Annotated in this window: 100 protein-coding genes, 1 tRNA gene and 1 riboswitch (2 of these 102 cut by a window edge); of the genes, 46 read left to right on the forward strand and 55 right to left on the reverse strand. The window is 63.1% G+C overall.

Annotated elements, in window-relative coordinates; genetic code table 11:
* Nucleotides 1–681, forward strand: the 3' portion of a protein-coding gene (locus AC1RJY_RS01820; protein WP_210064453.1) for a ribokinase. Its footprint begins 228 nt before the window's first position; the window shows 681 of its 909 coding nt (coding positions 229–909); its start codon lies off the left edge, out of view; its stop codon occupies nucleotides 679–681.
* Here AC1RJY_RS01820 and AC1RJY_RS01825 read toward each other — a convergent pair.
* The 6 genes from AC1RJY_RS01825 to AC1RJY_RS01850 all read right to left on the reverse strand — a co-directional run bounded on the left by AC1RJY_RS01825 (nucleotide 627) and on the right by AC1RJY_RS01850 (nucleotide 4,803).
* The gene (locus tag AC1RJY_RS01825; protein ID WP_498601099.1) at nucleotides 627–1,208 is read right to left on the reverse strand and encodes a Rossmann-fold NAD(P)-binding domain-containing protein; all 582 of its coding nucleotides are present in this window, start codon (nucleotides 1,206–1,208) and stop codon (nucleotides 627–629) included. The genes AC1RJY_RS01820 and AC1RJY_RS01825 overlap by 55 nt on opposite strands.
* Nucleotides 1,190–1,687: an SDR family oxidoreductase gene (locus AC1RJY_RS01830; protein WP_498601101.1), complete on the reverse strand. Its 498-nt coding sequence runs from the start codon at nucleotides 1,685–1,687 to the stop codon at nucleotides 1,190–1,192. Before AC1RJY_RS01830 ends, AC1RJY_RS01825 begins: the two co-directional genes overlap by 19 nt.
* Nucleotides 1,684–2,286: a TetR/AcrR family transcriptional regulator gene (locus tag AC1RJY_RS01835; protein WP_011773855.1), complete on the reverse strand. Its 603-nt coding sequence runs from the start codon at nucleotides 2,284–2,286 to the stop codon at nucleotides 1,684–1,686. The genes AC1RJY_RS01830 and AC1RJY_RS01835 overlap by 4 nt, the downstream gene beginning before the upstream one ends.
* Before the next feature lie 51 nt (nucleotides 2,287–2,337).
* Nucleotides 2,338–2,622 (reverse strand): acylphosphatase, encoded by a 285-nt coding sequence (locus AC1RJY_RS01840; protein ID WP_011773854.1) that lies wholly within the window; start codon nucleotides 2,620–2,622, stop codon nucleotides 2,338–2,340.
* 92 nt (nucleotides 2,623–2,714) lie between these two features.
* Nucleotides 2,715–3,626, reverse strand: coding sequence for a pullulanase X25 domain-containing protein (locus tag AC1RJY_RS01845; protein WP_498601103.1), 912 nt, complete (start codon nucleotides 3,624–3,626; stop codon nucleotides 2,715–2,717).
* Between the two features lie 145 nt (nucleotides 3,627–3,771).
* A complete protein-coding gene (locus AC1RJY_RS01850; RefSeq protein WP_011773852.1) occupies nucleotides 3,772–4,803 on the reverse strand; it encodes an adenosine deaminase in 1,032 nt (343 codons plus the stop codon).
* An 83-nt stretch (nucleotides 4,804–4,886) separates the two neighbouring features.
* Between AC1RJY_RS01850 and AC1RJY_RS01855 the strand changes: the two genes are divergently transcribed.
* The 3 genes from AC1RJY_RS01855 to AC1RJY_RS01865 all read left to right on the forward strand — a co-directional run bounded on the left by AC1RJY_RS01855 (nucleotide 4,887) and on the right by AC1RJY_RS01865 (nucleotide 7,326).
* Entirely contained in the window at nucleotides 4,887–5,801 is a 915-nt protein-coding gene (locus tag AC1RJY_RS01855; protein WP_498601105.1) for an MSMEG_6728 family protein, read from the forward strand.
* Nucleotides 5,802–5,935: 134 nt separating this feature from the next.
* Nucleotides 5,936–6,298 carry a DUF1622 domain-containing protein gene (locus AC1RJY_RS01860; RefSeq protein ID WP_014920991.1) on the forward strand — a complete coding sequence of 121 codons (363 nt, stop codon included), beginning with the start codon at nucleotides 5,936–5,938 and terminating at the stop codon, nucleotides 6,296–6,298.
* Nucleotides 6,295–7,326 (forward strand): alpha/beta hydrolase, encoded by a 1,032-nt coding sequence (locus AC1RJY_RS01865; protein WP_014920990.1) that lies wholly within the window; start codon nucleotides 6,295–6,297, stop codon nucleotides 7,324–7,326. The genes AC1RJY_RS01860 and AC1RJY_RS01865 overlap by 4 nt, the downstream gene beginning before the upstream one ends.
* 8 nt (nucleotides 7,327–7,334) lie before the next feature.
* On the opposite strand, the gene AC1RJY_RS01870 is transcribed toward AC1RJY_RS01865, so the two are convergent.
* Nucleotides 7,335–9,791, reverse strand: a complete 2,457-nt coding sequence (locus tag AC1RJY_RS01870) for a Tex family protein (RefSeq protein ID WP_498601108.1) — start codon at nucleotides 9,789–9,791, stop codon at nucleotides 7,335–7,337.
* Between the two features lie 86 nt (nucleotides 9,792–9,877).
* Here AC1RJY_RS01870 and AC1RJY_RS01875 point away from each other — a divergent pair, with 86 nt between their 5' ends.
* Nucleotides 9,878–10,174 (forward strand): hypothetical protein, encoded by a 297-nt coding sequence (locus AC1RJY_RS01875; RefSeq protein ID WP_011773847.1) that lies wholly within the window; start codon nucleotides 9,878–9,880, stop codon nucleotides 10,172–10,174.
* A gap of 30 nt (nucleotides 10,175–10,204) precedes the next feature.
* Here AC1RJY_RS01875 and AC1RJY_RS01880 read toward each other — a convergent pair whose 3' ends face one another.
* The gene (locus AC1RJY_RS01880; protein ID WP_011773846.1) at nucleotides 10,205–10,639 is read right to left on the reverse strand and encodes a CBS domain-containing protein; all 435 of its coding nucleotides are present in this window, start codon (nucleotides 10,637–10,639) and stop codon (nucleotides 10,205–10,207) included.
* Between the two features lie 130 nt (nucleotides 10,640–10,769).
* Nucleotides 10,770–11,222 (reverse strand): nucleoside deaminase, encoded by a 453-nt coding sequence (locus AC1RJY_RS01885; RefSeq protein WP_498601110.1) that lies wholly within the window; start codon nucleotides 11,220–11,222, stop codon nucleotides 10,770–10,772.
* 114 nt (nucleotides 11,223–11,336) lie between these two features.
* On the opposite strand from AC1RJY_RS01885, the gene AC1RJY_RS01890 reads away from it, so the two are divergent.
* Nucleotides 11,337–14,954: a TM0106 family RecB-like putative nuclease gene (locus tag AC1RJY_RS01890; RefSeq protein WP_498601111.1), complete on the forward strand. Its 3,618-nt coding sequence runs from the start codon at nucleotides 11,337–11,339 to the stop codon at nucleotides 14,952–14,954.
* On the opposite strand, the gene AC1RJY_RS01895 is transcribed toward AC1RJY_RS01890, so the two are convergent.
* The 12 genes from AC1RJY_RS01895 to AC1RJY_RS01950 form a co-directional block, all read right to left on the reverse strand.
* Nucleotides 14,941–15,738, reverse strand: coding sequence for a triose-phosphate isomerase family protein (locus tag AC1RJY_RS01895; protein WP_498601249.1), 798 nt, complete (start codon nucleotides 15,736–15,738; stop codon nucleotides 14,941–14,943). The two genes, AC1RJY_RS01890 and AC1RJY_RS01895, sit on opposite strands and share 14 nt — an antisense overlap.
* A 6-nt stretch (nucleotides 15,739–15,744) precedes the next feature.
* Nucleotides 15,745–17,094 carry an MFS transporter gene (locus AC1RJY_RS01900; protein WP_011773842.1) on the reverse strand — a complete coding sequence of 450 codons (1,350 nt, stop codon included), beginning with the start codon at nucleotides 17,092–17,094 and terminating at the stop codon, nucleotides 15,745–15,747.
* A 147-nt stretch (nucleotides 17,095–17,241) separates the two neighbouring features.
* On the reverse strand, nucleotides 17,242–18,006 hold the full coding sequence (locus AC1RJY_RS01905; protein ID WP_498601113.1) for an SDR family NAD(P)-dependent oxidoreductase: 765 nt from the start codon (nucleotides 18,004–18,006) through the stop codon (nucleotides 17,242–17,244).
* Nucleotides 18,007–18,025: 19 nt separating this feature from the next.
* Nucleotides 18,026–19,015, reverse strand: coding sequence for a 3-hydroxyacyl-CoA dehydrogenase family protein (locus AC1RJY_RS01910; protein ID WP_014920984.1), 990 nt, complete (start codon nucleotides 19,013–19,015; stop codon nucleotides 18,026–18,028).
* Nucleotides 19,016–19,017: 2 nt separating this feature from the next.
* Nucleotides 19,018–19,500: a ribose-5-phosphate isomerase gene (locus tag AC1RJY_RS01915; protein WP_014920983.1), complete on the reverse strand. Its 483-nt coding sequence runs from the start codon at nucleotides 19,498–19,500 to the stop codon at nucleotides 19,018–19,020.
* The gene (dhaL, locus tag AC1RJY_RS01920; protein WP_014920982.1) at nucleotides 19,497–21,251 is read right to left on the reverse strand and encodes a dihydroxyacetone kinase subunit DhaL; all 1,755 of its coding nucleotides are present in this window, start codon (nucleotides 21,249–21,251) and stop codon (nucleotides 19,497–19,499) included. Before dhaL ends, AC1RJY_RS01915 begins: the two co-directional genes overlap by 4 nt.
* Before the next feature lie 3 nt (nucleotides 21,252–21,254).
* Nucleotides 21,255–22,256 (reverse strand): sugar phosphate isomerase/epimerase family protein, encoded by a 1,002-nt coding sequence (locus AC1RJY_RS01925; RefSeq protein WP_210064461.1) that lies wholly within the window; start codon nucleotides 22,254–22,256, stop codon nucleotides 21,255–21,257.
* Between the two features lie 228 nt (nucleotides 22,257–22,484).
* Nucleotides 22,485–23,183: a GntR family transcriptional regulator gene (locus tag AC1RJY_RS01930; protein WP_011773835.1), complete on the reverse strand. Its 699-nt coding sequence runs from the start codon at nucleotides 23,181–23,183 to the stop codon at nucleotides 22,485–22,487.
* Nucleotides 23,184–23,379: 196 nt separating this feature from the next.
* Complete coding sequence (locus tag AC1RJY_RS01935) at nucleotides 23,380–24,450, reverse strand: alkene reductase (RefSeq protein WP_011773834.1); 1,071 nt, start codon at nucleotides 24,448–24,450, stop codon at nucleotides 23,380–23,382.
* 157 nt (nucleotides 24,451–24,607) lie between these two features.
* Nucleotides 24,608–25,231 (reverse strand): SIS domain-containing protein, encoded by a 624-nt coding sequence (locus AC1RJY_RS01940; protein ID WP_238324528.1) that lies wholly within the window; start codon nucleotides 25,229–25,231, stop codon nucleotides 24,608–24,610.
* Between the two features lie 26 nt (nucleotides 25,232–25,257).
* Entirely contained in the window at nucleotides 25,258–25,809 is a 552-nt protein-coding gene (locus tag AC1RJY_RS01945) for a hypothetical protein (protein WP_498601116.1), read from the reverse strand.
* Nucleotides 25,810–26,045: 236 nt separating this feature from the next.
* Nucleotides 26,046–26,249: a hypothetical protein gene (locus tag AC1RJY_RS01950; RefSeq protein ID WP_011773831.1), complete on the reverse strand. Its 204-nt coding sequence runs from the start codon at nucleotides 26,247–26,249 to the stop codon at nucleotides 26,046–26,048.
* A gap of 134 nt (nucleotides 26,250–26,383) precedes the next feature.
* Here AC1RJY_RS01950 and AC1RJY_RS01955 point away from each other — a divergent pair, with 134 nt between their 5' ends.
* The gene (locus AC1RJY_RS01955) at nucleotides 26,384–27,559 is read left to right on the forward strand and encodes a zinc-dependent alcohol dehydrogenase (RefSeq protein WP_498601118.1); all 1,176 of its coding nucleotides are present in this window, start codon (nucleotides 26,384–26,386) and stop codon (nucleotides 27,557–27,559) included.
* 24 nt (nucleotides 27,560–27,583) lie between these two features.
* Here AC1RJY_RS01955 and AC1RJY_RS01960 read toward each other — a convergent pair whose 3' ends face one another.
* A complete protein-coding gene (locus AC1RJY_RS01960) occupies nucleotides 27,584–28,567 on the reverse strand; it encodes an SDR family oxidoreductase (protein ID WP_043805856.1) in 984 nt (327 codons plus the stop codon).
* 108 nt (nucleotides 28,568–28,675) lie between these two features.
* Between AC1RJY_RS01960 and AC1RJY_RS01965 the strand changes: the two genes are divergently transcribed.
* Nucleotides 28,676–28,861, forward strand: coding sequence for a CsbD family protein (locus AC1RJY_RS01965; protein WP_011773828.1), 186 nt, complete (start codon nucleotides 28,676–28,678; stop codon nucleotides 28,859–28,861).
* Nucleotides 28,862–28,966: 105 nt separating this feature from the next.
* Here the strand turns inward: AC1RJY_RS01965 and AC1RJY_RS01970 are convergent, their stop codons facing one another.
* The gene (locus tag AC1RJY_RS01970) at nucleotides 28,967–30,694 is read right to left on the reverse strand and encodes a purine-cytosine permease family protein (protein ID WP_498601119.1); all 1,728 of its coding nucleotides are present in this window, start codon (nucleotides 30,692–30,694) and stop codon (nucleotides 28,967–28,969) included.
* Nucleotides 30,695–30,888: 194 nt separating this feature from the next.
* Here AC1RJY_RS01970 and bioB point away from each other — a divergent pair, with 194 nt between their 5' ends.
* The 7 genes from bioB (at nucleotide 30,889) to AC1RJY_RS02005 (ending at nucleotide 36,919) form a co-directional block, all read left to right on the forward strand.
* Nucleotides 30,889–31,923 (forward strand): biotin synthase BioB, encoded by a 1,035-nt coding sequence (bioB, locus tag AC1RJY_RS01975; protein WP_498601121.1) that lies wholly within the window; start codon nucleotides 30,889–30,891, stop codon nucleotides 31,921–31,923.
* A 116-nt stretch (nucleotides 31,924–32,039) separates the two neighbouring features.
* The gene (gene bsaP / locus AC1RJY_RS01980; RefSeq protein WP_498601250.1) at nucleotides 32,040–32,147 is read left to right on the forward strand and encodes a biotin synthase auxiliary protein BsaP; all 108 of its coding nucleotides are present in this window, start codon (nucleotides 32,040–32,042) and stop codon (nucleotides 32,145–32,147) included.
* Nucleotides 32,144–33,469 carry an adenosylmethionine--8-amino-7-oxononanoate transaminase gene (gene bioA / locus AC1RJY_RS01985; protein ID WP_498601123.1) on the forward strand — a complete coding sequence of 442 codons (1,326 nt, stop codon included), beginning with the start codon at nucleotides 32,144–32,146 and terminating at the stop codon, nucleotides 33,467–33,469. Before bsaP ends, bioA begins: the two co-directional genes overlap by 4 nt.
* 8 nt (nucleotides 33,470–33,477) lie before the next feature.
* Nucleotides 33,478–34,635, forward strand: coding sequence for an 8-amino-7-oxononanoate synthase (locus tag AC1RJY_RS01990; RefSeq protein ID WP_498601251.1), 1,158 nt, complete (start codon nucleotides 33,478–33,480; stop codon nucleotides 34,633–34,635).
* Entirely contained in the window at nucleotides 34,632–35,315 is a 684-nt protein-coding gene (gene bioD, locus AC1RJY_RS01995; RefSeq protein WP_498601124.1) for a dethiobiotin synthase, read from the forward strand. Before AC1RJY_RS01990 ends, bioD begins: the two co-directional genes overlap by 4 nt.
* On the forward strand, nucleotides 35,312–36,469 hold the full coding sequence (locus AC1RJY_RS02000) for a cytochrome P450 family protein (protein WP_498601126.1): 1,158 nt from the start codon (nucleotides 35,312–35,314) through the stop codon (nucleotides 36,467–36,469). The genes bioD and AC1RJY_RS02000 overlap by 4 nt, the downstream gene beginning before the upstream one ends.
* Before the next feature lie 9 nt (nucleotides 36,470–36,478).
* Nucleotides 36,479–36,919, forward strand: coding sequence for a very short patch repair endonuclease (locus tag AC1RJY_RS02005; RefSeq protein WP_014920970.1), 441 nt, complete (start codon nucleotides 36,479–36,481; stop codon nucleotides 36,917–36,919).
* On the opposite strand, the gene AC1RJY_RS02010 is transcribed toward AC1RJY_RS02005, so the two are convergent.
* The gene (locus AC1RJY_RS02010) at nucleotides 36,916–37,089 is read right to left on the reverse strand and encodes a hypothetical protein (RefSeq protein WP_187329926.1); all 174 of its coding nucleotides are present in this window, start codon (nucleotides 37,087–37,089) and stop codon (nucleotides 36,916–36,918) included. The genes AC1RJY_RS02005 and AC1RJY_RS02010 overlap by 4 nt on opposite strands.
* Before the next feature lie 190 nt (nucleotides 37,090–37,279).
* Between AC1RJY_RS02010 and AC1RJY_RS02015 the strand changes: the two genes are divergently transcribed.
* The 10 genes from AC1RJY_RS02015 to fdxA all read left to right on the forward strand — a co-directional run bounded on the left by AC1RJY_RS02015 (nucleotide 37,280) and on the right by fdxA (nucleotide 46,930).
* Entirely contained in the window at nucleotides 37,280–37,660 is a 381-nt protein-coding gene (locus AC1RJY_RS02015; protein WP_014920969.1) for a hypothetical protein, read from the forward strand.
* A 90-nt stretch (nucleotides 37,661–37,750) separates the two neighbouring features.
* The gene (locus AC1RJY_RS02020; RefSeq protein ID WP_014920968.1) at nucleotides 37,751–38,350 is read left to right on the forward strand and encodes a helix-turn-helix domain-containing protein; all 600 of its coding nucleotides are present in this window, start codon (nucleotides 37,751–37,753) and stop codon (nucleotides 38,348–38,350) included.
* Nucleotides 38,351–38,514: 164 nt separating this feature from the next.
* Nucleotides 38,515–39,846: an MFS transporter gene (locus AC1RJY_RS02025; protein WP_210064466.1), complete on the forward strand. Its 1,332-nt coding sequence runs from the start codon at nucleotides 38,515–38,517 to the stop codon at nucleotides 39,844–39,846.
* Nucleotides 39,847–39,855: 9 nt separating this feature from the next.
* Nucleotides 39,856–41,238 (forward strand): FAD-dependent oxidoreductase, encoded by a 1,383-nt coding sequence (locus AC1RJY_RS02030; RefSeq protein ID WP_498601130.1) that lies wholly within the window; start codon nucleotides 39,856–39,858, stop codon nucleotides 41,236–41,238.
* Complete coding sequence (locus tag AC1RJY_RS02035; protein ID WP_014920965.1) at nucleotides 41,235–42,494, forward strand: CaiB/BaiF CoA transferase family protein; 1,260 nt, start codon at nucleotides 41,235–41,237, stop codon at nucleotides 42,492–42,494. Before AC1RJY_RS02030 ends, AC1RJY_RS02035 begins: the two co-directional genes overlap by 4 nt.
* A complete protein-coding gene (locus tag AC1RJY_RS02040; protein ID WP_011773813.1) occupies nucleotides 42,491–43,297 on the forward strand; it encodes an enoyl-CoA hydratase-related protein in 807 nt (268 codons plus the stop codon). Before AC1RJY_RS02035 ends, AC1RJY_RS02040 begins: the two co-directional genes overlap by 4 nt.
* Nucleotides 43,298–43,344: 47 nt before the next feature.
* Nucleotides 43,345–44,289, forward strand: coding sequence for a dihydrodipicolinate synthase family protein (locus AC1RJY_RS02045; protein WP_014920964.1), 945 nt, complete (start codon nucleotides 43,345–43,347; stop codon nucleotides 44,287–44,289).
* The gene (locus AC1RJY_RS02050; protein ID WP_498601133.1) at nucleotides 44,289–45,101 is read left to right on the forward strand and encodes an SDR family oxidoreductase; all 813 of its coding nucleotides are present in this window, start codon (nucleotides 44,289–44,291) and stop codon (nucleotides 45,099–45,101) included. Before AC1RJY_RS02045 ends, AC1RJY_RS02050 begins: the two co-directional genes overlap by 1 nt.
* Nucleotides 45,102–45,127: 26 nt before the next feature.
* Nucleotides 45,128–46,603, forward strand: a complete 1,476-nt coding sequence (locus AC1RJY_RS02055; RefSeq protein ID WP_498601135.1) for an aldehyde dehydrogenase family protein — start codon at nucleotides 45,128–45,130, stop codon at nucleotides 46,601–46,603.
* Nucleotides 46,604–46,609: 6 nt separating this feature from the next.
* Nucleotides 46,610–46,930: a ferredoxin gene (gene fdxA / locus AC1RJY_RS02060; RefSeq protein ID WP_011773809.1), complete on the forward strand. Its 321-nt coding sequence runs from the start codon at nucleotides 46,610–46,612 to the stop codon at nucleotides 46,928–46,930.
* Here fdxA and AC1RJY_RS02065 read toward each other — a convergent pair.
* Nucleotides 46,927–47,670, reverse strand: coding sequence for a response regulator transcription factor (locus AC1RJY_RS02065; protein WP_210064470.1), 744 nt, complete (start codon nucleotides 47,668–47,670; stop codon nucleotides 46,927–46,929). The genes fdxA and AC1RJY_RS02065 overlap by 4 nt on opposite strands.
* 99 nt (nucleotides 47,671–47,769) lie before the next feature.
* Here AC1RJY_RS02065 and AC1RJY_RS02070 point away from each other — a divergent pair, with 99 nt between their 5' ends.
* Nucleotides 47,770–49,440, forward strand: coding sequence for a sensor histidine kinase (locus tag AC1RJY_RS02070; protein WP_498601137.1), 1,671 nt, complete (start codon nucleotides 47,770–47,772; stop codon nucleotides 49,438–49,440).
* 3 nt (nucleotides 49,441–49,443) lie between these two features.
* Here AC1RJY_RS02070 and AC1RJY_RS02075 read toward each other — a convergent pair whose 3' ends face one another.
* The 14 genes from AC1RJY_RS02075 to speB form a co-directional block, all read right to left on the reverse strand.
* Nucleotides 49,444–49,695, reverse strand: a complete 252-nt coding sequence (locus AC1RJY_RS02075) for a PLD nuclease N-terminal domain-containing protein (RefSeq protein ID WP_011773806.1) — start codon at nucleotides 49,693–49,695, stop codon at nucleotides 49,444–49,446.
* A 33-nt stretch (nucleotides 49,696–49,728) separates the two neighbouring features.
* Nucleotides 49,729–50,937, reverse strand: coding sequence for a 5-methylcytosine restriction system specificity protein McrC (locus AC1RJY_RS02080; RefSeq protein ID WP_210064471.1), 1,209 nt, complete (start codon nucleotides 50,935–50,937; stop codon nucleotides 49,729–49,731).
* 136 nt (nucleotides 50,938–51,073) lie between these two features.
* Complete coding sequence (locus AC1RJY_RS02085) at nucleotides 51,074–53,308, reverse strand: McrB family protein (RefSeq protein WP_498601139.1); 2,235 nt, start codon at nucleotides 53,306–53,308, stop codon at nucleotides 51,074–51,076.
* Nucleotides 53,309–53,382: 74 nt separating this feature from the next.
* Nucleotides 53,383–53,985, reverse strand: a complete 603-nt coding sequence (locus tag AC1RJY_RS02090; protein ID WP_498601252.1) for a DUF1349 domain-containing protein — start codon at nucleotides 53,983–53,985, stop codon at nucleotides 53,383–53,385.
* Between the two features lie 90 nt (nucleotides 53,986–54,075).
* Nucleotides 54,076–56,013, reverse strand: a complete 1,938-nt coding sequence (locus tag AC1RJY_RS02095) for a DUF5107 domain-containing protein (protein WP_498601141.1) — start codon at nucleotides 56,011–56,013, stop codon at nucleotides 54,076–54,078.
* Between the two features lies 1 nt (nucleotide 56,014).
* Nucleotides 56,015–59,110: a glycoside hydrolase domain-containing protein gene (locus tag AC1RJY_RS02100; RefSeq protein WP_498601142.1), complete on the reverse strand. Its 3,096-nt coding sequence runs from the start codon at nucleotides 59,108–59,110 to the stop codon at nucleotides 56,015–56,017.
* A gap of 216 nt (nucleotides 59,111–59,326) precedes the next feature.
* Nucleotides 59,327–60,091, reverse strand: a complete 765-nt coding sequence (locus tag AC1RJY_RS02105) for a copper homeostasis protein CutC (RefSeq protein ID WP_498601143.1) — start codon at nucleotides 60,089–60,091, stop codon at nucleotides 59,327–59,329.
* A gap of 25 nt (nucleotides 60,092–60,116) precedes the next feature.
* Nucleotides 60,117–60,533, reverse strand: a complete 417-nt coding sequence (locus AC1RJY_RS02110) for an acyl-CoA thioesterase (RefSeq protein WP_011773799.1) — start codon at nucleotides 60,531–60,533, stop codon at nucleotides 60,117–60,119.
* A 56-nt stretch (nucleotides 60,534–60,589) separates the two neighbouring features.
* The gene (locus AC1RJY_RS02115; RefSeq protein WP_014920953.1) at nucleotides 60,590–62,668 is read right to left on the reverse strand and encodes an ABC transporter ATP-binding protein; all 2,079 of its coding nucleotides are present in this window, start codon (nucleotides 62,666–62,668) and stop codon (nucleotides 60,590–60,592) included.
* Nucleotides 62,665–64,398: an ABC transporter ATP-binding protein gene (locus tag AC1RJY_RS02120; protein ID WP_011773797.1), complete on the reverse strand. Its 1,734-nt coding sequence runs from the start codon at nucleotides 64,396–64,398 to the stop codon at nucleotides 62,665–62,667. Before AC1RJY_RS02120 ends, AC1RJY_RS02115 begins: the two co-directional genes overlap by 4 nt.
* A 302-nt stretch (nucleotides 64,399–64,700) precedes the next feature.
* Nucleotides 64,701–66,749 (reverse strand): MFS transporter, encoded by a 2,049-nt coding sequence (locus AC1RJY_RS02125; RefSeq protein ID WP_498601144.1) that lies wholly within the window; start codon nucleotides 66,747–66,749, stop codon nucleotides 64,701–64,703.
* Between the two features lie 10 nt (nucleotides 66,750–66,759).
* A complete protein-coding gene (locus AC1RJY_RS02130) occupies nucleotides 66,760–67,242 on the reverse strand; it encodes a MarR family winged helix-turn-helix transcriptional regulator (RefSeq protein WP_210064476.1) in 483 nt (160 codons plus the stop codon).
* A 223-nt stretch (nucleotides 67,243–67,465) separates the two neighbouring features.
* Nucleotides 67,466–69,169, reverse strand: coding sequence for a thiamine pyrophosphate-binding protein (locus AC1RJY_RS02135; RefSeq protein WP_011773794.1), 1,704 nt, complete (start codon nucleotides 69,167–69,169; stop codon nucleotides 67,466–67,468).
* Entirely contained in the window at nucleotides 69,166–70,236 is a 1,071-nt protein-coding gene (speB, locus tag AC1RJY_RS02140) for an agmatinase (RefSeq protein ID WP_011773793.1), read from the reverse strand. The genes AC1RJY_RS02135 and speB overlap by 4 nt, the downstream gene beginning before the upstream one ends.
* Nucleotides 70,237–70,457: 221 nt before the next feature.
* On the opposite strand from speB, the gene AC1RJY_RS02145 reads away from it, so the two are divergent.
* On the forward strand, nucleotides 70,458–72,431 hold the full coding sequence (locus AC1RJY_RS02145) for an APC family permease (protein WP_498601146.1): 1,974 nt from the start codon (nucleotides 70,458–70,460) through the stop codon (nucleotides 72,429–72,431).
* Between the two features lie 251 nt (nucleotides 72,432–72,682).
* Nucleotides 72,683–73,588 (forward strand): type IV toxin-antitoxin system AbiEi family antitoxin domain-containing protein, encoded by a 906-nt coding sequence (locus tag AC1RJY_RS02150; protein WP_014920947.1) that lies wholly within the window; start codon nucleotides 72,683–72,685, stop codon nucleotides 73,586–73,588.
* A 28-nt stretch (nucleotides 73,589–73,616) separates the two neighbouring features.
* Here the strand turns inward: AC1RJY_RS02150 and AC1RJY_RS02155 are convergent, their stop codons facing one another.
* Nucleotides 73,617–74,192, reverse strand: coding sequence for a helix-turn-helix domain-containing protein (locus AC1RJY_RS02155; protein ID WP_014920946.1), 576 nt, complete (start codon nucleotides 74,190–74,192; stop codon nucleotides 73,617–73,619).
* Between the two features lie 266 nt (nucleotides 74,193–74,458).
* Between AC1RJY_RS02155 and AC1RJY_RS02160 the strand changes: the two genes are divergently transcribed.
* Together AC1RJY_RS02160 and AC1RJY_RS02165 are read left to right on the forward strand one after the other, a co-directional pair.
* Nucleotides 74,459–75,976, forward strand: a complete 1,518-nt coding sequence (locus AC1RJY_RS02160) for a sodium:solute symporter family protein (protein ID WP_187329925.1) — start codon at nucleotides 74,459–74,461, stop codon at nucleotides 75,974–75,976.
* A 504-nt stretch (nucleotides 75,977–76,480) separates the two neighbouring features.
* A riboswitch (SAM riboswitch) is annotated at nucleotides 76,481–76,600 on the forward strand.
* A gap of 16 nt (nucleotides 76,601–76,616) precedes the next feature.
* Nucleotides 76,617–76,946 (forward strand): hypothetical protein, encoded by a 330-nt coding sequence (locus AC1RJY_RS02165; protein WP_011773788.1) that lies wholly within the window; start codon nucleotides 76,617–76,619, stop codon nucleotides 76,944–76,946.
* Here AC1RJY_RS02165 and AC1RJY_RS02170 read toward each other — a convergent pair.
* Entirely contained in the window at nucleotides 76,943–77,134 is a 192-nt protein-coding gene (locus tag AC1RJY_RS02170; RefSeq protein ID WP_014920943.1) for a hypothetical protein, read from the reverse strand. The genes AC1RJY_RS02165 and AC1RJY_RS02170 overlap by 4 nt on opposite strands.
* 255 nt (nucleotides 77,135–77,389) lie before the next feature.
* Between AC1RJY_RS02170 and AC1RJY_RS02175 the strand changes: the two genes are divergently transcribed.
* The 3 genes from AC1RJY_RS02175 to AC1RJY_RS02185 all read left to right on the forward strand — a co-directional run bounded on the left by AC1RJY_RS02175 (nucleotide 77,390) and on the right by AC1RJY_RS02185 (nucleotide 80,581).
* Nucleotides 77,390–78,547 carry a VIT1/CCC1 transporter family protein gene (locus AC1RJY_RS02175; RefSeq protein ID WP_498601254.1) on the forward strand — a complete coding sequence of 386 codons (1,158 nt, stop codon included), beginning with the start codon at nucleotides 77,390–77,392 and terminating at the stop codon, nucleotides 78,545–78,547.
* A 142-nt stretch (nucleotides 78,548–78,689) separates the two neighbouring features.
* A complete protein-coding gene (locus tag AC1RJY_RS02180; protein WP_014920940.1) occupies nucleotides 78,690–79,526 on the forward strand; it encodes a matrixin family metalloprotease in 837 nt (278 codons plus the stop codon).
* 53 nt (nucleotides 79,527–79,579) lie between these two features.
* A complete protein-coding gene (locus AC1RJY_RS02185; protein WP_498601149.1) occupies nucleotides 79,580–80,581 on the forward strand; it encodes a matrixin family metalloprotease in 1,002 nt (333 codons plus the stop codon).
* 19 nt (nucleotides 80,582–80,600) lie between these two features.
* Here the strand turns inward: AC1RJY_RS02185 and AC1RJY_RS02190 are convergent, their stop codons facing one another.
* Entirely contained in the window at nucleotides 80,601–81,734 is a 1,134-nt protein-coding gene (locus AC1RJY_RS02190) for an LOG family protein (RefSeq protein WP_043806511.1), read from the reverse strand.
* Between the two features lie 61 nt (nucleotides 81,735–81,795).
* Here AC1RJY_RS02190 and AC1RJY_RS02195 point away from each other — a divergent pair, with 61 nt between their 5' ends.
* Nucleotides 81,796–82,587 (forward strand): gamma-glutamyl-gamma-aminobutyrate hydrolase family protein, encoded by a 792-nt coding sequence (locus AC1RJY_RS02195; RefSeq protein ID WP_011773782.1) that lies wholly within the window; start codon nucleotides 81,796–81,798, stop codon nucleotides 82,585–82,587.
* Between the two features lie 121 nt (nucleotides 82,588–82,708).
* On the forward strand, nucleotides 82,709–85,627 hold the full coding sequence (locus AC1RJY_RS02200) for a chitobiase/beta-hexosaminidase C-terminal domain-containing protein (protein ID WP_498601152.1): 2,919 nt from the start codon (nucleotides 82,709–82,711) through the stop codon (nucleotides 85,625–85,627).
* A gap of 137 nt (nucleotides 85,628–85,764) precedes the next feature.
* Here the strand turns inward: AC1RJY_RS02200 and sucD are convergent, their stop codons facing one another.
* From sucD to AC1RJY_RS02225, 5 genes are all read right to left on the reverse strand, one after another.
* Complete coding sequence (sucD, locus tag AC1RJY_RS02205; RefSeq protein ID WP_011773780.1) at nucleotides 85,765–86,667, reverse strand: succinate--CoA ligase subunit alpha; 903 nt, start codon at nucleotides 86,665–86,667, stop codon at nucleotides 85,765–85,767.
* A gap of 12 nt (nucleotides 86,668–86,679) precedes the next feature.
* Nucleotides 86,680–87,849: an ADP-forming succinate--CoA ligase subunit beta gene (sucC, locus tag AC1RJY_RS02210; RefSeq protein WP_011773779.1), complete on the reverse strand. Its 1,170-nt coding sequence runs from the start codon at nucleotides 87,847–87,849 to the stop codon at nucleotides 86,680–86,682.
* 264 nt (nucleotides 87,850–88,113) lie between these two features.
* Nucleotides 88,114–88,812 carry a hypothetical protein gene (locus AC1RJY_RS02215; RefSeq protein WP_498601154.1) on the reverse strand — a complete coding sequence of 233 codons (699 nt, stop codon included), beginning with the start codon at nucleotides 88,810–88,812 and terminating at the stop codon, nucleotides 88,114–88,116.
* Nucleotides 88,813–88,826: 14 nt separating this feature from the next.
* Nucleotides 88,827–91,373: a DNA helicase PcrA gene (gene pcrA / locus AC1RJY_RS02220; protein WP_498601155.1), complete on the reverse strand. Its 2,547-nt coding sequence runs from the start codon at nucleotides 91,371–91,373 to the stop codon at nucleotides 88,827–88,829.
* A 79-nt stretch (nucleotides 91,374–91,452) separates the two neighbouring features.
* Nucleotides 91,453–92,298 (reverse strand): inositol monophosphatase family protein, encoded by an 846-nt coding sequence (locus tag AC1RJY_RS02225; protein ID WP_014920932.1) that lies wholly within the window; start codon nucleotides 92,296–92,298, stop codon nucleotides 91,453–91,455.
* Between the two features lie 33 nt (nucleotides 92,299–92,331).
* Here AC1RJY_RS02225 and AC1RJY_RS02230 point away from each other — a divergent pair, with 33 nt between their 5' ends.
* Nucleotides 92,332–92,958: a hypothetical protein gene (locus AC1RJY_RS02230; RefSeq protein WP_043805847.1), complete on the forward strand. Its 627-nt coding sequence runs from the start codon at nucleotides 92,332–92,334 to the stop codon at nucleotides 92,956–92,958.
* A gap of 190 nt (nucleotides 92,959–93,148) precedes the next feature.
* Here the strand turns inward: AC1RJY_RS02230 and AC1RJY_RS02235 are convergent, their stop codons facing one another.
* Nucleotides 93,149–93,946 carry a DUF998 domain-containing protein gene (locus tag AC1RJY_RS02235; protein WP_498601157.1) on the reverse strand — a complete coding sequence of 266 codons (798 nt, stop codon included), beginning with the start codon at nucleotides 93,944–93,946 and terminating at the stop codon, nucleotides 93,149–93,151.
* 108 nt (nucleotides 93,947–94,054) lie between these two features.
* Between AC1RJY_RS02235 and AC1RJY_RS02240 the strand changes: the two genes are divergently transcribed.
* From AC1RJY_RS02240 to AC1RJY_RS02250, 3 genes are all read left to right on the forward strand, one after another.
* Nucleotides 94,055–94,127 (forward strand) — tRNA-Arg (locus tag AC1RJY_RS02240).
* Nucleotide 94,128: 1 nt separating this feature from the next.
* Nucleotides 94,129–94,587 (forward strand): DUF6314 family protein, encoded by a 459-nt coding sequence (locus tag AC1RJY_RS02245; RefSeq protein WP_011773772.1) that lies wholly within the window; start codon nucleotides 94,129–94,131, stop codon nucleotides 94,585–94,587.
* Nucleotides 94,584–95,000: an NUDIX hydrolase gene (locus AC1RJY_RS02250; RefSeq protein WP_498601159.1), complete on the forward strand. Its 417-nt coding sequence runs from the start codon at nucleotides 94,584–94,586 to the stop codon at nucleotides 94,998–95,000. Before AC1RJY_RS02245 ends, AC1RJY_RS02250 begins: the two co-directional genes overlap by 4 nt.
* Here the strand turns inward: AC1RJY_RS02250 and AC1RJY_RS02255 are convergent.
* Complete coding sequence (locus AC1RJY_RS02255) at nucleotides 94,995–96,908, reverse strand: ABC transporter ATP-binding protein (protein ID WP_498601161.1); 1,914 nt, start codon at nucleotides 96,906–96,908, stop codon at nucleotides 94,995–94,997. The two genes, AC1RJY_RS02250 and AC1RJY_RS02255, sit on opposite strands and share 6 nt — an antisense overlap.
* 2 nt (nucleotides 96,909–96,910) lie before the next feature.
* On the reverse strand, nucleotides 96,911–98,572 hold the full coding sequence (locus tag AC1RJY_RS02260; RefSeq protein ID WP_498601162.1) for an ABC-F family ATP-binding cassette domain-containing protein: 1,662 nt from the start codon (nucleotides 98,570–98,572) through the stop codon (nucleotides 96,911–96,913).
* A gap of 211 nt (nucleotides 98,573–98,783) precedes the next feature.
* Here AC1RJY_RS02260 and AC1RJY_RS02265 point away from each other — a divergent pair, with 211 nt between their 5' ends.
* From AC1RJY_RS02265 to AC1RJY_RS02295, 7 genes are all read left to right on the forward strand, one after another.
* Complete coding sequence (locus AC1RJY_RS02265; RefSeq protein ID WP_498601163.1) at nucleotides 98,784–99,506, forward strand: hypothetical protein; 723 nt, start codon at nucleotides 98,784–98,786, stop codon at nucleotides 99,504–99,506.
* Nucleotides 99,503–100,210, forward strand: a complete 708-nt coding sequence (locus AC1RJY_RS02270) for a hypothetical protein (protein ID WP_014920928.1) — start codon at nucleotides 99,503–99,505, stop codon at nucleotides 100,208–100,210. The genes AC1RJY_RS02265 and AC1RJY_RS02270 overlap by 4 nt, the downstream gene beginning before the upstream one ends.
* A gap of 230 nt (nucleotides 100,211–100,440) precedes the next feature.
* Nucleotides 100,441–101,256, forward strand: a complete 816-nt coding sequence (locus AC1RJY_RS02275) for an amino acid ABC transporter substrate-binding protein (protein ID WP_011773766.1) — start codon at nucleotides 100,441–100,443, stop codon at nucleotides 101,254–101,256.
* Nucleotides 101,257–101,916 (forward strand): amino acid ABC transporter permease, encoded by a 660-nt coding sequence (locus AC1RJY_RS02280; RefSeq protein ID WP_011773765.1) that lies wholly within the window; start codon nucleotides 101,257–101,259, stop codon nucleotides 101,914–101,916.
* On the forward strand, nucleotides 101,903–102,709 hold the full coding sequence (locus AC1RJY_RS02285; protein ID WP_011773764.1) for an amino acid ABC transporter ATP-binding protein: 807 nt from the start codon (nucleotides 101,903–101,905) through the stop codon (nucleotides 102,707–102,709). Before AC1RJY_RS02280 ends, AC1RJY_RS02285 begins: the two co-directional genes overlap by 14 nt.
* Nucleotides 102,710–102,755: 46 nt before the next feature.
* A complete protein-coding gene (locus tag AC1RJY_RS02290; protein WP_286140261.1) occupies nucleotides 102,756–103,652 on the forward strand; it encodes a hypothetical protein in 897 nt (298 codons plus the stop codon).
* A gap of 2 nt (nucleotides 103,653–103,654) precedes the next feature.
* Nucleotides 103,655–104,662 (forward strand): hypothetical protein, encoded by a 1,008-nt coding sequence (locus AC1RJY_RS02295; protein WP_014920926.1) that lies wholly within the window; start codon nucleotides 103,655–103,657, stop codon nucleotides 104,660–104,662.
* Between the two features lie 32 nt (nucleotides 104,663–104,694).
* On the opposite strand, the gene AC1RJY_RS02300 is transcribed toward AC1RJY_RS02295, so the two are convergent.
* The 5 genes from AC1RJY_RS02300 to AC1RJY_RS02320 all read right to left on the reverse strand — a co-directional run.
* A complete protein-coding gene (locus AC1RJY_RS02300; RefSeq protein WP_498601165.1) occupies nucleotides 104,695–107,724 on the reverse strand; it encodes an alpha-mannosidase in 3,030 nt (1,009 codons plus the stop codon).
* A gap of 147 nt (nucleotides 107,725–107,871) precedes the next feature.
* Entirely contained in the window at nucleotides 107,872–108,762 is an 891-nt protein-coding gene (gene fdhD / locus AC1RJY_RS02305) for a formate dehydrogenase accessory sulfurtransferase FdhD (protein ID WP_011773760.1), read from the reverse strand.
* 1 nt (nucleotide 108,763) lies between these two features.
* Nucleotides 108,764–111,070: an FdhF/YdeP family oxidoreductase gene (locus AC1RJY_RS02310; protein ID WP_286140260.1), complete on the reverse strand. Its 2,307-nt coding sequence runs from the start codon at nucleotides 111,068–111,070 to the stop codon at nucleotides 108,764–108,766.
* A 51-nt stretch (nucleotides 111,071–111,121) separates the two neighbouring features.
* Complete coding sequence (locus tag AC1RJY_RS02315) at nucleotides 111,122–112,480, reverse strand: molybdopterin molybdotransferase MoeA (protein WP_014920923.1); 1,359 nt, start codon at nucleotides 112,478–112,480, stop codon at nucleotides 111,122–111,124.
* On the reverse strand, nucleotides 112,477–113,294 hold the 3' portion of the coding sequence (locus AC1RJY_RS02320) for an NTP transferase domain-containing protein (RefSeq protein WP_014920922.1). 97 nt of this gene lie beyond the right edge of the window; only the last 818 of its 915 coding nucleotides appear in the window; its start codon lies beyond the right edge, outside the window — the gene reads right to left on this strand; the stop codon is at nucleotides 112,477–112,479. Before AC1RJY_RS02320 ends, AC1RJY_RS02315 begins: the two co-directional genes overlap by 4 nt.

Here is a 113,294-nt window from a genome sequence, read left to right on the forward strand (position 1 = left end):
GAAGCGGGACAGAACCTGCTCAGCGCGATGGCGGCCGCCGGCGTCGACGTCCAAGACGTTTCCCGGGCAGATGCTGCCACAGGAACGGCGCTGGTGCTGGTAGACGGTGAGGGCGAGAACCAGATTGTGGTGTGCCCGGGCGCCAACGGTGCAGTGAACGTGGACGGTGTCACTTTCGACGATGACGAGGCCGTCCTGTGCCAACTCGAAGTGGACCAGCACGTGGTGCTTGAAGCCGCCCGCCGGGCCAAGGGATTCTTCGCACTGAATGCGGCCCCCGCGATGCCCCTCATCCCGGAGTTGCTGGATCGCTGCGACCTGGTAATCGTGAATGAGACCGAGTATGAACTCATCCCGGCACTCCGCCACGCACCATTGGTGGCCGTCACCTACGGCGGCGAGGGTTCGGCGATCTTCGTCGACGGCGAACGGGTGGCCGAGGCTCCGGCGGTGCGGGTCACCGAGATTGCCAACACGATCGGAGCCGGGGATGCTTTCTGTGCAGCATTGGTCTTGGCGCTCCGGTCCGGGTTGGAATACTCGCATGCTTTGGCAGCGGCCAATGCCGTGGGCGCGGATGCTGTCCGTGATGCTTCGTCCCAGCCTGCACTGAAGCCGTTGGAACATTACATTGAGGCGACGCGGTCTTCTCTTGCGGCAGGTTCGGCCGCCACCAAGTAGTCGGCCCAGCGCTTCAAGGCGGTCTCGACAGGAGGGTGGTGCAATCCGCCAGCCTCCGCCAAGGCGACCGCGGCCGCCGTCGGATATCGATTTTCAGACAGGAACGACAATGTTTCCGGGTCTGCCCCAGTCAGTTTTGCGGGCAGTTTCTTCAGCAGGGCGCTAGGGATTTTGAACCATGGGACCCGGACATTGAGGTGCTTCCCGAGCATCCCCAGTAGCTCCGGCAACGGCGGCGTGGCGTCGTCGAGTACCCAGTAGGAGGCATTTTCCGCTTCGGGCTTGTTTGGGACCAGCGCCATAAAGGAGGCCAGATAATCGGCTGTGACCACTGGGACGAACGTGCGCTGATTGCCAGGCAGCACGGGCAGCTTTCCACGGAAGAGATCCAGCACGGTGGTGGCGAGGCCCAACACTTGCCCGGACTCACCATTGATGGAATCCCCGATCACGGTGGCCGGGTTGACCATGGTGAATGGAACGCCCAGCGAACGCGCGGTTGCTTGCACTACGGCGTCAGACTCCACCTTGGACCCCTCGTAGGCGCCCAGGCGTTTGTAGTCTTTGGCGCGGCGGGAGTCATCCCATGGCCCCTCGGCAGGGTCCTGGCCCCCACCCGGTAACCGGACAGATGCACCACCCTGGTCACCGCCGGCAGCTTCGCGGCAAAGCGAACCACGCGCTCGGCGCTGGTCACGTTCGCGGCATAGGCAGCCTCGGCAGTCATTCCGAACGCAAATGCGCCAGCGACGTTATGGACTTCGGTCACGGACTTGAAAGCGTTCGACGCCGGATCCTGGCCGAGGTCGTCCAGGCTGAAGTCCACCAGGACGAAAGTTGGGCGCCCGCCCGCGTCGTGCTTCGCCAGCCACTCCGCCAGTCGTTGAGAGGAATGTTCCGTGCGCACGGCAGCTGTGACAGTCACGCCCCGCTGCAATAGTTCGCGGACCAGCCATTTTCCGATGTGGCCCGTGGCGCCGAATACCAGAGCGTGACGGGAGCTCATGCGTTCGCCTCGCTGTGAACTGCCTTCATCAACATTTTGAGCGTCCCGGCAGCTGCGTCCAGAGGCTGGGTGGACTTGTAGGCGCGGGACAGAATGAGGGAGCCCTCCACCAGGCAGATCATCGACGTCGCCAAAGGTTGCGCCTGCTCTTTCTTGAGCCCGAACGTAGAAAGGTAGCTGGACACTGCACTGACCCAGGCGTCATACACCTGGCCGCATGCCTCCCGGAGCGGCTCGTTCTCAGACCCTGCGTCCAAGGCAACGGATGAGACAGGACAACCGGCTTGGTAATCGCTGGCTTCCAGAATGCCTTTGAGTTCGGCGACCAGTGCGTCTACCGCGGCGCTGGGCGAGGAGGCCGTTGTGGTCGCCGTGCCGATCAGCTCAGCGAACTGATCGCCGGCCAGCCCCACAGCGGCGATCCCGAGTTCGGTTTTCCCCTCCGGGAAATGAAAGTACAGGGAGCCCTTCGGGGCCCCGGATCGTGCCAGCACCGTGTTGAGCCCCGTTCCGTGATAGCCGTGAAGCTGGATGAGCTCGAGCATGGAGTCCACTAAGCGCTGCCGGGTTGCGAGTCCTTTGGGATACGAAGAAGCCATGGCTAAGTAATAGACCAGTCTATATATTTATTTCAACCGACAGCTTGGTCGCTAGTCGATAATTCGGAAGTCGTCGAACTCCCCCGTTGCGTCGGAAACCTGGAAATCAACGTTCTCAACCCGGCCCGGCGCCCGCGACGAGTGAAGCCACTTCACGATGCTGTCCACGTCGGCCGCTGAGCCTTCGGCCACCAGTTCAACGGAACCGTCCGCGCTGTTGCGTACCGTCCCTTTCAGCAGGAGTTCATCCGCTTTCCGGGCAGTCCAATAGCGAAAACCCACGCCCTGGACCACGCCGGTGATACGGGCTGTGAGGCGGAGGGTTTCGTCAGTCATGGAACCACCTTAACCAGACCCGCCCTCGTCCGTCCCGCTCACCGTACAACGGGTCGCGGGACGAACAAGGGCGGGTTCCGAGACAGGGAGACTTAGCCGACCACGATGTCCCGCGTCGTGTGGCTGTACGTGATGGTGACGGGGCCGCCGTCGTGGTTCAACTCATGGTTGGCTCCGTCACGGGCACCGAACGCACCATAGTTCTCATCCCAAGAACGGTTCAGCGCAATCTTGTACGTGTAGAAACCGGCGGGCAGTTCAGCCGTCAGCGTCCACACCTGGACGATTGGGTTGAACTCCATCTGGGCTTCGTCGTACTGCGGCGCCCAGTCCTCGGGTGCTCCAAGGATCTTGTTGAAGTCACCGGCGATCGCGACGGCGTCCGGCTGCGGCACAGTCTCGACGGCGGATGCCGCCGCTGCTTTCGCCGGCGCCTTGCGGGTGGGCTTCTTCGCGGCAGGGGCAGCCCCCGCGGAGGAAGCCTTGGCTGTTGCAGCCTTGGCCTTCGGCGCGGAGACCTTGGCCGCAGCGACCTTCGGCTCAGCTACGTCGGCAGCCGCAACCTTGGGCGCGGAGACCTTCTTCGTGGCAGTCCGCTTGGTAGCAGCTGCCTTCTTGGCCTGGGGCTTCGCGGGCGGGGCCGTCGGAACGGCGACGTCGGCAGGTACCGGCGTTCCGGCGTCGAGCGCTGCTCCGAAAGCGGCCGCGTCCGGGAACGCGACCGTCGCACGCAGGCCGTCCTCCGGAATGGTCCAGCCCGAACGTCCCTTGACCAACCATCCGGACTTGACCAGCTTGGCCGATGCCGACGTCAGGGTCTTGTGGCCGCGAGGGATGCCTCCACTGAGAAGTTCAGCCTCGTGGTCATTGAAAGGTACTCGGACGATCGCTTCGGCCAGCACCTCGCCGGCGTTCAGCGTTGCCCCGGACCATACGTTTTCGGCGAGGATGTCCAGGACGGCCTTCAGACGAAGGTTGGTGTTCTCGGCGGTGTTCGCGCCCATGCTTCTCCTTCAACGGTGGATACTCCCTAGCAGTTTGCCAATGAATTGTTAATTCCCGCGACTGCAGAAGGTAAACACCGTGTGTCGTGACCGAGTGTGACATCCCGGACGCCGCAAGTGATTTACGGGTCTCGGCTGCAGTGCTTTAGGCGGGCGTTACGGAGGCCTTGACCCACTCCGTGACCTCGTCCAGCAGCACCGCTTTCCGGGCGTCACTGGCAAAGGAGGAACGGATGGAGTTGGCAGCCAAGGTGGCCTGCTCCGGAACCGAGAACTCCAGGACCTTGACCAGTTGCTCGAAGTTGTCGTCCACGTAGCCGCCAAAGTAAGCGGGGTCATCCGAGTTCACGCAAACGTTCAGCCCAATCGCCAACATCTCGGGCAAGGGGTGGTCAGCCAGCTTATCCACCGCGCGGAGCCGGACATTGGAGAGCGGGCAGACAGTCAAGGGAACCTGTTCAGCGACGAGCCGTTGCACCACATCCGTGTCTTCCATGCAGCGAATGCCGTGATCGATCCGTTCGACGTGAAGCACATCCAGTGCCTCGGTGATGTAGGAGGCCGGTCCTTCTTCGCCCGCGTGAGCGATCCTCCGCAAACCGGCTTCAGCGGCGCGCTGGTACAGTCGCTCAAATTTCGACGGCGGATTGCCCACCTCTGCGGAGTCCAAGCCGATGCCGGCGATCGGCGCGTGCATGGCCAGGAGCTGGTCCAGCACCTCAAGCGCCGAATCCTCGGACATGTCGCGCAGGAACGCAGCGATGAGGAGAGTGGAGACGCCAAAGTCTTCTTCGGACGTGGCCAAGGCGTTGGCCACACCATTGACGCAGGTCTCCAGCGCCACGCCCCGGGACGTGTGCGCCTGGGGGTCCATCATGATTTCCGCATGTCGCACTCCCCCGGCAGCGGCCCGCTCCAGATACGCACGCGTCATGTCAGTGAAATCCTGCTCGGTCTGCAGGACAGCCATATTGGCGTAGTAGAGGTCCAGGAAAGATTGGAGGTCAGTGAACTCGTACTTTTCCCGGAGTTCCTCAATGTCTTCGTACGGCAGTTCGATGCCGTTTCGTTCGGCCAGGGCAAAGATCAGCTCTGGCTGGAGAGTCCCTTCGATGTGCAGGTGCAGTTCGGCAACCGGAGGCGCCGTTGAGGTAGTTTTCTCGCCAAAAGTTTCCACCCGACAACTCTAGGCCCCAACACCGGTACGTGTCCCGGAGCACTCAACTTGGTTCTCAAGCCCGGCACCCTCAAACTGAAAGGATGCAGACTTTCCTCCCTTTCGCCGATTTCCGTGAGAGTGCCGCGGCGCTCGACACTTCAAGGCTCGGCAAACAGCGCGTCGAAGCCCTCCAGGTTCTCCGCGCGTTGGTGATCCCGGAGTACGGTTGGCAGTCGCACCCCGCCGTGCGCATGTGGATGGGCCACGTCCCTGCCCTCACCATGTACGGCCTGGCCATGGCTGACGAATGGATTGCGCGCGGACACCCGGACAACACCCGCACCAACATCACGGAGTTCGCACCGCAGGCGGCCCACCCGGATTACGCATCCAGGATCGTCATGCCGCCGTGGCTTGGACACGAGGACCTGCACCTCAGCCACCGTTCCAAGCTGATCAGCAAGGATCCCAAGCACTACGCCCAGCTCTTCCCGGGCACCGAGGAAAAGCTGGAGTACGTATGGCCGGAACCGAATCACGAGTTCCACCCGGAAGACCCCGAGGATGACAGCCTGTGGATCCTCCGTGCAGCCGTTGAGGATCTCCGACCGGAGCAGCTCACCACAGTCGCCATGCCGCCGCACGGCAAAGCCCGGGCCGCTGCCCCGGCAGACCCCGACGAGTACCAGTTTGTGTACGCCGAGGAGAAGTCCCGCCGCCAGGTCAAGGGTCCCAAGAAGCGACCCGTCAAGCAGCTTGAAAAGAAGCCCACGCGCAAGCGCCAGGCACAGGAGCAGGCGTTCAACACCCTGCCGGGCAAGACCGAGCTCGCCGTGCCGTTCGACGGTGGGCAGACCTTCGCCGTCGGCCTCATCCACGGCCGACCCATCACTGTTGACGGCCGGTTTGCGCGCAATTTCGAGGTCACCAATGTGATCAAGCGCTCCGACTTCGACTACCCGGCCCTGCTGCAGGATCCCCGGGTCTTCTTCCCGGTGCCGGCGCCTCTGCAGTAGCGGTACCTTTCACCAACTCACGACGACGGCAGCCAGGTTCAGTTTGTACGGAACCGGGCTGCCGTCGTCGTTGTTTGCTGTTTACGGGGTTGCTCTGTGAGACGGTGGTGTCACGCACCTAACCGGGGAGGGCCATGGATTTCCAGCACGTCATCGAAGAAGTCGGCCGGTACATGGACTTCGCGGGGGTGGCCGTCATGGTGATCGGAGCCCTGATTTCGGTTCCCCTGGCCCTCCGCGGATACCAGCCTAAGCGGGCTCGCGGGCTCGCCCCGTTTTCTCCGTACCGCTCCTACCGGCAGTTGCTGGGCAGGTCCATTCTTTTGGGGCTCGAGCTCCTTGTGGCCGCCGACATCATCAGAACCGTGGCCGTCACCCCCACTTTTGAAAGCGTCGGAGTCCTGGCCATCATCGTGCTGATCCGCACGTTCCTCAGCTTCTCCCTCGAGCTGGAAATTACGGGCCGCTGGCCGTGGCAGAAGGAAAAGGACTCATGACTCAGCCGTGGTCCCCGGACATTCTTGGCGAAGGCTTCGAGCAACAAACGCTGACGCTCGACGGCGGTGCTGTGGCCACCTTGGTGCGGTACCTGGGCACCGCCCCGGAGTGGCCGGAGGCCGTGGACGGCATTCCGGACCCCGCAGGAATCGACGCCGACGTTCTGTATGTCCACGGCTGGTCGGACTACTTCTTCCAACGGCACGTAGCCGAGTTCTGGCATCGGGCCGGCGCCCGCTTCTACGCCTTGGACCTGCATAACTACGGCCGCAGCCTCGGTCCTGGCCTCGTGCCTGGCTTCGTCACCAACCTGGCGGACTACGACGCCGACATCGCAGCAGCGCTGTCCGCCATGGGCCGCTCCGGGGATGCCGGCCAGGACCGGCCGCTCATCCTGTTGGGCCACTCCACCGGTGGACTCACCCTCAGCCTGTGGGCGTCCCGCCACCCAGGCATCGCATCGGCCTTGATCCTCAATAGCCCCTGGCTGGAATTTCAGGCTACCGAGCTCGGCAGGCGGGCGATCGCACCCTTGGTGGGGCTGCACGCCCGGCTCCACCCCTTGGCACCACTGCCGCCAGTAGATCCGGGAATCTACACCCGGGCCGTATCAGCCACCCTTGACGGTGAGTGGGACTACAACCTCGAGTGGCGGCCCGACCGGGGATTCCCCATCACTCCTGCATTCCTTGACGCCGTGTTCCGCGGCCAGGCGACCGTCGCAGCCGGTTTGGGCATCGATGTTCCGGTACTCGTGCTGCTCTCGGACAAGAGCTACCTCCAGCCAAAATGGTCGGCCGACGCGCTCACTGCTGACGTTGCACTCAATGTCGACGCCGTGGCCCACCGCTCGTTGTCCTTGGCCGATACCGTCACCGTGAGCCGGTTGCCGAACGCGTTCCACGACATCTTCCTCTCACCGGAACCGGTCAGGCGACAAGCTTTCGAGCGCATCGGGCGCTGGCTACCCATGGCGTTGCAGCCCTCGAACGCCGAGGTGTGGGAAGCCAGGACCGCGGGTTTGTAGGCCGCACCTTATTTACCCAGTCCGGCCCTTCGCAGCGCTTCAGCCATTGCTGTGTTGGCAGGAGCGGCCGGAGCCTGCTGGGGTTTGCCTTGGCGCGCGCCGCCCTGACGCCGATCACCCTGCCCCTGCCCCTGACGCGGCGAACCCTGGCCCGGCTGGCCCGAACGCTGGCCGCCGCCACGCTGACCCGGCTGACCAGCAGCACGCTCGCCAGCACCCTGGCCGCCCGAAGCACGTCCACCCGAGGTGCGCCCACCAGCAGCGCCTGGTTCGTCGTCGAGCCTCAATGTCAGGGAGATGCGCTTGCGTTCGGGGTCGGCCTCCAACACTTTGACCCGTACTACTTGGCCGGACTTCACGATCTCGCGCGGATCCGAGACGAACTTGTTGGATAGTGCCGACACGTGGACCAGGCCGTCCTGGTGCACTCCGACATCAACGAACGCACCGAAGGCGGCCACATTGGTAACAGTGCCTTCCAGGATCATGCCGGGCTTGAGGTCGGAGATCTTCTCGATGCCCTCGGAGAACGACGCCGCCTTGAAAGCAGGACGGGGGTCGCGGCCGGGCTTCTCCAGTTCGGACATGATGTCCTTGACCGTTGGCAGGCCGAACGTGCCATCCACGAAAGCCTGCGGATCCAATGCCGTGGCGGGACCGCCACCGGCTGCGACCAGGATCTTCCGAGCCACAGAATACGCTTCAGGGTGCACGCTGGAGGCATCCAACGGTTCCGCTCCCCCGGTGATCCGGAGGAAGCCTGCGCACTGCTCGAACGCCTTGGCACCGAGCCGGGGCACCTTCTTGAGGTCGCTGCGCTTCGCGAACGGCCCATTCTGGTTCCTGTAAGCCACGATGTTCTCGCTCAGCAGCGGCCCGACGCCGGCCACTCGGCTGAGCAGCGCCGGGGATGCTGTGTTCACGTCCACGCCCACGGCGTTCACGCAGTCTTCCACTACGGCATCCAATGAGCGGTCGAGCTTCGCGGCGGTGACGTCGTGCTGGTACTGCCCCACGCCGATGGACTTGGGTTCGATTTTTACCAGCTCTGCCAAGGGGTCCTGCAGGCGACGCGCGATGGAGACAGCACCACGCAGCGAAACATCCATGCCCGGGAGCTCGGATGCCGCCAGCGCGGAGGCGGAGTACACCGAAGCTCCAGCCTCGGAAACAACAAGCTTCTGGATGCCCTGGGAGCCGGTGGCTTCGAGGGACTTGATGAGCTCAGTGGCCAATTTGTCCGTCTCGCGCGACGCCGTTCCGTTGCCGATCGCCACGAGTTCCACGTTGTACTGCTTGGCCAGCCGGCCGAGGGTGGCCAATGCTTCGTCCCACTTCTTCGCAGGGGCGTGGGGGTAGATGGTGTCCGTGGTGATAACCTTGCCCGTCCCGTCCACAACAGCTACTTTCACGCCGGTGCGGAGCCCGGGGTCGAGGCCAAGCGTGGCGCGGTTGCCGGCCGGTGCGGCCAGCAGGACATCGCGCAGGTTGGCGGCGAAAACGCGAACGGCCTCGTCCTCGGCGTCGGCGAACATGCGTCCGCGAAGGTCAGTGGTCAGCCGGTCCAGAATACGGCCCCGCCAGGCCAGCTGTGCGGTCTGCGTCAACCAGGTGTCGGCGGGCCGCCCCTGATTGGCGACCCCCAGGCACTTGGCCACAGCGTTCTCGTAGCGGCCCCGGGCGGCGGCCAGGGCGTCGTCGTCGGCAGGGTCTGCTTCGGCGAGGTCCAGCTCAAGGACGCCGTCCTTTTCACCGCGCAACAGGGCGAGCACGCGATGCGACGGCATGCCGGAAGGCACCTGCGTGAACTCGAAGTAGTCCTTGAACTTCTGGCCCTCGGTCTCCATGCCCTTCTTGACGCGGGACACCATCCGCCCCTGCTTCCACAGGCGTTCGCGGAGGTCCTCGGCGAGGTCAGCGTCCTGCCCGACGCGCTCCACCAGGATGGCACGGGCCCCTGCGAGCGCCGCGGCGGCGTCGTCGATGGAGTGCTCGGCGTTCAGGTATTTGGCGGCTTCGGTGGAGGGGTCCAGGTGCGGATTGGCGAGCAGGACATCGGCCAGTGGTTCCAGCCCGGCTTCGCGGGCGATCTGGGCCTTGGTGCGGCGCTTGGATTTGAAGGGGAGGTAGATGTCCTCCAGCCGCGCCTTGGTATCGGCCCCGACGACGGCGGCTTCCAGTTCCGGGGTCAGCTTGCCTTGGGCGGCAATCGCCTCCAGGACGGATTTGCGTCGTTCTTCCAGCTCACGCAGATATCTGAGGCGTTCCTCAAGGTCGCGGAGCTGGGTGTCATCGAGCGTCCCGGTGACTTCCTTACGGTAGCGGGCGATGAACGGAACGGTGGATCCGGCGTCGAGCAGTTCCACCGCGGCTTTGACTTGCCAGGTCTTGACGCCGAGTTCTTCGGCGATCAGGGCATGGATGGCGGAGTCAGCTGACTGGTGTTGGAGATTTGAAGTCACCATGACAGTTTGCCTCACATGGCCGACAGTTTCAGAGGCAGGTCCCGGAAGGCCTATCCCGGCGGCCATGTTAGTGCTGTAGTTGGACCATGCAGGAACTGCTCATCATCCTTCGGGACGGGTTTGTTTCCGATGACGTGACAGTGACCGTCAACGGCAAGGAAGCCGTGTCGGAGAGGGATGTGTCCACCAAGGCCCTGTTGGGGATGGCCGACGAACTGACAGTTGAGCTGCCAGCCAAAGGCGCCACAGTGGGCGTTGAGGTCAGCAGCCGAAAACTTAGCGCCACGAGGAAGCTCGCGGGGAAACCCAAGAGCCTGCTGGTCTCCATCGAAGACGGCGAACTCGTGCTGCGTGAAGGAACGGGCCGCGAGGCGTTCCTCTAGGGGATGCCTCGCGGCGGCTGGCGTGGGTTGTCAGTGCGACATGCGCTCCTTGGCTGAAATGTGCTCCACCATTTCGCCGAGGCGCTGTTCGGCGTAGTGGTTGCGCGCAATATCGCCCTGGCTGATGATGCCTACCAACTTGTGATCGCTGATGACAGGCAGGCGGCGCACCTGATGTTCCTCCATCATGGTGACGGCTTCGTCAACGTTGGCATCGGCGTCCACCCAGTACGGCTTACCGGTAGCGAGTTCGCTGGCGCGGACTTCCCTTGCATCCTTGCCTTCAGCCAAACACTTGACCACGATGTCGCGGTCGGTGATGAAGCCGGTGAGCTTGCCGTCGTGGCCGCAGATGGGAAGCGAACCGCAGTCCATATCCCTCATCAGCCTGGCGGCTTCCTGAAGAGTCTTATCCTCTTCGATGCACTGGGCATTGGTTGTCATGAATTCACGTACGGCACTCATGGGTCCTCCTTCATCGATTGGGGTTATCGACGCAGGGCCTCTCGGCACCGACGCCGATGATGCCAGCCTACGCTCGGCGGGTATCGGTGGCTAGGCGGTTTCGGCCCTTTGGGAGTCCATTTCAGTGCTGTTATTCGGCGATATCTTCAGCCCACAATTCGGGGTGTTCCTCTTGGAAAGTACGCATCATGTCCACGCACCGGGGGTCGTCCAGCACCATGACCTCCACGCCACGTGAACGCAGGAGATCGAATTCACCGGGGAAAGTTTCGGCCTCTCCAACCACTACCCGCGGGATCTTGAACTGGATGATGGTTCCCGTGCACATGGCACATGGCGCCAAGGTGGTGTAGAGCGTGGTGTCGCGGTAGCTTGTCTGACGCCCGGCAGCCCTCAGCGCGGACATTTCCCCGTGCGCGATCGGATCCCCATGCTGTACTCGTTCATTGTGTCCGCTGGCAATGACTTTCCCACCACGGGCCAATGCGGCGCCGATGGGAATGCCGCCCTCGCTGAGGCTCTTTTGTGCGGCTTGGTAGGCGGCTTCGAAACCGGGGTCCAGGGTGGGGTCTGTTTCAGTCATGAGGGCAGTCTAAAGTGGCTGCGATCCATATTGTCTGCGCCGTATATTGTCAGAGCCCGCTGATAGCTTGGCTGCAAGGGTTTATTCACGGCATGGAGAGGTAGGTGGGTCGCGGTGTTCTTTCTCGATCCTGAGATAGCGGGCGCCCCGCAGGACCTGGTGTTCTCGGCCAGCGACCTCGTTATCGCAGCCACGTGCGAGTACCAGTTACTCCGGAAACTCGACGAAAAACTGGGCCGCACGCCAAAGCCTGCTTTCGCAACGGATGCCATGTTGGAGCGCACCGCCAAGCTCGGCGACGTCCACGAACATCGGGTCCTTGATGACTACGTGGCTGAGTTCGGGCCGTGGAATGCGGCTACCAGGAAAGGCGTTTACGACGTCGTCCCCGCCACAGCGATGGACCGCGCCACCCTTTCGGCCAAGCACGCGGAATCCATCGACGCCCTGCGCTCCGGAGCGGACGTCGTCTTCCAAGCCGCTTTCTTCGACGGCCAGTTTCATGGCCGCTCCGACTTCCTGGTGAAGCGCCCCGGCGGGCAGTACGCCGTCTTCGACACCAAGCTCGCACGGCACGCCAAGGTCACGGCCCTCCTGCAGTTGGCCGCCTATGGCGATCAACTCATCCGCGCGGGAGTTACCCCGGACCCCACGGTCACCTTGGTGTTGGGCAACCGGGTCCACAGCGACCACCCCCTCGCGCAGATCCTTCCCGTTTTCAAGGAGCGCCGGGAACGCTTCCTTGGCATGACCGAGGCGCACGTTTCAGGGGCCGTACCCGTGGCATGGGGCGACTCCCGGTACTCCGCGTGCGGCCGCTGTGATTATTGCTCTGAGCAGGTCCGGTTGCATCGGGATCTCCTCATGGTGGCGGGTATGCGGGTCAGCCGGCGCAAGAAGCTGATCGAAGCCGGGGTCATCACCATTGATGAACTGGCTGCCCTCCCTGCAGCGGGCGATGCCACGTTGCTTCGGCTCCGTGAGCAGGCCCGGCTGCAGACCGGCACTGGCACCCCTGACGGCACGGTCAAGTACAAAGATAAATCCGGAGAAACCAAGGCCATCAGTTACAACGTGCTGCCGGACAACACCTTGGGCAGGCTACCTGCTCCGGACCCTGGCGACATCTTCTTCGACTTCGAAGGCGATCCCCTGTGGCAGGATCCTGTCACAGGAAAGTGGGGTCTCGAGTACCTGTTCGGTGTCATCGAAAATCCTGTGGAACCAGGGGCTGACCCCGTGTTCCGGCCCTTCTGGGCGCACTCCCGGGCCGAGGAGGGACAGGCTTTTGTGGACTTCCTGGACTATGTGGCCAAGCGGCGCGCCAGCTATCCCGGCATGCACATCTACCATTACGCCGCGTATGAGAAGACGGCCCTGAGGAACCTTTCCTTGACACATGTGGTGGGCGAATCCGCCGTCGACGACCTCCTGCGCCAAGGCGTCCTGGTGGACCTTTACGACACCGTCCGCCACAGCATCCGGATCTCCGAGAACTCGTACAGCATCAAGAAACTTGAACCGCTGTATATGGGGCAGCACCTGAGGTCAGGTGACGTGACCGACGCCGGCGCTTCCGTTGTTGCCTACGCTGACTACTGCACTGCCCGGGACATCGGGAACTCCGACCAAGCAGCTGTGATCCTCGAAGGCATCCGGGACTACAACGAGTATGACTGTCTCTCGACGCTGGAACTGCGCAACTGGCTCCTTGCCCGTGCCGCGGAGCGCTCCATCGTTACAGGTGGCGCGGACGAAGCGCCCCCAGCAGATACCGAATCGGATAACACCGAACCGGATCAGTATGAGGCGGCACCGGAAGAGAAAGCACTATTCGACTACCTCGCCGGATTGCCCGAGGACGAGAGAGCCACTCCCGATTCCCGAGCTATCGGCATCGTCGCCGCAGGCGTCGGGTATCACCGTCGCGAGGACAAGCAGCACTGGTGGGGACACTTCGACCGTTTGGAAAAACCAACCTCCCAGTGGCCTGACGAGCGCGACCTCTTCGTTGTCGACCACGCCGAACTGCTGCAGGACTGGGCAAAACCGACACCTCGGAGCAACCCTGCGCGGCTCGTGAAACTCTATGGCCGGTCCGGTGACGGCGCCGGACTGGAACCCGGCAAGAAATACTTCCGCATGTACGGCCCTCCTCTGCCGGACTCGCTCCAAGCGAAGGAATCCGCCGCGCTTGGCCGTGCAGGCTGGAACGGAACTTTGGTCACTGAGGTGGGGGACGACGAGGACTTCGAAACAGTCACCATCGCCGAAGGCCTTCGCAAGGACTCCACAGAGTTCAGCCAATTGCCCATGGCGCTTACTCCGGATCCGCCCATTGCCACCAACGGGCAGCGGGCAGCACTCGCGGCGTTGGCCACAAAGCTCAGTGCCTCGCTACCTTTGTGGCCCCGGGACTGTTCCTTGGATCTGGTGCGCAGGCAGCCACCAAAGCTTCGCTCACTGCCGGCTCTGCCCTCGGTCGACGCCGGACCGGATGGGTACATTGATGCCATCACAGCTGCAGTGGAGGACCTGGACAACTCCTATCTGGCCGTCCAAGGACCTCCGGGCAGCGGCAAGACGTACGTCGGCTCGCACGTCATCGCCCGTCTCGTCGCTGCCGGCTGGAAAGTTGGCGTCGTGGCCCAATCGCATGCAGTAGTGGAGAACATGCTCTGCGCTGCGGTGGACAAAGCTGGAGTGGATCCCAGACGCGTGGCTAAGGAAGTCAAACACGACGACCCCGTGCCGTGGACCCAGTGCGCCAAAGGTGATGTGGAAGAGCTGTTGTCCAAACCAGGTGGAGCCCTCATCGGCGGCACTGCCTGGACCATGGTGGGCAGCTCGGTTCCGGCGGGCTCGCTGGATCTCCTGGTCATCGACGAGGCAGGACAGTTCTCGTTGGCCAACACTATGGCCGTGAGCCGCGCAGCCAAGCGGCTTCTGCTTCTCGGGGATCCCCAGCAACTGCCTCAGGTCACCCAAGGCAAGCACCCCGAACCAGTGGACGAATCGGCTCTGGGCTGGTTGTCAGATGGTTTCAACACCTTGCCTGCCGAACTGGGCTACTTCTTGGCACTCTCGTGGCGAATGCATCCTGAGTTATGCAGCGCAGTTTCAGAACTTTCCTACGACAACAGGCTTGAGGCAGCACCCGCAGCCAAAGAACGCCACTTGGACGGTGCCGCGCCCGGTATCTCCTGCGTTTACGTCCCGCACACCGGCAACTCCACGTCCTCACCCGAGGAAGCCGCGGAGGTTGTCCGGCAGGTCCAAGCTCACGTTGGCCTCAGCTGGATCGACCCGTCACAGCCCACTGAAACACTCTCCGCTGAAACACTGCCCGCTGAAGGCCGGCCCTTGGAGGAGACCGACATCCTGGTGGTCGCCGCGTACAACGCCCAGGTTCAGCTGATCAAACACCATCTTCGTGGCGCCGGATTGGGCAAGGTCCGTGTGGGTACCGTGGACAAGTTCCAAGGCCAGGAAGCTCCCGTGGTCATCGTATCCATGGCAGCGTCTGCAGCCGGAGAGGTACCACGCGGCATGGAGTTCCTGTTGTCCCGGAACCGGATCAACGTGGCGGTGTCGCGCGGTCAGTGGCGTGCCGTCGTGGTTCGTTCACCCGAACTGACCAACTACCTGCCGACTCATCCCGAGGGTCTGGAGAACTTGGGCGGCTTCGTGGCCCTCTGCCAGCGGAGTTTTTGTACAGCTAACGCCCTCTAGAAGGCGTCTTAAGGGCATCTGCTGTACAAAAACTCAGGGCTTCGTCGAGGACCCGTCCGAAGTTGGCGGCGTCGTGGGCAAACCGGCCGAGGAAAAGCCCGGACACCCCGTCCAGCTGCGGCAACAGTCCAGGTTTGGCGGAGCCCCCGTAGATGACAGGAATCCCGGCCAATCCGTGCTGGGCCAACGATTCGCGCAGGGCAGCCACCACGCGGGAAACATACTCGGCCGAGGCAGGCTCAGGAGCACCGATCGCCCACACAGGTTCATACGCAATCACCAGTTGGGAGGCGACCGACCAGTCGCCCGAAACGGCTGCCTTGATGTGCAAAAACACCATGGCTGCAGCCGCCTCGGGTTCGAGGATTTCGGTCTCCCCCACGCACAGCAGCGGCGTCAGTCCGGCGTCGACGGCGGCACTCACCTTGAGCGCAATCATCGCCTCATCTTCACCGAAGTAGCGGCGTCGTTCTGCGTGGCCGATCTCCACGAGTCCAACGCCGAGCTCAGCAAGCATGGAGGGTGACACCTCGCCGGTCCACGGCCCGTCGGACCATCCACAGTTTTGCGCGCCCAGGACCAGCGGCGTTCCGGCAAGGAGCCGCGCTGCCTCGGGCAAAACCGGAAAGGACGGGATTACAAAGGGGACCACCCGCCCGGCCGCGAGGGCCGGGCGGGCGTCCACTTCAGCCACCAGCTGTTCCACCCATTCCAGGCTATGCGCGTAGCCCATGTACATCTTGGTGCTGACACCAATGAACACGGTGTCAGGAGCAGGTAGCATCACGGTTTACTTCCCCAACAGTTCGTCAGCCTTGTTGCTGAAGCGCTTGGTGCCGAACATCAGGAGAGCAGCAAGGAACGGCAGCACCCCCAGCGCGTAAACACCCATGGTGCCGGTGTCGGAGGCCGTGACCTCATTGACCGTGGTGCGAAGGATCGGGGCGACGAACCCACCCAGGTTGCCCAGCGAGTTGATCAGACCGATACCCGCAGCGGCGGCAGTGCCGGTAAGGAACGCCGTCGGATATGACCAGCAAATGGGACCTGTGGACAGGAAGCTGCACACCGCCAGCGTGATGAAGATGATCCCGAGTGCCGGCAGCTGGTTGGCGCCGGCCCATGCGGACCCGAAGATGCAGAGGCCGGTGGAGATGAACAATGCAGTACCCCAACGGCGGCGGCGTTCCACCGTGTTGGCGGCTTTGCCGATGAAGTAGCAGGCGAAGATGCCAAAGAACCACGGGATCGCGGCCAGGAGTCCGACGGCGATGCCCACCTTTTGGCCGGTCAGCTGTGCCACCTGCTGTGGCAGGTAGAACGTGACACCGTAGACCGCAACCTGCAGGCAGAAGTAGATGACAGTGAAGTACCAGACCCGGCCGTTGCGCATGGATGCCAGGACACCGCGTGGACCCGTTTCTTCCTTGACGGTGTCTTCGAGCGCCATGACGTCGGACAGGGCCCGTTTCTCCTCCTTGGTGAGGAATTTGGCATCCTGGGGGCTGTTGATGAGGAAGAAGTACGCCGCGATGCCGGCCAGGACTGCGAGCATGCCTTCTACGAAGAACATGACCTGCCAGCCTGCGACGCCCGGAACCTGGTCGCCGATGTTGATGAGCCAGCCGGACAGCGGTGCGCCCATCATCTGTGAGAACGGCTGGGCCAGGTAGAAGATGGCGAACATCTTCACGCGGACCTTGTTGGGGAACCACGCCGCCAGGAACATGATGACGCCCGGGAACAGGCCGGCCTCGGTGACGCCCAGCAGGAATCGAAGGATGATGAAGGATGTCTCACCCTGGACGAAAGCGAAGCAGGCCGAAACGATGCCCCACGTAATGGCGATGCGGGCGAGCCACACCTTCGCACCAAATTTGGTCAGCAACAGGTTGCTGGGGATCTCGAACAGGGCGTAGCCGATGAAGAAGATACCGGCGCCCAGCGCGTAAGCACCTGCGGTGATGCCCTTGTCCACTTCAAGTGCGGCTTCGGCGAAACCAACGTTGGTGCGGTCCAGGAAGGCCACGACGTACAGGATGACAAGCATTGGCATGAGCCGCCGCGATGCTTTGGAGATCGCCGATTTGAGGACCGGCGTGTCCAGCAACTCCTTAGTGGAATTGGTGGCAACAGACATTGAAACTCCTCTTTGAGTGACAGGAAATGACTAATGCAGCCGCGATCAGCGCGGGAAGAAGATGAGCACCATGCCCACTGCGCAGGCAAGGATGCCCACGGCAAGGTAGATCTTGCGTTCTCTTGACCAGGTCTTCATGGACGAGCCCTAGTGCATGTACAGTCCGCCATCCACATTCAGCGTTTGCCCGGAAATGTATCCGGAGTCCTCGCTGATGAGGAAAGCGATGGCGGCTGCGATGTCCCGGGTGGAGCCCACACGGTTCACGACAAGGTCCTTGGTGAGCTCATCTTTGCGTTCCTGGCTCAGCGTTCCGCCCATGATGTCGGTGTCGATGGGCCCGGGAGAGATGGCGTTGACGGTGATGTCGTACTCGCCAAGTTCGCGTGCCGTGGCGCGGGTCAATCCAATGACGCCTGCTTTGGCTACGGAGTACGGGGTTTTGGAGAACGTGCCGCCGCCGCGTTGGGCGGAAACGGAGGAGATGTTCACGATCCGCCCGATGCGGTTCTTGACCATAGACTCGGCCACACGGCGGGTGGCGTAGTGGACTCCGTTGAGGTTGATGTTCAGGACGCGGTCCCACTCGGCGGGTTCGAGTTCCAGGTAGCCAACGGGTGAGCTGACGCCGGCAACGTTGGCCAGCGCGACGATCTGCGGCAGCTCAGCCTCCAGCTCGTCGATGGCTGCGCGGACTTCGGCTTCGCTGGCTACGTTGGCGCCCACACCGTGGGCCTGCACACCATGTTCTGCGGCGATTTCCTTTGCTGCGATCTTGCAGGCGGCGTCATCAAGATCGATGATGCCGATGTTCCAGCCTTGCGCGGCCAGGTAGTTGACGGTGGCTCGGCCAATGCCGCGTTCGGAAACGGCGCCGGTGACAATCGCAGTGCGTTCTACGGGGAAAGTCATGTGTTTTCTCCTGAATGTCTTAGTTGATGGGGGCCGGGCCGAGCTCTTCAATGAGCTTCTGCATGGCGACGTAGGCCTTGTTGCGGTAGGCGATGAGTTCCGGAGTGCGCTCGGCGGGAACGTTGAGGAAGCCGGCGCCGGTCTTGGTGCCGAGCTTGCCTGCTTCCACGAGGTCCGAGAGGATCTTCGGCGTCGCGAAGCGTTCCGGGAATCCGGTCTGCAGCGACTTGTAGCAGAAGTTATAGACGTCCAAACCGGCCATATCCGCGATGGCGAACGGACCAAAGAACGGCAAGCGGAAGCCGAACGTCGTACGCACCAGGGTGTCGACGTCGTCCGCTGTTGCGATTCCCTGCTCCACCAGCTGGGCTGCCTCGTGGAAAAGCGCGTATTGCAGGCGGTTCAGCACGAAGCCGGTGACGTCCTTGACGACGGCGGTCTGCTTGCCTGCAGCGTGCACCAGCTCGCGCGACGCGGCCACGGTTGCGGCAGAAGTTTCAGCGTGAGGGATGATCTCGACGCCCGGAATGAATGGCGACGGGTTGGAGAAGTGCACGCCGAGGAAGCGCTCCGGATTGGTGACGGCCTCGGCAAGGGCAGCGATGGAGATGGTGGACGTGTTGGAGCCGATCACGGCGTCCGGGCGGGCTGCGGCGCTGATCCGGGCCAAGGACTGATGCTTGATTTCCAGCACCTCCGGAACGCACTCCTCAATGAAGTCCGCATCCGACACGGCTTCTTCGATGTCCTTGGCTGCCCATAGGTTCTGCTTCAGGATCTCGGTGGCACCTTCAGGGAAAAGCCCATCCGCGATGAACTGGTCCGACTCCACCAGCAGGCGGTCGAAGTTCTTCTGCGCTACCTCGGCAGAAACATCGGCAAGCGCAACACGCGCGCCACCGAGCGCCAGCACCTGGGCGATGCCGCCGCCCATGTATCCGGACCCGACGACGGCGATCTTCCGGGCTGCGTTGCTCGGGTTTCCTTCGGTTGTTTCGGAAATTGTCATGATCAGACTGCCTTCGTGTAGTCGGGCTCGTACGAGCAGATGGCGTCCACCTTGGCGGCGGAGGATGAGTTTTGATCGAAGCGGTGGTCGAGCCACTCCCCTACGAGCTTTTTGGCCAGTTCCAAGCCAATCACCCGCTGGCCCAGCGTCAGGACCTGGGCATTGTTGCTCAGGACGGACCGTTCCACGGAGTAGCTGTCGTGGGCGGTAACCGCGCGGATTCCGGGGACCTTGTTGGCGGCAATCGCAACACCCAATCCCGTGCCGCAGATCAACAAGGCCCGGTCAGCTTCGCCCTCAGCCACCTTGCGGGCGGCATCGACGGCGACGTGCGGGTAGGCCGTGGAGTCGTTGAAGCCAACGCCGACGTCCGTCACGGAAGCCACGCGCGGGTCCGCTTCCAGCAGGGCAAGGAGTGCCTGCTTGTACTCGACACCGGCTTCATCGTTGCCGACGACGATGCGCCAGCCGTGGTTGTTGCTCATGCTTGGGCTCCGTTTCCGGCCGCTGCCGCTGAAGAAGCGGTGGCCAGTTGTGAATCGATAAATTGCGAGATCCTGGCGGCGATCAACCCAAAGGACACCGCACCCGGATCAGGGTGCCCGATGCTCTTTTCCGCGAGCGGTCGCGCCCGGCCCTTGAGCGGCCGAAGTTCAGCTGTCTTCGCTGCAGCGGACTCGGCTGCCGCAGCGGCAACTGCCAGGGCCCGGTCAACGGGAGTACCGCCGTCGAGTTCTGTGAGGAAGGTGTCCCGGAACGGCAGGAGCGCGTCCACCATGGTCTTGTCCCCGGGATCCGCTTTGCCGAGTTCGGTGATGGCCCGCACGAAGGCGTCCACAGCGGCGGCCGCGTCCTCCGAGGTGTAGCTTTCACGGTTCCCGAGCGACTGCCCGGCCGCGATGACTGCCGAACCCCACAGCGCCCCGGACGTCCCGCCGGCCCGCTCGCTCCAAGCTTCCCCGGCTGCTGTCAGAACGCGCGCAACGGAAGCACCTTCGGCGCCTTCGCTTGCGGCGGCGGCAGCATCGACGCCGCGCCGCATGCCGATGCCGTGGTCACCATCGCCGGCGATCGCGTCCAGCTTGCCGAGTTCCTCTTCATGTTCGACGACGACGTCCCGCACCTGGGCGAGGATGGCCACGGCCTGCCGCCCGAGTTCAGCCGCTGCCGGGGTGGGCTGCTCGACGTCGGCGGTTTCGGCGTCGTCGATTGCTGCCTCGGCGCGTGGCGCGCGGGGCGCCATGCTGCCCTTGCGGAACGCCGGGGTGTCAGCCGGTGCAGCCCAGTACTGCTCAAGTTCATCGTCCAACCACAGCAATGTCAGGGAGAGCCCGGACATGTCCAGGCTGGTCACCAGCTCACCGCACTCGGGCTCCACCACGGTGAGGCCTGCCGCCGTCAGTAGTTTCTCGATCTTGCCGAACAGGAGGAAGAGTTCGTCATACTTCACCGTGCCAAGGCCGTTGACGATAGCCACCACGCGGTCCGCGGCGTCCTCAGGTTTGTCCGCGAGCAGCTTGGTGACCAGCAGCTCCGCCAGCTCGGATGCGGTGGGCATCGGGTGCTCGGAAATTCCGGGTTCGCCGTGAATCCCCAGGCCCAATGACATCTGCCCTGCAGGAACATGGAACAGCGGATCCTTGGCGCCGGGAAGCGTGCAGCCGTCAAAGGCCACACCCAGCGAACGGGTCCGGTAGTTGGTCTTGATGGCCAGACGCTCGACGGCGTCAAGGTCCAGTCCCGCTTCGGCGGCGGCGCCGGCAATCTTGAAAACGGTGAGGTCCCCCGCGATGCCGCGGCGCTTCTCGAGCTGCTCGATCGGAGCGCTGGCGATGTCGTCCGTGACGGTGACAGTGCGGGTTTCGATGCCCTCAGCGTTGAGCCGGAGCTGCGCCTGGCCGAAGTGCAACACGTCGCCGGCGTAGTTGCCGTAACTGAGCAGCACTCCACCACCGGCGTTGGCCGCCTTCGCTACACGGTAAACCTGGCCGGCCGCCGGGGAGGCGAACATGTTGCCGCACGCCGAACCCGTTGCAAGGCCTGGGCCTACCAGCCCGGCGAAGGCCGGATAGTGTCCCGAGCCGCCACCAACCACCAGGGCAACCTGGCCGGAGGGGACTTCCGTGGAGCGGACCACACCGCCGTCAACGCGTGCGACGTAGCCACGGTTGGCAGCCACGAAGCCGTCCAGCGCGTCATCGGCAAAGTCTGCCGGGTTGTCGAAAATCTGTGTCATTTCCTAGACTCCTGCGAGCTGCGTTGCCGGTACTTGGCGCCCCTGGGCTACCTGGCTCTGGCCGAGCTCATAGCCGTCGGTCTTGGGCAGGACGTGCCGGCGGAGGTAGTCCTGGTTGCTTGCCGTGACACTGAGGCCATCGCCGCCGTAGTGCTCGGTGCAAAGAATGCCTTGGAAGCCGACGGAAACCGCAAACTTGAAGGCCTCGCGGTAGTTGATAAGGCCGCTTTCCATGGGCGCCGGCATGGTGATGTAGCTGTCCCGGGCCACGTCTTCGTCCCGGATGTAGTTCTTCATGTGCCAGTAGTTGGAGTACGGCAGGGTCTTTGCCACCATCTCGCGCCAGTCCTCGATGGGCCGGTGCAAACGGATCAGGTTGCCAAGGTCCGGGTTCAGGCCAACGTTGTCCAGGCCGATGTCCTGGACCAGTTGCACTGAGGAGTCAGCGGTTCCGAGGTACGTGTCTTCGTACATTTCCAGGGAGAGGAGGACGCCGGCCTCGGCCGCATGCTTCCCAAGTTCCCGGATGCGGGAGACGGCGTTGCCCCACGCTTCCTTGTCCCCCACCGGGTCCTTGTAACCCTCGACGGTCCAGAACCACAGCTGCTTCTGCTGCTCAGGGGTGATGGCCTGGTGAAGTCCGAAGGACACTACTTCACATCCCAGCTCCGCAGCGGCGTCGATGGTGCGGTGGCTGTAGGCGAGGTTGTCGGCCCAGTCCGTGGCATGGATGACGCTGCGGCGGATGGCGGAGATCACCGGCACGCCAATGCCCACTTCATCAGCGGTCTGCTTGAATTCGGCAAGTCGTTCCTTGCTGAGGTCGCCCGGGCGAACCCAGCTATCGGTGAGGTCTGCGTTAGCGAAACCGGCATCCTTGACTTCCTGGAGGACGGCGGCCCAAACGGAAGCATCGGCGTCGTTGACCTGCTGCCCTGCGGCATCCGTGCCGGGGAACTGCAGGAGGGCCGCGGTGATGGGCCAATTCTCGGCGGTGTACGCCATGATGATCACTCCTTCGTGGAATCCTGTTTCCTATAGGATTTACGAACGATGGAACGCTGTCAACCCTTTTGCGAAACTTCCTAGATCCTATATGTCTTACATATATGATGTGAAGGGGATCACTTTGGCTGTCGATGTGGGCGCGGGGCGCACCACTTGCCGCCAAACGCCCCCGTAACCACTGGTGCGCCGGGCGGAAACGGGCGCGCCTCAGGAGGAGTGCCGGGCCTAGTCCTCCGGCGCGTCTGCCATCGCTCGGCCGCGCACCTTCTGGACGTGATCCACCATCATGGAAGCGGCCCTTTCCGGGTCCCCGCTGATCATGGCGTCCAGGACGGCCTGGTGCTCAGCGATCGCTTGCTCGGCGTCGGTGATGCCCACTCCCCCAAACAGTCGGAAGCGTTGGATCTGCCCGCCCAGCGTGTTGTAGGCGGCTAGCAGAAATTGGTTGCTGGCTTGCGCGGCGATGAGTTGGTGGAAGCGCTCATCGGCTTCCAGGTAACTGCGGTACTCCGCAAACGACCCCCCACGGGGAGCAGTTTTCAGGTCCTCCACAGCTTGCTTCAGAGCGTCAAGACCGTCGGGGGTCATCCGCGAACAGGCCAATCGGGCGTTGACCGGCTCAATGGACAACCGGGCCTCCATGAGTTCGGCAAAGTCCTCGCGGGTGAACACGGGTGCCACACGGTAGCCCTTTAGCGCCACACGCCGCACCATTCCCGTGTGCTCCAAACGGGCCAACGCTTCCCGCACCGGCGTCGGCGAAACGTCGAGTTCGCGAGCCATCCCGTCGATGCTCACCGCTGCCCCGGGCTCCAACCGACCATCCATGAGCCACTCGAGGAGGGCTTCGTATACATGGTCGGCCAGCACTTGGCGGCTGACAGGAAAGCCAGCGCGGGCAACGGACGGGGAAGGTTCAGCCATGGCACAAATCCTATAGGAATGCACGCGCCGGGCGAGGCAGCGGTCCTGTCACATTCCCCAACTATCTAGCATGTGTGGTTGTTATCAAGGCTCAGAACAACCACTAGTGCCAGACAGTTGGGCGAGCACGGGTTAAACCACGACGTCGGCGCCCAGGCGGGTGCCGACGTCGTGGTCTATCTTGGGGTGCTGCGCTTTAGTTCGAGTAGAACGGGTAGTCCGTGTAGCCCTCGGCGCCGTCTGCGTAGAAGGTGGAGGCGTCCGGCTCGTTGAGCGGCAGGCTTTCACGCCAGCGGCGGGCGAGGTCCGGGTTGGCAATGGCGGGGCGGCCCACCACTACGGCGTCGGCAAGGCCGTCTTCGATGATGGCGAAAGCTTCGTCACGGGTAGTGATTTCGCTGAAGCCGGTGTTCACCAGGAACGTGCCGTTGAAACGCTCGCGGAGACCCTGGACCAAGGCACTCTTGGGGTCATGGTGGAGGATGCTCAGGTAGGCCAGGTTCAGTGGTGCGATGGTATCCACCAAAACCTCGTAGGTTGCGCGGACGTCGGCGGCGTCTGTCTCGGCAATTCCCTGCACATTGTGCTCGGGGGAAATGCGGATGCCTACGCGGTTTGCGCCGAGCGCCTCCACCACGGCGTTGACTGTCTCGATCACGAAGCGGGCCCGGTTCTCCGGGGAGCCGCCGTAGCTGTCAGTGCGCACGTTGGAGTTGGGCGCAAGGAACTCGTGCAACAGGTAGCCGTTGGCGGAGTGAAGCTCAACGCCGTCGAAACCTGCCTCAATGGCGTTCGTGGAGGCGGTGACAATTTCCTGGATAACTCCCGGGAGCTCGTCGGTGCGGAGTTCGCGCGGTACCGGGTAAGCCTGCTTGCCGTTGGGCGTGCGAACTTCACCTTCGATGGCGACGGCGCTGGGGCCGACGATCTCGTGGCCACTGGTGATATCGGCGTGCGAAACGCGCCCGCCGTGCATGATCTGGGCAAAGATGCGGCCGCCCGCAGCGTGAACAGCGTCGGTGACCTTCTTCCAGCCTGCGATTTGCTCCTCCGTGACGAGCCCCGGCTGTCCCGGGTATGACTGGCCGGCGGGCGTGGGATAGGTGCCCTCGCTAACGATCAAGCCGAGGGAAGCCCGCTGCCGATAATGCTCAGCGATCAATGAACCCGGCACCCCGTTCTGACCCGCGCGGAGGCGCGTCAGGGGCGCCATCACCAGTCGGTTGGAAAGTTCAAGCTCGCCGAGGGCCAGAGGGGAAAACAGCATGCGCAGTTCCTTTCAGATTGAATCACGTTCATCCTGCGCAACTGTATGGCGTCTGCAACTATTCCGAAGGAGGCGCAGATCACATGCCAAAGTAGCTGGCAGTAGCGGTAGTTCTGACGCTTCAAAACAACCGCTACTGCCAGTTAGTTGGGCCGTATCACTCCGGCTTGATGTTCTTCAGTGCGTCTTCGAAGCACTCGCAAAGCGCCAGCACCGCCACTAGGTGCGCTTCTTCGGCATGTGGCGGATCGGTGTCGATGCAGATGGCTTCATTTACCGACTGTGCGAGGTCCTTGGATTCCTTGCCGGTCAGTGCCCATAAGCGTGCACCTTGCGCCTTCGCGGCGGCGGCAGCCTCCCGGAGTTCGTCGGTGATCCCTTTCGCGGCGAGCAGGACCACGATGTCACCCCGGCGAACCTGTTTGGATACCTGCTCGCTCATGCTTCCGGCGGAGCCGTCAGAACCAGCCGCGGCCTTGGTGATGGAGATGGCTTTGAACCCCGAACCGCTCACGGGATCGTGGGCATTCAGTTCGGATGTGAACCTCTGCGCCTCGTGGGAGGATCCGTCGCTGCCTGCGGCGAAAACACTCCCGCCGCGCAACCTGACACGAGCCAGTTCCTCGCCCCACTCGGCAAGCCGCGAAGATTCCCGGCGCAGTGCTGCCACAGCCGGCCCGATCTCGCCTAAGTGCCCCAAAACCACATCGACTGCATGCCTGTTGGCCTTCGTCTCAGTGGCGCGCATCGCCTGACCTGTTCGCCTCACCACGATACTCACTTCCTGCCTCCGTTTCTTCGCTGAAACTATAGGTTCCTGTCACCCTCACGCGTCGAGCCGTCACGTGGTGTGCCCTCGCGCCCGCTGCGGTCCCTGGTGAGACGCTCACCCTCGGCGACATGGGAGCGATCGCGGTCCGCGTCATGTGAGCGGTTCGCGTCCTGTGAGTAGTCCGCGTCCTGTGAACGGTTCGCGTCCTGTGAACGGTTTGCGTCCTGTGAACGGTTTGCGTCCTGTGAACGGTCCGGGTTCGTCTTCGGGTCCAGTTTGTCCGCATGGCGAAGTTGTTCTTCGACGCGCGCGTGGGCTTCGTTGGCCTTCTCGGCGTGGCGTTCCGCGTCCTTTCGGAGTCGTTCCGCCTCGACTTCGGCCTGCAGCGCGTGGGCCTCCGCCTGTGCTGATTCGGCCTTCGCCTGGTGTGCGCCGATGGCTTCCTCAGCCGCCTTCTCGCGCAACTCTTCGGCGCGGTGGCGGTTGACCTCAGCCTTTTTACGACGCCCCACAACAACTGCGACAATCACAGCGGCGATGACGACGACGGCCAGCACGATAATAAGTACCAGTTGTCCTGTATCCATGTGGATTACCTCCCTGGTGAGCGGCTTCTGTGGGCGCCGCTCGTGGCCCACGCTGTGCTTGGTACCTCTGGTGTACCCCGCTGGGGCAACCTCGAAACGGTGCGGGCCTTTCAGGCGGGCAGCTCCATTCGGAAGCCACAACGGCTTTGGATAACGCGATCACTCCTCGGTCAGCTCTGCCCGAAAACTCTCTCCCTCCATCAGCTTAACACCATCAATCAGGGTACTTACTAGTTTCAGCTCCCCGTCGCTTCCGGTTGCTCCCTGGCGCGCTTCTCTTCCGGAGTCTCACCGCTTTCGTCCGGGATGAACGTGGGGTCCAGTTCGGTGGTGAAATCGCCCGTTCCGGCCTCACCGCTGTCATGCTCGACGGCGGCAGGCACCTCAGGCTCCGAGGCTTTGGACGGCGTCACTTCAGCTTCGTTCGGTTGGTCGCTCATGGCCTCAATCTAAGCCCGCCCCTTGGCGGTGTCGAGGGGCCGGGCAGCCTTGTGCGCCCGCGCTATCTCTGCTTCGCTGGGAGGGTCTCCAGCAGCGAGGGACCCAGCCAGCCGTAACGCAGGGAGAACCAATCGTGAAAGCAGTGACATGGCAGGGCCGGCGTTCGCTCAGCGTCGAAGACGTCCCGGACCCCTCCATCCAGGAACCCACGGACGCGATTGTCCGGATTACCTCCACAGCCATTTGCGGCTCCGACCTCCACCTCTATGAGGTGCTGGGCCCCTACATGCATAAGGGCGACGTCATCGGCCACGAGCCCATGGGAATCGTGGAGGAGGTGGGCTCTGAAGTCCACCGGCTGAAGAAGGGCGACCGCGTTGTAGTGCCGTTCAACATCTCTTGCGGGCATTGCTATATGTGTAACCAAGGCCTTCAGTCGCAATGTGAAACCACGCAGGTGACAGCGAAGGGATCAGGGGCGGCACTTTTCGGCTACTCCGAACTTTATGGCTCGGTCCCGGGCGGGCAGGCGCAATATCTGCGTGTTCCCTTCGCAGACTACGGCCCCGTCAAAGTCGATTCGGATGCTCCGGATGAGCGTTACCTGTTCCTCTCGGACATCCTGCCCACAGCGTGGCAGGCAGTTGAGTATGCGAACGTGCCGGAGGGTGGCACGCTTGCTGTGCTCGGGCTCGGTCCCGTGGGCCAGTTCGCCGCGAGGATTGGCGTCCACAAGGGCTTCAGGGTGATTGGCGTAGACCCGGTCCCGGAGCGCCGCGCGATGGCGGAGACGCATGGCATAGAGACCATGGACTACAGCTCCCACGTCGCCGAGCAGATCCGTGAGCAGACGCTGGGCCGCGGCCCGGACTCCGTGGTGGACGCCGTGGGTATGGAAGCTCACGGATCCCCGGTGGCATCTTTCCTTCACCGGGCGGTCTCTTTGCTCCCGGACAAGCCGGCGCAGGTCGCCATGGAAACCATGAGCGTTGACCGGCTTGCCGCGCTTCACACCGCGGTGGACCTGGTGCGACGAGGCGGGACCATTTCACTAAGCGGCGTGTACGGCGGACAGGCCGATCCGATGCCCCTCATGACCATGTTCGACAAGCAAATCCAGCTCCGCATGGGTCAATGCAATGTTCGCAGTTGGATTGACGATCTACTCCCCTTGGTGGAGGACGACGCCGATCCGCTGGGGGTCATGCATCTGGTCACCCACACGGGAGGACTGGATGAGGCACCGGCCCTCTACGAGAAGTTCCAGAAGAAGCAGGACGGCTGCATCAAAGTGGTGCTCAAGCCCTGACACATCCCCGGACGTCAGAGTCCACTAGGCCAGGTGCTTTCCGCCGGTCACCCCAATGACTGATCCTGAAATGTAGCTGGATTCTTCGGTGGCCAGCAGCACGTAGGTGGCGGCGAGTTCGGCAGGCTGCCCCGCCCTGCCCAGCGGGGTGTCCTGACCGAACTTCTCGATCTTTTCCGCGGGCTGCGTGGGCGGTTGCAGGGGTGTCCATACAGGACCCGGCGCCACTGCATTGACCCTGATCCCCTTGGGTCCGAGTGATTCTGCCAGGGAGAAGGTCATGCTGTTGATGGCCGCCTTGGTGGCTGCATAGTCCATCAGCGACGGACTGGGATGGTAGCCCTGAATGGAAGAAGTGTTGATGATCGCGGCGCCGGGCTTCAGGTGCGGCAAGGCGGCCTTGGTGAGCCAGAACAGCGCATAGACGTTGGTTTTGAAAGTCCGATCGAACTGTTCGCTGCTCAGGTCCTCCATGCCCTGCGCGGTGGTCATCTGGAAGCCCGCGTTGTTCACCAGGACGTTGAGGCCATCGAATTCGGCCACGGTCTGGGCGATGACTTCTTGGCAGAACTCTTCGTCCTGCAAGTCGCCCGGCAATGCCAAGGCCCTGCTGCCGGCGTCTTCGATGAGCTGGACGGTCTGCTCGGCGTCCTGTTCTTCTTCGGGCAGGTAAGTGAACGCGACATCTGCGCCTTCGCGGGCATAGGCAATGGCTACTGCCCTGCCGATCCCACTGTCGCCACCAGTGATCAATGCCCGCATGCCCATCATGCGGTGATGTCCCACATAGCTTTGCTCGCCGTGATCAGGCCTCGGGTTCATCGCCTCCGTCCATCCGGGATAGTCCTGTGTCTGCGGCTCAAATTCTTGGGACGGATACTTGGTTCTCGGATCTGTCTCGCCCTCGGGATCGTCCGGGGTGTTGATGACGTGGTTCACCAGCGCCATGGCGATGTCCTCGTCGAGCTCGGTTTGCTCCGTGTCTTCGTTGCGGGTCTCCTCAGCCATGATCTCAGTGTAAGCACCCTTACGATTCGTGGGAGATGTTCAGGAAGTACCCAGAATTGCTCGTTAGCCTAGCAATCGTCAGTGTTGGATTACATCGAAGGAGGGCCCATGGGACTCGGAGACAAGATCAGCAACAAGGCGCAGGAAGTCACCGGCAAGGCGAAGGAAGCCTTGGGTGACGCCACGAACAACCAGAAGCTGCAGGCCGAAGGTGTCGCTGACCAAGCGGCTGCCAAGACCAAGCAGGCCGGCGAGAACGTCAAGGACACCGCGAAGGACGCCTTCGACAAGTAGGCCGCAGCACACTAAACACACAGCGCAACGCCCCGGCTCCCCCAATGGAAGCCGGGGCGTTCACGTAAACCCAAGCAGGTGCTGTCCCGCAGTTGGGTTGGGGGACTACTTCTGTGCCGGGAGTACCAACTCGCCCGACTTGTCCGTAGACAAGGCGAGGGACGAGATGTACTGGGGTTCGCCGTCGGGCCCGTCCTGGGCTGAGCGGAGCATGTCCGGGCGTTCGAATTCAAGCCCGGTAACGTGGCAGAGGAGCTTCTGGTCGCTCGGGTTACCGTCGGCGTCGAACATGGGCAGGTCGATGCCGTCGTCGGTCCGGCGAAGGTAGTAGCGGCCTCGCGTCACCAGAGCCAACACAGGCGGCAGCACCAAGGCCAGGCCCACGGCGAAGATCGGCGAGAACGGTTGGACCGCTGCACCGAATGCCCCGAAGAACACTGCAATGGACACCCCGGCAGAGACGAGCATGGACACGAAGCCCACCGGGTTCACGGCGTAGAGCATCCCGCGGCGGAATTCCGGGACCTTGGGCGAAATCTTCAGCAGGTACTTATTGATGGCTATGTCCGAGGCCACCGTGACAACCCAGGCCATGGCGCAGTTGGCGTAGAAGCCCAGGATCGTGTTGAGGAACTCGAACATGTTCGATTCCATGAGGATCAGCGCGATGACCAGGTTGACCACCACGAACACCATGCGGCCCGGGTAGGTTTTGGTGATGCGAGTGAAGGAGTTGGTCCAGGCGAGCGATCCGGAGTAGGCGTTGGTGACGTTGATCTTGATCTGCGAGATGACCACCAGCACCACGGCCAGGGTCATGGCGAGCCAGGCCGGCATCATCTCTTCGTAGACGCCCAGGAACTGGTGAACCGGCTCATTTGCGGAAGAAGCGGCTGCGGGGTCGAGCTTGGCGATGAGGTAGATCGCAATGAACAGGCCAATGATCTGTTTGATGGCACCGAAGATGACCCAGCCTGGTCCGGCGAGGATCACTGCGCGCCACCAAGCACCCTTGTTTTCGGCGGTCTTGGGCGGCATGAAGCGAAGGTAGTCGATCTGCTCCGCGATCTGCGCCATGAGGGACAAGCAGACACCTGCGGCCAGCATCACCGAAGCCAGGTTGGGGCCGCCTTCGCCGGAAGCACCCGTGAAAGCGAAGAAGGCATCGATGCTCTCGGGATGGGACAGCAGCAGGTAGCCCACGGGAACCACCATGAGCAGCAACCACAGGGGCGTGGTCCACACCTGCAAGGTGGCCAAGGTTTTCATCCCGTAGATCACCAGCGGAATGATGATGATGGTGGACACCGCATAGCCGATCCACTGCGGAATGCCGAGGCCCAGCTGCAGCCCTTGGGCCATGATGGAGCCCTCAAGCGCGAAGAAAATAAACGTGAAGGTGGCAAAGATGATGTTGGTGACCACCGAGCCGTAGTAGCCAAAGCCCGAACCCCGGGTGATGAGGTCCAGGTCAATGTTGTAGCGGGCTGCATAGTAGGCCAGCGGGAATCCTGTGGCGAAGATGATCACTGCCGCCACGATGATGCCAAAGATCGCGTTCACTGTTCCATAGGCGATGCCGATGTTCGCGCCGATCGAGAAGTCGGCCAGGTATGCGATGCCACCCAGGGCACTGGTCGCCACCACACCGGCGCTCCATTTCCGGTAGGACCGCGGGGCGAACCGGAGCGTGTAATCTTCCAGGCTCTCTTTCGCGGCGCTCATCGCGTCGGCGTTGCCTGCCGCCGGTAGGCCCGTAGTACCGATTCCGACGGCGGTGCCTCCCGCCGTCGTCGGTTCCAGTGTGGCGGTGCTCGCCTTGTCGTCGGTCATTCGTCGTCGCTTTCGTCGGGGACTTTGCCTCGCCCACGACGCTAGTCACGCAGCGCGTCAATTCAGTCACGTCCATGTTTCGCAGCTGTAACTTCTGCACCAGCTGCCCCGTGCGTTCAAGTCCAAAATCAACCAGCTCCGTTTGTGTGCACCCCACAAAATTGCCCGTCACCAGCACGGATACCGTCAAGGACATGACCACCCATACAACCCAAGCACCCCGGGAAACCTCCTCCTACGCCATCCTGGAAACCGCCCGCGAGCAGGTCCTCGAACGGGGCGAAGGCCTGAACGAATCCCAACTCATCCACATCCTGGAGCTCCCCGACGACGCCATCCCGGAAGCCCTGCAACTCGCCCACGAGGTTCGCCTCAAGTACTGCGGCGAGGACGTGGAAGTGGAAGGCATCATCTCCATCAAGACCGGCGGCTGCCCCGAGGACTGCCATTTCTGCAGCCAGTCCGGCCTGTTCGACTCCCCCGTTCGTGGTGTGTGGCTGGACATCCCCGAGCTGGTCAAAGCAGCCAAGGAGACCGCCGCCACGGGTGCCACGGAGTTCTGCATCGTCGCCGCAGTCCGTGGCCCGGACATCAAGCTCATGAACCAGATCAAGTTCGCGATTGACCGCATCAACGAGGAAGTGGACATCAACATCGCGTGTTCCTTGGGCATGCTCACGCAGCGCCAGGTGGACCAGCTGGCCGAGTGGGGCGTGCACCGCTACAACCACAACCTGGAAACGGCCCGGAGCTACTTTCCCGAGGTCGTCACCACCCACAGCTATGAGGAACGCCTGGAAACTTGCGCCATGGTCAAAGCCGCCGGAATGGAACTGTGCTGCGGTGCGCTGATCGGAATGGGCGAGTCGCTGGCGCAACGGGCTGAACTCGCCGCGCAGCTCGCCGCCCTTGAACCGCATGAGGTTCCACTGAACTTCCTCAACCCACGCCCCGGCACGCCGTTGGAGAACCAAGGCATCATGGACGGCAAGGACGCCCTCCGTGCCATCGCCGCGTTCCGGCTCGCGATGCCGCGCACGGTGCTCCGCTACGCCGGCGGCCGTGAACTGACCCTCGGCGACCTCGGCACCCGGGAGGGACTGCTCGGCGGCATCAACGCCGTGATCGTGGGCAACTACCTCACTACTCTGGGCCGCCCCGCCAATGCCGACCTCAACCTCCTGGTGGAGCTCAACATGCCCATCAAGGAATTCCAGAAGTCACTGTGACCACCGCAGTTTCACAGCAATTCTGCGGGCACTGCGGTGGCGAAGGCGGTGACGGTGCCTACGGTGGTGACGGCCCGACGTCGAACGCCCACCACAGCTGCCAACAGCGCCTGGCGATGGAGCCACCGCGCTTTTGCCCACAGTGCCGACGCCGCATGAAAGTGCAGGTAACGCCCTTGGGGTGGACGGCTGAATGCTCCCGGCACGGGAGGCTGATGTCATGAGCTCGCTGATCGATCGCGACCGGGCCACGTTGTGGCACCCGTACGCGCCGGCCTCGGCAACGCTGCCGCTCTGGGAAGTAGAAGCCGCCGACGGCGTGGCGCTGCGACTCCGTAACGAACAGGGGCGGACGCATGAGGTGCTGGACGCGATGTCGTCGTGGTGGTCGGTGATCCACGGCTACCGGAACCCCATCATGGACGCCGCCATCCAACGCCAGCTCAGTACTTTCAGCCACGTGATGTTCGGTGGGCTCACGCACCAACCAGCTGTGGAACTCGCGGAAACCCTGTTGGCCATGGCACCGGGCGAACCGGGCCGACGCTTGGAACGAGTGTTCCTGGCAGATTCCGGTTCCATCTCCGTGGAGGTCGCCCTCAAACTGGCAGTGCAGTTCCAAACGGCCAGTGGACTGCCCAAACGGCAGCGCTTCCTGACGATCCGCGGCGGCTATCACGGTGACACCTTCGCGGCCATGGGCGTGTGCGATCCCGTGGACGGCATGCATTCCTCATTTCCGGGGTTGTTGGCCGGCAATGTCTTCGCCCCGCGTCCGCCTGCGGCGGCAACGGCCACCGCAGCAGCCATGGAGCAGTGGCGGGCCGCAGTGGAAGAGCTGGCCCAGCTCCATTCCAACGAACTCGCCGCGATCATCGTGGAGCCAATGCTCCAAGGTGCGGGGGGCATGTTCATGTACCCGGCCGAGTGTGTTCGGATCCTGCGCGGGATCGCGGACCACCACGGTTTGCTGCTGATCCTGGACGAGATCGCCACGGGATTCGGGCGAACCGGCAAGCTCTTCGCCGCGCAGCACGCGGGGGTCGTCCCGGACATTCTGTGCGTCGGCAAGGCCCTGACCGGCGGTTACCTCACCCTCGCTGCGACGCTGTGCACGGGCGACGTTGCCCGCACGGTTTCCGCAGGCGAGGCGGGGGCTCTCCTGCACGGGCCAACTTTCATGGCCAATCCCCTGGCGTGCGCCGCGGCAAACGCAAGCCTGGGCATCCTTGCGACGGGTGGCTGGAGCACGGACGTGGCGCGCGTCGGTGCCGCTCTCACGGCAGGCCTGGCTCCGGCAGTGAAGCTCGACGCCGTTGCGGACGTTCGTACCTTCGGCGCCGTGGGGGTCATTGAGCTAACTGACGCCGTGGATGTCACTGTGGTGACTCGCGCCGCCGTGAAACACGGGGCGTGGGTACGCCCGTTCAGGAACCTCGTCTACGCGATGCCGCCGTATATCAGTACCGCTGCCGAAGTGGGCATGATGGCCGCTGCGATGGTGGCTGCCGTAGAGGAAACCTCCAACCAGCGGGTGGCTGCGTGAGCGCCGCAATGACCCACTGGCTGCAGGACCAAGCCCGCGTCCGCGAGCGCCGGGGCTTGGTTAGGTCGCCGCTGGTTCGCGGGGTGAACCCCGGGATGATTGATCTCGCCAGCAACGACTACCTCGGCTTGGCCACGGACCCCAGGCTGGCCGAAGCTGCGCGGGAAGCCATCGCAATGTGGGGCACGGGCGCTACGTCATCGCGATTGGTGGCGGGCACCACCGAACTGCACCTGGAGTTGGAGCACGAACTCGCTCACCTGATAGGGGCGGACGCAGCGTTGGTCTTTTCCTCGGGTTACCTCGCGAATCTGGGTGTCACTACGGCCCTCGGCGGCCCAGGCACGTTGATGGTGGCCGACGAGCAATGCCACGCCTCGTTGATGGACGGCTTCCGGTTGAGCCGCTCCGAGGTGAAAAATTTCAGGCACAACAGCGTGGAGGACGCAGCGAAGGCTTTGGCCAACCGCATCCACCCGCGGGCGGTCATCGCCGTGGAATCCATCTATAGCGTGGGCGGGGATGCATCACCACTTGCGGAACTCCTGGAGCTGGCCGAAACACACGACGCCATGCTGTTGGTGGACGAAGCCCACAGCTTGGGCGTCGCGGGAACCGGAAGCCAGCAAGGGTGTGGGGCGATCGCAGGAACCCGCTTGGCCGGACATCCCAACGTCATCGTCACCGCCACCCTTTCCAAGGCGCTCGGCAGCCAAGGCGGCGCTGTCCTCGGCTCATCGATGGTCAGGGACCATCTGGTGAACCGGGCCAGAAGCTTCATCTTCGACACCGCGTTGGCTCCCCCTGCGGCCGCCGCCGCGCTCGCGGCCATTGGCATCATCAGGGCAGAGCCTTGGCGTGCCGCGGCCGTCCACCGCAATGCAGCCGCCCTGTCTGCCCAACTGCAACCCGCGCTGCAGAGGCTCGGCACCGCCGTCGACCGTTCCGCCGGAGCAGTCCAGTCCATACCCATGCCGTCCGCCGAAGCGGCCCTCGCCGCCAGCAAGAAAGCACATACGGCGGGCGTCAGCGTGGGGTGTTTCCGTCCGCCGTCCGTCCCGGACGGGGCGTCCCGTCTTCGACTCACCGCGCGGGCCACCCTCACGCCGACCGACATTGAGCAAGCCTGCGCGGTGTTGCGCAGCATCCTGGAGAGAACATCATGAAACTACCTACCGTCATCCTGGTCACCGGTACCGATACCGGCGTCGGCAAGACCATTACGACGGCGGCCCTCACCGCCGCGCTTCATGCGCGCGGCCGGAAGGTTGCCGTCTATAAGCCGTGCCAAAGCGGAAACGTGCTGGGTGACTCAGACTGCGCCGAGGTTGCCCGGTTGGCGGATCCACTCACTGCGGAAGCCGGCGTGGTTCTTGAAGAACCCATGGCTCCCGTCCCCGCCGCCGCACTGGATGGGGTCACGTTGCCCCCACTGGCCGCCCATGCCCAGCGGATCCGTGAGTTGTCTGTCCGCCATGACCACGTGCTGGTGGAAGGCGCCGGTGGGCTGCTGGTGGAGTTGGACCACGACGGCGGGACGCTGGCTGATCTCGGCGCGCACCTGGGTGACAAGGCTGGTTTCGCCGTGGTTGCACGGCCGGCGTTGGGCACGTTGAACCACACGGCGCTGACGCTGGAGGCGCTGGACACCCGGGCCCTGCCGGTGGTGGGTTTGGTCCTTGGGAGCTGGCCGGCGACGCCGAGCGCGGTGGAGCTCAGTAATCTGGCCACTTTGAGGAGTTGGCCCGTTCCGTTTCTGGGGACGGTTCCTGCTGACGCCTCCGGACTGGATCCTGCCGCTTTCCGCGCCCGAGCGTGCGATTGGCTCGAAGAGCTTCCGGCATGAGCGCGACTATGGCTGCGGAACCAGGACTTCCTGAGTCCGGAAGCTGTCCTTACCGGGTGCTGCGGAGCCCCGACACGGTGCGGGAAGTGTTGCACAGGCCCCAGGACTTCAGCCCGGCCAACGCCCTGCTCGCTGTAACGCCGTTGAGTGGGCGGGCGCTGCGCATACTGCAGAAAGCCCGGTTCGCGCTGCCGCCGGTCCTGGCGAGCAACCACACCGAGACCCATACCGGCATCCGGAAGGTGGTGGCGGGCTTCTTCACGCCAGCCACAGTGGCGGCCATGGAACCCCGTATTCGCGGTCTGGCCCGGGAATCGGCAGCCCGTGCAGCGCAAGCCCTCGCCTCTGATGGAAGCGTGGACCTCGTCCAAGCCGTGGCCGCGGATCCCCCGGCGGTCATCATGCTGGAAATGTTGGGGCTGCCGGTCCGCGACGTGCCCGCATTGAAGGCGTGGAGCTTGGACTCCTTGGAACTGTTCTGGGGTTGGCCGGATGCTGACCGGCAACTCGAATTGGCACAGAGCGCCGCGGACTTCTACACCTGGTTGAGGGAATTGGTCCTGGAGTCTGTGGCTTCGCCGGACTCCAACCTCTTCAATGCGCTTGCCCTCCACGGGCTGAGCACACAGGAAATCTGCTCATTGGGCTACTTCCTCCTGATCGCAGGCCAAGAGACCACCACCCAACTCATCAGCACCACGCTGTTCCGGTTGGCCGAGGGCTCCCGGGGCATCTCCTGGAGCGAGGCGGCAAGCGGTCTGAGGGCGCGCGACCTGGCCCGGCACGTCCTTGCTACCGAGTCCTCCGTTCCCACCTGGCGGCGGGTGGCTACCAACGACGCCCTTCTTGACGGCACACCTATCGCGGCCGGTGAGGAGATCCTGCTGGAATTGACCGGCAACCACGGATTCCCCTGGGCCGAAACAGAAGACGGCGAGGGTGCCGACCGTTCGGGGCCAACCCCGTACGGCTTGGCGTTCGGCTCGGGGATCCACCGCTGCCTAGGAGCCAAGCTCGCAGAGCTGGAGGCCGCCGTCGTCGTTCATGAAACGGCAGCCGCACTCAAGGGGGTCCGTCTACAGAATTCAAACCCGGACTGGATCCGGTTGTTGTCCTTCCAAGCACCCCGAACAGTGGTGGTGGAGCCTGGGTAGGCTGGATGCATGGGCGAGAGCCGGGACCTTCTGACGCGGGAGCAGCGCAGCCGCAACATGTCCAAGATCCGTGGGAAGAACACCAAACCTGAGCTGCTGGTCCGCAGGCTCCTGCACGCGAAAGGCTACCGGTACCGGCTCCACGGCCAGTCCGGAGCGGCCAAACTACCGGGCCGCCCGGACCTGGTGTTCGCGGGAAGGCGCAAGGTTATTTTCGTCAACGGTTGCTTCTGGCATTTCCATGACTGCAAAGCAGGGCAGCACGCCCCTGCAGCGAATGCCGAGTTCTGGGAAGCCAAGCGAACACGAACCCGCGAAAGGGACGCGCTGCAGCGGGAACAGTTGGAAGCTACCGGCTGGCAGGTATTGACGGTGTGGGAGTGCCAGCTGAAGGACAGGTCCATGCTCGAAGATCGGCTCACAGCATTTCTGGAATCAGCGGTGGGCTAAGGGGCGCCCGTGGTGCTCGGGGCGGAGTTCACGGATTGATCCGTGACAGACGCCTGGGAACTCTGCTGCCACAATGCGAAAGCGGCCGACCCTCCAATGCCCAGCAGGACGGTCATGCAGACCACGATGATGAGCATCAGGCCCGGTGACGGGCGAGCACCACTTTCCATGTTGTTTCCCGTTCCCTGATTCAGCCTGGAAACGCCCAGATCTGCTTTTCATAACTTTGTTGGGCGGAGATCAAGAGTGGCTCTGAGTCCGCTCAAGATTAGATCAATCTTTGGATTTGTGGCGCTGCGGAAGTTCCACGGGTCCTACTGTTGAATCGTGAATCGATTGTTTGGAGGCGGGAGGGGTTTGGTGTCTGAGTACGACGAGTGCACCGACGCCCTGGTGGATCGCACCGTCCTCACCGAACTCCAAGCAGAGCTGGGCGGCGACCAAGCCATCATCGGAGCGTTCGTCAGGAACTACATAGCCTTGCTGCCGTGGCGGGTTTCGCGTCTGCATCGGGCACTGGAAAAACTGGACATCGAAGACGCCATGGACGCGGTGCTCAGCCTGAAAACGTCCAGCCACATGGTGGGTGCCATCTGCATGAACCGGCTGGCAGAGGAGCTGGAGATCAGCATCCGGCTCCTGCCCGGCGCGGAGCATTTGCATGAGCTCTCCGCGCAGGTCCATGAAATCGACCGCTTCGTCTTCGGCACCATAGACGAGCTGGAAACACGGATTCTGTAAATTTCTTCACCTTATTGAAGAGAAACCATTGACTCGCTAAAAATCTTCACTATAGTTGTGTGAGTTAGCTCACCAACGAAGGATGCGGCAATGACCACCGAGACTCCTGCTCCACCAGCCACCAGCGAACTGCTGGTGACTGTCGGAAACAAGGTGCGCACCATGCGCAAGGCAAAGGGCATGACCCTCGCCCAGCTCTCGGACGTTACCGGCCTAAGCCAGGCGATCGTCAGCCAGATCGAACGCGGCATGGCCAACCCTTCCTTCACTACGTTGGCCCAGCTTGCCCACGGCTTGGACATCCCCGTAGGGAGATTCTTCATAGGCCAGGATGAATCAAAGTCCCCCGTGGTCCGCAGGTCCGATCGCCGCAACCTCAAGAACGTCACCCGCGAGTCTGTGGGAGAGGCAGTTCACGAACTGTTGACCCCCAATCGCGATGGCAGCATTGAAGCGCAGTGGATCAGCACGCCCCCAGGGCATGACACCAGCGACACCCCTTTTACCCACAGCGGTGAAGAGTTTTGCTACATCATCTCCGGCCGTAAGGACGTCTACTTGAACGGCGTCTGCTACAGCCTTGAAGAGGGCGACTCCATCACCTACTCCTCAGAGATCCCCCACTGGTACAAGAACAGCTACGAAGAGGTATGCGTAGCCATCTGGGTCAACGCACCACACGCGTGGTAACCCTGGCGCCCCCAAACGGCGCCGGCGTTTTCCCTTAACTGTCCGGACACGACATCGTGGCCGCTGACACTCCTTGCCACATTCGCATCACGCGCCTCCTCCAACAGGCGTTGATGCGTCATACCCTCCCACGCCCTTCGGGGCGTCAGCGTAAGGACACTTCCATGCTCGACACGCAAACGGCGGACAACGTAGTACCGCCAACAGGCACCACCACTTCATCCCCCCAAAAGAACGGGAAATTCACCCCCGAGGTGCGCAAAGGACTCCTTGGCTTGGGCCTCGGAAACGCCCTGGAATGGTACGACTGGATGGTCTTCGGCCTCCTGTCCGCCTTCATCGGACCGAATTTCTTCCCCAACACCGATCCGCTGTCCGCAACATTGAACGCGTTGGCCGTGTTCGCCGTCGGTTTTGCCTTCCGGCCCCTAGGCGGCATCCTGCTGGGAACCTTGGCGGACCGCATCGGCCGGCGGCGCGTCATGCTGCTCTCCATCATGCTCATGGCCGGCACTACCCTCATCATTGCCGTTACCCCGAGCTACGCCACCATAGGCCCCGCGGCCGGCATCATCCTCGTTGTGTGCCGCATTTTGCAGGGCATCTCCACCGGCATCGAAGCTCCGCTCTCCACCTCACACGCCGTGGAGCTCGCTCCGGAGGGCCGCGAAGGCTACGTGGCCGGCATCATGTCCTTCTACGTCAACATCGGCATCCTGCTTGCCTCGCTCATCAGCTTCCTGTGCAGCTTGGTCCTTGGCGGGGCCGCAATGTCCGAATGGGGCTGGCGCGTACCCTTCATCATCGGCGCCCTGTTCGGCTTCGTGGTGCTCTACCTGCGCCGCTCCCTCCCTGAGACCCTCAAGCAGGAGGAAATGGCCACCAACACTCCCCGTGCAGTGTGGAAGGGTGTGCGCAAGCACTGGCTCTCCGTCCTGGCCATCATCTTTGTGGTGGGCGCAGCACAGGCCTACAACTACGCCTGGAACGTGGGCCTGCCCAGCGCAGCACGCAGCGGGTTCAAGGAAGACCCCACTGCCGTCTTCGCCCTCACCACCATCCTTGGGGTGGTCCTGGTGATCGGCAGCTGGGTTATCGGCAAACTGGCCGACGGCAGGGCAATGTCCAAGTGGTTCCTGATCACGCGCATCCTTGCCATCCCTTCCGTGTTCCTCATGCTGATGTACGTCCAGCCTGGGATTGGCGGCTTCGCAGCAGTGCTCTTGGGCGGCTCCATTGTCCTCGTCCTGAACATGACCCTCTACAACGTGGTCAGTTCATCCCTGATGCCCAAGAACATCCGCGGAACAGGTGTGGCCTTGGGCTACGGGATCGGTGTGGCTCTCTTCGGCGGCACGGCTTCCTACCTGTTGGTCTGGTTCCAATCCCTGAACATCACCTGGGTCTTCCCGGTCTACGTGGCCGTCCTCTCCATCCTCAGCATCGTTTTCTACCTCGCCGCCCGCCGCTCCAACGGCATCTTCGTCGGCAAGTAAGGACTCCTCATGAACACCATTGAACTCAGCTCGTCCATTGAACTCAGCATTACGACGGCGGACCTCACTGCCCCGGTCATCTCCCGTTCCGATGTCCTGGTGGTTGGTGGCGGCCCCGCAGGCGTCGCCGCTGCCGTCACCGCTGCGCGCTCCGGCGCCAAGGTCACGCTCCTGGAGCGCTACTCGTCCTTGGGTGGCCTGGCCTCAGGTGGCATGGTCCTGGTGCTCGACGACATGATCAACGGTCAGGAAATCACCGTCACCGGCATCGTCTCCGAGTACGTGGAACGTCTGCAGAAACTGGGCCTGGCAATCGTCCCGCCCGCCGATGACCGCAAGACCTCCGAGGAACTCTGGAACAAGTGGGGCCGCTATGGCACCTTCGACTTCCACTCGCACACCAACCCCAAGCCCATCTGCTACGCCGCTGCGTTCGATCCCGATGGCTGGAAGCGGGTGTCCAACGACCTCGTCCGCGAGGCCGGCGTGGACCTCCGGCTGCATTCCTGGTTCTCCCGACCCATCGTGGACAACGGCGTGATCAAGGGCGTCATCGTCGAAACGAAACTTGGCCCGCAAGCCTTTATGGCCGACGTCGTCATCGACACCACCGGTGACATCGACGTCGCTTCCCGTGCCGGCGCCAGCTACGCCAAGGACAACTACCTGACCACGCTGGTCTTCCGCCTGGGCAACGTGGACACCAAGGCCGCAGAAGCCTTCGAGCAGGCCAACCCCAAGGAAGCCCGCGCCATCAACCGCAAGATCAAGCGACTCCTCGGCGGCGCCTGGGAGCTGTGGTGGCTCAAGACCCCCATCGACGGCGTGGTCTGGTGCAACGCCCCGCACATGTCCGGTTTTGACGGCGTTGACCCGGCAGACATGACTGCCGCCGAATTCGCAGCCCGGGACCGGATCTCCGAGGCCGTGGACTACGTCCGCGCCAACCTCCCTGGTTTCGAGAACTGCTACATGCTGGACGTCGCCTCCCAGATGGGTGTCCGCCAGACCCGGCTCCTGCAGGGCGAGTACGTCATGACCAAGGACGACGTGACCCAGCGCCGCCATTTTGCCGACACCGTGGCCCGCGGCCGCGACTACTACTACCCGTACCGCTCGCTCCTGCCCAAGGAAGTGGACCAGCTCCTGGTGGCCGGCCGCCACTACTCCGCAACACCGGAGGCCCAGAAGATGTCCCGCGAGATCCCGCCCTGCATGGCCATGGGCCAGGCCGTCGGGGTCGCAGCTGCACTCGCAGTGGAGAACAACCTCCTGGTCCGGGACGTCTCCGCACTAGACATCCAGCAGGGCATGCGCCGCCACGGCGCAGACCCGGGCGACGTGCCGTCGTCGAACGCCACGGTGGACGCAACGGCAGCGGTGCCGGCATGAGCTCCGTAACCCTGGACCCCGTGAATCTGCAAAAAGCACCAATCACGACGGCGGCACGCGCCGCCTCGGCTCCGGCGCCGCTGCCTCTGGAGGGCATCAAGATCATTGACTTCACCCAGGTGTTCATGGGGCCCTCCTGCACTCAGCTGCTGGGAGATTATGGCGCGGACATCATCAAGGTGGAACGCCCCGGCGCCGGTGACATTTCGCGCAACTCATTCCCGGACCAGGACGGCCAGGACAATCCGATCTTCCTGTCCATCAACCGGAACAAGCGCAGCGTCTCCGTGGACACCCGCACCGACGAAGGGCGCCAGGTGCTACGCCGGCTCATGGCTGACGCCGATGTGGTGGTCAGCAACTTCCGCTCCGGCGTCATGGAGCGCATGGGCTTCGGCTACGAGGAGCTGAAGGCCAACAACCCGGGCATTATCTGGGCTTCCGGCACCGGGTTCGGCCCTGAAGGGCCCTACTCTCACAAGGGCGGCCAGGATGCGATCGCGCAGGCCTACTCCGGTGTGATGTGGCGGCGCGAGTCCGAGGACATGAAACCTGCCATCTACCCCACCACCCTGTGCGACTACATCACCGGCATGCACCTCATGCAGGGCATCCTCCTGGCTTTGCGAACCCGTGAAACCTCGGGCACGGGCCAGAAAGTGGAGGTGACCATGTACGACTCCATGCTGCACCTCCAAATGCAGGAGGCGTGCATGCAGCTCAACCGCGGCTACGAGGTCAACTGGGGCGCCATGCCACTGAGCGGTGTCTTTGAGACTACCGACGGTGCCGTGTGCATGGTGGGCGGCTTCACGCCTGACCCGCTGGCCCGCATCTCTGAGGCTCTGGACCTCGATGAAGACCTCACGGAACGGCCGGGCTTTGCAACCCTGGAGCAGCAGTTCAAGAACAAACCCGCCCTGCAGGCCATCTTCCGTGAGCACTTCGCCACCAACACCACCGAATACTGGACGGCGAAGCTGGAAGAACAGGGACTGCTGAACGCGCCCGTGCACACCCTGGAGCAAGCCCTGGCGGACGCGCAAACCGAAGCCAACGGCATGATTGTTGAAGCCGAACACCCCACCGTGGGGACAGTCCGGATGCTGAACGCACCCATCCGGCTCTCCGCCACTCCGCCCACCGTCCGCCGCACCGCTCCCCGATTGGGCGAGCACAACGTGGAAGTCCTGGTGGAGAACGGCTTCGATGCAGAAACCATTGAACGCCTGCAGCAGTTGGGAGTCCTGCGGTGACAACTTCAGTTGACGAGCGGGTTGACACCGTCACGCTCACCATCAAGAACAACGTGGCAACGGTGGTGATCGACCGCCAGCACGTGCTCAACGCAGTCGACGCCACCGCACAGGCCCGGCTCAACGGGATCTGGGAACAGCTGGAGAAAGATCCAACAGTGCGTGCGGTGGTGATCACGGGCGCCGGATCCCGGGCCTTCTCGGTGGGCGCGGACATGTCCGCCTCAGCCGTGGACAAGACCGGATTGGAGTACTGGGCCAGCCTGGACCCCCACGGTTTTGGTGGACTTAGCCTGCGCACCAGCCTGGACATTCCGGTGATTGCCCGGGTGAACGGCTATGCCCTGGGCGGCGGTATGGAGATGGTGCTGGGCGCGGACATCGTAGTGGCTGCCGATACCGCACAGTTCGGCCTGACCGAGCCCCGGGTTGGGCGACTGGCCCTCGACGGCGGCATCCACCAGTTGGTGCGGCGGATCCCGTACACGCAGGCCATGGGCATGCTGCTGACCGGCCGCAAGGCAGGTGCAACGGAAATGCAATCCATGGGGCTCGTCAACGAGGTTGTGCCTGCTGAAGAACTCGACGCCGCGGTGCAACGCTGGGTGGACCAGATCCTCGCCTGTGCACCCACCTCCGTACGGGCCGTGAAACAGATGGTCACGCAGACCACGCATCTGACCGCCAAGGAGGCCCGGGGCCTACGGCTTCCCGCCCTCATGGCCGCGCTGGACAGCGAGGACTCCGCCGAGGGCGTCAGGGCCTTTCAGGAGAAAAGGCCTCCAGTATGGCCTGGCAGCTAGGCATCCCGTCCCCGTACTTACCCGGTTCGCACTGAAAGGAAGCAACCATGACGCAATCTTCTGCGCCCAAAAACCGAGAATCCCTGCCTGCCGGCGTCTGGGGCGTCGTCGCCACACCATTCCAGGGCAGCACGCTGGACGTGGACCTGGACAGCCTGGCCGAACTCGTTGAGCACTACGAATCCATTGGCACCACCGGGCTGACGGTCCTTGGCGTCTTTGGCGAGGCCGCCGCCCTGACAGCAGACGAACGGCGCGACGTCTTGGAAACAGTCGTCGAAAGCACCTCACTGCCACTGGTGGTGGGCATCACCGCGCTGGCAACCCGCCCGGCGATCCAAGAGGTAATCGCCGCCCAGGAAGCCGCCGGGGCACGCTTGGCTGCCGTCATGGTGCAGGCCAGTTCGGCCGCATCCGAGACGCTGATTGCACACTTGGACGCCATTCATCGCGCCACCGGCGCCAGGGTCGTCTTGCAGGACTATCCACTGGCCAGTGGCGTCACCATCAACACTCCGGCGCTGATCTCCGTGGTCAACGCCTGCGACTATGTCGTCGCCGTCAAGGCCGAGGCACCCCCCACCAGCGTCGCCATAGCGGAATTAAGTGCCGCCGTGGACGTCTCCGTTTTCGGTGGACTCGGCGGGCAGGGACTCTTGGACGAACTGCTGGCCGGTGCCGCAGGGGCGATGACGGGTTTCTCCTACCCCGAGGCCCTGATTTCCTGTATCCGGGCGTGGCAAGAGGAAGGCTACGAAGCTGCCCACCGTGAGCTTTTGCCGTTCCTGCCCCTGATCAATTTTGAGCAGCAGGCAAAAGTGGCCTTGGCCATCCGGAAAGAGTGCCTTCGGGAACGCGGGCTCATCAAGGACTCCGGTGTCCGGGCACCGGCCGCAGGGTTCCCGGGAAGCCTGCGGCCCGGCATGGGCACGCACCTTCGCGAAGCTGCCCGGGCACTAGATGCCGCGAAAACCACGGCAGGGAGCTTCTGATGGATCTGGGAATCGCCGGAAAGACCGCCATGGTTGCTGCATCCACGGGCGGGCTGGGCCTGGCCGTGGCCCGTGCGTTGGCCGCCGAAGGTGTCCGAGTGGCCATCGTTGGCAGACGCAGGGACAGGGCCAAGGACATCGTCTCAGAGCTGCAAGCAGCTTACGGAATCGGTTCACTGGGTGCCACCGGCTTTGACGCCGTGGCCATCGAAGCGGACCTCACCACGCCCGAAGGCATCGAGTCCGCAGCGCAGCAGACGGTTGCCGACTTGGGGCCAATCGACATCCTGGTTCTCAACGGTCCCGGCCCCAAGCCAGGCGCCGCGGCGACCCTGGGCTCAGAGGACATCGCCGCGGCTTTCGATCTTCTTCTTAAGCCCCATCACGCACTGGTCTCCCACGTCCTCCCGGGGATGCGGCAACGGCGTTGGGGCCGCATCCTGGCCATTGGATCCAGCGGCGTTGTGGCCCCGCTGCCCAACCTTGCCGTATCCAACACGGGGCGCGCCGCGTTGGCCGGGTACCTCAAGACCCTCGCCGCGGAAGTCGCCTTGGACGAAGTCACCGTGAACCTGCTCCTCCCCGGCAGGATCGCCACCGACCGTGTCACCCAGCTCGATCAAGCCGCAGCAAAACGGCGCGGCACTACGCTGCATGAGATTCAGCTGGAATCCCGCAAGACCATCCCCGCCCGCCGCTATGGAGAACCCGCCGAGTTTGGTGCCGCTGCCGCCTTCCTGTGCAGCGCGCCGGCGTCGTACATCACCGGCATCGCACTCAGGTGCGATGGCGGACTGATCCGCAGCCTTTAGCCCCCACTACTTCACAAGGAAAAACCATGACGTCCACAGCTTTGGAAACCACCCTCGGACAAAAAGCCACCATCACCGCCCAGCACCTGATCAATGGTCAGTGGCTCGGCGAGGCCGACACGCAAAGGATGAACCCGGCACGTCCGGATGAGCCCGCTGCGCTTTCCCCCAGCGGCTCAACCCAAGACGTTGACGCAGCCATCACGGCAGCCGCAGCAGCCCAGCCCGGGTGGGCTGCCTTGCCCGCACCTTCGCGCGGCACCATCCTCATCACGGCTGGCAACTTGCTCATTGAACGCCAAACCGCCATCGCCGAGGACCTGGTCCGAGAAGAAGGCAAGACCCTGGCCGAGGCCAAGGGAGAGGTCAAGCGTGCCTCGGACGTTCTGCGCTTTTTCGGCTCGCTCGGCTGGGCTGCCACCGGGGAAGTCCTCCCAAGCGGCCTGCCGGACACCACCATCACCACCCGCCGCGAAGCGTTGGGCGTTATAGGCCTCATTACCCCGTGGAACTTCCCCATCGCCATTCCGGCGTGGAAGACCGCGCCGGCACTGATCAGCGGCAACACCGTTGTCATCAAACCCGCCGAACTCACCCCGTTGTCCGCGACGCACCTTGCCCGGGCCCTGCAGGACGCCGGCCTGCCGGCAGGGGTGTTCAACGTGGTGCACGGCAAGGGCCGGATAGTGGGCGACGCCTTGGCCCGGGATCCGCGCATCGCCGGTATATCCTTCACGGGCTCCACCAATGTGGGCCTCGGGCTGCAGGAGATCCTGAATGCCCGCCGGGCACGCGTCCAACTGGAAATGGGTGGCAAGAACGGCGTCCTGGTTCTCGATGACGCCGATGCCCGCAAAGCGGCCGAGGTAGTGGCAGCCGGCGCCTTCGGTCTGACCGGCCAAGCCTGCACCGCAACCTCCCGGGTATACGTGACACCGGGAATCCGTACCGCGTTCCTCCAGGCACTCGTGGAAGAGGCTGCCGCGTACACCACCGGGGACGGACTCGACGGCGGGGCACGCATGGGCGCTGTGGTGAGCAAGCAGCAATTCGAACAGGACCAAGCAGCGGTACGTGCCGCAGTCGAGCGCGGAGCGACGCTCCTGCACGGACGTTACGACGGCGACACGAACGGACCCCTGTTCTTCCCGGCCGCGGTTCTGACGGACCTGCCCATGGACGACGCAGCGGTGACGGAGGAGATCTTTGGTCCGGTAGTAGCCGTGCTGGAAGTGGCGGACTATGAAGCGGGCTTGGCCGCGATCAACAATTCCCGCTACGGCCTGACGGCCGGTATCTGCACGGATTCGCTGGCACTCGCTACGGACTTCAGCGCCCGGGTACAGGCCGGCGTGGTGAAGGTCAACCGTCCCACCGCAGGCCTTGACCTGAACGTTCCCTTCGGAGGCGTGAAGGATTCCTCCACCAACACCTTCCGTGAGCAAGGCAGGTCCGCCCTGGACTTCTACACATGGGGCAAAACCGTCTACACCGGCATCTAAGGCGCCATGAGCTACGTGATCGCCCAGCCCTGCGTAGATGTGAAGGACAGGGCTTGCATCCAGGAATGTCCCGTTGATTGCATCTACGAGGGCGATCGTTCGCTCTACATCCACCCTTCCGAATGCGTGGACTGCGGTGCCTGCGACCCCGTGTGCCCTGTTGAGGCGATCTACTACGCGGACGACGTCCCTGATGAATGGGCCGACTACGTCATGGCCAGCGTGGAGTTCTTCGAGGAACTAGGGTCTCCCCAAGGTGCCGGCGCCATGGGTCCGGTGGGCCGCGACCATCCCGTCATCGCCGCCGAACCTCTGCGTGTTGGTTAGTTACTGTTTGAAGGAGCCAGCCGGTAGCCGACGCCGCGGACCGTCTCAAGCCACCGTGGCGCCTGGATGCTGTCGCCTAGTTTCTTGCGCAGGTTCCCCATGTGCACCTCAACGGCACGCTCGTCAGCATCGCTGACGTAACTTCCGACGTCGTACGGTTCGTTGCGGAGGCGACGCGCGAGGTCTGCCTTGGTCCGAACAATCCGTCCCGTCTCCAGCAATGCGAGCAGGAGGTCGAACTCGGTGCGCGTCAGCTTCAACTCGGTACCGTTCAGGACCGCGGTGCGGGAACCGGCAGAAACGGCCAAGCCGTTATGGCTCATCTCCGGGTCCACCACTTCTTCCGGAGCGCTCTTTGTTTCCGATGACGCGCGGGGCCGTCGCATCATCGCTTCAACACGTGCGCGCAGTTCCCGGGGGCGGAAGGGCTTGGTGAGGTAGTCGTCGCCGCCGGCTTCCAGACCCATCAGGGTGTCCAGTTCTTCAGCGCGCGCCGTGAGCATGATGATGTAGGCGTCGGAGGATTTACGAATCTGGCGCGCTACCTCAAAACCATCAATATCGGGAAGGCCAAGATCCAAGGTAATAACATCGGGATTCAGCTCACGGGCCGATGTCACACCTGCGGATCCCGTGGACGCAGTATGCACATCAAATCCCGCCTGGGATAGAACTACGCGTACCAATTCGCGGATATCCTGGTCATCTTCAATGACCAGCCCCACACGTGCTTCACTCATCGCTGCCCCTCAGCCCCTTCGATAACCTCAGAAGTATATCCATTTTGGTTAGGCTGATCTCATGAACCGACTTTCTTCCGCATCTTTGGTGGATGTGCCATGACCCACCCTTCGACTTGGGATATTGGTGAAAAGAAGAAATTGTTGGTTTTTAGGCGCTCTTTCCACGAACATACCCTGCGTATGCGCGTTGTCCTCAGCCAACTGCCGTTGTCTGTGTGTGTCTGCATTTCAGCCGTCCTGGTTTGGCTGTATTTTCCGGCCACCCTCGAAAATCCGCTGTTCCTCATTTTCCTGCTGAGCCAGGCACTCCTCCTGGCACTGTGCATCATGGTGCCGTGGCACCGGCTCCCCTTCGCCAGCTTCCTCACCATCCCCATCCTGGACATGGTCTCCATCGGTTTCGGACGGGAAGGTGCGGTGGAGTCCATCACCGGCCTCAGTGTCCTGGTGGTGCTGCCGGTCATCTGGCTGTGCGCTTCCGGGTTGTATCCGAAGCTCGCCATTGTCCTGTCCTTCCTTGGACCGTTGGGGATTGTCTGGGTTCCCCTGTTCGTGAGGGGCACCCTCAGTGAACAGGACTTCACCAAACCGCTCCTGTTCCCCATACTGATCCTGGGGATCGGTGTTTCTGTCAGCGTTCTGACCCTGAGCATGGTGCGCCAGCAACGCGCTTTGGAGCTAAAGGACGAGGCCCTGAAGGAAGCGTTGGACGTCAGCACCAAACAGGAACGGCTCCTCAACACCGTCATGGAGACCCTGCCGTTGGGCGTAGTGGCTGTTGATGGCGACGGGCACGATATCCTCATGAACCGCCGCCAACGCCAAACACACGCCTTGGCAACTCCCCCGGACAACGACGATCCCAACGAATCCCAGTTGCTGATCTTCGAATCGGACAGGACCACGCCACTGGCGGTGGACCGTCGACCGGTGCGACGTGCTGTGCTGGGCGAACGGTTCACCGACCAACTCGTGTGGCTGGGCTCCGGAGCCGATCAACGTGCCTTCACTGCGAGCGCACGTCCCATGGTGGACGACGCCGGGAAGTTTGCCGGATCAGTGGTGGTGTTCAGCGACGTGACGGATCTGGTGAACGCGCTTGCCGCCAAGGACGACTTTGTTGCCAACGTCTCCCACGAATTCCGTACCCCCTTGACGTCCATCCTTGGCTACGTGGAACTCATCCTGGACGATCCGGACGCTCTCGATGCCCGAGCCCGCAAGCAACTGGATATCGTCAGGCGCAACGCTGAGCGGCTGCTCACGCTGGTCTCGGACCTCCTGGTTGTGCGCTCGGGCCAGATCGTCATTCAGCCCCATGCCGTGGACGTGGCCGAGCTGGTAAGGGGCAGCGTCAACTCTGCCGAACCCCGCGCAGCGAAGGCCGGCATCCGATTGTCCATGGACATTCCGGAGGCCTTGGAAGCCCACGTTGACTCGTCCCGCATTGCGCAGGTACTGGACAACCTGGTGTCCAACGCCATCAAGTACTCCCCCGACGGCGGGGACGTGGAAGTAGCGGCGTGGGAGGACCAGGACTTTGTGTTCTGCCGGGTCACGGACACCGGGATGGGCATGAATGAGGAGGAACAGGCGGAGGCCTTCACCAAGTTCTTCCGCGCCGGCGGTGTCCGCAACAGCACCATTCCCGGTGTGGGCCTGGGGCTGCCCATCAGCAAAGCTATAGTTGAAGCCCACGGCGGCACCATCATGGTGGCCAGCGAGCCTGGCCAGGGCACCACTTTCACCGTGAAGATACCAGCCTGAGCGTCAGTGCTTGGCTGCCGCTGGACCCATCTCTGCATCGCGACGGCGGCCGAACAGGAAGTAGCTGACCGGCCCGAAGAAGTTGATGAAGGAGACTGCGCGCCAGATGGCCTTTTTGCCCCTGATTTGCTGGTCCGGGGTCTTGCCGATGCTTCGCTGCGCAGCGCCCAACAGGGCCATGTTCACCGCTCCGCTGACCAACAGCATGATCCGTTGGCCTTTGGTCATATCGCGCCACGATTTCTTGCGGGCCATGATGCCTCCATCCGTGAAGATTTACTTATCAGGCTAGTCCGACGCCGACCGGCCCGCCACAGCTTGGCGTACAACTTCGCCCCATGATTGTTCGGCCAAGTCAGCCACCGCAGCCAGGATCTCCGACGGCGGCAAGGACAGATCCAAGGGATACTCCACAATGTCGATGTCCGTGTTGAGGATACGGCGCAGCTTTACTTCCCCCGCTCCTGCGTAGATGAGCCAGGCTGTGGGAACCCTGAGGGCCGTGCAGTATGCCAGCAACTGGTAGTGGTCGGCGCTCAAGGAGGCACCGGCGTCGGAAGCGGCCTGGTATTTGGAGTCATAGACCACCACGGGGCGGCCACCCAGGAAGTGGACCGCGTCAGGGCGGACAGTCAAGCGATCGGAGTCCCGAACGGCTTCGTTGAGGAGGGCCCCATACTGGAGGCGCATTTCCCCCGGGTGGGCACTCATGGCCGCCCTCAGCGCGGTCCCCACAAATTCCTCGAACACCTGGCCCATGTCCACCACGAAGGACGCAGTTTGCTGTTTACCCTCGCCGGCTTCGGCGGAAGCATTGCGGAGAATCACCTCGGCCAACCGCAGCACCGCGTGATACCTCAGGTTCATCCGGCTGGCCCGCCACGGCGGCAGGGGCGCACCGGACTGAAGCCGGGTGACGGCGTCGAGCTTTCCCTTAAGCTGCCGCAAGCGGCTCAGGACATCCGGCCGAACCCCCGGAACCTTACCCATCCGCTCCAACGCAGCACGGAGGATACGGTTCTCAGCAATGTCCTCTGTGAATTCGTCGTAGGAGACCTCCAGGGGCACCATCATTCCCGGACGGCGGGAGATCTGGTCCGAGATCCGGATACGCCCCTTGACGGTGCGCAGCGATTCTTCCACTGTCAGGTAGCCCTGCAGGACGCCACGGCTCAACGCTCTGTCAGCCAACTGGGCCAGCGATTCCGCCAGGGCACTCCACAGATCCGGGTGTTCCACGGCTTCCACTGAATGGTCGCGGAAGCCCTGTTCCCCGGCGTAACTGAGCAGGAAGAGGAGCCGGCTCAGGCCCAGCCGATCCTTGGGACGCACTTCGAGCTGCACCGTGGCGGTGCGGACTGAGCCCACCTTGCCCACAGGTTCAATCCGGTAGAGGCCCATGCCCATGGGCGAGGCCTTGGCCAGGCCGCTGGTATTGATGAACGCCGCCGATTGGGGATCGAGTTTGTCCACCACCCCGCGGGAGAGTTCGTCCATGACGATGTGCCGGGGCCCGGAGCCAGCCCGCCCGGCCGTGGCTGTAGGTCGCCCGGCTGTGGCTGTAGCCCGCCCCGCATCCGAAGACGTTCCCCCCGCACTGGCAGGCGCTCGGCCGGGCCTGGGCGGGATGGCTTTAGCGGGCTGCAAGACGTCTCAGCAGCTGATCCAGGCCGAAGCGTTCCTCCAACTGCGCCCGGTTCAACTGCCCGTGGTAGTGCTCCTCCAGCAACGGCATGAGCTCGTACTTCCAGATGCGACGCAGTCCTGTGGGATTCCGGGCAGCATTCTTCATGAAGTAGGACGGCCCGATCATCAGGTCCCGATCCCAGTCGTCGATCGCGTCGTTGAGCGCATCCAGCAGGTCCGCGTTCAGGGTGTCCAACCCCCGGGCTTCCAGGAAGCGGCGCAGCGTACCGCGGATCGGCTCTTCCTTGGGGTGAAGCTCTATGAAGGCGAAACGACGTCGGATGGCGGCATCCATCATGGCGATGGAGCGGTCCGCAGTGTTCATGGTGCCGATGATGTAGAGGTTGTCCGGCAGGCTGAAGGGCTCGTTGGGGCTGTACTGCAGGTAGATGCGGTCATCCCGGTACTCCAACAAGAAGTACAGCTCACCGAAAACCTTGGCCAGGTTGGCACGGTTCATTTCATCGATGATCAGGAAGTACGGTTTGTGCGCATTCTCGGGCTTGGCAGCTTCCTCCGCCAAGCGCCGCAGCGGTCCGGCGACGAGCTTGAAAGAGACTTGGCCGTCGTCTGTTTTGTCCGGCCGGTAGCCCTCGAAGAAATCCTCGTAGGCATACGAAGGGTGGAATTGCACCAGCTTCACACGTTCATCGGTGTGGTCACCGGCCAGCTCGGCGGCAAGGTGCTTGGCCAGGTACGTCTTGCCTGTACCCGGCGGACCGTACAGGACCAGTTGGCGGTTTTCCTCGAGCAGTTCCGCGATCTCCTTGAGCGGTTCGAGATCCATGTGCAGGGACGCCGCGAACTCTTCCGTCAGGGGCCGGAACCCTTGCTGGATAACCTCGACGACGGTGGTGGGCGGCGCTTCATCCTCGCCATCGGTTTCGGCCTCCACGGGGAGCAGTTCCTGCAGGGCCTGAATCACCCTGGTGACGTCCACGATGATGCCCGGCGTGGATAGCTGACGCTGGGCGTGACGGGGAAGCTCGGGGATGGCGTAGCTGTCATCGAACCACCGGACTTTGCGGCGGATGCGTCTGTTGTCCTCGTGGTGTTCAGGTTCGCCAAGGACCACACCAACCCGGACCCGGCCGGCGTGCTGGTACAGCGTGAGATCGCCCGGCTTCATGACCGTCAGGAACGCGAAGACAGCCGTCTTGGTGTCTTCCCGTTCCACGTAGCCCAGATGTTTGTAATCCTCGTCCACGGCATGTTGAACTACGCCTGCCGTGACCCCTGCGGTGAGGGCTCGCAGGTGTTCGACATCCAAGGTGGCCTTTTCTTCGGCGACCCAGGCGGCCAGGAGGTCAGCATTGTCGTGATGCGTGCGCAGGAGCCAGGATCGGCGGCCTGGATCTCCCACTTTGCGCCACTGGCTCACCAGTTGGCGGGCGTACCAGTCGATGCGCTGCCCGGCTTGCTCGTCCAGGTGCAGGCGGATGCGGTGGATGTCAGCGGTGATGTCCTCATCCGTATCACCTTTGGCACCGCCCACGAGAGAAGCAAAGGCGTCCCGGATTTCCTGGCGTTCAACATCTGCCACCACGGGCTCGAAGTAGCTCGGCCACACCAAGTACTCGATGCTGCGGCGCAGGGCAGGCTGGTCCTCGGGCGTCGCTGCCGCCAGTTCGTGGAACTTCAACGGATCTGCGAGTGCTTCGTTGATGGTGGCCGTGCTTTGGCTGTCCACGTGGGCAACGAAGCGGCACAGCCACTTCAAGTGGTCCCAAATGGTCCAGTTGAACTCGGCGGTTCGGTCACGGATAACGCCGTGGTCCGTCATGCCCTCGTATAGCTCTTCCGGCAGCTCGATGGGCGGCTCAACCCAGGATGCCGCCTCGGCGACGCGGGCGCGCTTGACCCGCAACGACTTGACCTCATGCGCGAGCGGCAGTGATTGCAGGAACAGCAGTTCCACGGCCAGCAGTTTGGCTTCCCGGGAAGCGCCATCGAGGTTCTGCCGCAGGTTGGTCATCATGGGCGCCTTGGAGTCCTCAACCCCGCGTTCGAGCCTCTCCAGAAGCTCGCCCGCCGCATCTGCGGTCCACGTCAGCGTCCTGCCGTCCAGCGCCGAAGGTCTCCCGTGAAGCGCCGGACCCAGCACATACCAGGCCGCGTCCTCGATCTCCTTGGAGACTCCGGGGGCACGGTCAATGGCAGTTTTTACGGAGGGAATCACCATGCCAACTTACCTTGTTTGGCTTATCCAAGCATCTGGATATCCACAGGCCCGCAAACCGCCGTGTAAGTGCAGTGCTAGCTCCCGTCCCGTAGATCCGCCGGAGGTTCTTCCTTCAATTCGATGGCGTCGAAACGTGCCTCGCAGCCATCCCCCATGGGTGCCTGCGACATGAAGCCGACGTGAACCGGTTTCTCCGTATCCAGCCTGAACAGGCGGACAAAGGACCAGTCCCTGCCATCCGTTGACGAGTGGAACGCCCACGCCGGCCCCACCCTGCTGACGCGCAGGTAGACCCACGGCGCTGTCACCACAGGCCCGTTGGAGTCGTCTGAATAACCGTTGGTCACCACGCTGACCACCATCGCTTCACCTTGCGGAGAATATTCGAAGCAAAGCTTGGCCCAGTGATCGCTGTCCGCCCACAGAGTCAGCACACCGGCGTCGAACGTTGTCCGCGGCGAGGCCACCAAAACCCGCGCCGAGAGCGAGAACGCAGCCGGCGCCCTGAAGCCGAGCGCAGTGGCGCCGTGCTGCGGTTCTCCTCCGAGGGAGTCATTGGTCCAGTCGACGCCCGATGCCGCGGCGAGCGTCAGCGTCGCCTCGGCCTCGTCATAGCTCGCGTGACCGGCGGACGATGTCCACTCCAATGCCGGCAGTCCTGCTATCTCGGGAATCAATCGGTGCTCCTCAGTGTCCTGGACAAAAATGGTCAAGAACACGCTTTCAGAGATGTGCGCGGATGTGCGGGAGGCCACACCGGGAGACCTCTAATGCATCCCGAACTGGTACGCCGCCGGCACTGGCTCGCCTGGACAAACCTCTTCCCACAACGCCGCGATCGCGTCTTCGCCTTCGCGGAGGTCCGGAATCTCCACCCCTTCACGCAGGATCGCGGCTGCCTCGGTCGCCTTCCCTGTTCGCGCCAGAGCCAGCGCCCTGAGGAACGTCAAACGTCCGACGGCGGCGCCCTCCTTGGGTGCCGACTCCGTCAGTTCCAGCGCCTTGGCCGGGTCCCCGTGCCGGATACTGAGTGTGACGGCCTCTGTCAGGAAGGCCGTGGTGGAGGGGTCGGTTTCTACGCCGTTCCGGAGTTCGACCAGCCCATCGGCATCCTGCCCCTCGGCGAGGAGCGCCAAGCCCAGTCCCCTATGCGCGAGCGCTTTGGTAAGTGGCCGCACGTCGCCGGCCGCCACCACCTCCCGATACAACGCTTTAGCCCCGGCCAAGTCCTGCCGTGCATGCATCACGGTGGCCAGGTGGAATGTCGCTTCAGGACTGTCCTGCCCCGCCAGCAGCTCCTCCCAGTCCGCCCCGGCGACGAAGCTGGGCGCGCCGTCGAACGTTGTTCCGTGCAGCAGCCCAAGCCACGGTTCCTGCTCGGCCGTGACGCTCTCATCCACGAAAGGTGTACCGCTTTCATCCACCCAGCCTTTACCGGTTTTCAATCGTCGGGCACGCTCCACTACGCCCCAACCGCTGCCGTGCAGCAGCATTTTCGACGGCGGGACATCGGCATCGTTGATGGCGGCGGGAAGCATGGCCTCAAGTTCCTCATGCGGCAGGAGTTGTTCCAAACGCTCGCCGGCGTGCGCCACCGCGGCATCCCAGTCGGAACCGTGCGAGGTCTTCGGATCAAGATGCCCGTTCCCGTACGCTTCCACCCAAGCCCACTCGGCGCCGGCGGGCATCACCAAGTGTTCGAACTGCGTCTGCGCGAGGCCGGCCTGGATCTCGGCGTACGGTCCGGCTCCGGGGCTCAGCCACTCCTGCCACCGCTTTCCGCCCTGCCCTTGGCCCCACACGAAGAGTTTCTTTCCCCGCAGGAGGCCCGTGGACAGCATCGCCAGCCCGTCGCCGTCGTCGTCCACTGCCGCAACCCAACGCCGTTCGGAAGGGTCGATGTCGAAGAAAAAGTCAGCCGCATGCGGACTGTTGACCAGCCACGTGCCGTCATACCCTTCGTGGTCGGTAGGTCGCAAGCGGGTAATGTCCGTGGCGTAGTCACTGCCGAAAGCCTCGTCTGCCGGCGCGATGACCCGTGTGCGATCGGTTTCCGGGATGGCTGCGTTGCTCCACCAATACATGGGGACATCGTGCTCATTCGGGTTCCGCAGCCTGACCGCGGCGAACAGGACGTCCGAGTCCGCCGGCAACCACAGGTCCACCTGGAACACCACTTCCCGCAGACGCTCGTACTCCCACACGCGCAGGATGTGCTTGCCGTCCGGGGTGTGAACGATTGCGGTGTGCAGTGGATCGCAACTGGTGGGCGAGTGTCCGCGGGTGCCGATATTCCACTCAAGTCCGCCCGCGAACCATGCCTTGCGCAGCGCAATGTTGGCCAGCTGCGGAGCGTCGTGGGTGTGGAGGAGCTGCTTGCCGGTGGCTTTGTGGAACAGTTCCCAGATACGGCCGCCCAGCGACGGGATGATGGTCACCTTGAGCTTGGAGTTTTCAAGTACGACGGCGGGCAGTTCCTTGGGTGCCGCGTCGCGGCTGTATCCGTCCTGCATGAGGTACGGGTACACGTTGGGCACCACCCCGTAACGGGCCGACGCTTGGAGATCTTCAGGAACGCCCTCTCCCACGGTGTAGGGCTGGTCCAGTTCGGCCGCCACTACAGGCAAGGGGTTCAGGGGGCCGAGCTCGGCCATGGTCAGGGAGATGGTGGTGACGGTGAGAGTGGATGTTGCTGTGTCAGTCACGTCAGTATCCGATCGTGAGAAGGAGGCCGCGCTGCGGCTCGATGGTTATGGCTTCGCCGGGCGCGTAGCTCGCGGCAGATTGGAAGCCGCGGATGGCCGGCGCCTTGGCTACGGCATCTTTGGCGGCCGCGTCGTCGTTGAAAATCAACGTCACATGCTCAGTTTCCCCGGCCCATGACGCCAGCGCCACAACCATTCCGCGCCCGGTCACCCACGTGGTGGCCAGCACCTCCGGGTGGCTGGTTCGCACGGGCCCGTGGGGATCCCAGAACCCGTGCATGCGCCCGTGCTCCAGCCCGGTTTCGGCCCAGAGCTCCCAGAGCGGGCGGTTGTCCACGGCGGGTGCCCTGCCTGTCATGCCGAACACCATTCCGCGCCATGGGTTGCCGCCGCCTTCCAGCATCTCGCCCATGAGGCCGAAGGGAATGCCGGATAGCTCTACCAGCCAATAATCGGGGCCGGTGGTGTGGTAATCGAAGTACTCCCCCAGCCAAAGCCTGTCCACATAAGGCAACTGCTCCATGTACAAATTGGCGGAGGACGCGTAACCGTCGTGGGCAGTGAACTGGTTTGCGGAGTGAAGGTCTATTTCCGGCCCCTCAACACCGCGGGCCAGGCATGCCCTCTCAAGGACCTTGCGGACCCGCAGCATGGCGTGGCGGTCGTACGCGATGTCGTCCAAGTAGATGCCGTCGACGCCGTCCTCGCCGTCGGCCAGTTCCTGGAGGCTCCGCACATAGAAGTTCTCCCAGCGCGATTCGCCCGTAGTCACCACGGCAATGTCATCCACGTTGGGTGCGAACCACGCCGAAACGTAGCCGTTCCCCGCATGTTCCTGCAGCCAGATGTGCCCCTTTCCGGGGCCATCGCTGAAGATCTCGTGGTCCAGCTGCAGCAACGGCAACAGCTCCGGGCTGTGGAACGTGAGTTCGCGGACCGTGTTGTACACCTTGGCCTTCAGGCCGTGCCGGTGGCACTCGGCCGCATACCTCCGCAGCGGGTCCTGGGTCAGCAGGGGATCATTGATGAACGGCGCCGGCGCCGTGGCGTGATGGATGTTGACCACCGTGGCGCCGGCGGCCTTGATGTCCGCTGGGTTGTCAGGAGCGTGGAAGTAGCGTTTTCCGAGGTGTTTGCCGGGTTCGATCGGCTTGAACGGTGTCAGCAGCAGGCGGAAATCGAAGTCCAGCGACTCGTTCGCCCTGAGGGTCCGGGGTCCGCTGAAGGCACGCAACGTCACTGTCTCCTCTTTGGTCCGCAACGTGACTCCCCCACGGACTGCGCTTTCGGCGCCGACCTGGTGGCGGTTGGCCCACGATCCCGGTTCCACCAACGGCTTCTCCCGGTAGAAGTTGGTGTTGAGCGGTCGTTCATAGCTGCCATCACAGAGGGCAAGCTGCATGCCGATATTCACACTCCCCAGCCACAGCGCGTCCTGGTTCTTCGCCGCCACCTCCCACGTCCAGTCCAGGGTCACCGGCCGGCGACCACCTGGAACGCCCAAACCCATGGCCAGCGGCACCGTAGCCTTCCGAAACTCAAGGTGCAGCCCGACGTCGTTCACGTCCAAAGTCCCCTGGGGCGCGAGGCAAAGCGAGTACGAAACTGCACCATCGGCGTCGAGAACGCCGTTCAGCTCCAGAGCCACCGCTGCGTTGCCGTCCTTGCGCCCAGTCCAGGTGCACCGCCACGAAATGCGCGCCGGGCCCTCCTTTGTGAAGACGAGCTCGCCGTGGGTCCAATCAATTCCCTCAACGTCCAGCCGCAGCGGAGCATCAAAAAGCTCGACGACGGGACCATCAGTTCCGGTCACGGCAGCAGTGAAGGTAGACGTCACCTGTGCCGGGAGACCTGACTCCGTCAGCCGCAGGGACCTGCCCAGAATCCCCAACGTCCTGCTCGATTCGTCCAAAATGATGGGCGTGAAAGGACTGACGAGCTCCGCGTCCTGGGCCACGTCTGAGTCCAACCACGCCAGGCGACGCAGAAAACGCGGATCACCGAAGCCGCCCGCGGCGACTGCCGGTTCCGTGTCCGTTTGGCCGACAACATCAAGCGTGACCGTGACGTCCCAGACCGCTTGGCCGGCTGCGGTGATCCTGGCCAACGCCTCCAGGGTGTTTCCGGCAGCGCTCGGAGGGACTGGCAGGATCACGTACAGCGCCTGCACCTGCCCCGCCGGTACCGTCAGGGTCCTCTGCCATGGCCTGCCGAGACGATCCACGCCGCTGGTGTTGATGCAGTGCCCGCCCGCCGGGGAGCTCACTTCCACAGCCACACCCTCCAGGTCTTTTTGGGCATACAGCCCCAGTTGGACCACGTAGTTCTCTCCGGCCTGCGCCGTACCGCGGAAGGTCCTCGCCGGTCCGTTGATCACCCAGTGCGCTGGCAGCTCCCTTTGCATCGAGAGGGGATTCAGGCGGTCCTCGGGAAACACCAGGTAGGCCTCGTCCGCGTATCTTCTGTGGAACTTCTCCAACTCGTCCGTGCGGGCAGTGAAGTTCATCGGCGCGAAGGAGTCGCGCTCACTTGCTGCCTCGTAACGGAGGACAGTCGCGCTGGATGGTTCAGCTTCCGGCAGCTCGCGCTTTCCGGGCACCCAGACTGAACGCCCGACGGCGGCCGCCCAGGCAGGTTCTGCGGCCGGACGATGTGGGAGGTACTGCGCCTGCGGATAGTGGACTTTGCCCAGCATGGCGTAGGGCAAGTAGTAGACGAAGTAGGTCCCGTTTCCGTCGATAGCCTCGAAAACGATGCTTCCGGTCTCCCGGGTGGCCTCTTCCACGATCACGTTCCGGACTCTTGTCCCGGTCTTTTCGGAGACGACCATGACCTCCACGGAGGCCGGGTCCTCCTGCCGCCGCCAAGGGATGACTACCCTGTACGCGGTTGCAGATCCAGTTGCGTTCCCGTCCTGCCACTCCGCTGCGTCAACTACTTCCGCTACTTCCACCACGAAACGGTGGTTTCCGTAGAGCAGTTTGTCCCACGTCCCGATGCCACATTCCACCTCCGGGTGGCCGTTCGGTGGGGTGCTCTTGCGACTCGTTGTTGGAGGGGAAATGACGGCCGATGAAACCGGCGAGGGCAGCGGCATCGCTGAGACTCCTGAAGGTAGCTTCCGGGGCTTTTCACCGAGTTGGTGAATCCTTACATCATCCCGGCGTTCCGCGGAATCGTAAAGGGTCATTGCGATGCGTACTCACTGGCATTTCTGCCCAAATGGGACTGGACAGATTCAATGACGCGGGCCCCTGCCCAACGAGACTGAACTCCCTATGGCCCCGCCCCCTATTCGGCGGCGACGGGCTGCTTACATTGAAGCGGCGAGGTTCAGCGCGTTGACTTTCGCCTTGGCTGCCCGGACTACCAGGCGATCGGTGATGGTGTAAGCAGTGGGATCGCTGCCGTCCTGGGCGCCAAGGGAAATCGCTCCATGGCCAAGGGTGGAGACGGTCTTCTTCGCGGACAGGTGAACAGCGGACAGCCCCGCTGCGTGCATCGCCGGGATGTCCTCCAAGGACAGACCTCCGCCGGCCATGATTTCCACGACGCCACCGGCCTGCTCCACCATTCGGGTCAGGGTTGGCAAGCCTGCCCCGGCGGTAGCTTCGTGCCCCGAAGTCAGGACCCGGGTGAAGCCCAATTCCATGAGCTGCTCAAGGGCGGCCAAAGGGTCGCTGGATTGATCGATGGCCCGGTGGAATGTCAGCTGCGCTTCAGGATTGGCATCCCTGGCTGAGCCCACCAGACGCTGTACTGCCTGCACATCCAGTTCTCCCGACGGAGTGAGCGCCCCAACCACCACCCCGTGGGCACCCTGGGCCAGCAGGTGGCGGATTTCGTGGACCATCGTGTCAATGTCCGACGCCGAGTACCGGAAATCACCGGGCCTGGAGCGAATCAGCGGATGAATTTCCAGGCGGCCATCAACGTGCTCCACGCTTGCTTCCATGAGTCCTTGGCTTGGCGTGATGCCACCAAGTTCAAGACTGCTGCACAGCTCAATGCGGTGGGCTCCTTCGGCGGCGGCCGTACCTGCACCCGCCGCGCTCACCACGGCAATTTCAAGTTTCATGCTGAAACTCTACGGGCCTCGGAGGTCAAGCCTGGTACTTCTCCAACTTTTCCTTTTGCTCCGGAGTGAGCCTCAGGACCCGCCCGGTGGCTTCGGCGACGAAAGCCAAATGAGTAGTGGCTTTGACGCAGTCTTCCCGTGTTACAGGGTCCTTGATCACGTAGTGGAGATCGAAGCTTGCACCCTTGATGGCACCCACCCAAATCTCCACGACAGCCGGGATGTTGCGGTAGTCAAGCGTCCGGACGTAGCGGACCTTGTGCTCCACCACGAGGGTCATGGTCCCCTCCGCGACATCGTTGAAGAGCGCGGCAGGAGGTTCCACTCCGGGAAGGCCCGCACCGCGAGGCGGCCCGAAGGCAGCGATACGGGCTTCCTCCAGCATGCGTACAATCTGGACGTTGTTAATGTGTCCGTAGGCGTCCATGTCACCCCAGCGCATGGGCACCAGGACCTCCATGCGCCGGGGTGCCATGGACTCCTTCAGTGCCTCAGCGCTCAGCTGTGCACCGCCGTCGAGTCGTCCACTGCGGCCTCTTCCTCACCCGCGAACTGGGACATGTACAAGCGGTAGTACGCGCCCTGCTGAGCGAGCAGCTGGGTGTGGTTACCCTGCTCCACGATCTTGCCGTTCTCCATCACCAGGATGGTGTCCGCGTCCCGGATAGTGGAGAGGCGGTGGGCGATCACGAAGCTCGTCCGGTCAGTGCGGAGGGCAGCCATGGCTTTCTGCAACAGCAGTTCAGTTCGCGTGTCCACAGAGCTCGTGGCCTCATCCAGGATCAGCAACGAAGGGTCGGAGACGAAGGCACGGGCGATGGTGATGAGCTGCTTTTCACCGGCGCTGACGTTGTTGCCTTCTTCGTCGATGATGGTCTGGTAACCGTCCGGAAGGGCACGCACAAAGCGGTCCACGTAGGTGGCCTTGGCTGCCTGCATGATCTGCTCTTCGGTGGCATCCAGGTTGCCGTACTTGATGTTGTCGTAGATGGTCCCGCCAAAGAGCCAGGCATCCTGCAACACCATGCCCACCTTGGACCGCAGCTCTGCGCGGCTGAGGTCCTTGATGTCCACGCCGTCCAAGGTGATCCGGCCGGCATTGAGCTCGTAGAACCGCATGACGAGGTTCACCAAGGTGGTTTTGCCGGCACCGGTGGGGCCGACAATCGCGACGGTGTGACCAGGTTCTGCAGCGAAGGACAGGTCTTCGATGAGCGGCTTGTCCTCCACGTAGCTGAACGAGACATGCTCAAACTCAACATGGCCGTCGGTCTTGGAGGGCAGGTGGCGCGTGCCGGTCTCTTCAACCTCTTCGTCGGCATCCAGGAACTCGAAGACGCGCTCAGCGGAGGCGACGCCGGACTGCAGCATGTTGGCCATTCCCGCAATCTGGCCCAGCGGCTGGGTGAATTCGCGCGAGTACTGGATGAAGGCCGTGGCGTCGCCGAGGCTCATGGAGCCCGAGGCAACGCGGAGGCCACCCACCACGGCAATGCCGACGTAGGAAAGGTAGGACACGAAGTTCATGGCCGGGAAGATCACGCCGGACACGAACTGTGCACCGAAGGATGCCTTATAGAGTTCTTCGTTCTTCTCGTCGAAACGCTCCAGCATGTCGGCATCGCGGCCGAACACCTTCACGAGGTCGTGGCCGGAGAACGATTCCTCGATCTGGCCGTTGAGTGCGCCGGTGTTCTTCCACTGAGCGGCGAAAAGCTTCTGGCTGCGGGCACCAATGACGCCCGCAACGATGCCGGACAGCGGCAACGCAATCAAAGCAATGAGCGCCAACTCCCAGGACACGATGAACATCATCACCGTGATGCCCAGGACTGTGAGAACGGAGCTGACGAGTTGGGAGAACGCCTGCTGGAGACCCTGCTGGACGTTGTCGACGTCGTTGGTCACGCGGGACAGGATGTCGCCACGCTGGCGGGTGTCGAAGTAGTTCAGCGGGAGTCGGTTGAGCTTGGCCTGGACGTCGTTGCGGAGCTGCTTGATGACCCGCATGACAATCCTGTTGAGCAACCAACCCTGGGCCCACAGGAAGATGTTGGCCACAAAGTACATCAGGAGCACGATCGAAATCAGGAACGTCAGCTTGGGGAAGTCGATCCCGTTGGTGAGTTCCATCTTGGAAACCATGTCCGCGAAGTTGCCCTGGCCCTGCTGGCGCATGAGTTCAACGAACTGCTCCTGGGAGACCCCCTCCGGGATCTGCTTGCCCATGACGCCGCCGAAAATAACGTCCATGGCGCTGCCGAGGACCTTGGGAGCAATAACGTTGAGGACTACCGAGACAATGACGAGGCCGATCACGATGTACACGCCAACGCTCTCGGGCTTCAGCAGACCCATGAGTCGTTTGGCGGACGGCCAGAACTCCTTGGCCTTCTTGGCCGGGACGTCGCCGAACATGCCGCCGTCGGCTTCAGAGGGGACGTACTCCTCCTCAACGAAGTCGTCGTCATCAAGCGCCTCGGTTGCCACCTCAGCCTCGGCTGTTGCCTTGGCATCCTTGGCGGCCTCTGCCTTGGCAGCCCAGCCACGCTTCTTTTGCTGGTTCTGCTCGCTCATGCCACTTCCTCCACGCTCAGCTGGGATTCAACGATTTCCTGGTACGTGGGTGACGTCTCCAGGAGTTCGTCGTGCGTTCCGCGGTCAACGATCCGGCCGTTATCCAGCACAAGGATCTCGTCCGCGTCCGCGATGGTTGAGACGCGCTGGGCCACGATGATGACCGTGGCGTCCCGTGTTTTGGCCTTCAGGGCCTTGCGCAGCCTGGCGTCGGTTGCGACGTCCAAGGCGGAGAACGAATCGTCAAACAGGTACACGTTCGGCTTGGTGACCAACGCCCTGGCAATGGACAGCCTTTGGCGCTGACCACCGGAAACGTTGGTGCCACCCTGCGCGATCCGCCGGTTCAAGCCGGATGACTTTTCTTCGACGAAGCCCTTGGCCTGTGCTGTCTCCAATGCATCCCACAGTTCGTCGTCGGTGGCATCGGGCTTGCCGAAGCGCAGGTTGTGCTCGATGGTCCCGGAGAACAAATACGGCTTCTGCGGCACCGCGGAAACACGGCTGGTGATCTCGGATGCGTCCATCTTGGTGACAGGCACGCCGTCGAGCAATACGTCACCGGAGGCGACATCGTAAAGCCGCGGCAGCAGTGAAACCAGGGTGGTTTTTCCCGCGCCCGTGGAGCCGATGATGGCCAGGGTTTTTCCTGGTTCCGCGGTGAAAGAGATGTTGCTCAGCACCGGCGCCTCAGCGCCGGGGTACTTGAACGTGACGTCGCGGAACTCCACGCGCCCCTTTTTCTCAGCCGGTACCAGCGGTGAGGTGGGGTTGTGGATGGAGGGCTCGACGTCGAGCACCTCGCCGATGCGGTCCGCACAGACGGACGCGCGGGGAATCATCATGGCCATGAACGTTCCCATCATGACCGCCATCAGGATCTGCAACAGGTACTGGAGAAAGGCCGTGAGCGCACCCACCTGCATGTCGCCGGAGTCTACGCGCTGTCCGCCGAACCACAGCACGGCAGCCGTAGACAGGTGCAGGATCATGCCGATGGCCGGGAACATCAGGACGAACAGGTTGCCGATCTTCACGGACACTGCGGTGAGGTCCTCGTTGGCGTCACCGAATCGCTTTGCCTCGTGGGGCTCACGCACAAAGGCACGAACCACGCGGATACCGATGATCTGCTCGCGGAGCACGCCATTGATGGCGTCAATCTTGGTCTGCATGGAACGGAACAGCGGCATCAGGCGGACGACGAGGTAGCCCACAACGGCCACCAGGACCGGAACGGAAACCCATACGAGCCAAGAGAGGTTGAGGTCCTCACGGAGGGCCATGATGATGCCGCCAACGCACATGATGGGCGTGGAAACCATAAAGTTCAGGCCCATGAGCACCAGCATCTGTACCTGCTGGACGTCATTGGTGCCGCGGGTGATCAGCGTGGGCGCACCAAAACGGTTGACGTCCTGGGCGGAGAAGCTGCTGACCTGCCGGAAGACGCTCCGGCGCAGGTCCCTGCCGATGGCCATGGCAACACGGGCGCCGAAGTACACGGCAATGATCGCGGTCAGCACCTGTCCAAGGGCGACACCGAGCATGAGCGCCCCGGTCTGCCAGATGAAGTCGGTGTCTCCGCGGGAAACTCCCTCATCAATGATTTTGGCGTTGAGGCTGGGGAGGTAGAGCGTGGCGATGGTGGACGCCAACTGAAAAATCAGCACAGCCACAATCTGCGGCAAATACGGCTTGGAGTAGCGCCGTATAAGGGTGACAAGCATGCCCACGGGTCCTTAGAAAAAGTGCGTGAATGAGTTAAGAGAAGTTTGGCAGCAGGGGCTGACAGTATTAGCCTCCCCACTCTACGAAATCCGTTGCCCGGGCGAAACAACTTACGGAAAAGATCATCCCAGCGGAGTATTTCCCGTGTCGCGGGTGCTCCCGCTGCCGCAGGCACCAGGGCCGCTGCAGGCAACAAAAACGCCGGCTGGTCACCCAGCCGGCGCTTCCGGTCCCGCCCTTGTCCGCCACGCCCTGCGTAGTACGCCGGGCGTGACGAACAAGGGCAGGATCCGTAGTGGAGTTAGCCCGCGTGCTTGCCGTGATCCGAACGTGCTTCGACGCCTTGGAGGAGCAACAACGCCATGCGCTCCTGCTGCCGCCGTTCGCGCTTGAGTTCCTTGCGGATCGCGGCGAGCTCCTCCGCGGTATGGGCCTGCTGCTCCGCAATGGTTTGCTGCTCCCGCAAACGGGCCTGCAGCTCCACGTTGGCTCGGCTGAGCTGTAGCTGCTGTTCGGCCAGGACGTACTGCGTTCGGGACAACTGCTCCTGAACTTCTTTCACGTCGGCTACACCTTGGGGTCGTTCCTGCGTGAGGATCCGAGCAAACTCGAGGTCAAGATCGGTTCCGGACTCCGCACTCGGAACCTGGCTGCCACCCCCTGGAACGGCGGGGTGGGCACCCATGCGGCGCGCGCCGTCGTCGGACGCTTTCACTGCGTCCATGGCCGCCGTGTCCAGCGACATTCCGGCGTCTCCCGACGCTGTGGCAATGAGTTCCTTTTCCGGAGCGGCATCAACAGTGCGGCGCAACGGGCGCTCCTTGATGAACAGCACAGCCAGCAGGGCCACGACGCTGATGATCGCGGAGATCAGGAAGATCTGCGCGGTCGCGTCACCGTAGGCTGCCCGCATGATCTCGGCGATGGGGGCGGGCATGTCCGCCAGGTCCATGCTGGCTCCAGCGCCACCGCCCTGGGCAGGAATACCTGCGGCAGTCATTCCCTCAACGGCAAGGTCCTTGACGTGGTTGGACATGATGGCACCGAGGACGGATACGCCAATCGCGCCACCTACCGAGCGGAAGAACGCCACCGAAGCGCTGGCGGTTCCGATGTCCTTCGCCTGGACGGTGTTCTGAACAGCGAGCACCAGGTTCTGCATCAGCATGCCGAGTCCAAGGCCAAACACGCCGGTGTAGATCGCCACAATCCACAGTTCAGTGGTGTGGTCCATGGTTCCGGCGAACGCGAGGCCACCAATGAGGAGGACGGAGCCTGCGATCAGGAACCTCTTCCACTTACCGAAACGGCTGATCAGGATGCCGGACGCCACAGAACCGATGAGGTTTCCGGCGATCATGGGCAGCGTCAGCAGGCCGGCCTCGGTGGGCGTGGCGCCGCGGGCAACCTGGAAGTACTGGCCCAGGAAGGTGGACGAACCGAACATGGCGATACCAACGGCAACGGAGGCAACAATGGCCAAGGCCGTGGTGCGCTCGGAGATGATCTTAAGCGGGATGATCGGCTGCGCAACCTTGGTTTCCACGTACACCAGGACCGACAGCAGGGCCACGCCGCCGCCCACCATGAGGGCGGACTGCCAAGAGAACCAGTCGTAGTAGTCCGGGTTGCCGGCGAAGGAAACCCAGATGAGGAGCAGGCTCACACCGGACGTCAGCAGGATGGAGCCGAGCCAGTCGATCTTGGCGGGCCGCTTGATGTGCTGGATCTTCAACGTCACCTGGAGCAGGATGAGCGCGACGACGGCGAGCGGCACGCAGACGAAGAACGTCCAGCGCCAGCCGAGCGGGCTGTCAACGATGAAACCGCCCAACAGTGGGCCACCGGCCGTGCCGACGGCCATGACGGCACCCATGTAACCGGAGTACTTGCCGCGGTCACGCGGGGGAATCATGGAGCCGATGATCGCCTGCGCCAAGGCGGTGAGGCCACCCATCGCCACGCCTTGGATCACGCGGGCGGTCAGCAGCAGGGGAATGGTTTCGGACAGGCCGGCCATCACTGAGCCGGCCACAAAGATGATGATGCTCAGCTGGACCAGGAGCTTCTTGTCGAAGAGGTCCGCGAGCTTGCCCCAGATGGGCGTCGTGGCAGCGTTGGCCAACAACGCGGCCGTGATGACCCAGGCGAAGTCGGTTTGGGTGCCCTTGAGCTCGGACATGATGGTGGGCAGCGCATTAGCGACGATCGTGCTGCTGAGGATTGCCGTGAAGAAGGCTGCGAGGAGGCCAGTCAGTGCCTCCATGATCTGCCGGTGGGTCATGGGCGCGGCGGCCTTGTTAACTGAGGCGTCCACCGCCTTCGGGTGTTGTACTGCTGGTGTAGCCATGCGTGGGCTCCTAAGCTGTCTGGTTTGTTGTGATGGAGCCGGCCGCCGTTGCCCGGATTGAGTCCTTGAGGGACACAGTGAGTTTGTTGATCACCTGGGAGGCCTCAAGGGCGTCAGCCTCGCTCCAATCCGCCAGGTAATCCCGCAGTCTCACGCTGCGTTGTTCTTCGAATTCGCGTAGTTTCGCCGCGCCTTCCTCCGTGAGGGCAAGAAGTTGGGCCCGTCCGTCCGCAGGGTCAGGACGCCTGACCACAAAACCAAGCTCCTCGAGTTCAGTGATGTGCCGGCTCAGGACCGGGGCGCTGACACCGAGTCGGGTGGCGAGCTGCGTAGCGCGGGTCTCCCCCTCGCCGACGAACCGCATCACTCCCTGCAACGCCATGCCGACGTCGGGAACGCGGGCCATGTGGGCGGTGACCACGCAGCGCAGCGTGCGCTGGAGGTCGAAGATTTGATGCACAAGATCGGTTGCTGTGGCAGAACCGACGGACATGCGAAACACCCCTCTTTTTATTTGCCTAAAGCAACTATAACGCAGAATGATTGCTTTGGGAAACTAAAGATAAGATTCGGGCATCAGGCGCTGAGAACGCGGGAAGAGTGCCAACACGCCGCAAAGCTCCGGGCGAATTCAACGGCTTCCCGCGAACTCGGCCCCGCGGTTAAACGCGAACAGCCCCCGCACGGATTACCGTACGGGGGCTGGCTGCGTCTACTTAGTCGTCCAAGTGGGTGGGGCCGAACATCTTTAGGAGCGTTTCAACCACGACGACGTTGGGTCCGTCCGCTTCGAAGGACGCCTTGAGCGCGTCCCCCACTTCCTCCGGGGCAACCCGGCGTGCCGGGACACCGAAGGACTCTGCAAGCTTCACGAAGTCCGGGCGGGCGAGCTCGGTGGCAGTGGCTTGGCCGAAGGCGCCCACCATATATTCGCGAAGGATGCCGTAGCCGCCGTCGTCCACGATCAGCCAAGTGACCGGGACGTTGTGCTGCTTGGCGGTAGCGAGTTCGGAGATGGAGTACATGGAGGAGCCGTCACCGGACACAGCAAGCACACGACTTGGCTTACCTGTGGTCTCCAGCCCCACGGCACCACCAATTGCTGCCGGGAAACCATAGCCGAGGCCACCGGCGCCCTGGGCGGAGTGGAACTGGCCCTCGCGGGCGTCCCAGCAGCTCCAGCCCCAGTACGCGGAGATGGTCATGTCCCAGAACGTCTGCATGTCAGCAGGAACTGCCTCACGGATGTCGGCCATGAACTTCAGTTCCTTGGCCAGGTCCTGTGATTCCAGGCGTGCCTTGACCTTGGCCAGGGAGTCCTTGACCACGTCTTCCGGACTGGTTCCGTGCCAGGAGCGCGTGGCCGTGGCCGCGGCCCCTGCTGCTGCGAGGGCTTCGTCCAAGGCTGCGAGGGCTTGGCCGGCGTCGGCACGGATGCCCAATCCCGGCCGGTTGGATTCGAGGACGCGGGGTTCGGCGTCAATCTGGATGATCCGTCCGCGGGGTTCGAAGGTGAAGTAGTTCGAGGTCACCTCACCCAGGGACGAGCCAATGACGATCAGGACGTCGGCGTCTTCCAGGACATCGGTCATGTACCGGTCCTCGATCCACGACTGCAGGGAAAGCTCGTGGGTCCAGGGGAAGGCACCGTTGCCGCCGGGGGTGCAGATGACCGGAGCGCGCAGCTGCTCGGCGATCGAGAGCAGCGACTTCTCAGCCCGGCCACGACGGGTACCGCCGCCTGCGATGATCGCCGGGCGTTCCGCGGTCGAAAGCCATTTCACGGCCTCGCGAATCAGCTCGACGCGCGGCGGGTTGTCGAATGCCTCGGCGAGCGCGTCTTCAACCGGCGGGACCATGATGGGGTCCAGCAGGACGTTCTGCGGGATTTCGATCCACACCGGGCCCTGAGGCGAGGAAATCGCTTCGGTCCAGGCGTCCTGGATGGCCGACGGGATGCCCGAGGCGTGCTGGATCAGTCGCTGGCTCTTGGTGACGTTCGCGGCCGAGGCCTTCTGGTCATCGAGCTGGTGCAGCATGCCCTTACGGCGTGCGCCCAGACCGTCGAGCGGGATCTGACTGGCCACCACCACCATCGGAACCCCCGTGGCGTAAGCTTCCTGCAAGCCTGCCAGGGACGTCAGCGCGCCGGGTCCGGTGGACAGGAACAGCACACCAACTTCGCCGGTGGCACGGGAGTAGCCGTCCGCTGCGAACGCCGAGTTGTTCTCCACACGGGAGGAAACGAAGTGCAGGTTGCCGCGGCCCATGGCGTCAAAGAGACCCAACGCGTGCTGGCCCGGGATACCGAAGACAGTCTTCGCGCCAAGCGCTTCAAGGGTCTCGACGACGAGGTCCCCGCCGTTGCGCTGGTTGGTCCCCTTGGTGGGGGCTGCTGTGCCGGGATCGAAATCGATCATCGCTGGTCTCCGGCTGCTCCGGTTGCCTGAGCGAGCTCCGCGATGCGGGCACCGAGTGCCTGCTGCGCGTAACCGTTGGGGGCGCCGAGCCGGTCGCCTTCCACGGCGTTATCCGCCATGAGGGTCACGAGCTCGTAGGCCACGTGGCTGCCTGCAACACCGGTGATCTCTGCGTGGTCGTAGGCCGGGGCAACTTCCACGATGTCCGCGCCCACGAGGTTCATGCCGCGGAAGCCACGGATGATTTCGAGGAGTTCGCGGCTGGTGATGCCGCCGGCTTCGGGGGTGCCGGTGCCGGGTGCGTGGGCCGGGTCCAGGACGTCGATGTCCACTGAGATATACAGCGGGCGGTTGCCGATGCGGTCCCGGATCTTCGCGACCGTTTCCAGGACGCCCTGGTAGTAGACGTCGGCGGAAGTGACGATTCCAAAGCCGAAGCGGTGGTCGTCATCGAGGTCCTTCTTGCCGTAGAGGGGTCCGCGGGTACCGACGTGGCTGATGGCCTCGGTGTCCAGGATGCCCTCTTCCACCGCACGGCGGAACGGGGTGCCGTGGGTGTACTCGGCGCCGAAGTACGTGTCCCAGGTGTCCAGGTGGGCGTCAAAGTGGAGCATGGCGATGGGCTCGCCGGCTCGTTCCGCTGCTGCCCTCAAGAGCGGGAGGGCGATAGTGTGGTCGCCACCAAGGGTGACCAGCTTGCTGCCGTTAGCTGTGAGGTCCAGCGCGTTCTGCTGGACGGTCTCAATAGCCTCGTTGATATTGAAGGGGTTCACGGCCATGTCGCCGGCGTCGGCAACCTGGATGTTTTCGAACGGGCTCACGTCCCACGCCGGGTTGTAAGGACGCAGCAGGCGGCTGGCCTCACGTACGTGGTTGGCACCGAAACGTGCGCCGGGGCGGTAGGAAACGCCGGAGTCGAAGGGGACGCCAACAACGGTGACGTCGGCCTTCGAGACTTGGTCCAGGCGGGGCAGGCGGGCATAGGTGGCGGCACCGGCGTAGCGCGGGATGCGGGATGAATCGATGGGGCCGAGGTTCCCGTTGGCCTCAATACGGAGCTCTTCCAAAATATGCCACTCCTTGAGTAGATGGATCACTGGTTGTGACTCCCATCATACACTAAAAGTTGCCTAATAAGCATCACTTGTTTACAAGTCAGATTTGAGTGCGTGCGTCATGAGATGCCGGTCACAGCGGGCGTAAAGATTCCATAAAAACCGGGGTCCCGACGTCGAACGCGCCCATACGCTCCTAGCGGAAGCAGCATCCTGCTGCACGAAAGGACACCGTGACCACCCTGACGAGGCCTCCGGCCGACCCAGCCGATAAGCCCAAACATTCCTTCAAGCTCAAACCATGGCTGCTGGAAGGAATGCCGGACACATCAGGGAAGCGGCAGGGACCCCACGGCCGCCCATCGGACTCACATAAACCCCAATCCTGGTGGAAGGTCATGTGCCTCACCGGCCTGGACTACTTCTCCACCCTCGGCTACCAGCCGGCCATCGCCGCCCTCGCCGCTGGACTGCTGTCCCCGCTGGCCACCCTGCTCCTGGTGTTCGCAACCCTGGCCGGCGCCCTCCCCGTGTACCGTCGCGTAGCCAAGGAAAGCCCCCGCGGCGAAGGCTCCATCGCCATGCTTGAACGCCTGCTTCCCCGCTGGGGAGGCAAGCTCTTCGTCCTCGCTCTTCTTGGTTTCGCCGCCACGGACTTCATGATCACCATTACGCTCTCCGCCGCCGACGCCACGGCCCACCTCATCGAGAACCCCTTCGCCCCGCACTTCCTGGAAGGCCAGCAGGTGGTCATCACGATCGCGCTGATCGCAGGCCTCGGCATCGTCTTCCTGCGCGGGTTCAAGGAAGCCATCAACGTGGCTGTGGTGCTGGTGGGCGCATTCCTTGCCCTGAACCTCGTGGTGATCGCCGTGTCCATGACCCACCTCATCACCGAATCCCGCGTCATTACCGACTGGTGGAGCGCGCTCACCACCTCCCACGGAGATCCGATCATGATGATCGCTTTGGCACTCCTGGTCTTCCCACGCCTGGCACTGGGACTCTCCGGATTCGAAACCGGCGTCGCCGTCATGCCCCAGATCAAGGGCCACGCTTCAGATACCGAAGCCAACCCTGCCGGCCGCATCAAAGGTGCCCATAAGCTCCTGACCACCGCAGCCATCATCATGAGCTCCTTCCTCATCACCTCCAGCTTCACCACCGTCATGCTGATCCCCGCCGCCGAATTCCAGGACGGCGGCAAGGCCGAAGGCCGCGCGCTCGCCTACCTTGCGCACAAGTTCCTCGGCGACGGCTTCGGAACTGTCTACGACATCAGCACCATCGCCATCCTCTGGTTCGCCGGAGCGTCAGCCATGGCCGGACTCTTGAACCTCGTCCCCCGCTACCTGCCCCGCTACGGCATGGCGCCGGCATGGGCCCGGGCTCTCCGCCCGCTTGTCCTGGTGTTCACAGCCATAGCTTTCATCGTCACCATCATTTTCCAGGCGGATGTCAACGCTCAGGGTGGCGCCTATGCCACCGGCGTGCTGGTCCTGATTACTTCAGCTTCCATAGCAGTAACCCTGTCCGCCCGGCGAAAGAAGCAGCGGGCTCAAGTCATAGGCTTCGGACTGATCTCCCTCGTGTTCATCTACACCACCGTGGTCAACTCGATCGAGCGCCCCGACGGCCTGAAGATTGCGGCCCTCTTCATCCTGGGCATCTTGGTTGTCAGTTTCACGTCCCGGATGCGCCGCGCCTTCGAACTCAGGGCTACCCATATCAAGATGGACGAGAAAGCCCTTGAATTCACGGCGAACGCCGGCGACGGCCCCGTGCGCATCATCGCCCACGAGCCCAAGCACCTCAGCGCCAGCCGATACAGGGAGAAGCTTCAGCACGCCCAGCAGGCCAGCCACCTGCCCGTTGACTGCGACGCCGTTTTCATCGAGGTCATTGTGGACGACAGCTCGGACTTCGAACAGGAGCTCCAGGTTGTGGGAAAGCTGAGGCACGGGTTCAAAATCCTGGAAGTGCACAGCAACAACGTGCCGAACACCGTGGCCGCAGTACTCCTCCACATCCGCGACGTCACAGGATTCATGCCGCACATCTACTTCCGCTGGACCGAGGGAAACCCGATCTCCAACCTGAGCAAGTTCCTCTTCTTCGGCGAGGGAGAGATCGCACCGGTGACCCGTGAAGTGCTCAGGGAGGCCGAGCCTGACATCACCCGACGGCCGTGGGTGCACGTGGGCTAGCCGCCCGATCCGCGCGCTCCTTCCCGGTTCGTCCCTTCGCAGGCTGCGCCCCTCCCCGGTTCGTCCCCTCGCAGGCTGCGCCCCTCCCCGGATTTCGCGCGTTCCGCTTGGCTTGTGGAACGAAGGGCTCCGGCAACCGGGGAGGAGCGCTGCCACCAGCGGCTCAAACCGGGATGGAGCGTCGGCAGGAGTTGCCCACATACGGCAAGTGCGTCATTTCGTGGGACCTTGGAAGCCTGTGGACTGGTCCGATGGACGCCCTCCAGTACCTCAAAAAAGTAGGCGGCGTGGCTCGGACCGGACAACTCCTGGCCGCAGGCTATTCCCGCAGGGACCTCGCCCGCCTTCCAAGCCAGGGGGCGAAACAACCACGGCGGGGAATCTTCATCCTTGCTGAGCACAGACCCGAGTTGGCAACTGCCCTCCGCTACAACTCCTATGTCTCCTGCGCCAGCGCTGCCCAACACTACGGATTGTGGATACGCAAAGCACCTGATCTCCACCATCTGGCATGCAATCACGGTCACGGCACCGGCTTCGTCAGGCACAGAACCATCAGATTCGATCCCCATCCCAGCCTCCCAATCGCCGCGGTGGAGGATGTGGTCCTTCACGCCATGGCTTGCCTGGAGCCGCCCGCTTCAACGGCAATGGCCGTCTCGGCGATTCGACTGCACGGAGTGCCGCTGGACCTGCTGAAGGAACAGCTGCGTGGAGACAGGTCGCGTCCCGTCCTCAACGCGCTCAAGGATCTCGACCTGCGTGCAGAGTCCATTGTGGAGGTCGATGCACAGCACCTGCTCCGCACACACGGAATTGCCTTCGACGCCCAGGTGGCAATACCTGGCATCGGGCGCGTCGACCTCCTGCTCGAAGAATTCCTCATCGTCGAAGTGGACGGCTTCGCGTTTCACTCCGACAGAAAGTCCCTCCGCAACGACTTGGCACGAAACAACGCCTCCACCATCAACGGGTATTTGGTCCTGAGGTACCCACCCGAAGTCATCTGGTTCGAACCGGAGCGCGTGATCGCGGAGATCCAGGCGGTTCTCAAGCTGCGTCGTGACGATCCTGCCCGGTTGGTGGGCAACCTAGCACCAGTGAGCCCCGGGTTTCCAGGGTTCAGCCCACTCCCCCGGCTCCAATACCGGAGCTAACCGGGAGGGAGCGCAGCGAAGGGTGGAACTAGCGGCTCGCCGCCGGCACCAAGACCCACAGCACCTCGACGGTCTCGTCCGTGGGGTTGACCCAGGTGTGGGGTTCACGGCCTGGGAAAGAGAGGGTGTCCCCTTCTTCGAGGTCGTACTCTTCATTGGTCAGGATGAGTTTGATCCGCCCCTTGACCACGTGCAGTACGTCTACGTCGCAGTCCACGGCGTAGAGCTCGTTTTCACCGCGACCACGCGGCTCAATGGTTGCCTGCAGGATCTGCAAGCGACGCTCGGAGCGGGCGGTCAATAAACGCTCCACGATGCCCTGGCCGCCCAAGGAAATGCGGGGACCGTCGTCGCGCTTGGTCAGGTGGGTCTCCGGAGCTGCGAACAAGTCGCCCACGGAGACGGAAAGCACTTGGCACAGAGTGACCAGCGAGGCAACCGACGGCGACGTCAGGTCCCGCTCCACACGGCTGAGGAAGCCCTTGGTCAATCCGGTAGCATCCGCCACTTGCTCGATGGTGAGGCGCTGCGCTTGCCGGGCTGCGCGGATTCTGGAACCGATGGCAACTGGGATATTGCTCGGTTCAACGGGTAGAGCCTTCATTCACGAACCTTTCAGGCCTGTCATGTGGCCCTGTCATTGGAGCAATAGTAGCCGGGAGACAGGCCAAGAACGCCAGAATACGCGGAAGCATGACCAAAGGATCTTGACTGTTACTCCCATCACAACATATCCTCATAGGCAACAAGTGTTGTCTGTGAGGCACACAACACATCCCCAATCTCCAATCGTCAGCACAGAGACTTCGACGCTTCGCAGGAGTATCGTCGAAAACCCCAACCTCCGTGCATCAGCTCCAAGGACCGTTCATGGAATCTTCGGCTATAAACATCGCAATCGTGGTGGTGTACCTGCTCGCCATGCTGGCATTCGGCTGGTGGGGCAAGTCCCGCACCAAGAACAACAGCGACTTCCTGGTGGCCGGCCGCCGCCTGGGACCCTTCCTTTACACCGGCACCATGGCCGCAGTGGTCCTCGGTGGCGCATCCACCGTGGGCGGCGTCGGCCTCGGTTACAAGTTCGGCATTTCCGGCATGTGGCTGGTGGTGGCCATCGGCTCAGGCGTGCTGTTGCTCAGCCTTCTGTTCGCCGGAACCATCCAGAAGCTCAAGATCTACACGGTCTCCCAGATGCTGACTCTCCGCTACGGCAGCACCGCAACCCAGACCTCGGGCATCGTCATGTTGGCCTACACACTGATGCTGTGTGCCACGTCCACCGGCGCCTACGCCACCATTTTCGTGGTCCTCTTCGGCTGGGAGCGTTGGCTCGCCATCGCCATCGGCGGCGCAATCGTCCTGGTCTACTCCACCATCGGCGGCATGTGGTCCATCACTTTGGCCGACCAGGTCCAGTTCGTCATCAAGACGGTGGGAATCTTCTTCCTCATGCTCCCCTTCGCACTGAACGCTGCTGGTGGCCTCGACGGCATCCGCGCCCGCGTCGATGAAAGCTTCTTCGACATCGGTGGCATCGGCCTTCAGACGATCATCACCTACTTCGTCGTTTACACACTCGGCCTCCTGATCGGCCAGGACATCTGGCAGCGCGTCTTCACCGCCAAGACCCCCACGGTTGCCCGTTGGGGCGGCGCTACCGCTGGCGTCTACTGCATCCTTTACGGCTTCGCCGGTGCCCTGATCGGCATGGCGGCCAGCGTGGCCCTCTCCGGTGTGGAGATCGCTGCCAAGGATGACGTCTATGCCGAAGTGGCTACCCGACTCCTGCCCATCGGCATCGGTGGCCTGGTACTCGCTGCAGCTGTCGCCGCCATGATGTCCACGGCTTCCGGCGCACTGATCGCTGCCGCCACCGTCGCCCGCGCCGACGTCATGCCCTTCGTTGCCAGCTGGTTCGGCAAGAAGGTGGACACGTCCGACTCCGACAACCCTGAGCACGACGTCAAGGCCAACCGCTACTGGGTCCTCGGACTGGGAATCGTGGCCATCATCATCGCCATCTCCACCAAGGACGTTGTGGCCGCTCTGACCATCGCCTACGACATCCTGGTGGGCGGCCTGCTGGTAGCCATCATCGGTGGCTTGGTGTGGAAGCGCGGAACGGGCATCGCGGCAGCATGGTCCATGGCGGCCGGTTCAGTGATAACCCTGGGCACCATGATCATCCTCGAGATCAACGCCGAAGTTCCTCTTGACGGCATCTACGCCAACGAGCCCATCTACTTCGGTTTGATCGCCTCGGCTGCGGTGTACGTAGTGGTCTCGCTGCTGAGCAAGCCCACCGATCCGGCCGTCATGAAGGCGTGGACGGACCGTGTGGCCGGCACCCGCGTGGCAGAGGAAGAGCTCACCACGCCGGCTTCCTAGGCAGGCACAAAGAAACAAACAAAGTTCGACGGCGGCGCCTCCCCTTTTCGGGGCGGCGCCGCCGTTGCGTTATGCCCCCACCCTTGGAAGGCCCGCTCTACACGCAAAGACCACCCCAAAGCGCGCAGAGTAGGCCCCACAACACACACCCACCCCTTGGAAGGCCCGCTCTACACGCAAAGACCACCCCAAAGCGCGCAAAGCAGGCCCCACAACGCACGCCCACCCCTTGGTAGGCCCGCTCTACACAACAAAACCACCCCAAAGCGCGCAAAGCAGGCCCCACAACAAAGCAGGCCCACCCCTTGGAAGGCCCGCTCTACACGCAAAGACCACCCCAGAGCGCGCAAAGCAGGCCCCACAACAAACCAGGCCCCGCAACGCACGCCCACCCCTTGGAAGGCCCGCTCTACACGCAAAGACCACCCCAAAGTGCGCAAAGCAGGCCGCAGAACGGGCCTCGCAACGGGTCGTCCGGGCAGCCATGGGATAGGGTGGTCCCAGCTTCAAGAGATGTGGTGCCAAGCTCCGACTGGCCACACACCAACCCCATGTTCACGGGTGGTTCGGATGAGGAAGCGGCCCGTCCCGGACCAGAGACAACCGAGCGGGCAAGAGCACTCTCCCAAGGAGCAGTCCCTTGCCGTACCAAGGCGATACCACCCCGGCAGCAAGCACCCCAAAAACACCCAGCATCCTGGAAGCACCAGGAACCCCGGCGAAAACGCCCACGGTCCCGGTGATTCCCGCCGTCGACCTCTTCCTTGGCACGGTGACCATCACGACAAAGGCCCGGACAGGGAAGTTCGCATATCCCGAGCCGCAGCTGATCGCGCAAGCATTGGCCAAAGCCATACTGCCGACGCGCTGGTGTGAGGCGTCAAGGACGCTGACGGTGACTGTTGCGGCCGTCGGGAAGCGGGCGGGCCTCCAACGTCACTTCACACTGAGCCGCGACCATCCATCCTAGATTTCCTCATCCTCGTCGCGGAATTCTTCGGTTTCGTCGAGGGGGACCACACGTTCGTCGTCCTCGGGGGCGTCCACTTCCTCAACCCAGGGCTCATCCACTTCCTGGTCTTCGGCGTAGTCGTAGGCCGGGTCGGACTCAATGGTTGTCCGCTCCGGGTAGTTGGCGTGTGATTCGGTGGTGTTCATGGTGCAACCTCCGTCTCGTGGGCCGGTTCTGCCGGGCCGGTTCGGCCCGTTGACCCGAATGCAGAATCCAGTGGCGGGAGGGCCCCGTCCCTGTCCTTCCATCTGAGCACCGGCACGGGCAAGGGTCAAGGAAATTACGGTGCACCGAACATTCCTGTTGAGGAATACCAGCCAAAAATCCGCGCGGATAAGCGGTAGTGTGGGGCGTGCAATGGGGCCGCAACTACCCCACCCAGCACAGGAGACAAAGTGCAGATGCACCAGGAATCCCACAGTTCGTCGAGCCCTGCTCCGGACCCCACCCCCGGCTCAGCAGCCCCCGAATCAGCAGCCGTGCCTCCCTCGCACGCGGACATCCGCCGGTGGCGCCAGTACCTGGCCGATGAGCGTGCCGAGGCCGCCGTCTACCGGGAGCTTGCCCAGCGGCGCGACGGCGAAGAACGCCAAATCCTGCTCGCTTTGGCCGAGGCCGAAGGCAGGCACGAGGCCCATTGGCTCAAGCTCCTTGGCGAGCACGCCGGAATGCCCAAGGCAGCGTCCAGCCGCAGCCGGTTCCTGGGCTTCCTGGCCCGTAACTTCGGCTCCGTGTTTGTGCTCGCCCTTGCGCAGCGCGCTGAAGGCCGCTCCCCGTACGGAACCGAACCTGCCGCGACGCCTGCCATGGTGGCAGATGAACAAATCCACGAAGAAGTAGTCCGGGGCCTTGCCACGCGTGGTCGCAACAGGCTCTCCGGAACCTTCCGCGCCGCCGTTTTTGGCGCCAACGACGGCCTGGTCAGCAACCTTTCCCTGGTCATGGGCATGGCCGCAACCGGAGTGCCCAGCCCCGTGGTGCTCATGAGTGGCGTGGCGGGTCTCCTGGCCGGTGCGCTGTCCATGGGTGCGGGCGAATACGTCTCAGTCCGCTCACAGCGGGAACTCCTTAATGCCACTTTGCCCACGCAGGCCACTCTGACCGCGGCGCCGTCGTTGGACATCGAGCACAACGAACTGGTCCTGGTGTACTTGGCCCGGGGCATGACGCGCGAAGCCGCGGAGCACCGCGCTGCCGAGCGCATGGGACTGTTCAGCTGCGACTGCGACCCAAGCCTCTCCTTGCAGCCGGAGAAGCCACCCATTGACGACCACGAGTCCGTGGGTTCGGCATGGGGCGCTGCGATGTCCAGCTTCTGCTTCTTCGCCTCGGGCGCCATCGTGCCCATCCTCCCGTTCATTTTCGGCATGACGGGCATCGCCGCCTTGCTGGTGGCCGGCGTTCTGGTGGGCATCGCGCTCCTGGCGACTGGCGCCGTCGTCGGGTTGTTGTCCGGAACCTCGCCGCTGAGCCGCGGGCTGCGGCAGCTTGCCATTGGCCTGGGAGCGGCGGCGGCCACGTACGGGCTGGGTCTGGCGTTCGGCGCGGCTATCGTCTAAGTTTGGACGGCTCGGTCCGGAGACCGTAATGTTGGTTCGTCCTCCGCGCTGCCCCGCGTGACCAGGGCATCAGGAATGGAGAACCGTGGACCCGGAGCGGGAAGCAGCGCGTGCGCCCAGGCACCGACGCACTGGAACAGCCGTGCGTATTCTCCGCGGCGTCCTCATGGCCGTCATTGCCGCCGTCGTCGCCGTGCTGGTGAGCGGATTCCTTCAGGGCGACCCTCGCATCACCGCACTGTTCCCGGGCGTCAGCGTTCCGGGTTCACCGCAGGACGGGCCGGGCGAAGCGGAACCGGCACGCGCCCCTGACGCACCGCCGCCCGGACGTGAGGAAGCGGACGCCCCGCTGGCCTCCCCTTCGGCGCCAGGAACCACTAACGATTCGTACAAGTTTTTGGCCACCAACGACGACGGCACTCCGGTGGGCTATTCGCCCTGCCGTCCGCTTCATTACGTCGTGAACAACGCGTCCGCACCTGCCGGCTCCGATGACCTGCTGGCCACCGCTTTGGCGAATATATCCGCTGCGTCCGGCATCCAGTTCGTCAACGATGGCACCACGGACGAGGTGCCGGTAGACCGGCGCGAGCCCTACCAGCCGTCCAAATACGGTGACCGGTGGGCTCCCTTGCTGATTTCGTGGACCACACCCGTGGAGGCACCGGCCCTGGCCGACAACGTCATCGGGACCGGAGGCAGCACCATGTACTCCCTCAACAAGGGCCCCAAAAGCTACATCACCGGGAGCTTGGAGCTGGACACTCCGCAGGTAACGGAACTGCTGGCCAGTCCCGGCGGGGCCGACTACGTCCTGGCAGTCATGCAACACGAGTTGGGCCATGTGATGGGCTTGGACCACGTGGATGATCCGATCCAACTCATGTACCCGGAGATCGGCGCACCCGACGGACTCGCGGCGGGCGACCTGAACGGCCTGTACCTTCTTGCCTCGGCGCCCTGCCGCAAGGACATCTAAGCGCCTTCGCACGCCAAGCACTCGCGGCATGGACTCCCGGCGGGGTGGGACTTATGCTGGCGAATACGGCCGACGGCGGCGCCCCACCTTCCGTCGCGGCCTCCACGTCAGGGGGTTCCATGGAACCTTATGGGTCGCCCAAGTGGCCGGACCACGATCCCCCTCGTCCGAGTTACCTTCCGCATACCCCGCGCCCACCGGAGCCTCCCCCGGGCAGGCCGCCGATCAAGCACAGCAGCATCGCGGCCATCCTGTTCCTTTTCGGCGTCCTCGGTCTGGTGTGCGCAGGAGCCTATTTCAGCGGCGAACTCCAGCACCTCCTCTACGGATCGTCCGCCACACAGAGCCAGGCACCCCGGCCCGGGCTCGTACCGTTCGGCCAACGCCAGGACCCGATCCCGGGACTCGAGGAAGCCGACGCGCCGCTCGGCACGCCGGGACCACTGGGCCGCACCAGTTCCTCGTACAAGTTCCTGGCCGTCAAGGAAGACGGAACCCCGCTGGCCTACTCTCCCTGCAGGCCCATCCACTACGTGGTCAACTCGGACCTTGCCCCGCCGTCCTGGCAGCCATTGGTGGAGGAAGCCGTGAGACAGGCCAGCGAAGCCACGGGATTGAAGTTCATCTATGACGGACCCAGTTCCGAAGTTCCCTCCCCCACCAGGCCCGGATACCAGCCCGAAAGGTACGGGGACCGCTGGGCGCCCGTGCTTATTGCCTGGAGCACACCGGAGCAGGTTCCGCGTCTGACCGGGCAGACCGTGGGCCTTGGTGGCAGCTCCTCCATTGGCCTCAGCAACGGTTACAAGGCCTATGTGACAGGCACCGTGTCCTTGGATGCGCCACAATTCGCGGAGATCGTGGACGCCCCCAGCGGAGAGGAGATCGGCGTGGCTGTGATCATGCATGAGCTGGGACATCTCCTGGGCCTGGACCACGTGGACGATCCCCGGCAACTCATGTTCGACCAAGCGTCCTGGGTCCGCGGATTCGCTGCCGGCGACCGGACAGGGCTCGCCCAGCTGGGCACGGGTCCTTGCAGCAAGGATTTCTAAGGGGCTAGCCGGCCACCACTTACCCGGCTACCACCGCGAGCGCATCCTCCACGGTGTCCACCAGGAAGATCTTGTCCGCCATGGGCTTCCCCGCGGCAAGGCTCTGCAACATGGGCCAGGCAGGGAAAGTCCGTTCCCAGTGTTCGCGCCCTACCAATACCATGGGCGTGACGGTCTCCGGGGCTCCGTAGTAGTTCTCGCACGCGTCCTGGAAAATTTCCTGCACCGTTCCGGCCGCGCCCGGGAGGAACACAATGCCGCCGTCGCAGAGCTCCAGCAGGATGGCCTCGCGGACAGCGTTGGCGAAGTACTTGGCGATGTGCGTGGCAAAGAGATTGGGCGGCTCATGACCATAGAACCATGTTGGAATGCCGAGCGTCGGGGTGCCGTCCGGATAACGTTCGACGACGGCGGCTGCTTGCCGCGCCCAAGCCGTCACGGAGGGCCTGAACCCGGGCACAGCGGCGAGATCCTCAAGCGCGACGATGGAGTCGGCGTCGGGCAGTCCGCTCAAGTAGGCGCCGAGATTGGCGGCTTCCATGGCGCCGGGACCCCCGCCCGTGGCCACCGTAAAGCCCGCCTGTGCCAGTAACCGCCCCAGCTTTGCGGCGTCGGCGAATTCTTTAGTGCCGCGCTGCGCGGCATGTCCTCCCATGACACCCACCAGCTTGGTCCCGGCGAGTGCCCCGTGGTCCAGCAGTTCGTCCAGGGCGTCGCCGATCGCGTGGTCGTGCAGGGCCGCTGCGAGGGTGGCGTCCAGGCTGCCCCGTTGCCCGGGGAGGATGCTCCACTGGTAGACGCGGGCATCCAGGGTGGATTCGTACTCTGTGACGGCGATGCCCTCATACAGTTCACTGGCCGTGTAAACGCCGCCGCGGTAGGGATTGAACGGCACATTGTGAAGCTTGGGGAAGATGAGCGCTCCCCGCCGGCGGAGGCTCTCCTCCACCCCGTCGTCGAAAGTGCACCCCAGGAAAATCGCACCTTGGGGGTTCAAGGCTTTGAGGTCCCGCGAGTGGCCGCGAAGGTCCAGCGATTGCGCGTGCCAGCCGTTCATGGAGCCGGCCCCTGCACTCACCAGCTGGTGGAAGTGGACCACGCTTTCGACGTCGAGAGTTCGCGGACTCGGGTTCAAAGCTCCGGAGCGGTTCATGGTTTCAGCGTAGTGGTGCAGCCGTTTGTGTGCCGGGCCTTGATCCGGTGCATCATGAAGCATGAAGAGTTCAGAAGTTGTTCGGCCGCGTATCGGCGTCCCGGTCCGTCTCAGCAGTTCGGACGCCCCAGACGCCCGGGTGGGTGAAGCCAACGAGCTCTTTACGTTCATCGTGGACCTGTTGCGTGAGGCCGGCGCACAACCGGTGCTGTTGACCCCGGTGTTGGCTGACAGCGCCGGGCGCTTGGCCACCGAGATGCAAACGCTCGACGGCGTCCTGCTGCCGGGGGGCGGCGACATCAACCCGCGCCTCTATGGGCAGGACCCTGACGCGTCCCTTTACGATGTCAACCCCGAGCAGGACCATCTGGACATGGATGTTGCCCGGGCAACCATCGACGCCGGTCTGCCGCTGTTGGGCGTCTGCCGCGGCCACCAACTGCTGAACGTCCTCTACGGCGGAACGCTGATCCAGGACATGGCACCGTCGGCAGTGAACCACAACGGCCTGGATCCCCACGATCCCGAGGCCAGCGAATGGGCCTGGCATAACGTGCTCCTGACGGCCGGTTCCAAGACTGCGGGGCTGTATGGATCCCCTGAGGGGAGCACCATCAAGATCGCCTCCGGACATCATCAGGCCGTGTCCCGGGTGGGTGAAGGCCTCCTGGTCACTGCCGTGGCAGACGATGGAACCGTGGAAGCCTTGGAAGACCCTTCGCGGTGGGTGGTTTCGGTTCAATGGCATCCGGAGGCTTCCCAGTTGCCCGACGCCGAGCGGTTGCTGCCGTTCCAGAACTTTGTGGATGTTTGCCGGAACCCTACCCATGGCCCATCCACGGGAGTACAGTAACGCTCACTGCATCGATTTTCACCACCTCTGATCATCGCGGCAGCAATAACTCCATTCGAAATGACGTCCTGGGGGCGTCGTAAGTTTGCCGGCTGGGGGGCCCAACATCTGCTCAAGGAGCATGGTTGTGGACCGTCCGAAATACGCTCGTCGTCATACTCGCCCATCACTCATCAGCACTCGTTCATTGGCCCGGCGGATCCTGGGATTCCTGCTGGGCCTTTCTGTTGCCCTTTCCTCGTTTGTCTTCGGATTTGCCACGCCCGCCTCGGCAGCCGTACCCCCTTGTCCCGGGACCGGCGGTGCCCAGCAGATCGTCGCCCATACGGACGACGACCTGATCTTCATCAGCCCCGATTTCATGCGGGATGTCCAAGCAAAGCGTTGCGTCCAGACGATTTACCTCACAGCGGGCGACGCCGGAGAAGGCCAATCATATTGGGCCGGTCTTGAGGACGGGATCCGGTCAAGCTACGCCTTGATGGCGGGGGTCGCCAATGCATGGACGGCTTCGGACGCCGGTGTACCCGAGCGACCGGTGACTGTCCACACGCTCAACGCGGCGCCGAATATCTCGGTGGTTTTCCTGAGGCTTCCGGACGGCTTCCCCAACGGCAATGGCAGCAGCCGTTTCAATGGCCAGAGCATCCTGAAGTTGTGGGACGGACGCATTTCTTCAATTCGGCCTGTGGACGGATCGGCCACGTATTCAAAATCGCTGCTGCAGACTGTGTTGAACCGGCTGGTGGCCAACTACAAACCCACCACGTTCCGCACCCAGGACTGGACAGGCAATTTCACCACCCCCTATGACCACAGCGACCACTGGGCTGCGGCAAAATTCGGTCAGTTAGCCACTCGCGCCTACACCGGACCGCATACCTCGTCCGCCTACGATGCCTATGTCATCGACGAGTACGCGCAAAACGTCACTGGCGCCGAACTCACCAGTAAGGTCAACACCTTCAGGCACTTTGCCGAATTCGATGAGTTCCTGTGCGGGAACATCTGCCCGGACGTGCCGTACAGCGACTGGCTCAAACGGCAGTACATTACAGCCATCGAGTGGACCGGCAACGCGGCGAAATCGGCGGGAACAACCGTCTCAGCGTCCTCTCAGAGAGCCTCGGGACAAAGTCCAGAGAAAGCGCGGGACGGATACGCCTGGGGCACTCCCATGGACGCCAACCGGGAGTGGGTCACCAACGGGGGCAAGGCCGGCAGCTGGATCCAGTACAACTTCTCCCCCGCACGGACCATCAACGCCGTGACGCTTTTTGACCGTCCGCTACCAAGTGACCACGTAACCGGCGGCAACCTTGTCTTCTCTGATGGCAGCACTGTTCCGGTTACCGCACTGCCTAACAACGGCTCAGGGCTGACAGTGAACTTTCCTGCCAAGACGGTCAGCTCCGTGCGCTTCACCATCAGCTCCGTCAGCGGCACCACCACCAATGTGGGCCTGTCTGAGTTCGAGGCACACATCACCGCGGACGTCGTTGCCCCCGTGGTGACAGCCACACCCGCGGGTGGCACCTACGACATCGGGCAAAAGGTCACACTGACCGTGAATGAGCCAGCTTCCATCTACTACACAGTGGACGGGTCTACTCCCACAGTGGCCAGCAGCAAATACGCCACCCCCATCACTGTGAATGGCCCGTTGACCCTGAAGTACTTCGCGGTGGACTCTGCGAACAATCCCTCCGCCGTGGTTACCCAGACATACTCCACCGGCCCGGATGTGACTAAACCGGTGGTAACGGCGAACCCGGCGGGCGGCGCCTACGCTCCCGGCACCACCATCACCCTCACGGTCAATGAAGCGAACTCGGTGATCAAATACACCACCGATGGTACCGACCCGTTGACGGCCGGGCAGGTGTACTCAACACCGATAGCGTTCCCCGGCACGGCTCCCATGACGTTGAAATACTTCGCCACGGACCCTGCCGGAAACGTCTCCGACGTCGTCACCCAGACGTACACGGTTCCGCCGGACACCACGGCTCCCACGGTGACAGCCAACCCCACCGGCCGCGCATTGGCCAGCGGGGCCACCATCACCCTCTCGGCGAATGAACCCGGAGCTGCCATCTACTACACCACCGACGGCAGCACGCCCACGGCAACGGAATCAGCCACAAACATTAAGTACGCGGCTCCGATTGTCATGGGAAGTTCCAACCTCGTCCTTAAGTACATCGGGGTGGACACGTCCGGCAACACCTCGACCGTGGGCAGCCAGACGTACACCGTGCCCGCAGCCGGACCGCCGTCGGCCCATGATTTCAACGGCGACGGCAAAGCCGATGTCCTTGCCTCCGATACCGCCGGCAACCTGTACCTGTATCCAGGCGACGGCGCAGGCGGCGTTCTGACACGGCAGGTAGCCCTGGCGGCACCGGCGTGGTCAACGGTGAATGAGGCCATCACTCCCGGTGACTTCAACAGGGATGGCAAACCGGACCTGCTGGCCCGCGCAGGCGACGTCCTGTGGTTCTACCCGGGCGATGGCGTAGGCAGTTTCGGAGCGCGGGTTCAGGTCAGCACCGGGTGGAGCACCATGAGCCAGTTGTTCTCCCCCGGCGACTTCAGCGGCGACGGTATTCCGGACTTCATTGGCCGGCTGAGCTCCGGTGAGTTGCGGCTCTACGAAGGCAACGGAACCGGCGGTCAGAGGACACCCACAACCATTGGAACCGGCTGGAACGTGATGAATGCAATTCTGAGCACGGGGGACTTTAATGGAGATGGAAAGGGAGACGTGCTGGCGCGACGCTCGGACACGGGCGCCCTCTGGCTCTACCCCGGAAACGGAACCCGCGGATGGCTCCAGTGGAAGCAAATCTCCACGGGTTGGGACAACCGAACATCGATAGCCGGGCCCCGCGACCTCAACGGCGATGGCAGCAACGACGTCGTAGGCCGCATCGGAGACACCCTGTGGCTGTACCCGGGCACAGGCAGCGGAGCGTTCAGCACCGTACCTCCCATCAGCCTCGGCACCGGTTGGCAGGCATTGAAGATCATCGCCTAGCCAGCCCCATAGACCTGGCGCGGGTCGGAGTTTTCCCCCAGACTCTTCGGCCCGCGTCAGCTACTTAAAGAACGACGACGGCCCGCCGCCTTCCGTGGGGAAGGCGCCTGGCCGTCGTCGTGAGCTAGCTGTAAAGGCTAGAGCGTTGCGTAAACTTCGCGCAGCAGCTTGGCCGTCTCGGACGGCGTCTTGCCGACCTTCACGCCAGCGGCTTCGAGAGCTTCCTTCTTGGCCTGGGCCGTACCGGCAGAACCGGAAACGATGGCGCCTGCGTGGCCCATGGTCTTGCCCTCGGGAGCCGTGAAGCCGGCAACGTAGCCAACAACCGGCTTGGTGACGTTGGCCTTGATGAAGTCGGCTGCGCGCTCTTCAGCGTCGCCACCGATCTCACCGATCATGACGATTGCCTTGGTCTCCGGGTCAGCTTCGAACGCAGCGAGGGCGTCGATGTGCGTGGTGCCGATGATGGGGTCGCCACCGATACCGATCGCGGTGGAGAAGCCGAGGTCGCGGAGTTCGTACATCATCTGGTAGGTCAAGGTACCGGACTTGGACACGAGGCCGATGGGGCCCTTGCCCGTGATGTTCGCCGGGGTGATGCCAACCAAGGCTTCGCCGGGGGTAATGATTCCGGGGCAGTTCGGTCCGATGATGCGGGTGATCTGCTTGCCGTCTGCGTCCACCTTGGACTGGGCGAGTGCCCAGAATTCGGCGGAGTCCTGAACCGGCACACCTTCGGTGATGACAACTACCAGGCCGATGCCGGCTTCGATGGCTTCAACCACGGCGTCCTTGGTGAATGCCGGGGGAACGAAGACGATGGAGACGTCTGCGCCGGTTTCAGCGATGGCTTCCTTGACGGTGCCGAAGACGTTGATTTCCTTGTCGCCGTGCAGGACCGTGGTACCGGCCTTGCGGGCGTTGACGCCACCAACAATGTTGGTGCCGGCCTTGAGCATCAGGGCGGTGTGCTTGGTGCCCTCGCCGCCGGTGATGCCCTGAACGATGACCTTGGAGTCTTTGTTGAGGTAGATAGACATTGTCGCGTCCCTTTACTTAGCTGCGTTGGCGAGCTCGGCGGCCTTGTCGGCGCCCTCGTCCATGGTGGCGGCCAGGGTAACCAGCGGGTGGTTGGCCTCGGTCAGGATGCGGCGGCCTTCCTCAACGTTGTTGCCGTCGAGGCGAACTACCAGCGGCTTGTTCGCGGAGGAACCGAGCTCAGCCAGTGCACCGACGATGCCCTTGGCAACGGCGTCACAAGCAGTGATGCCACCGAAGACGTTCACGAACACGCTCTTGACCTGGGAATCGCCAAGGATGACGTCCAAACCGTTGGCCATGACCTCGGCGGATGCTCCACCACCGATGTCCAGGAAGTTGGCGGGCTTCACGTTGCCGTGGTTCTCGCCGGCGTAAGCAACGACGTCGAGGGTGGACATCACAAGACCGGCGCCGTTGCCGATGATGCCTACTTCGCCGTCCAGCTTGACGTAGTTCAGGTCCTGCGCCTTGGCCTTGGCCTCCAGCGGGTCAGCTGCGTCCTTGTCTTCCAGGTGTGCGTGGTGCACGTGGCGGAAGTCAGCGTTCTCATCCAGGGAGACCTTGCCATCGAGGGCGACGATCTCGCCAGCGCCGGTACGGACCAGAGGGTTGACCTCAACCAGGGTTGCGTCTTCCTTCTTGAAGACGTCCCAGAGCTTCAGAATGACGTCGGCTACCTTGCCGCGCAGTTCTTCAGCGAAACCTGCAGCTGCGACGATCTCGTCAGCCTTGGCCTGGTCGATGCCCACAGCGGGGTCGATGGCGATCTTGGCCAGGGCCTCGGGACGCTCAACTGCAAGCTGCTCGATTTCCATGCCGCCTTCTACCGAGCACATGGCCAGGTAGTTGCGGTTGGCGCGGTCCAGGAGGACCGAGAAGTAGAATTCCTCGGCGATGTCAGCACCCTGGGCGATCATCACCTTGTTGACGGTGTGGCCCTTAATGTCCATGCCCAGGATGTTGGTGGAGTGCTCAAGCGCCTCTTCGGCAGTCTTGGCAACCTTGACGCCGCCAGCCTTGCCGCGGCCACCGACCTTAACCTGTGCCTTTACGACAGTTACGCCGCCGATCTTCTCGGCAGCTGCCTTCGCTTCTTCAGGAGTGTGCGCCACGATGCCGGCGAGCACGGGTACACCGTGCGCCTCGAACATATCGCGCGCCTGATATTCAAACAGGTCCACGGTTTAGTGTCCTTCTACGTCGAAGTAGTTTTCTGTTCAGCCGGGAACCGCGATGACCGCGATAGCCAGCTGCGGAAAGTACGCGGTAACAACCGGGATTGAAGCCGGTCACATTGCGTAAGGTCCTCTCGGAACTTTAGCCCTTTGAGGAGTCCCGCCAGCTACACACTACCGGTTAAGTGAGTAACCTTACACTTCTATCGGATGTAGAAAAACCGCATAATGACGCGGATTTTGGACTGTTCGGCCGTCTTCCGGCCGCGATCAGGACCCCTGCTTCAGGTTCCCGCGGACCGTTTTGCCGCCGTCGGAAATCAACTGGTATCCCTCGCGGCTTACGAAGAACGCCACGCCACCTGAGACGTTTCCGCAGGCAACGCCCCCGTTATAGGCCGAACACCGCAGACCGTTGCGTTCAATGTTCTGCCCGTCCGCCAACTCCCGGAGCTTGGAGATGGGACCGTCACGGCTGCCCTTGGGCCCGAACTCCGACTCCATTTGTGTTACGCCGGAACGACATGAGCCATAGACAGCCTTCTCCGGAGTGAGGAGCACCGTCCCGCCAAGATAGCCGAGACCTATTCCCGCGCAGTCGTCAGCGATGTCGCCGGTATCCGGCTTGGCATACTTCGCCAGCTCACAATGAACTACAGGGACTACGGCGAACTTGTTGTTGGCGGCGTCGGAGTAGGAGTTGGCCTCGTAGGGCAGGTTGAGGTGCCCGCCCCGTGCGGAGGTCATGGCGCACACGATGTTCTTGTCAGCCGTAACGAACGCGGTGACATCCTCGCCCGCGGACAGTGTGGTCTGCTCGGTGACAGGCACCTGTTGGAGCTGTTCCAGCGGCGGCAGCGGGGCAGGAGGTACATAGTCAGGATCTTTAGTGGCGAAGGAGCATCCCGCCGCCAGCACCATGACCAAGGCAGCCAGGGTCGCCCAAACAGTCCGTTGCATGTCCCTCATTATGCCGTGCGGCTTCACGCATCCAACTTGGTCAGGGGCGCATACCGCAGCAGCAGCCGCTTCTCGCCGACGTCGAACTTCACCTTCGCCACCGTCTTGTCGCCCGCGCCTTCGATGCCGAGCACCACTCCGTTGCCGAAGCTTGTGTGGTTGACCTTATCCCCCACCACCACGGAAATGACTTCCTTCTGCGGCTGGACCCTGTTGCGTACGACGGCGGCGGGGACGTCGGCGTCGAACCCTGCGGTTGGGCTGGCGGCAGCACCGCGGGATGTGCCCGCACCCCAGAACGAACCACCGTAGCGGTTGGACCCGATGGGGGCGCTCCCCCAGCCACCTGCGGCCTGGCGACTCATTCCTTCGCGCTTCCACTCCACAAGTTCGGAGGGAATCTCTTCCAGGAACTGGCTGGCGGGGTTGTACTGGCTCTGGCCCCACATGCTGCGAACCTCAGAGCGCGTGACATAAAGGCGCTTGCGGGCACGGGTCAGGCCCACGTAGGCCAGGCGGCGTTCCTCCGCTAGCTCCTTGGGATCCGTCGCCGAGCGCTGGTGCGGGAAAATGCCGTGCTCCATACCGGTGAGGAAGACCACGGGGAACTCCAGGCCCTTGGCCGTGTGCAGCGTCATGAGGGTGACAACGCCCATCCGCTTGGCCTCCGCGACGGCGGCGTCAATGTCCGCACCCGGAGCATCGGGGATCTGGTCGGCATCGGCCACCAAGGAAACCTGCTCCAGGAACTCGCCGAGGGACCCATCCGGGTTGTCGCGTTCGTACTCCCGGACCACGGCCACCAGTTCCGCGAGGTTCTCTACCCGGGATTCGTCCTGGGGATCGTTGCTGGCGCGCAGCCCCGCCAGGTAACCGGTCTGTTCGAGGACTGCCTCCAAAGCAGCGGCAGCACCGGAGCCGGAGGCCACCTCCGCGAGGTCGTCCAGCAGCTTCACGAATCCGAGTACGGCGTTGACGGAGCGCGTTGCCATGCCGGGCGCCTGGTCTGCACGGCGCGCTGCGGTCATGAACGAGGTACGTTCCCGCTCGGCCAACGCGGCAACTGCGCCCTCGGCGCGATCGCCGATCCCGCGCTTGGGTTCGTTCAGCACCCTGCGGAGGTTGACGTCGTCGTCCGGGTTCACCAGGACGCGCAGGTACGCCAGGGCGTCCTTGATTTCCTTGCGCTCATAGAAGCGCGTGCCGCCCACCACTTTGTAGGGAAGGCCGACGCGAACCAGAACGTCCTCGATGGAACGCGACTGGGCGTTGGTGCGGTAGAAGATGGCGACGTCACCGGGACGCAAGCCTTCCTCGTCCTGCAGCCGGTCAATTTCCTTCGCGATGAACTGGGCTTCGTCGTGCTCGTTCTCCCCCACGTAGCCAACAATTTTCTCGCCGTCGCCCTCCGCGGTCCACAGACGCTTTTCCTGCCGGTTGGGGTTGCGGGAAATCACCGAGTTGGCTGCGCTGAGGATGTTCTGCGTGGAGCGGTAGTTCTGCTCAAGTTTGATGGTGCGGGCGTTCGGATAGTCGGCTTCGAACTCCACAATGTTGCGGATGTCCGCTCCGCGGAAGGCATAAATGGACTGATCGGAATCGCCCACCACTGTGAGTTCGCTCGGTTCGACGCCCGTGTCCGTTCCCAAGCCGACGATTTCCCTGACCAAGGCGTACTGGGCGTGGTTGGTGTCCTGGTACTCGTCCACCAGAACGTGCCGGAAGCGGCGCCGGTAGGACTCCGCGAGCGCCGGGAAGGCCCGGAACATGTACACGGTTTCCGCGATGAGGTCATCGAAGTCCATTGCGTTGGCTTGCCGGAGACGCTGCGTGTAGCCCTTGAACACCTCGGCCACGGCTTGCTCGAAGGGGTCGTTGTGGTTTGCCGAGGAAACGTAGGAGTCGGCGTCAATGAGCTCGTTCTTGAGCGCCGAAATCTTGTGCTGGATGGCCTTGGGGGCGAACTTCTTGGGATCAAGGTCCAGATTCTTGGCCACGAGTGTAATGAGGCGCAGCGAATCAGCGGAGTCGTAGATGGAGAAGTTGGAATTCAGGCCAACGTTGGCAGCTTCCCGGCGCAGAATGCGCACACAGGAAGAGTGGAACGTAGAAATCCACATGCCCTTGGCACGGGCGCCCACCAAGGCTTCGATGCGTTCCCGCATTTCCGCCGCTGCCTTGTTGGTGAAGGTGATCGCAAGGATTTCGCCGTGGTGAGCACGCTTGGTTGCGATGAGGTAAGCGATCCGGTTACTCAGCACACGGGTCTTGCCGGACCCTGCACCTGCAACGATCAGCAGGGGGCTTCCGGCGTGCTTCACGGCCTCTTCCTGCTGCGGATTCAGTCCCTGGAGGAGGGCCTCAGCATTTGGCAGTCCGTGGGCGCCCTGGTTGCCCCACCCTCCGGAGGCGGGCCCCTGGGGGGCGTGCCCGGATGCGGCAGTTCCCTCCTGGAGGCGGGGCCCGGACGCGCCTCCCCCGGAAAGGGAGAGCTCCGGGGCAGCCTTGACTGCGGCTTTGGTGCCTGCTTTGAAGGGTCCGTCTGCGTAGGGGTCAAACAACATATCCATGGTGCCTACCAGTCTAGGCGGTGCCCATGACACTATAAGGCGCTGCAGCCGCGATGTTGCCTGTGCCCCGCGTCAGGCCCTAAGCGAACTGGGGAACGGAGGCGAGGGCCGCGCTTAGCTCGAGTACCGCCGTCGGGCCTCCTGCCACGAACCAGTTCAGTCCGTTGACCTGCACGACGGCGGTGTCCCCGCCGGCAGCGCGGACGATCGCCTTTCCGGGAAGCCAGTCCCATTCGGGGCAGCTGTGCTGGAACCAGCACCCGAGTTCGCCATCGGCCACCCGGCCAAGGTCGCAGGAGCCCGAACCGAACATGCGCAGTGATGCCGCGGAAACTGCAGCCGCGTGCCAGGGCATGGCCGCGCGGGGGTCCGCCAACCAGGTGGGGTGGATGTAGGTTGCGGCGGAGATTTGGCTCACGGGAAGGTCGCCGAAACCGGTGATCGATTCGCCGTTCAGGGTTGCCGGGCGTCCCTCCCCTCCCAGCCAGAGCTTGTCCAGTTCGGGCTGATAAATGGCGCCCAGCAGCACGTCCGGATCGGCAACCGAGGTGCCGCCGTGGATCGAGTCGTCCCGTTTGAGGGCAATGGCGGAACACCAGTATGTGGAGCCGTGGAGGAAGTTGTACGTGCCGTCTACGGGGTCGATCACCCAGGTCCGGCCGCTTGTCCCGGCAACGGAGGTGCCTTCCTCGCCCAGGATGCCGTCGTCTGGACGGCAGCGCCGCAACTGGTCCAGGACGTAAGCCTCAGCTGCGTGATCAGCTGCAGTGACGACGTCGGACACTGACGTCTTGCGTTCGCCCTGCAGTCCGCCCATCCGCATGAGCAGCGCCAGCTGGCCTGCCTCGCGGACCAGGGCGCTGGCCAGTTGGTAGTCATCGAGTGAAGGATCGAGTTCAGTTGCTGTGTGCCTGCCGGTGGTCATGGATCCAGCTTATGTGGCGGGATAATGAATGGCATGGCCAAGACACCCGCCCAGCGCATCAAGAAGCACGGAGCAAAGGCAGTGGTCCCGGATCACACGCTGCCTCCCGTGATCAACACCACCACCCAGCGCACGCCGCAAAAGGCACAGAGCAATTCAAAGCTCATTGTGATCGCGGGCGTCGTGGCCAGCCTGTTCCTGTTCTGGTACCTGCACCTGCTCACCTTGAACCAGATGACGCAGCTCTCCGGTGGCCTGGCGATGCCTGATTCGCTGATCGGCGGCTTCTCGCAGGACTACATCGTCCAGCTTCGAGAGGCCATGGACGAGTCCGCGCGTGGCCAATTGAACTACATCCACAAGACCGCCGGCACCCTGTTTCCGCTGATCTTCGGCTTCAGCTGGCTCCTGCTGATTGGCACCAATGTGGCGCGAAAGTCATGGCGGTGGACCCTGTGGGCTGCTCCCCTGCTGTTCGCTGTGGCGCACCTGTGGTCCAACATCGCCATCGATTCCGTGCTGGCTGCCGAAACGCCCGACGCCGGTTCGGTCGCGTTGGCCTCAGCTGTCACCGTCGCGTCGTGGGTGCTGTTCCTGATCAGTCTCCTGTGCGGCGTGGTGGCCGTGTTCCTGGGCAGGAAGAGTGCGAAGCCCGCCTGACAATTTTCGGGGGCGCTCGGCTGGGCACCCGTTCGCCAGCGACGCATTAATACCCGCCCACCGCACCACTACACGCCCAGCGCAGCACACGTTCCCCAGGACCGCACCCCTATGCGCCCGGCGCACCAGTGCTTACGGGCGCAATCGGCGGCAACGGGTGCGGAAACCTCAGGAACCCCGCCAACAAACCTCAGCGGGAGCCCGTCCCTGCCCGTGCCAACTTGCGTTCCGTGTGGGTGCGCTGGGCAATCACCAGGCCGGCCGCAGCGAGGCCAATGGTCACCGGATAGCCCATGAACCGCTCAAGCAACCCCGGCTGAGGCACCTCCATCCCGGTGAACCCTCCAATGACGAGCGCGCCAATACAAACCAGCCCGCAGGCAGCGAGGAACCAACTGATCGGGGTTTGCCGGAACCACAGGATGCCCAACAGGAGCAGTGCAAACCCTCCCCCGATGAAGAACATCAGTGCGCCCGCAAAGTGCCAAGGTGAGCCGAGGTCTTCGGGCACCAGTCCCACCAGGACCGTTCCCACGCCTGCTGCACCGGTGAGTATGCGGATCGCTACGGCCAGGATCCATGGCACGGTCAGGACGCGTGCAGGAAGCGAACCGTCGGCAACAGATCGAAATCGCCGCGCGGGCACCCTGGGGCGCGCGGCCACGCTCAACAGCCCGGCCGTCAGGAATACAGAACCCAGGATGAGGGCCAGGCCCTGCACCACAAACGAGGCGTTCATCAGCAGATGCAACGGCGAGCACACGGCCCGGTCCTCGTAAATACCGCAGGAGATTGCTCCGAGGTCACTGATGAATCCGGTGGCCCTGCTGTAGGGCTCGGGCCCTGCCCAGGCCTCGATCACGGCGGCCTCAGCCACGAAGTATTGGACCACGCTCAGCTGCGCCCACCCTCCGATGTTCGCCCTGATGCCACGGGTATCCGGAAGGAACGATCCAGCTGGCGCCGGTGCAGTCGTGTGCCCTTTCATGAACGCCAGCCTAGCGGTGTTCGGGCAGCACCCCCGCAGCTTGTATGCTTGTAGTCGTGTCCGGGCCCTCGAGCTCCAGCAGTGGGATTTAGAGTCATGGACACACAGGCCCTCGTAGCTCAGTGGATAGAGCACGGCTCTCCTAAAGCCGGTGTCGTTGGTTCGATTCCAATCGAGGGCACTTGAACCACCAGCAGCCCACCCAGGACTTGCAGGCCTACTTGGCCGGCAGCTGGCGCGTGGAGCGGACACTCCTGGACCGGACCTCCGGCACCAACGGAACCTTTACCGGCGTCGTGCGCTATACCCTGAACCCCGACGCCGGGCTGGACTACCGCGAAGACGGAACCATGCACTGGCCAACCCATTCGGGTCCGGCATTCCGTGAGTATGTCCTGAAACCCGGAGCCGGCCCGGATTCGATGGAGGTGTTCTTCCCCGACGGCAGGCCTTTCCACGTGATGAGCTTCTCCGAACAGGTCAACCAGGATAAGCACTGGTGCGACCCCGACGAATACCGCGTCAAGTACGTTATGGAGGGACCTGACTCGTTCAGTTTCACCTGGGATGTTCGTGGGCCGGCCAAGAATCTGCTGCTGGAATCGCACTTGGTCCGAATCGAAGCCGGGAGGCAACCATGAGTGGAACCGGCACGGACCTGATTATCGTCAGCGCCGTCTGCGTCTACAACAACGCCGGCCAACTGCTGACTGTCCGCAAGAGCGGCACGGACAAGTTCATGCACCCGGGCGGCAAGCCCGAGCCAGGCGAAACCGCTGCTGAAGCCGCTTCGCGGGAGCTTTTGGAGGAAGTGGGCATAGCGGTAGCACCGAACCTCCTGGAGCCGCTCGGCGTGTGGTTGGCTGTGGCAGCCAATGAGGCAGCGACCAATATCGAAGCCACCGTGTTCACTGCACCCGGAACATGGGAGGCGCACCCTTCGGCGGAGATCGCCGAGATCCGCTGGCTGGACCTCGATGCGCCGCTTCCCCCGGACCTGGCACCGCTGCTGACGGATCACGTACTTCCAGCGCTCACCCCGCGCAGGTTATAGCTCCGGGACCGCTTCCTCGGCCACCGCCGTGGCTTCCGCGAACTGGGTTTGATACAGCTCTGCGTAGCGGCCGTCCGCGGCCAGCAGCTCGGTGTGCGTGCCGCGCTCAACGATCCTGCCCTCCTCCACCACCAGTATGGCGTCGGCCGCACGGATGGTGGACAGCCGGTGTGCAATAACGACGGCGGTACGCCCCTCGAGTGCCTCGCCCAACGCCGCCTGGACGGCGGCTTCGTTGGTGGAGTCCAACGCTGCAGTGGCTTCGTCGAGGATCACAACGCGAGGCTGCTTGATGAGCAGGCGGGCGATGGTGAGCCGTTGGCGTTCACCACCGGAGAGCCGATAGCCGCGCTCCCCCACCACGGTCTCCAAGCCATCGGGCAGGGACCGGATCATCGGCTCCAGGCGTGCCCGACGGAGCACATCCCACATGTCGTCCTCGGTGGCGTCCGGCCGGGCGAGGCGCAGGTTGGACGCGATGGTTTCGTGGAAGAGGTGGCCGTCCTGGGTCACCATACCCATGGTGTCGCGCAGGGAGTCGAAACTGAGGTCCCGGACGTCCACGCCGGTTCCGGGCTTTTGCCCGCCGAGGCGGACTGCGCCGGAGTCGACGTCGTACAAGCGTGAGAGCAGCTGGGCCACCGTGGACTTGCCGGCTCCGGAGGAGCCCACCAGGGCAACAGTCTGGCCGGGCTCCACCCGGAAGCTCACACCGTGCAGGACTTCCTCGCCGCCCCGGGTATCCAACGTGGCAACGTCCTCAAGGGAAGCCAGTGAGACTTTTTCGGCGGAGGGGTAGGAGAATCGGACGTCGTCGAATTCCACGGCAACCGGACCCACCGGAACTGCCACGGCGTCTGCCTTCTCGGTGATGAGTGGCTTCAGGTCAAGGATCTCAAACACCCGCTCGAAGGAGACCAAAGCACTCATGATTTCCACACGGGCGTTGGACAGCGCCGTCAGTGGAGCGTAGAGACGGGTCAGGAGGAGGGCGAGAACCACCACGTCACCGGGTGCAAGCTGCCCGCCGATTGCCAACCAACCACCCAGGCCATAGACCAAGGCCAGAGCCAGCGCCGACACCAGGGTCAGGGCGGTGACAAAGGTGAACTGCAGCATGGCAGTCCGGATTCCGATATCCCTGACCCGGCCGGCGCGGGCAGCGAACTCACGGGATTCCTCGTCCGGGCGGCCGAACAACTTCACCAGAGTGGCACCCGGAGCGGAGAACCTCTCCGTCATCTGCGTGCCCATGGCAGCGTTGTGCGCGGCAGCTTCACGGCGAAGGTCAGCCAGTTTGGAACCCATCCGCCGGGCCGGAATCAGGAAGATCGGCAGCAACACCATAGCCAGCACAGTCACAAGCCATGACGTATTCAGCATGACCACAAGTGTCAGGGCCAACGCCACAACGTTACTGACCACACCGGACAGCGTGCCGGCGAAGGCCGACTGCGCTCCGATGACGTCGTTGTTCAGGCGGCTGACCAAGGCACCGGTCCGCGTTCGGGTGAAGAACGCGATGGGCATGCGCTGCACGTGATCGAACACGCGCGTGCGGAGATCCACGATGACGCCCTCGCCGATGATGGAAGACAACCAGCGCGTCACCAAGCCCACACCGGCCTCGCCCACCGCGACGATGGCGATGAGGACGGCCAGCCAGATCACCGTGCCGACGCCTGCGTTGGCGATGATGGCATCCACCACCTGGCCGGCCAGGACCGGAGTAGCCACAGCCAGGAAGGCACCGGCGATGGAGGCGACCACGAAGGCGATGAGCTTGCCCTTATGCGGTGCGGCGAAAGCCATGACCCGCTTCAGGGTCTCCTTGGAAAAAGGCTTCGAACCGCTCTTGGCGGTAGTGATGTTATACAGCGAGCTCCAGGCCACGCGGTCCATGCTCATGGTTACTTCTCCTGGCTAGGGCTGTGATGGAGTTCTTGCACTTGTCCGTTTTCCAGATGCCAGCGCGAATCGAGCCGAACGTTTTCGAGCAATCTGCGGTCATGGGTGACCAGCAGGAGCGCCCCTTCGTAGCTTTCCAGCGCCTCCTCCAACTGTTCGATGGCCGGAAGATCCAAATGGTTGGTGGGCTCGTCCAGCACCAGCAGGTTCACGCCGCGTGCCTGCAGCAACGCAAGCGCCGCCCGGGTCCGCTCCCCCGGGGACAACGATTCCACCGTGCGGGAGGTGTGATCCGCTTTGAGGCCGAACTTGGCCAGGAGGGTACGGACATCCGCACTGTTCCAGTCCACCAGCACAGCTTCAACAGCGTCGCCAAGGTGCCGCCCGCCGTCGAGCAGTCCGCGCGCCTGGTCAATTTCGCCGATGGCCACAGACGCACCCATGGAGGCCTCGCCGTCGTCCGGTTCCTGGGTCCCCAACAGCAGGCGCAACAGCGTCGACTTCCCGGCACCGTTCGGTCCGGTGATGCCGATCCGCTCGCCCCCGTTGAGTTGGAGGTTCACCGGACCCAGTGTGAAGTCGCCTTGGTGTGCGACGACGTCACGCAAGGTGGCGACGACGGCACTTGAGCGGGGTGCCTGGCCGATGCTGAACTGCAGCTGCCACTCTTTGCGGGGCTCCTCCACCTCGGTGAGCCGGGCGATGCGGGACTCCATCTGGCGGACCTTCTGCGCCTGCTTCTCGGACGATTCGCTGCTTGCTGCGCGACGGATCTTGTCGTTGTCCGGGTTCTTCTTCATCGCGTTCCGGACGCCTTGAGAGCTCCATTCGCGCTGGGTGCGTGCGCGGGAAACGAGGTCGGCTTTGGTGTTGGCGAACTCTTCGTACCGCTCCCTGGCGTGGCGCTTGGCCACGGCGCGCTCTTCGAGGAAGGCTTCATAACCGCCGTCGTAGACGGCCACGGAGTTCTGGGCGAGGTCCAGCTCCACCACGGTAGTGACGCAGCGGGCCAGGAATTCGCGGTCGTGCGACACCAGGATGACGCCGCCCCGAAGGCCCTGGACGAAAGCCTCAAGCCGGGCGAGCCCGTCAAGGTCGAGGTCGTTGGTAGGTTCGTCCAAAAGGACTACGTCGAAGCGGCTGAGCAGCAGTGCAGCGAGAGCAACACGCGCAGCCTGCCCGCCGGAGAGCCCGGTCATGAGCGCGTCGGCGCCAAGCTCCAAGCCGAGGTCGGCGAGGACAGCCGGGATGCGCTCCTCGAGGTCTGCTGCGCCGGAGGCCATCCAGCGGTCGAAGGCCAGGGAGTAAGCGTCGTCGGCTCCGGGAGCTCCCGAGCCGAGAGCTTCGGCGGTGGATTCCATCTCGGTTGTTGCCTGGGCACAGCCGGTGCGTCGGGCAATGTATGACGCAATTGTTTCGCCGGCGGTGCGCTCGTGTTCCTGCGGCAACCAGCCCACAAAAGCATCCGAGGGCGCCAAGCTGACATTCCCGTCCTGGGGCTGGTCCACGCCGGCGAGAATGCGCAGCAACGTGGATTTACCGGCACCGTTCGCTCCCACCACGCCCACCACATCGCCCGGCGCAACGGTCAGGGAAAGGTCCGAGAAAAGTGTGCGGTGGCCATGACCACCGGCAAGATCCTTGGCCACCAAAGTTGCAGTCATCGTCTATCCTCCAGCAAGGGAACGCAGAAATTCAGGCCGCGATTCCCGCGGGCATGGAAAAACCCGCTGGTCCGGACTTGGGGGGTGTACGGACCAGCGGGTTCAATCATCAAGCATAATTCAATGTGGCGTCGGCGTAAAATCGTTTCGTACTACCACTTAACGGCATACGTTCGTCTTTGCCCTCGCGGCCCCTCCAGGAAAGTTCCACATGCCCTTACAGTCCAAGGCGTTTCAGCGCTGGCTTCATGGCGTTGCGCCCGATGCCAGCACCGCTGACGTCTGCAGGATCGCCGGCATCAAGAGAACAACGTTGGCGCAGCAGTTGGTCCGCGGCAAGGTGGCCGAGTCCACTTTGGTGAGTATCAGCCGTGGCTTCCACATCAATCCTGTGCAGGCCTTGTCCACTTTCGATCTTTACGCGGAGCTTCGGGGCGACCCCGTCCCGCCCACGTCCTGCGAACTGGTCAGCCAAGTGGCTACCATAGACCTGCTGCGCGCAGTGGTGGACCGCAGCGAGCCCGGCACTACCCCCGCTCCGCGCCTTTCCGAACCACCGCACCCCACCTCCGTGCGTAACTGGGTGGACGCGATCGACGACGGCGAGTTGCGGCACCGGGTCAGCGACGCCACCGGGATTGCCCCACAGAACTTCTCCGCCCACCTGACCGCCAACAGGCTTCCGCCCGAACTGGCCATCGCTACCTCGCGTGCTGCGGGGGTGGGGCCAGCGGGAGGACTGGTGGCAGCAGGGTTGATTACCGAGGCCGAAGCCGGATGGCCGCCTGAGGCCCGCCAGGAAGCCCTGGACAAGTTGTCGCAGGGCAGACTGGTGACGCTGGCTGGCGAACGGCTCCTGGCGCTCGGCAAGATACTGCGCCGGCAGGAACAAGACCACGAACGAACTGAACGAATTTGGGAGAACCTCGGATGACGGCTGTCCTGCCCTGGGTCACGCTGGCGGTTTGCCTTGCCATTACCCTGGCCCGGGTCCCCAGCGCATTGCGCGGCGAAAACCGGGAGGTCTTCTACATATTTTCGCTGATCTCGTTGAGCATCTTCATCAGTATCGAGGCCCCCTATCTGGTCATCGATGGGTGGCTCGGCGGGATGAACATCGGCAATCTGATTCTGCGTTTCCTGCTGTACGGCACGTTCTACTTCATGGGCATCAAGATCGCCACTGCGTTCGGCTCAGCCTCTGCCGTGCGTGCCATCCGAGGCCCCTTGGGGATCACTGCTGCGGCGATTATTGGTGCCCTGACAATCTACTTCTTCGTCATCACGGACACCCAAGGATCCTCGGCCGGCATGAGCGGGCTTAAATGGGGGCCGTCCCTTGACGGTTACGCGGCGATGGGCCGCTTGTATCCGGGGTTTGTGGCCGCCTGCCTGATACCCGCCATCTGGCGCACGGTTGTGAGCACGGCACCCGTCCTGCTTCGGGTGGCCTCGGGGTTCCTGCTCCTAGGGCTTTCGCTGCTTTTGTCGTCCCAACTTTTCCCCCTTATTCCATTTTCGGAGGCCTGGTTGCGGGTCCTCATCAACTACTCGGCCGCCTTGTTCACGTGCCTTGGACTTGCTGGGATCTGGTTCTCCAAGTCATTTGCGCGGCGAAAGCAACGTCTCTCGGCGTAAGACTTTCACAAAACCATTAGATCGTGGCACAATCATGAATGTGTGAACGCGGTTTGCAGCCTGACACCGGAATCAGAGAACGGGTTTCCGGTGGATGTGGCGCCCACGTGATCACAATTGGGGGGATGAGTGGTGGCGGGCTGTTGGGGACCGCCCCCACTCAGCCTTTTTAATGGCCCTTTTTCAAGCCGCCCGCCAAGCCTGGCCGTGGCGGTGACTAAGATGGCTCCATGAACAGCCTCCGCACCCGCCGCTCTGTCCTCGCAGCCACTCTGGCCTCGGCCGCCCTTGCACTTTCCGCGTGCGGTGGAGGATCAGCACCTGCCCAGTCCGGCGGGGACACGTCCCTTTCGGATGTGAAATCCAAGGGCGAACTGGTCATCGCCACCGAGGGCACCTACCGTCCCTTCAGCTTCCACGCTGACGGCGCCGGGGAGCTCACGGGGTTTGACGTCGAGGTCGCCCAGGCCGTGGCCGGGAAACTTGGTGTGAAGGCTACCTTCCAGGAGACCCAATTCGACGGTATCTTTGCCGGTCTGGAATCCAAGCGCTTTGACACTATCGCCAACCAGATCTCCATCAATGACGAGCGCAAGGCCAAGTACGACTTCTCCACGCCGTACACCATCTCCACGGGAGTGGTCGTCACCAAGTCGGACAACAGCAGCATCAACAGCTTCGCGGACCTCAAGGGCAAGACCACCGCCCAGTCACTGACCAGCAACTTCTACAAAATGGCCGTTGAAGCGGGCGCCAATGTCCAGGCAGTTGAAGGCTGGGCCCAGTCCGCCACGCTGGTGCAGCAGGGACGAGTGGACGCCACCGTAAACGACAAGCTCACGTACTTGGACTACGCCAAGAACACTCCCGACTCGGGCCTGAAGGTAGCCGCCGAGGCACCGGAGAAGACTGAGAGCGCCATGGTGTTCCGCAAGGGCTCCACTGAACTCACAGCAGCCGTGGACAAGGCATTGGCCGATCTCCAAGCCGATGGCAGCCTGGCGAAGATCTCGGAGAAGTACTTCGGCGCGGACGTCACCAAATAGATGAACTGGGACCTCATCTGGAGTTCCTTCGGTCCGCTGATCACCGGTGCCGTGACCGGGACCATTCCGCTGACACTCGCGTCCTTTGCCTTCGGCCTGGTGCTCGCGCTGGTGGTTGCCCTGATGCGCCTGAGCCCCAACTGGTTGCTCTCGGGCATCGGCCGTTTCTACGTCTCGGTGATCCGCGGCACTCCCTTGTTGGTGCAGCTCTTTGTGATCTTCTTCGGCCTGCCCAGCATCGGCATCCGTCTTGATCCTTGGCCCAGCGCCATCATCGCGTTCTCACTGAACGTGGGCGGGTATGCTGCCGAGATCATCCGTGCGGCCATCCTGTCCGTGCCGAAGGGCCAATGGGAAGCCGGCCACACCATCGGCATGTCCCGTCCCCAGGCCTTGGTCCGCATCATCCTTCCGCAGGCAGCACGGGTGTCCGTTCCGCCGCTGTCCAACACCTTCATTTCGCTGGTGAAAGACACATCCTTGGCCTCGCTCATCCTGGTCACCGAACTGTTCCGCAACGCACAGCAGATCGCCGCGTTCAGTCAGGAGTTCATGGCCCTTTACCTGCAGGCAGCCCTGGTTTACTGGGTCATTTGCCTGGTCCTTTCCACAGCGCAATCCGCCGTGGAGAAGAGATTGGACCGCTATGTCGCCCACTAACGAACCCGCACAGCAGCCGCATGCCACCTCTGTCCTGAAGGCACGGAACCTGGCCAAGGCCTTTGGAAGCAATGTGGTGCTGCGGGACATCGACATCGATATCCGGCGCGGCCAGGTGGTGGCCCTGATCGGACCTTCGGGCTCCGGCAAGACCACGGTCCTGCGTTCCCTTAACGGCCTGGAAATTCCCGACGCCGGCACCGTCACCTTTGGGAGCGGGGATGCCTCGGATGAGCTCGCCATCGATTTCGGTGCCAAGGTGGGCAAGAAGGAAGTGGCTGCGCTCCGCGACCGCAGCGCCATGGTCTTCCAGCACTACAACCTGTTCCCTCACATGACTGTGCTGAAGAACGTCATTGAAGGCCCGGTCCAGGTCCAGAAGCGGCCTCGCGCCGAGGCAATTGCGGAAGCCGAACGCCTGCTGGAACGCGTAGGTCTCGCCGACAAACGCGACGCCTACCCCTTTGAGCTCTCAGGCGGACAGCAGCAGCGCGTGGGTATCGTCCGGGCGTTGGCACTCAAGCCCCAACTGCTCCTGTTCGACGAGCCCACGTCCGCACTGGACCCCGAACTTGTGGGGGACGTGCTGGGCGTCATCAAGGAACTCGCCGAAGAGGGCTGGACCATGGTGATCGTGACCCATGAGCTCGCCTTTGCCCAGCATGTGGCGGACGAGGTAATTTTCATGGACGGCGGGGTGGTAGTGGAACGCGGGCCGGCGGCCGAGGTTTTGCGGGCACCGCGCCAGGAACGGACCAAACTCTTCGTGAAGCGGCTAAAGCACGACGTCTAAGTGGTTCGCAAACACTACGTGATTCACAAATTTGGGGGATGAAAGCTTGGAAGAAACACTCAGCGCACCCGGCAAGGGACGCTCCAGACGTACGGTAATCCTCGTTGCCGCCGTGGTGGTGGCCATGGTGGCCGCCGGGCTTGGGACGTGGTTTGCCCTCTCCCGGCCGGCGGAACCTGGCCGTGCCGACGTTGTCCGCTTGGACAAGCACCGCGTTATCGTGGACAACTCGATGAATCTCTACGATCCCTTGGTCCAACAGTTCTCCGGACGGTACTCGAACGCCATTTCCGAAAAAGCGGGACAGCCGGAGGAGGAGAAAGTCCTCAACCAGGACCGTGAGCGCATCGTGCGTGAGTCACAGGTGAATCGTGACCGCCTGCAGCAGATGGCGGAATCGCCGGCACTGCAGGACCAGGAAGTTGCCGAATCCTTCAAGCGCTTCAAGGATCAGTACGGTGCGGTGATCGCCTATAACGATCAGCTGGTGGTCAACACCACCAACATCTACCGCTCCGTGGGCGGGCCGTGTGCGGCCTTGCATTCATCGCTGAACGTTGCCAGTGAGACCTACGCCCAGGAGTACGTCAAGAGCGCCGATGAGTGCCTGGCCGCGCTGGGCACCGCCAAGGACGGTGCCGACGCCGAGACCACCACCCTGCTCTCGGACGTAGAGGCGGTTATCCGCGGGCAGCGGGACAAGCAACAGGAAGTCCTGGATAGCAAGGACACCTTTGAGCGCCTCAGCAAGAGCACCATCGCCGGCCTTGCACTGTTGGATATCAATGATGCTTTCGCCAAGGCGCAAACAACATATGAAACCGCCACCAAGGACAAATACACAAAGATCATCGAGAGTGCCAACAGCTCAAATTCCGAATTCGAAGGCGTACTCAAGAAGAGCCTGGAACAGTTTGATGCAGCATCCGGTGAGGGGAAATAGCGATGACCATTGAGCCCGTTCGCAGTAAGCGCCGTCCGGTCCTTATCGCTCTTGCCATTGCCGTTGTGGTGGCGGTGGTTGCCTCGGTAGTGGTAATAGCCCTAACCAACTTCGCCGGTCAGCAGCGCAGGGATAGCCTGGCCCTCCTGAAAGATGAGCGCCTGACGGCACTCATTGAGGCAAGGGACAAGATCCAGCCCGCCGTCAACACCTACCTGGCCGCGTATAAGAAGGCCCGCAACGTCCCCGCAACACGAGAGGATGCTGAGAAGAACTCCGTCAAAGAGCGGGACGAGTTCCAACAGGCCGTCAATTCCGCACGGACTGCCTTGAGCGATGTGCAGGAGGGCTACGGCGACGGTAAAGAAGCGGATGGGATCGGTGTGGCTGTAGCGCAGCTGGTCGATTCCTACCAGGCCTACCTCGACTCAATGGAGGGCCTCGTGGAGTCCTACCCCCGGTTCGAAGGCCTATTCAGGGAAGATGCCGGGTGCAGCGGACTCTTTGTCGGCTCCAAAGCAGCCAACCTCCGGGAACGCCAAACGCTGTTGACGCAAGCAGCAGTTCCTTGCCGGGAAGCCGTCAACCAACTCAAGCAGTCCAAGAACATCTCCTACGTTGAGTTTGCCCGCACCTTGGACAATGAGATTGCACAGCTCGAATCGCACGCAGAAACAACCGCAAAGTCCGAGGAGAACTACAACGAGTTTGTTCGGCTCAAGGACGAGTACGTCAAAAAGATTGATGACGCCACCGCCCGGAATGCCCCGGAAGCGGAATATCTCACCATTGCCGACGAACTCAAGGCTCTCAACACCCGGATAAAGAACAACAGGTCAGAGTTCGACTTTGCCGCCAAGCGCTACCTTAACGGCGTGAAGGACATGCCGACTCTGGTTGAAGATGTCTTCACGAAGAACGTCTCAGCCCAAATCAAACACCATGACACTGTGATTCCCCTTCGGGTTCAAGTGTTGAAGGATGCTATCGACGCGGAACTGGCGGAGTAACCAGGCGGGCAAAGAAACGCCGGGGGCAAACCTCAGCGAACAAACCGCAGGGTTACCAGCTGGAAAGGCCGAAGCACCAGCTTGACCGCGGGCCCCTCCTCCACAGCCACACCGGGGGCTTCCGTAGGGCGCTCCAGCAGATCGGTGGCTAATGCATCAGAGCACTCAAAGTTGGGCGTTAGGAGGCCTGTTGAGCGCTCCCCCAACGATTCGTAGAGCCGAACAACGACATCGCCCGAGCCGTCTTCGGCCAGCTTGACGGCCTCCACCACGATTGCGGGATTGGACACGGAAAGCAGCGGTTCCACCGGCCGGCCGCCGGAGATGAACCTTGGCTTCAGGTTGGTGCGGTATCCCTCCTCCACAGCGTCAGCGATCGCGGCGCCAGGCCTGATGGATACCTCAAGTGTGTGCTCACCCCGGTCGGCTTCCGGGTCCGGGAACCGGGCAGAGCGCAGCAGCGAAGTGCGGACCGTCGTCGTGGTTCCGCCATCGGCACGGACAGCCCGCGTGACGTCGTGCCCGTAACTGGAGGAATTGCTCACTGCAACGCCATAGCCAGGCTCGGCTACGTGGATCCAGCGGTGGGCGCAGATCTCGAACTTGGCCGCTTCCCAGGAGGTGTTGGTGTGCGTCGGCCGGAAGACGTGGCCGAACTGGGTCTCGGACGCTGAACGATCCGCCCTGACGTCCAGCGGGAAGGCGATCTTGAGCATCTTTTCGCGTTCCTGCCAGTCCACCGTGGTGGCGATCCCAAGCGACGCCGAACCGGCGTCGAGAGTCAGGCGTTGCGTGATGGTGGAGGCACCCACCTTGCGTTTGACCACCACGACGACGCCGGCCGGCGAACGCTCAACATCGACGCCATCCGCTTGGGTCAAGGGTGTGACATTTCGGCGATAGAACTCTTCGATGTCCCATGCGTCCCACTCGTTGGGGGTGTCGCGGAACAACTCCAACAGGTTTCCCGTGTGCCCCGGGGCGATGGCGTTGCGGCCACTGGCGTGATCCACCAATGAGGTGAGGAGGCCCTCCCGGTCCAGGACCGCGCGGATGATGCCATTGTCCAAAACGTAGCCGTCCTCGAGCTCGTCCACCTGGACGCTGGACTCGGGCTTGATGGCCTCGGCTGCGCCCAGCGCGGGCACACCGTTGCGCTGATGCGGGGCGGCATTCAGCAGGAACTGCTGATCGCCCGCGCCCACCAAGGCCTGGGCGGCGTGGCTGATGATGCCCTCGAGGTCCCGGGCTATGGCTTCGTAGTTCCGTTCAGCATCCTGGTGGACCCAGGCAATGGAGCTGCCCGGCAGGATGTCGTGAAACTGCTGGAGCAGGACCAGCCGCCAGAGCCGCTTGAGCTCGTCCGCGGGATAGGCGTAGGCCGCACCGAGCCGGACGGCAGCGGTGGCGCACCACAACTCGGCCTCGCGCAGGAGGTGTTCGCTCCGACGGTTGCCTCGCTTGGTCTTTGCTTGGCTGGTGTACGTTCCGCGGTGCATTTCCAGGTACATCTCGCCAACCCAGACGGGCAGGTTGGTGTACTCGGCCTCGGCCTTGGTGAAGAACTCCCTGGCTGTGCCCATGTGCACCTTCGGAGAGCCTTCCAGGTCCGCCGTTCGATGCGCAGCGGCAACCATTTCGCGCGTAGGTCCGCCGCCGCCGTCGCCATAGCCGAAGGGCACCAATGACATGGTCCCGCGGCCGTGGTCGCGGTAATTGCGCTCTGCGTGCGCCAGTTCGCGTCCGTGCAGCTCAGCGTTGTACGTGTCCACCGGCGGGAAGTGCGTAAACAGCCGGGTGCCGTCGATGCCCTCCCAGGCGAAGGTGTGGTGAGGCATCCGGTTGACCTTGTTCCAAGAGATCTTCTGTGTGAGGAACCAGCGCGAACCGGCTTCCTTGACAATCTGCGGGATGGCACCGGAATAGCCGAACGAATCGGGCAGCCAGGCTTCCTGGCACTCGATATCGAACTCGTTCAGGAAGAAACTCTTACCCTCCACGAACTGGCGGGCCATGGCCTCGCCGCCTGGCATATTGGTGTCCGATTCCACCCACATGCCGCCCACAGGAACGAACTGGCCGGCCTTCACTTTTTCCCTGATGCGCACAAAGAGCTCAGGGAAGAACTCCTTCATCCACGCCATCTGCTGGGCCGAAGAACAGGAGAAGACGAAGTCCGGGTCTTCATCCATCAAGGCCACCACGTTGGAGAAAGTGCGGGCACATTTGCGGATGGTCTCACGAACAGGCCACAGCCAGGCGGAGTCAATGTGTGCGTGCCCGGTAGCCAGGAGTTCATGGGCGGACGCGTAGGCGGGACGGCTGAGAACTTGCGCCAGCTCTGCACGACCCGCAGCAGCGGTTCCGGCAACGTCGTCCGGGTCCATGACGTCCAGCATGCGTTCCAGCGCGCGCAGGATCTCGTGGCGCCGGGGCATTTCCATGGGAAGCTCGTGCATCAAACCGCTGAGGGTCCAAATGTCTTGATTGAGTTCCCACACCGTTTCGTTCAGCTCGGCAATGGCGATGCGTCCCAGGCGATACCGGGGCTCATCGCCGGAGGTTGCTTTGTCCCCCAGCGGTGTGGGCGCGAAGGACCAACCCTGGGCAACGTCCGGGTTGGCTGCGGCCTCCACATAGAAGTCCACGGAGTGGCCGCCGCCAAGAAGTTTGAGCGGGACGTGGTAGTTCCTGGGCGAAATCGCCTTGATGATGCTTCCGTCCGAGTGCCACGCGGTGCCTTCGCACTGGAAGCCCGGGACGTCGCTGTTGAAGCCAAGATCAACAATGATCTCCACTGTGGTGGAGTCAGTCATGCCCCAGTCCTGCGGCACCTCACCCTGCAGGCGCAGCCACTTGGTACTCCAGGCCTTGCCCCACGCCGCGCCGGGCTCCTGCGGGGTGAAGACCTGGCGTAGCGCTTCCGTGGCGGGCACGGGTTCGCCGGGCGCCTCCCAGCTACTGAGTTGAAGCGGAATCGCCCTGCCGTAAATGGCCGGAAGAATGCGTTCCCGAACAAATCGATCGAGACGCTGTTCGGTGATCCGGCGGTCGTCGTGCAATTAATTCCCCTTTGGGCGTTCGCTGGGTGACATGGTTTGTTATCGACCCGGAAGCGCTGGGCGCGAACGGCGAATCCGGGTTCACCTTGCTTCCAATCGATGGATAAAATCTACGTTGTTCCAGCTCAATAGCCAAGTGATTGTCGGCTATCCCCCACGGATGATCGGCGTCGCTTCAGTTGTTTCGGCAACGATTCTGTCCCGCCCTGCATACACATTGAGGCTGAGACCGCGGCTGAAACCGGCCAGCGTGATTCCCGTTTCCTCGGCCAGTTCCGCCGCGAGGCTGGACGGCGCGCTCACGGCTGCAAGCACGGGAATTCCGGCCATGGCGGCTTTCTGGACGAGCTCGAACGAAGCCCTTCCGGATACTTGGAGGACTGTGCCCTTCAACGGCAGCATGCCGGAGCGCAAGGCCCAGCCCACCACTTTGTCCACGGCGTTGTGCCTGCCCACGTCCTCCCGGAGGCACAGCAGCTCTGTAGTGCCGTCGTCGTGGATCCTGAAGAGTCCGGCAGCGTGGACGCCGCCGGTCTTGTCAAAGACCGCCTGCGCCTCGCGGAGGCGGTCCGGCAGAGCGGCGAGCGCCCGCACCGGGACGGCGACGTCGTCTTCCTTGGGGCTGTGGTGCGAGGACTTGCGCACGGCATCGATGGAATCCGTGCCGCAGATTCCGCACGAGCTGGAGGTGTACACGTTACGGCCGGTGTCGGGCCGTTCCACGTCCGGCCTGAGCTGGGCATCCACCACGTTGAAGGTCTGCACCCCGTTCTCGTCCTCCCCGGAGCAGAAGCGCTCCGAGATCAGCTGTCCCGGCTCCCAGATGATGCCTTCCGAAACCAGGAATCCCGCCACAAGGTCGAAGTCGTCTCCAGGGGTCCGCATGGTCACGGAGAAGGACATCTCACCCAAGCGGATCTCCAGGGGCTCCTCCACGGCCAGGACGTCTTCCTTGAACCGGACAGGATGCTCCAATGCCTGGGGTGAGCCGTCCAGGACAAACTTGTGCACCTTGCGGCGCTGGGTTACACGTCCCATATCAGGATCCGTTCTCCTCATGTTTGACGAACCGCACTGTCATTGCCTTGTAGCCAGGGGTGTTGGATTCCCGTGCCACCAGTTCGCGGTGCACCAGCGCGTTGGCCTCCGGGAAGTACGCTGCGGCGCATCCCTTGGCCGTGGGGTACCCGATGAGCCGGAACTTGTTGGCACGCCGTTCCGTTCCCGAAAAGGTGGAGATGACATCCACCAGGTCCCGGTCCTCGAAGCCCAGTTCCTCCAGGTCACCCGGGTGGACCAGGATCACTCGACGACCATCCGAGACGCCACGATACCGGTCATCCAAGCCGTAGAACGTGGTGTTGTATTGGTCGTGGCTGCGCACCGTCTGGAGAATCAGGTGGCCCGTCGGCGCTTCGAGATACTCCAGGGGCCGCACGGAGAAGCGTCCCTTGCCGATGTCCGTGGCGAAGGTACGGGTATCCCGGGGTGGGTTGGGCAGGACGAAGCCGTTCTTGGTGCGAACCCTTGCGTTGAAGTCCTCAAAGCCGGGAATGACTCGGGAGATGTGGTTGCGGATGACATCGTAGTCCTCAGCCATGGCCCGCCAGTCCACGCTGTGGTTCTCTCCCAACGTCGCTTGGGCCATCCGTGCCACAATCACCGGTTCGCTCAGGAGGTGCTCCGAAACCGGCTCCAACCGTCCTTGCGTTTTGTGGATGACGGACATGGAGTCCTCCACTGAGAGGAACTGCTTGCCCTTGGGGTGTTTGTGGTCAGCGTCCGTCCTTCCCAGCGTGGGCAGGATCAGGGACGTCTTGCCGTGCACGATGTGTGCCCGGTTGGGTTTGGTGGAGATGTGGACAGTCAGCCCTGCCCTCTTCAAGCCTTGTTCCAGGGCAGCAGTGTCCGATCCCGCCGCTGCGAAGTTTCCACCCATGGACACGAAAACATCCACGTCTCCCTTTTCCAGGGCATGCTGGGTTTCCACGGAGTCATAGCCGTGATCCCGCGGCATGTGGAAGCCAAACTCTTTATCCAGTGCGGCCAGGAAGGATTCCTTGGGTTTCTCCCAGATGCCCATGGTGCGGTCGCCCTGCACGTTTGAGTGGCCGCGCACCGGACAGGCACCTGCCCCGCGCTTGCCGAAGTTGCCTTGGAGCAGCAGCAGGTTGATGATTTCGCGCAGGGTATCCACCGAATGCGGTTGTTGGGTCAGCCCAAGCGCCCAGCAGATGATTGTTGCCTTGGACGCAGCCATCATCCCGGCTGCCTTGGTGATTTCTTCCCGGCTCAGCCCCGTGGCCCGTTCGGTTTCGTCCCAGTCCAGTACGGAACGCGCCTCCTTGTAGGCTGCGAACCCTTCGGTCTGCTGCTCTATGAAGGAATGGTCGACGACGGTCCCGGGGTTGGTTTCCTCTTCTTCCAGGAGCAGGTGGCCCAGTGCTTGGAACAGCGCGAGGTCGCCGCCCACTTTGATCTGCAGGAATTCGTCAGCGATGGTAGTGCCGCCACCAATGACGCCGTTGAGGGATTGCGGGTCCTTGAAGTTCAAGAGGCCGGCTTCGGGAAGCGGATTGACGGCGATGATCTTTCCACCGTTGTTCTTGCAGTCGCGCAGGGCGGACAGCATCCGGGGGTGGTTTGTTCCGGGGTTCTGACCCACTACCAGGACCAGTTCGGCGTGGTGGATGTCCTCCAAGCTGACCGTGCCTTTGCCGATTCCGATGGTCGGGTTGAGGGCGCTTCCGGAGGACTCATGGCACATGTTGGAGCAATCGGGAAGGTTGTTGGTCCCGAGGCTTCGCGCAAACAACTGGTACATGAAGGCGGTCTCGTTGGCCGTACGGCCGGAGGTGTAGAACACGCACTTGTCAGGCGTTGTAGCGTTGATGTGTTCGCCAATCAAGGCAAAAGCTTCAGTCCAACTGATCGGCGAGTAGTGGGTGTCGCCCGGCCTGATGACCACGGGTTCGGACAGTCTTCCCTGGCTTCCCAGCCAGTACTCCGTCTTGTCCTCGAGGTCCGACAGGGAGTGCTTCGCCCAGAATTCGGCACCGACGGTCCGGGTGGTGCTTTCCTCTGCGATCGCCTTGGCACCGTTCTCGCAAAACTCCGCGGGACTGCGCCTGCCGGTGATCGATTCCGGCCAAGCGCACCCGGGGCAGTCAAAGCCATCATGCTGGTTGACCCTGAGCATGGAGCGGACCGTACGGGATACACCGGCCTGGGCGTATCCGCGTTCAAGGGCAACAGTGACGGCTTTGAGGCCTGCCGCGGCTTGTTTGGGCGGGTGGATTTGCAGGTCATCTTCGTTGATGTCCTGTTCGGGAGCATGCCTGTTCATGAGTCCATCATTGCACTTTGTCATCAGGCGCAAGGCCGCCCGAGGCACGCCTCAGGCGTCCAGTGCGCTCCAGTCCACAGGGCCGGAAGGTGCCTTCCGCTGTTGCCGGGGCGCGGCTTTTCGGGTCTTGTCCTCCGGCGCCTTCGGCACCGGCAGCGCTTTACCCCAAGGCAACGCGAAAGCGGGCACCATCTCGCCCAGCTGGACGCCATGGGGCGGCACCACCATCACCCCGTCCGCACCTGCAAGGCCACGCATCATTCCAGGACCCGTGTGCTGCGCAGGCGACGCCAACCCGTACACCAGTTTGAACGGCATCAGGCGCGTCTGCCCGGGGTTTGCGTCAATGGTGGTTCCACAGGGAACCTCGCCTACGTCTTCCAATCGACCGTGTCCCAAGGCAGCCAACAGGGGTGCGCCAACAGTAAACAAGGCCATCATCGCGGCCAACGGATTTCCAGGCAGTCCCAACACAAACCGGCCGTCGGGCAGTTCCGCCAACACTGCGGGATGTCCCGGGCGCATGGCGATGCCGTCGATCAGCAAGCTGCCACCTAGCTCGGCAACAGCCTTGCGGAGGTGGTCCGTTCCCGAGCGTCCCGTCCCGCCCGTAGTAATGACGACGTCGGCTGGCGGCTCCGCTTCACCATAGGGTTGCTCCGGTGTCAGCTCATCAAGAGGTGGCTCGGTGTCCTGGAGCGCGTCGATCCACTCCTGGTAGCTGTCGCCCACCCTGAGCTGTTCCCCTGCGATGCCGCCCAAGAGTTCCACCACCGCACCCAGTTGCGGGCCGAAGGTGTCCCGGACCTGACCGGGCAAGGGAACCCCCTGGGCCACGACTTCCGAACCCGTCAGAAGGAACCGGACCAGCGGCTTGCCCAGAACGTCCAGCTGGTCCAGGCCCGCAAGCGCTGCGAGGGCAATGTGTGCCGGATTTAGAACAGTGCCGGCTTTGAGCAGGACGTCACCCTCAGCGGCCTCTTCCGCAGCCTTGCGGATGTGTTGGCCATTGCGAGGCTCCCCAGGTTTGGCGGTGCCGCCCAGGGCGAGAACCGGCAGGCCGTCGTCGTCAGTTGTGAGCACACCGCTCTCGCTCCGCAGGACTGCCTTGGCGCCGGGCGGTATCAGCCCGCCCGTAACAATGGGACTGGCCTGGTGCGGCGCCAGCCTCTGCCCGGGCTCACTGAGGATCCACGGACCGCTGCCGTTGACAGCCCATCCATCCATGGCTGATGAAGCATAGTGCGGCATATCCTGCACGGCCAGGGCGTCCGAGGCCAAGGTGCGGCCGAGGGCAGAGCCGAGCGGCACCGGCCCCGGCGGGATCGGGGCAGCAACATCGAACGCGCGCTGCCGGGCCTCATGCCATGTGTGTGCCGCGTGATGGCCCTCGTTGGGGGCCCCTGTCATTCCGGGCCGGTCCCGGACTCCGAGTACTCCTTGGCCACTTTGCGGGCCAGCTCCAGGGCGGCATTCATGGACGCATCATCGCTGGCCTGGCCGATGCCGCGGGCCATGCCTGCCGCATATCCGGCAATGAACGTGGTCAGGGGTGCGGCGGGGCGTACCACCGAATGCGCTGCTACTCCGGCGACAGCGAGGACCTCGTTGACGTCCACTTCCACGCCCTCAAGCTCGAAAGCCTGCAGCAGTGTGCGGCACCACTCCTCGAGCGTCTCTTCCTGGCTCTTCACGTCCGCCTCCAACTCGTAGTCAATGCCCAAGGCCGCGGCGTCCTCCCAAGTATCCACGTCATCCGTGGACCCCGCGGGAACGTCAACGTCCAGCACGTTCAGCCTAGCAAGCAGCCGGAACACTGAAGAGTTCGTTAACCCGGAACCTTCGGACGCTACGGCCACTTCCCGTTCCAAGGCGGCTGTACTGTAAGCCCCCAGGAGTGGTTGCTTGCGCCCGTCAGGAGAAACAGCCATGGCTCCTTCCACGCCGGGAACGGACGCTAGGGCGGCCCACAGAAGGTCAACACCGCGGGAAGCATGCGGCATATCGCAGGCCAGCACCAGCGTCCACGGCGTGTCCGATCCACTCTTCCTCAGCGCAGCCATGCCGGCCGCAATGGCCGCGGCAGGCCCGGCGAACGCCGGCTCCTCCCGCGCCCGCAGGACATCATCCGGCAAGCGTCGGCCGTCCCTTGACTCGTCGCCGGGAGCATCCGGCCCCACCACAACCACCGCCGAAGCACCCCGGGCGGCCTGCAGGGCATGCG

Source organism: Arthrobacter sp. GW822-FHT05G07, assembly GCF_058799755.1.

What these genes read in the sequence shown, in the direction of transcription:
- AC1RJY_RS01875 (WP_011773847.1), top strand. Translation starts at nt 9,878, where the DNA reads ATGCAGGAACTGCTCATCATCCTTCGGGACGGGTTTGTTTCCGATGAC.
- bioB (WP_498601121.1), top strand. Translation starts at nt 30,889, where the DNA reads ATGACCACCCATACAACCCAAGCACCCCGGGAAACCTCCTCCTACGCC.
- AC1RJY_RS01845 (WP_498601103.1), bottom strand. Translation starts at nt 3,626, where the DNA reads ATGGGCGCGAACACCGCCGAGAACACCAACCTTCGTCTGAAGGCCGTC.
- AC1RJY_RS01965 (WP_011773828.1), top strand. Translation starts at nt 28,676, where the DNA reads ATGGGACTCGGAGACAAGATCAGCAACAAGGCGCAGGAAGTCACCGGC.
- AC1RJY_RS02085 (WP_498601139.1), bottom strand. Translation starts at nt 53,308, where the DNA reads ATGGTGATTCCCTCCGTAAAAACTGCCATTGACCGTGCCCCCGGAGTC.
- AC1RJY_RS02130 (WP_210064476.1), bottom strand. Translation starts at nt 67,242, where the DNA reads ATGTCCGTCGGTTCTGCCACAGCAACCGATCTTGTGCATCAAATCTTC.
- AC1RJY_RS01895 (WP_498601249.1), bottom strand. Translation starts at nt 15,738, where the DNA reads ATGCTACCTGCTCCTGACACCGTGTTCATTGGTGTCAGCACCAAGATG.
- AC1RJY_RS02035 (WP_014920965.1), top strand. Translation starts at nt 41,235, where the DNA reads ATGAGCTCCGTAACCCTGGACCCCGTGAATCTGCAAAAAGCACCAATC.
- AC1RJY_RS02120 (WP_011773797.1), bottom strand. Translation starts at nt 64,398, where the DNA reads ATGCTTGTCACCCTTATACGGCGCTACTCCAAGCCGTATTTGCCGCAG.
- AC1RJY_RS01925 (WP_210064461.1), bottom strand. Translation starts at nt 22,256, where the DNA reads ATGGCGTACACCGCCGAGAATTGGCCCATCACCGCGGCCCTCCTGCAG.
- AC1RJY_RS02050 (WP_498601133.1), top strand. Translation starts at nt 44,289, where the DNA reads ATGGATCTGGGAATCGCCGGAAAGACCGCCATGGTTGCTGCATCCACG.
- AC1RJY_RS01935 (WP_011773834.1), bottom strand. Translation starts at nt 24,450, where the DNA reads ATGCTGTTTTCCCCTCTGGCCCTCGGCGAGCTTGAACTTTCCAACCGA.
- dhaL (WP_014920982.1), bottom strand. Translation starts at nt 21,251, where the DNA reads ATGACACAGATTTTCGACAACCCGGCAGACTTTGCCGATGACGCGCTG.
- AC1RJY_RS02235 (WP_498601157.1), bottom strand. Translation starts at nt 93,946, where the DNA reads ATGAAAGGGCACACGACTGCACCGGCGCCAGCTGGATCGTTCCTTCCG.
- AC1RJY_RS01835 (WP_011773855.1), bottom strand. Translation starts at nt 2,286, where the DNA reads ATGGCTTCTTCGTATCCCAAAGGACTCGCAACCCGGCAGCGCTTAGTG.
- AC1RJY_RS02265 (WP_498601163.1), top strand. Translation starts at nt 98,784, where the DNA reads ATGCCCTTACAGTCCAAGGCGTTTCAGCGCTGGCTTCATGGCGTTGCG.
- sucD (WP_011773780.1), bottom strand. Translation starts at nt 86,667, where the DNA reads ATGTCTATCTACCTCAACAAAGACTCCAAGGTCATCGTTCAGGGCATC.
- bsaP (WP_498601250.1), top strand. Translation starts at nt 32,040, where the DNA reads ATGGAGCCACCGCGCTTTTGCCCACAGTGCCGACGCCGCATGAAAGTG.
- AC1RJY_RS02280 (WP_011773765.1), top strand. Translation starts at nt 101,257, where the DNA reads ATGAACTGGGACCTCATCTGGAGTTCCTTCGGTCCGCTGATCACCGGT.
- AC1RJY_RS02055 (WP_498601135.1), top strand. Translation starts at nt 45,128, where the DNA reads ATGACGTCCACAGCTTTGGAAACCACCCTCGGACAAAAAGCCACCATC.
- pcrA (WP_498601155.1), bottom strand. Translation starts at nt 91,373, where the DNA reads ATGGATATGTTGTTTGACCCCTACGCAGACGGACCCTTCAAAGCAGGC.
- AC1RJY_RS02260 (WP_498601162.1), bottom strand. Translation starts at nt 98,572, where the DNA reads ATGACTGCAACTTTGGTGGCCAAGGATCTTGCCGGTGGTCATGGCCAC.
- AC1RJY_RS02215 (WP_498601154.1), bottom strand. Translation starts at nt 88,812, where the DNA reads ATGAGGGACATGCAACGGACTGTTTGGGCGACCCTGGCTGCCTTGGTC.
- AC1RJY_RS01870 (WP_498601108.1), bottom strand. Translation starts at nt 9,791, where the DNA reads ATGGTGACTTCAAATCTCCAACACCAGTCAGCTGACTCCGCCATCCAT.
- AC1RJY_RS01990 (WP_498601251.1), top strand. Translation starts at nt 33,478, where the DNA reads ATGACCCACTGGCTGCAGGACCAAGCCCGCGTCCGCGAGCGCCGGGGC.
- AC1RJY_RS02115 (WP_014920953.1), bottom strand. Translation starts at nt 62,668, where the DNA reads ATGAGCGAGCAGAACCAGCAAAAGAAGCGTGGCTGGGCTGCCAAGGCA.
- AC1RJY_RS02160 (WP_187329925.1), top strand. Translation starts at nt 74,459, where the DNA reads ATGGAATCTTCGGCTATAAACATCGCAATCGTGGTGGTGTACCTGCTC.
- AC1RJY_RS01930 (WP_011773835.1), bottom strand. Translation starts at nt 23,183, where the DNA reads ATGGCTGAACCTTCCCCGTCCGTTGCCCGCGCTGGCTTTCCTGTCAGC.
- AC1RJY_RS02195 (WP_011773782.1), top strand. Translation starts at nt 81,796, where the DNA reads ATGAAGAGTTCAGAAGTTGTTCGGCCGCGTATCGGCGTCCCGGTCCGT.
- AC1RJY_RS02025 (WP_210064466.1), top strand. Translation starts at nt 38,515, where the DNA reads ATGCTCGACACGCAAACGGCGGACAACGTAGTACCGCCAACAGGCACC.
- AC1RJY_RS01900 (WP_011773842.1), bottom strand. Translation starts at nt 17,094, where the DNA reads ATGTCTGTTGCCACCAATTCCACTAAGGAGTTGCTGGACACGCCGGTC.
- AC1RJY_RS02045 (WP_014920964.1), top strand. Translation starts at nt 43,345, where the DNA reads ATGACGCAATCTTCTGCGCCCAAAAACCGAGAATCCCTGCCTGCCGGC.
- AC1RJY_RS01945 (WP_498601116.1), bottom strand. Translation starts at nt 25,809, where the DNA reads ATGGATACAGGACAACTGGTACTTATTATCGTGCTGGCCGTCGTCGTC.
- AC1RJY_RS02075 (WP_011773806.1), bottom strand. Translation starts at nt 49,695, where the DNA reads ATGGCCCGCAAGAAATCGTGGCGCGATATGACCAAAGGCCAACGGATC.
- AC1RJY_RS01915 (WP_014920983.1), bottom strand. Translation starts at nt 19,500, where the DNA reads ATGAGCAACAACCACGGCTGGCGCATCGTCGTCGGCAACGATGAAGCC.
- AC1RJY_RS01865 (WP_014920990.1), top strand. Translation starts at nt 6,295, where the DNA reads ATGACTCAGCCGTGGTCCCCGGACATTCTTGGCGAAGGCTTCGAGCAA.
- AC1RJY_RS02080 (WP_210064471.1), bottom strand. Translation starts at nt 50,937, where the DNA reads ATGGACGAACTCTCCCGCGGGGTGGTGGACAAACTCGATCCCCAATCG.
- AC1RJY_RS02175 (WP_498601254.1), top strand. Translation starts at nt 77,390, where the DNA reads ATGCACCAGGAATCCCACAGTTCGTCGAGCCCTGCTCCGGACCCCACC.
- AC1RJY_RS02310 (WP_286140260.1), bottom strand. Translation starts at nt 111,070, where the DNA reads ATGAACAGGCATGCTCCCGAACAGGACATCAACGAAGATGACCTGCAA.
- bioD (WP_498601124.1), top strand. Translation starts at nt 34,632, where the DNA reads ATGAAACTACCTACCGTCATCCTGGTCACCGGTACCGATACCGGCGTC.
- AC1RJY_RS02170 (WP_014920943.1), bottom strand. Translation starts at nt 77,134, where the DNA reads ATGAACACCACCGAATCACACGCCAACTACCCGGAGCGGACAACCATT.
- AC1RJY_RS01840 (WP_011773854.1), bottom strand. Translation starts at nt 2,622, where the DNA reads ATGACTGACGAAACCCTCCGCCTCACAGCCCGTATCACCGGCGTGGTC.
- AC1RJY_RS02000 (WP_498601126.1), top strand. Translation starts at nt 35,312, where the DNA reads ATGAGCGCGACTATGGCTGCGGAACCAGGACTTCCTGAGTCCGGAAGC.
- AC1RJY_RS02285 (WP_011773764.1), top strand. Translation starts at nt 101,903, where the DNA reads ATGTCGCCCACTAACGAACCCGCACAGCAGCCGCATGCCACCTCTGTC.
- AC1RJY_RS01960 (WP_043805856.1), bottom strand. Translation starts at nt 28,567, where the DNA reads ATGGCTGAGGAGACCCGCAACGAAGACACGGAGCAAACCGAGCTCGAC.
- AC1RJY_RS02020 (WP_014920968.1), top strand. Translation starts at nt 37,751, where the DNA reads ATGACCACCGAGACTCCTGCTCCACCAGCCACCAGCGAACTGCTGGTG.
- AC1RJY_RS02230 (WP_043805847.1), top strand. Translation starts at nt 92,332, where the DNA reads ATGGCCAAGACACCCGCCCAGCGCATCAAGAAGCACGGAGCAAAGGCA.
- AC1RJY_RS01855 (WP_498601105.1), top strand. Translation starts at nt 4,887, where the DNA reads ATGCAGACTTTCCTCCCTTTCGCCGATTTCCGTGAGAGTGCCGCGGCG.
- AC1RJY_RS02190 (WP_043806511.1), bottom strand. Translation starts at nt 81,734, where the DNA reads ATGAACCGCTCCGGAGCTTTGAACCCGAGTCCGCGAACTCTCGACGTC.
- AC1RJY_RS02030 (WP_498601130.1), top strand. Translation starts at nt 39,856, where the DNA reads ATGAACACCATTGAACTCAGCTCGTCCATTGAACTCAGCATTACGACG.
- AC1RJY_RS01860 (WP_014920991.1), top strand. Translation starts at nt 5,936, where the DNA reads ATGGATTTCCAGCACGTCATCGAAGAAGTCGGCCGGTACATGGACTTC.
- AC1RJY_RS01905 (WP_498601113.1), bottom strand. Translation starts at nt 18,006, where the DNA reads ATGACTTTCCCCGTAGAACGCACTGCGATTGTCACCGGCGCCGTTTCC.
- AC1RJY_RS02005 (WP_014920970.1), top strand. Translation starts at nt 36,479, where the DNA reads ATGGGCGAGAGCCGGGACCTTCTGACGCGGGAGCAGCGCAGCCGCAAC.
- AC1RJY_RS02185 (WP_498601149.1), top strand. Translation starts at nt 79,580, where the DNA reads ATGCTGGCGAATACGGCCGACGGCGGCGCCCCACCTTCCGTCGCGGCC.
- AC1RJY_RS01885 (WP_498601110.1), bottom strand. Translation starts at nt 11,222, where the DNA reads ATGACTGAAACAGACCCCACCCTGGACCCCGGTTTCGAAGCCGCCTAC.
- fdxA (WP_011773809.1), top strand. Translation starts at nt 46,610, where the DNA reads ATGAGCTACGTGATCGCCCAGCCCTGCGTAGATGTGAAGGACAGGGCT.
- AC1RJY_RS02200 (WP_498601152.1), top strand. Translation starts at nt 82,709, where the DNA reads ATGGTTGTGGACCGTCCGAAATACGCTCGTCGTCATACTCGCCCATCA.
- AC1RJY_RS02110 (WP_011773799.1), bottom strand. Translation starts at nt 60,533, where the DNA reads ATGCGCTGGGGTGACATGGACGCCTACGGACACATTAACAACGTCCAG.
- AC1RJY_RS02250 (WP_498601159.1), top strand. Translation starts at nt 94,584, where the DNA reads ATGAGTGGAACCGGCACGGACCTGATTATCGTCAGCGCCGTCTGCGTC.
- bioA (WP_498601123.1), top strand. Translation starts at nt 32,144, where the DNA reads ATGAGCTCGCTGATCGATCGCGACCGGGCCACGTTGTGGCACCCGTAC.
- AC1RJY_RS02150 (WP_014920947.1), top strand. Translation starts at nt 72,683, where the DNA reads ATGGACGCCCTCCAGTACCTCAAAAAAGTAGGCGGCGTGGCTCGGACC.
- AC1RJY_RS02275 (WP_011773766.1), top strand. Translation starts at nt 100,441, where the DNA reads ATGAACAGCCTCCGCACCCGCCGCTCTGTCCTCGCAGCCACTCTGGCC.
- AC1RJY_RS02315 (WP_014920923.1), bottom strand. Translation starts at nt 112,480, where the DNA reads ATGACAGGGGCCCCCAACGAGGGCCATCACGCGGCACACACATGGCAT.
- AC1RJY_RS02135 (WP_011773794.1), bottom strand. Translation starts at nt 69,169, where the DNA reads ATGATCGATTTCGATCCCGGCACAGCAGCCCCCACCAAGGGGACCAAC.
- AC1RJY_RS02225 (WP_014920932.1), bottom strand. Translation starts at nt 92,298, where the DNA reads ATGACCACCGGCAGGCACACAGCAACTGAACTCGATCCTTCACTCGAT.
- AC1RJY_RS01830 (WP_498601101.1), bottom strand. Translation starts at nt 1,687, where the DNA reads ATGAGCTCCCGTCACGCTCTGGTATTCGGCGCCACGGGCCACATCGGA.
- AC1RJY_RS02125 (WP_498601144.1), bottom strand. Translation starts at nt 66,749, where the DNA reads ATGGCTACACCAGCAGTACAACACCCGAAGGCGGTGGACGCCTCAGTT.
- AC1RJY_RS01970 (WP_498601119.1), bottom strand. Translation starts at nt 30,694, where the DNA reads ATGACCGACGACAAGGCGAGCACCGCCACACTGGAACCGACGACGGCG.
- AC1RJY_RS02070 (WP_498601137.1), top strand. Translation starts at nt 47,770, where the DNA reads ATGACCCACCCTTCGACTTGGGATATTGGTGAAAAGAAGAAATTGTTG.
- AC1RJY_RS02255 (WP_498601161.1), bottom strand. Translation starts at nt 96,908, where the DNA reads ATGAGCATGGACCGCGTGGCCTGGAGCTCGCTGTATAACATCACTACC.
- AC1RJY_RS01950 (WP_011773831.1), bottom strand. Translation starts at nt 26,249, where the DNA reads ATGAGCGACCAACCGAACGAAGCTGAAGTGACGCCGTCCAAAGCCTCG.
- AC1RJY_RS02105 (WP_498601143.1), bottom strand. Translation starts at nt 60,091, where the DNA reads ATGAAACTTGAAATTGCCGTGGTGAGCGCGGCGGGTGCAGGTACGGCC.
- AC1RJY_RS02100 (WP_498601142.1), bottom strand. Translation starts at nt 59,110, where the DNA reads ATGCCGCTGCCCTCGCCGGTTTCATCGGCCGTCATTTCCCCTCCAACA.
- AC1RJY_RS01880 (WP_011773846.1), bottom strand. Translation starts at nt 10,639, where the DNA reads ATGAGTGCCGTACGTGAATTCATGACAACCAATGCCCAGTGCATCGAA.
- AC1RJY_RS02010 (WP_187329926.1), bottom strand. Translation starts at nt 37,089, where the DNA reads ATGGAAAGTGGTGCTCGCCCGTCACCGGGCCTGATGCTCATCATCGTG.
- AC1RJY_RS02295 (WP_014920926.1), top strand. Translation starts at nt 103,655, where the DNA reads ATGACCATTGAGCCCGTTCGCAGTAAGCGCCGTCCGGTCCTTATCGCT.
- AC1RJY_RS02270 (WP_014920928.1), top strand. Translation starts at nt 99,503, where the DNA reads ATGACGGCTGTCCTGCCCTGGGTCACGCTGGCGGTTTGCCTTGCCATT.
- AC1RJY_RS02155 (WP_014920946.1), bottom strand. Translation starts at nt 74,192, where the DNA reads ATGAAGGCTCTACCCGTTGAACCGAGCAATATCCCAGTTGCCATCGGT.
- AC1RJY_RS01910 (WP_014920984.1), bottom strand. Translation starts at nt 19,015, where the DNA reads ATGACAATTTCCGAAACAACCGAAGGAAACCCGAGCAACGCAGCCCGG.
- AC1RJY_RS02065 (WP_210064470.1), bottom strand. Translation starts at nt 47,670, where the DNA reads ATGAGTGAAGCACGTGTGGGGCTGGTCATTGAAGATGACCAGGATATC.
- fdhD (WP_011773760.1), bottom strand. Translation starts at nt 108,762, where the DNA reads ATGGGACGTGTAACCCAGCGCCGCAAGGTGCACAAGTTTGTCCTGGAC.